The organism is Acinetobacter sp. 24-47-47 (assembly GCF_057737035.1).
Genome location: NZ_CM173216.1, coordinates 2,939,797 through 3,055,139 on the forward strand (window position 1 = coordinate 2,939,797; position 115,343 = coordinate 3,055,139).

109 protein-coding genes, 2 tRNA genes and 3 rRNA genes (1 of these 114 running past the window's edge) are annotated in these 115,343 nt (G+C 39.5%); 64 read left to right on the forward strand and 50 right to left on the reverse strand.

The annotated features are described in order from the left end of the window. From AC1M9E_RS13845 to AC1M9E_RS13855, 3 genes are all read left to right on the forward strand, one after another. Positions 1 to 1,049: the 3' portion of an AAA family ATPase gene (locus tag AC1M9E_RS13845; RefSeq protein ID WP_051586508.1), read on the forward strand. Its footprint begins 67 nt before the window's first position; only the last 1,049 of its 1,116 coding nucleotides appear in the window; its start codon lies off the left edge, out of view; the stop codon is at positions 1,047 to 1,049. Positions 1,050 to 1,088: 39 nt separating this feature from the next. Further along, positions 1,089 to 2,267 carry a formamidase gene (fmdA, locus tag AC1M9E_RS13850; protein ID WP_092766540.1) on the forward strand — a complete coding sequence of 393 codons (1,179 nt, stop codon included), beginning with the start codon at positions 1,089 to 1,091 and terminating at the stop codon, positions 2,265 to 2,267. Positions 2,268 to 2,388: 121 nt separating this feature from the next. Beyond that, complete coding sequence (locus AC1M9E_RS13855) at positions 2,389 to 2,685, forward strand: FmdB family zinc ribbon protein (protein WP_481607185.1); 297 nt, start codon at positions 2,389 to 2,391, stop codon at positions 2,683 to 2,685. 44 nt (positions 2,686 to 2,729) lie between these two features. On the opposite strand, the gene parE is transcribed toward AC1M9E_RS13855, so the two are convergent. Together parE and AC1M9E_RS13865 are read right to left on the reverse strand one after the other, a co-directional pair. Then, on the reverse strand, positions 2,730 to 4,610 hold the full coding sequence (gene parE, locus AC1M9E_RS13860; protein WP_481592802.1) for a DNA topoisomerase IV subunit B: 1,881 nt from the start codon (positions 4,608 to 4,610) through the stop codon (positions 2,730 to 2,732). Positions 4,611 to 4,624: 14 nt separating this feature from the next. After that, on the reverse strand, positions 4,625 to 5,209 hold the full coding sequence (locus tag AC1M9E_RS13865) for a YqiA/YcfP family alpha/beta fold hydrolase (protein WP_035264764.1): 585 nt from the start codon (positions 5,207 to 5,209) through the stop codon (positions 4,625 to 4,627). 248 nt (positions 5,210 to 5,457) lie between these two features. On the opposite strand from AC1M9E_RS13865, the gene AC1M9E_RS13870 reads away from it, so the two are divergent. Beyond that, the gene (locus tag AC1M9E_RS13870; protein WP_481607183.1) at positions 5,458 to 6,789 is read left to right on the forward strand and encodes a PGAP1-like alpha/beta domain-containing protein; all 1,332 of its coding nucleotides are present in this window, start codon (positions 5,458 to 5,460) and stop codon (positions 6,787 to 6,789) included. Positions 6,790 to 6,832: 43 nt separating this feature from the next. On the opposite strand, the gene AC1M9E_RS13875 is transcribed toward AC1M9E_RS13870, so the two are convergent. After that, positions 6,833 to 7,333 carry a disulfide bond formation protein B gene (locus AC1M9E_RS13875; protein WP_180028388.1) on the reverse strand — a complete coding sequence of 167 codons (501 nt, stop codon included), beginning with the start codon at positions 7,331 to 7,333 and terminating at the stop codon, positions 6,833 to 6,835. An 18-nt stretch (positions 7,334 to 7,351) separates the two neighbouring features. Continuing rightward, complete coding sequence (gshA, locus tag AC1M9E_RS13880; protein WP_481607182.1) at positions 7,352 to 8,929, reverse strand: glutamate--cysteine ligase; 1,578 nt, start codon at positions 8,927 to 8,929, stop codon at positions 7,352 to 7,354. A gap of 212 nt (positions 8,930 to 9,141) precedes the next feature. Between gshA and AC1M9E_RS13885 the strand changes: the two genes are divergently transcribed. Genes AC1M9E_RS13885 through AC1M9E_RS13895 form a run of 3 tightly spaced genes read left to right on the forward strand, consistent with a single transcriptional unit; the run spans position 9,142 to position 11,616 of the window. Then, entirely contained in the window at positions 9,142 to 9,681 is a 540-nt protein-coding gene (locus AC1M9E_RS13885) for a DUF924 family protein (protein WP_035264779.1), read from the forward strand. Positions 9,682 to 9,716: 35 nt separating this feature from the next. Further along, positions 9,717 to 10,271 carry a CC0125/CC1285 family lipoprotein gene (locus AC1M9E_RS13890; RefSeq protein ID WP_481607180.1) on the forward strand — a complete coding sequence of 185 codons (555 nt, stop codon included), beginning with the start codon at positions 9,717 to 9,719 and terminating at the stop codon, positions 10,269 to 10,271. Between the two features lie 37 nt (positions 10,272 to 10,308). Then, the gene (locus AC1M9E_RS13895; RefSeq protein WP_092766548.1) at positions 10,309 to 11,616 is read left to right on the forward strand and encodes a DUF445 domain-containing protein; all 1,308 of its coding nucleotides are present in this window, start codon (positions 10,309 to 10,311) and stop codon (positions 11,614 to 11,616) included. Positions 11,617 to 11,803: 187 nt separating this feature from the next. Here the strand turns inward: AC1M9E_RS13895 and thrH are convergent, their stop codons facing one another. Genes thrH through AC1M9E_RS13910 form a run of 3 tightly spaced genes read right to left on the reverse strand, consistent with a single transcriptional unit; the run spans position 11,804 to position 13,831 of the window. After that, positions 11,804 to 12,436: a bifunctional phosphoserine phosphatase/homoserine phosphotransferase ThrH gene (gene thrH, locus AC1M9E_RS13900; protein WP_092766549.1), complete on the reverse strand. Its 633-nt coding sequence runs from the start codon at positions 12,434 to 12,436 to the stop codon at positions 11,804 to 11,806. A gap of 12 nt (positions 12,437 to 12,448) precedes the next feature. Beyond that, positions 12,449 to 13,057 carry a LysE family translocator gene (locus AC1M9E_RS13905; protein ID WP_035264787.1) on the reverse strand — a complete coding sequence of 203 codons (609 nt, stop codon included), beginning with the start codon at positions 13,055 to 13,057 and terminating at the stop codon, positions 12,449 to 12,451. Positions 13,058 to 13,060: 3 nt separating this feature from the next. Beyond that, positions 13,061 to 13,831, reverse strand: a complete 771-nt coding sequence (locus AC1M9E_RS13910; protein WP_035264789.1) for a 2OG-Fe dioxygenase family protein — start codon at positions 13,829 to 13,831, stop codon at positions 13,061 to 13,063. 97 nt (positions 13,832 to 13,928) lie between these two features. Between AC1M9E_RS13910 and AC1M9E_RS13915 the strand changes: the two genes are divergently transcribed. From AC1M9E_RS13915 to AC1M9E_RS13925, 3 genes are all read left to right on the forward strand, one after another. Then, complete coding sequence (locus AC1M9E_RS13915; RefSeq protein WP_035264791.1) at positions 13,929 to 14,801, forward strand: LysR family transcriptional regulator; 873 nt, start codon at positions 13,929 to 13,931, stop codon at positions 14,799 to 14,801. A 155-nt stretch (positions 14,802 to 14,956) separates the two neighbouring features. Beyond that, positions 14,957 to 16,120 (forward strand): methionine aminotransferase, encoded by a 1,164-nt coding sequence (locus AC1M9E_RS13920; protein ID WP_481595706.1) that lies wholly within the window; start codon positions 14,957 to 14,959, stop codon positions 16,118 to 16,120. 104 nt (positions 16,121 to 16,224) lie between these two features. Then, entirely contained in the window at positions 16,225 to 17,592 is a 1,368-nt protein-coding gene (locus tag AC1M9E_RS13925; RefSeq protein ID WP_488224863.1) for an MATE family efflux transporter, read from the forward strand. 51 nt (positions 17,593 to 17,643) lie between these two features. Here AC1M9E_RS13925 and AC1M9E_RS13930 read toward each other — a convergent pair whose 3' ends face one another. Continuing rightward, positions 17,644 to 18,489: an SDR family NAD(P)-dependent oxidoreductase gene (locus AC1M9E_RS13930; RefSeq protein WP_035264797.1), complete on the reverse strand. Its 846-nt coding sequence runs from the start codon at positions 18,487 to 18,489 to the stop codon at positions 17,644 to 17,646. A 198-nt stretch (positions 18,490 to 18,687) separates the two neighbouring features. Between AC1M9E_RS13930 and AC1M9E_RS13935 the strand changes: the two genes are divergently transcribed. The 3 genes from AC1M9E_RS13935 (at position 18,688) to phoR (ending at position 21,685) form a co-directional block, all read left to right on the forward strand. Further along, entirely contained in the window at positions 18,688 to 19,374 is a 687-nt protein-coding gene (locus AC1M9E_RS13935; RefSeq protein WP_035264798.1) for a TetR/AcrR family transcriptional regulator, read from the forward strand. 228 nt (positions 19,375 to 19,602) lie between these two features. Then, the gene (gene phoB / locus AC1M9E_RS13940; protein WP_035264799.1) at positions 19,603 to 20,313 is read left to right on the forward strand and encodes a phosphate regulon transcriptional regulator PhoB; all 711 of its coding nucleotides are present in this window, start codon (positions 19,603 to 19,605) and stop codon (positions 20,311 to 20,313) included. Between the two features lie 10 nt (positions 20,314 to 20,323). Then, positions 20,324 to 21,685 (forward strand): phosphate regulon sensor histidine kinase PhoR, encoded by a 1,362-nt coding sequence (gene phoR / locus AC1M9E_RS13945; protein ID WP_035264800.1) that lies wholly within the window; start codon positions 20,324 to 20,326, stop codon positions 21,683 to 21,685. A gap of 40 nt (positions 21,686 to 21,725) precedes the next feature. Here phoR and asd read toward each other — a convergent pair whose 3' ends face one another. The 5 genes from asd to AC1M9E_RS13970 all read right to left on the reverse strand — a co-directional run bounded on the left by asd (position 21,726) and on the right by AC1M9E_RS13970 (position 27,004). After that, positions 21,726 to 22,574: an archaetidylserine decarboxylase gene (asd, locus tag AC1M9E_RS13950; RefSeq protein ID WP_488224864.1), complete on the reverse strand. Its 849-nt coding sequence runs from the start codon at positions 22,572 to 22,574 to the stop codon at positions 21,726 to 21,728. Continuing rightward, a complete protein-coding gene (locus AC1M9E_RS13955) occupies positions 22,571 to 23,419 on the reverse strand; it encodes a sulfurtransferase (protein WP_481590171.1) in 849 nt (282 codons plus the stop codon). Before AC1M9E_RS13955 ends, asd begins: the two co-directional genes overlap by 4 nt. Before the next feature lie 111 nt (positions 23,420 to 23,530). Next, the gene (gene pncB / locus AC1M9E_RS13960; protein ID WP_481607178.1) at positions 23,531 to 24,733 is read right to left on the reverse strand and encodes a nicotinate phosphoribosyltransferase; all 1,203 of its coding nucleotides are present in this window, start codon (positions 24,731 to 24,733) and stop codon (positions 23,531 to 23,533) included. Positions 24,734 to 24,846: 113 nt separating this feature from the next. Further along, positions 24,847 to 25,350 carry an ankyrin repeat domain-containing protein gene (locus tag AC1M9E_RS13965; protein WP_481607177.1) on the reverse strand — a complete coding sequence of 168 codons (504 nt, stop codon included), beginning with the start codon at positions 25,348 to 25,350 and terminating at the stop codon, positions 24,847 to 24,849. A 139-nt stretch (positions 25,351 to 25,489) separates the two neighbouring features. Continuing rightward, a complete protein-coding gene (locus tag AC1M9E_RS13970) occupies positions 25,490 to 27,004 on the reverse strand; it encodes a catalase (protein ID WP_481595702.1) in 1,515 nt (504 codons plus the stop codon). A gap of 233 nt (positions 27,005 to 27,237) precedes the next feature. Between AC1M9E_RS13970 and dtd the strand changes: the two genes are divergently transcribed. After that, positions 27,238 to 27,678, forward strand: coding sequence for a D-aminoacyl-tRNA deacylase (gene dtd, locus AC1M9E_RS13975; protein ID WP_481607175.1), 441 nt, complete (start codon positions 27,238 to 27,240; stop codon positions 27,676 to 27,678). A 90-nt stretch (positions 27,679 to 27,768) separates the two neighbouring features. On the opposite strand, the gene AC1M9E_RS13980 is transcribed toward dtd, so the two are convergent. From AC1M9E_RS13980 to serB, 3 genes are all read right to left on the reverse strand, one after another. After that, entirely contained in the window at positions 27,769 to 28,248 is a 480-nt protein-coding gene (locus tag AC1M9E_RS13980; RefSeq protein ID WP_035264813.1) for an SCP-2 sterol transfer family protein, read from the reverse strand. 191 nt (positions 28,249 to 28,439) lie between these two features. Then, positions 28,440 to 28,754 carry a ciprofloxacin tolerance protein AciT gene (gene aciT / locus AC1M9E_RS13985; RefSeq protein WP_035264816.1) on the reverse strand — a complete coding sequence of 105 codons (315 nt, stop codon included), beginning with the start codon at positions 28,752 to 28,754 and terminating at the stop codon, positions 28,440 to 28,442. A 415-nt stretch (positions 28,755 to 29,169) separates the two neighbouring features. Next, positions 29,170 to 30,390, reverse strand: coding sequence for a phosphoserine phosphatase SerB (serB, locus tag AC1M9E_RS13990; protein ID WP_179999629.1), 1,221 nt, complete (start codon positions 30,388 to 30,390; stop codon positions 29,170 to 29,172). A 77-nt stretch (positions 30,391 to 30,467) separates the two neighbouring features. Between serB and AC1M9E_RS13995 the strand changes: the two genes are divergently transcribed. The 9 genes from AC1M9E_RS13995 (at position 30,468) to AC1M9E_RS14035 (ending at position 39,289) form a co-directional block, all read left to right on the forward strand. Then, positions 30,468 to 31,739 (forward strand): hypothetical protein, encoded by a 1,272-nt coding sequence (locus tag AC1M9E_RS13995; protein WP_092766563.1) that lies wholly within the window; start codon positions 30,468 to 30,470, stop codon positions 31,737 to 31,739. Positions 31,740 to 32,023: 284 nt separating this feature from the next. Then, positions 32,024 to 33,145 carry a bifunctional 3,4-dihydroxy-2-butanone-4-phosphate synthase/GTP cyclohydrolase II gene (ribBA, locus tag AC1M9E_RS14000; RefSeq protein ID WP_035264829.1) on the forward strand — a complete coding sequence of 374 codons (1,122 nt, stop codon included), beginning with the start codon at positions 32,024 to 32,026 and terminating at the stop codon, positions 33,143 to 33,145. Between the two features lie 24 nt (positions 33,146 to 33,169). Beyond that, entirely contained in the window at positions 33,170 to 33,640 is a 471-nt protein-coding gene (gene ribH, locus AC1M9E_RS14005) for a 6,7-dimethyl-8-ribityllumazine synthase (protein ID WP_035264832.1), read from the forward strand. 3 nt (positions 33,641 to 33,643) lie between these two features. After that, positions 33,644 to 34,093 (forward strand): transcription antitermination factor NusB, encoded by a 450-nt coding sequence (gene nusB, locus AC1M9E_RS14010; protein WP_035264834.1) that lies wholly within the window; start codon positions 33,644 to 33,646, stop codon positions 34,091 to 34,093. Between the two features lie 12 nt (positions 34,094 to 34,105). Beyond that, on the forward strand, positions 34,106 to 35,035 hold the full coding sequence (gene thiL / locus AC1M9E_RS14015; protein WP_481607173.1) for a thiamine-phosphate kinase: 930 nt from the start codon (positions 34,106 to 34,108) through the stop codon (positions 35,033 to 35,035). Positions 35,036 to 35,045: 10 nt separating this feature from the next. After that, positions 35,046 to 35,522: a phosphatidylglycerophosphatase A family protein gene (locus AC1M9E_RS14020; RefSeq protein ID WP_081403227.1), complete on the forward strand. Its 477-nt coding sequence runs from the start codon at positions 35,046 to 35,048 to the stop codon at positions 35,520 to 35,522. A 26-nt stretch (positions 35,523 to 35,548) separates the two neighbouring features. Beyond that, complete coding sequence (glmU, locus tag AC1M9E_RS14025) at positions 35,549 to 36,913, forward strand: bifunctional UDP-N-acetylglucosamine diphosphorylase/glucosamine-1-phosphate N-acetyltransferase GlmU (RefSeq protein WP_035264841.1); 1,365 nt, start codon at positions 35,549 to 35,551, stop codon at positions 36,911 to 36,913. 12 nt (positions 36,914 to 36,925) lie between these two features. Beyond that, the gene (gene glmS / locus AC1M9E_RS14030; protein WP_481952027.1) at positions 36,926 to 38,764 is read left to right on the forward strand and encodes a glutamine--fructose-6-phosphate transaminase (isomerizing); all 1,839 of its coding nucleotides are present in this window, start codon (positions 36,926 to 36,928) and stop codon (positions 38,762 to 38,764) included. 60 nt (positions 38,765 to 38,824) lie between these two features. Beyond that, a complete protein-coding gene (locus tag AC1M9E_RS14035) occupies positions 38,825 to 39,289 on the forward strand; it encodes a 2-thiouracil desulfurase family protein (protein ID WP_481614048.1) in 465 nt (154 codons plus the stop codon). Between the two features lie 6 nt (positions 39,290 to 39,295). On the opposite strand, the gene AC1M9E_RS14040 is transcribed toward AC1M9E_RS14035, so the two are convergent. From AC1M9E_RS14040 to mhpT, 3 genes are all read right to left on the reverse strand, one after another. Continuing rightward, positions 39,296 to 40,261, reverse strand: coding sequence for a bile acid:sodium symporter family protein (locus AC1M9E_RS14040; RefSeq protein WP_481591985.1), 966 nt, complete (start codon positions 40,259 to 40,261; stop codon positions 39,296 to 39,298). 49 nt (positions 40,262 to 40,310) lie between these two features. Further along, the gene (gene pncA, locus AC1M9E_RS14045) at positions 40,311 to 40,964 is read right to left on the reverse strand and encodes a bifunctional nicotinamidase/pyrazinamidase (protein ID WP_481595696.1); all 654 of its coding nucleotides are present in this window, start codon (positions 40,962 to 40,964) and stop codon (positions 40,311 to 40,313) included. A gap of 143 nt (positions 40,965 to 41,107) precedes the next feature. Further along, entirely contained in the window at positions 41,108 to 42,316 is a 1,209-nt protein-coding gene (mhpT, locus tag AC1M9E_RS14050; RefSeq protein WP_035264856.1) for a 3-(3-hydroxy-phenyl)propionate transporter MhpT, read from the reverse strand. A 681-nt stretch (positions 42,317 to 42,997) separates the two neighbouring features. On the opposite strand from mhpT, the gene dapA reads away from it, so the two are divergent. From dapA to purC, 3 genes are read left to right on the forward strand one after another with little or no spacing between them, the layout of a single operon-like run. Next, positions 42,998 to 43,897: a 4-hydroxy-tetrahydrodipicolinate synthase gene (gene dapA / locus AC1M9E_RS14055; RefSeq protein ID WP_481592783.1), complete on the forward strand. Its 900-nt coding sequence runs from the start codon at positions 42,998 to 43,000 to the stop codon at positions 43,895 to 43,897. A 17-nt stretch (positions 43,898 to 43,914) separates the two neighbouring features. After that, complete coding sequence (locus tag AC1M9E_RS14060; RefSeq protein ID WP_481607160.1) at positions 43,915 to 44,520, forward strand: lipoprotein-34 precursor (NlpB); 606 nt, start codon at positions 43,915 to 43,917, stop codon at positions 44,518 to 44,520. 37 nt (positions 44,521 to 44,557) lie between these two features. Next, positions 44,558 to 45,277 carry a phosphoribosylaminoimidazolesuccinocarboxamide synthase gene (purC, locus tag AC1M9E_RS14065; RefSeq protein WP_092766585.1) on the forward strand — a complete coding sequence of 240 codons (720 nt, stop codon included), beginning with the start codon at positions 44,558 to 44,560 and terminating at the stop codon, positions 45,275 to 45,277. 419 nt (positions 45,278 to 45,696) lie between these two features. Here purC and AC1M9E_RS14070 read toward each other — a convergent pair whose 3' ends face one another. The 3 genes from AC1M9E_RS14070 to AC1M9E_RS14080 form a co-directional block, all read right to left on the reverse strand. Further along, positions 45,697 to 46,971 (reverse strand): replication-associated recombination protein A, encoded by a 1,275-nt coding sequence (locus AC1M9E_RS14070; RefSeq protein ID WP_092766586.1) that lies wholly within the window; start codon positions 46,969 to 46,971, stop codon positions 45,697 to 45,699. 102 nt (positions 46,972 to 47,073) lie between these two features. After that, positions 47,074 to 48,258: a PQQ-dependent sugar dehydrogenase gene (locus AC1M9E_RS14075; RefSeq protein ID WP_481607159.1), complete on the reverse strand. Its 1,185-nt coding sequence runs from the start codon at positions 48,256 to 48,258 to the stop codon at positions 47,074 to 47,076. Positions 48,259 to 48,368: 110 nt separating this feature from the next. Then, positions 48,369 to 48,821, reverse strand: coding sequence for a YcgN family cysteine cluster protein (locus AC1M9E_RS14080; RefSeq protein ID WP_481591991.1), 453 nt, complete (start codon positions 48,819 to 48,821; stop codon positions 48,369 to 48,371). 190 nt (positions 48,822 to 49,011) lie between these two features. On the opposite strand from AC1M9E_RS14080, the gene AC1M9E_RS14085 reads away from it, so the two are divergent. From AC1M9E_RS14085 to AC1M9E_RS14115, 7 genes are all read left to right on the forward strand, one after another. Further along, positions 49,012 to 49,170 carry a DUF1328 domain-containing protein gene (locus AC1M9E_RS14085; protein ID WP_035264869.1) on the forward strand — a complete coding sequence of 53 codons (159 nt, stop codon included), beginning with the start codon at positions 49,012 to 49,014 and terminating at the stop codon, positions 49,168 to 49,170. Positions 49,171 to 49,399: 229 nt separating this feature from the next. Then, entirely contained in the window at positions 49,400 to 50,137 is a 738-nt protein-coding gene (locus AC1M9E_RS14090) for a dienelactone hydrolase family protein (protein ID WP_481607158.1), read from the forward strand. A 62-nt stretch (positions 50,138 to 50,199) separates the two neighbouring features. Next, entirely contained in the window at positions 50,200 to 50,568 is a 369-nt protein-coding gene (locus AC1M9E_RS14095; RefSeq protein ID WP_265596980.1) for an HIT family protein, read from the forward strand. A 106-nt stretch (positions 50,569 to 50,674) separates the two neighbouring features. Next, positions 50,675 to 51,706 carry an A/G-specific adenine glycosylase gene (gene mutY, locus AC1M9E_RS14100; RefSeq protein ID WP_416224315.1) on the forward strand — a complete coding sequence of 344 codons (1,032 nt, stop codon included), beginning with the start codon at positions 50,675 to 50,677 and terminating at the stop codon, positions 51,704 to 51,706. A gap of 59 nt (positions 51,707 to 51,765) precedes the next feature. Beyond that, complete coding sequence (locus AC1M9E_RS14105; RefSeq protein ID WP_035264946.1) at positions 51,766 to 52,290, forward strand: M23 family metallopeptidase; 525 nt, start codon at positions 51,766 to 51,768, stop codon at positions 52,288 to 52,290. A gap of 29 nt (positions 52,291 to 52,319) precedes the next feature. Then, positions 52,320 to 52,565, forward strand: coding sequence for a hypothetical protein (locus AC1M9E_RS14110; RefSeq protein WP_035264881.1), 246 nt, complete (start codon positions 52,320 to 52,322; stop codon positions 52,563 to 52,565). Positions 52,566 to 52,583: 18 nt separating this feature from the next. After that, a complete protein-coding gene (locus tag AC1M9E_RS14115; protein WP_481586937.1) occupies positions 52,584 to 53,153 on the forward strand; it encodes a DNA-3-methyladenine glycosylase I in 570 nt (189 codons plus the stop codon). A 5-nt stretch (positions 53,154 to 53,158) separates the two neighbouring features. Here AC1M9E_RS14115 and AC1M9E_RS14120 read toward each other — a convergent pair whose 3' ends face one another. Then, on the reverse strand, positions 53,159 to 54,601 hold the full coding sequence (locus AC1M9E_RS14120; RefSeq protein WP_481953243.1) for an aminotransferase-like domain-containing protein: 1,443 nt from the start codon (positions 54,599 to 54,601) through the stop codon (positions 53,159 to 53,161). A gap of 94 nt (positions 54,602 to 54,695) precedes the next feature. On the opposite strand from AC1M9E_RS14120, the gene AC1M9E_RS14125 reads away from it, so the two are divergent. Beyond that, entirely contained in the window at positions 54,696 to 55,106 is a 411-nt protein-coding gene (locus AC1M9E_RS14125; RefSeq protein ID WP_481586939.1) for a hypothetical protein, read from the forward strand. Positions 55,107 to 55,124: 18 nt separating this feature from the next. Here AC1M9E_RS14125 and AC1M9E_RS14130 read toward each other — a convergent pair whose 3' ends face one another. Beyond that, on the reverse strand, positions 55,125 to 55,775 hold the full coding sequence (locus AC1M9E_RS14130) for an START domain-containing protein (protein ID WP_180000339.1): 651 nt from the start codon (positions 55,773 to 55,775) through the stop codon (positions 55,125 to 55,127). A gap of 55 nt (positions 55,776 to 55,830) precedes the next feature. Further along, complete coding sequence (gene dapB / locus AC1M9E_RS14135; RefSeq protein ID WP_035264896.1) at positions 55,831 to 56,652, reverse strand: 4-hydroxy-tetrahydrodipicolinate reductase; 822 nt, start codon at positions 56,650 to 56,652, stop codon at positions 55,831 to 55,833. A 220-nt stretch (positions 56,653 to 56,872) separates the two neighbouring features. Here dapB and AC1M9E_RS14140 point away from each other — a divergent pair, with 220 nt between their 5' ends. The 10 genes from AC1M9E_RS14140 (at position 56,873) to AC1M9E_RS14185 (ending at position 65,899) form a co-directional block, all read left to right on the forward strand. Further along, positions 56,873 to 57,028 (forward strand): hypothetical protein, encoded by a 156-nt coding sequence (locus tag AC1M9E_RS14140; RefSeq protein ID WP_171076739.1) that lies wholly within the window; start codon positions 56,873 to 56,875, stop codon positions 57,026 to 57,028. 280 nt (positions 57,029 to 57,308) lie between these two features. Continuing rightward, complete coding sequence (locus tag AC1M9E_RS14145) at positions 57,309 to 57,707, forward strand: RcnB family protein (RefSeq protein ID WP_180000337.1); 399 nt, start codon at positions 57,309 to 57,311, stop codon at positions 57,705 to 57,707. A gap of 179 nt (positions 57,708 to 57,886) precedes the next feature. Beyond that, the gene (locus tag AC1M9E_RS14150; RefSeq protein ID WP_180000335.1) at positions 57,887 to 58,264 is read left to right on the forward strand and encodes an RcnB family protein; all 378 of its coding nucleotides are present in this window, start codon (positions 57,887 to 57,889) and stop codon (positions 58,262 to 58,264) included. A gap of 150 nt (positions 58,265 to 58,414) precedes the next feature. Next, positions 58,415 to 59,767, forward strand: a complete 1,353-nt coding sequence (gene argA, locus AC1M9E_RS14155; RefSeq protein ID WP_481953244.1) for an amino-acid N-acetyltransferase — start codon at positions 58,415 to 58,417, stop codon at positions 59,765 to 59,767. Between the two features lie 362 nt (positions 59,768 to 60,129). Next, complete coding sequence (locus tag AC1M9E_RS14160) at positions 60,130 to 61,104, forward strand: sulfonate ABC transporter substrate-binding protein (protein WP_481591997.1); 975 nt, start codon at positions 60,130 to 60,132, stop codon at positions 61,102 to 61,104. Between the two features lie 81 nt (positions 61,105 to 61,185). Then, the gene (locus AC1M9E_RS14165; protein WP_488225217.1) at positions 61,186 to 62,118 is read left to right on the forward strand and encodes a sulfonate ABC transporter substrate-binding protein; all 933 of its coding nucleotides are present in this window, start codon (positions 61,186 to 61,188) and stop codon (positions 62,116 to 62,118) included. A 21-nt stretch (positions 62,119 to 62,139) separates the two neighbouring features. Continuing rightward, a complete protein-coding gene (gene ssuD, locus AC1M9E_RS14170) occupies positions 62,140 to 63,315 on the forward strand; it encodes an FMNH2-dependent alkanesulfonate monooxygenase (protein ID WP_488224865.1) in 1,176 nt (391 codons plus the stop codon). A 53-nt stretch (positions 63,316 to 63,368) separates the two neighbouring features. Next, positions 63,369 to 64,166, forward strand: coding sequence for an aliphatic sulfonate ABC transporter permease SsuC (gene ssuC / locus AC1M9E_RS14175; protein ID WP_481611850.1), 798 nt, complete (start codon positions 63,369 to 63,371; stop codon positions 64,164 to 64,166). A gap of 8 nt (positions 64,167 to 64,174) precedes the next feature. After that, entirely contained in the window at positions 64,175 to 64,969 is a 795-nt protein-coding gene (locus tag AC1M9E_RS14180) for an ABC transporter ATP-binding protein (protein WP_481592770.1), read from the forward strand. Positions 64,970 to 65,284: 315 nt separating this feature from the next. Continuing rightward, complete coding sequence (locus AC1M9E_RS14185) at positions 65,285 to 65,899, forward strand: TetR/AcrR family transcriptional regulator (RefSeq protein WP_035264923.1); 615 nt, start codon at positions 65,285 to 65,287, stop codon at positions 65,897 to 65,899. 77 nt (positions 65,900 to 65,976) lie between these two features. Here AC1M9E_RS14185 and AC1M9E_RS14190 read toward each other — a convergent pair whose 3' ends face one another. Continuing rightward, the gene (locus AC1M9E_RS14190; RefSeq protein WP_035270546.1) at positions 65,977 to 66,543 is read right to left on the reverse strand and encodes a 5'-methylthioadenosine/S-adenosylhomocysteine nucleosidase family protein; all 567 of its coding nucleotides are present in this window, start codon (positions 66,541 to 66,543) and stop codon (positions 65,977 to 65,979) included. A 192-nt stretch (positions 66,544 to 66,735) separates the two neighbouring features. Here AC1M9E_RS14190 and ribF point away from each other — a divergent pair, with 192 nt between their 5' ends. The 5 genes from ribF to AC1M9E_RS14215 all read left to right on the forward strand — a co-directional run bounded on the left by ribF (position 66,736) and on the right by AC1M9E_RS14215 (position 72,318). Beyond that, on the forward strand, positions 66,736 to 67,737 hold the full coding sequence (gene ribF / locus AC1M9E_RS14195) for a riboflavin biosynthesis protein RibF (protein ID WP_481586944.1): 1,002 nt from the start codon (positions 66,736 to 66,738) through the stop codon (positions 67,735 to 67,737). A 61-nt stretch (positions 67,738 to 67,798) separates the two neighbouring features. Continuing rightward, positions 67,799 to 70,645, forward strand: coding sequence for an isoleucine--tRNA ligase (gene ileS / locus AC1M9E_RS14200; protein WP_481586945.1), 2,847 nt, complete (start codon positions 67,799 to 67,801; stop codon positions 70,643 to 70,645). After that, positions 70,638 to 71,180, forward strand: a complete 543-nt coding sequence (gene lspA, locus AC1M9E_RS14205) for a signal peptidase II (RefSeq protein ID WP_035270556.1) — start codon at positions 70,638 to 70,640, stop codon at positions 71,178 to 71,180. Before ileS ends, lspA begins: the two co-directional genes overlap by 8 nt. Beyond that, on the forward strand, positions 71,173 to 71,655 hold the full coding sequence (locus AC1M9E_RS14210) for an FKBP-type peptidyl-prolyl cis-trans isomerase (protein WP_481586946.1): 483 nt from the start codon (positions 71,173 to 71,175) through the stop codon (positions 71,653 to 71,655). The genes lspA and AC1M9E_RS14210 overlap by 8 nt, the downstream gene beginning before the upstream one ends. A gap of 120 nt (positions 71,656 to 71,775) precedes the next feature. After that, positions 71,776 to 72,318, forward strand: a complete 543-nt coding sequence (locus AC1M9E_RS14215) for an NADPH-dependent FMN reductase (RefSeq protein ID WP_180029095.1) — start codon at positions 71,776 to 71,778, stop codon at positions 72,316 to 72,318. A 135-nt stretch (positions 72,319 to 72,453) separates the two neighbouring features. Here AC1M9E_RS14215 and AC1M9E_RS14220 read toward each other — a convergent pair whose 3' ends face one another. The 12 genes from AC1M9E_RS14220 to AC1M9E_RS14275 form a co-directional block, all read right to left on the reverse strand. Next, positions 72,454 to 72,720 (reverse strand): PAAR domain-containing protein, encoded by a 267-nt coding sequence (locus tag AC1M9E_RS14220; protein ID WP_092766603.1) that lies wholly within the window; start codon positions 72,718 to 72,720, stop codon positions 72,454 to 72,456. A 23-nt stretch (positions 72,721 to 72,743) separates the two neighbouring features. Continuing rightward, positions 72,744 to 73,502, reverse strand: coding sequence for an OmpA family protein (locus AC1M9E_RS14225; RefSeq protein WP_481586948.1), 759 nt, complete (start codon positions 73,500 to 73,502; stop codon positions 72,744 to 72,746). Then, on the reverse strand, positions 73,502 to 74,461 hold the full coding sequence (gene tagF / locus AC1M9E_RS14230) for a type VI secretion system-associated protein TagF (RefSeq protein ID WP_092766605.1): 960 nt from the start codon (positions 74,459 to 74,461) through the stop codon (positions 73,502 to 73,504). Before tagF ends, AC1M9E_RS14225 begins: the two co-directional genes overlap by 1 nt. 43 nt (positions 74,462 to 74,504) lie before the next feature. Further along, positions 74,505 to 78,344: a type VI secretion system membrane subunit TssM gene (gene tssM / locus AC1M9E_RS14235; protein WP_481590192.1), complete on the reverse strand. Its 3,840-nt coding sequence runs from the start codon at positions 78,342 to 78,344 to the stop codon at positions 74,505 to 74,507. Positions 78,345 to 78,370: 26 nt separating this feature from the next. Then, entirely contained in the window at positions 78,371 to 79,777 is a 1,407-nt protein-coding gene (locus tag AC1M9E_RS14240) for a hypothetical protein (RefSeq protein ID WP_481607149.1), read from the reverse strand. Continuing rightward, positions 79,774 to 80,769, reverse strand: coding sequence for a type VI secretion system baseplate subunit TssG (gene tssG / locus AC1M9E_RS14245; protein ID WP_481607148.1), 996 nt, complete (start codon positions 80,767 to 80,769; stop codon positions 79,774 to 79,776). Before tssG ends, AC1M9E_RS14240 begins: the two co-directional genes overlap by 4 nt. Beyond that, positions 80,733 to 82,541 (reverse strand): type VI secretion system baseplate subunit TssF, encoded by a 1,809-nt coding sequence (tssF, locus tag AC1M9E_RS14250; protein ID WP_481607147.1) that lies wholly within the window; start codon positions 82,539 to 82,541, stop codon positions 80,733 to 80,735. The genes tssG and tssF overlap by 37 nt, the downstream gene beginning before the upstream one ends. A 13-nt stretch (positions 82,542 to 82,554) precedes the next feature. After that, positions 82,555 to 83,034: a type VI secretion system baseplate subunit TssE gene (gene tssE, locus AC1M9E_RS14255; RefSeq protein WP_481607146.1), complete on the reverse strand. Its 480-nt coding sequence runs from the start codon at positions 83,032 to 83,034 to the stop codon at positions 82,555 to 82,557. A gap of 68 nt (positions 83,035 to 83,102) precedes the next feature. Then, on the reverse strand, positions 83,103 to 83,606 hold the full coding sequence (locus tag AC1M9E_RS14260; protein ID WP_092766611.1) for an Hcp family type VI secretion system effector: 504 nt from the start codon (positions 83,604 to 83,606) through the stop codon (positions 83,103 to 83,105). Positions 83,607 to 83,650: 44 nt separating this feature from the next. Then, positions 83,651 to 85,132, reverse strand: coding sequence for a type VI secretion system contractile sheath large subunit (tssC, locus tag AC1M9E_RS14265; protein ID WP_092766612.1), 1,482 nt, complete (start codon positions 85,130 to 85,132; stop codon positions 83,651 to 83,653). Beyond that, positions 85,125 to 85,637, reverse strand: a complete 513-nt coding sequence (tssB, locus tag AC1M9E_RS14270; RefSeq protein ID WP_092766613.1) for a type VI secretion system contractile sheath small subunit — start codon at positions 85,635 to 85,637, stop codon at positions 85,125 to 85,127. The genes tssC and tssB overlap by 8 nt, the downstream gene beginning before the upstream one ends. A 28-nt stretch (positions 85,638 to 85,665) precedes the next feature. Next, positions 85,666 to 86,253, reverse strand: a complete 588-nt coding sequence (locus AC1M9E_RS14275) for a hypothetical protein (RefSeq protein WP_481607144.1) — start codon at positions 86,251 to 86,253, stop codon at positions 85,666 to 85,668. A gap of 434 nt (positions 86,254 to 86,687) precedes the next feature. Here AC1M9E_RS14275 and tssH point away from each other — a divergent pair, with 434 nt between their 5' ends. The 6 genes from tssH to AC1M9E_RS14305 are packed head-to-tail and all read left to right on the forward strand — an operon-like array spanning position 86,688 to position 94,322. Further along, positions 86,688 to 89,384 (forward strand): type VI secretion system ATPase TssH, encoded by a 2,697-nt coding sequence (gene tssH / locus AC1M9E_RS14280; RefSeq protein ID WP_488225218.1) that lies wholly within the window; start codon positions 86,688 to 86,690, stop codon positions 89,382 to 89,384. Positions 89,385 to 89,406: 22 nt separating this feature from the next. Next, a complete protein-coding gene (tssA, locus tag AC1M9E_RS14285; RefSeq protein ID WP_488224866.1) occupies positions 89,407 to 90,525 on the forward strand; it encodes a type VI secretion system protein TssA in 1,119 nt (372 codons plus the stop codon). A gap of 5 nt (positions 90,526 to 90,530) precedes the next feature. Further along, entirely contained in the window at positions 90,531 to 91,895 is a 1,365-nt protein-coding gene (tssK, locus tag AC1M9E_RS14290; RefSeq protein WP_481594548.1) for a type VI secretion system baseplate subunit TssK, read from the forward strand. Positions 91,896 to 91,914: 19 nt separating this feature from the next. Next, complete coding sequence (icmH, locus tag AC1M9E_RS14295; RefSeq protein ID WP_488224867.1) at positions 91,915 to 92,718, forward strand: type IVB secretion system protein IcmH/DotU; 804 nt, start codon at positions 91,915 to 91,917, stop codon at positions 92,716 to 92,718. Between the two features lie 12 nt (positions 92,719 to 92,730). After that, the gene (locus tag AC1M9E_RS14300; protein WP_488224868.1) at positions 92,731 to 93,348 is read left to right on the forward strand and encodes a hypothetical protein; all 618 of its coding nucleotides are present in this window, start codon (positions 92,731 to 92,733) and stop codon (positions 93,346 to 93,348) included. Then, positions 93,345 to 94,322, forward strand: a complete 978-nt coding sequence (locus AC1M9E_RS14305) for a M15 family metallopeptidase (protein WP_180029098.1) — start codon at positions 93,345 to 93,347, stop codon at positions 94,320 to 94,322. The genes AC1M9E_RS14300 and AC1M9E_RS14305 overlap by 4 nt, the downstream gene beginning before the upstream one ends. 214 nt (positions 94,323 to 94,536) lie before the next feature. Here AC1M9E_RS14305 and rrf read toward each other — a convergent pair. The 5 genes from rrf to AC1M9E_RS14330 all read right to left on the reverse strand — a co-directional run bounded on the left by rrf (position 94,537) and on the right by AC1M9E_RS14330 (position 99,909). Further along, positions 94,537 to 94,651, reverse strand: a 5S ribosomal RNA gene (gene rrf, locus AC1M9E_RS14310). 180 nt (positions 94,652 to 94,831) lie between these two features. Further along, a 23S ribosomal RNA gene (locus tag AC1M9E_RS14315) occupies positions 94,832 to 97,723 on the reverse strand. 379 nt (positions 97,724 to 98,102) lie between these two features. Further along, positions 98,103 to 98,178, reverse strand: a tRNA-Ala gene (locus tag AC1M9E_RS14320). 55 nt (positions 98,179 to 98,233) lie between these two features. Next, positions 98,234 to 98,310: transfer RNA gene (locus AC1M9E_RS14325), tRNA-Ile, on the reverse strand. 61 nt (positions 98,311 to 98,371) lie between these two features. Beyond that, positions 98,372 to 99,909 (reverse strand): 16S ribosomal RNA (locus tag AC1M9E_RS14330). The 16S, 23S and 5S rRNA genes sit together here with 2 tRNA genes alongside, the layout of an rRNA operon. Before the next feature lie 524 nt (positions 99,910 to 100,433). On the opposite strand from AC1M9E_RS14330, the gene AC1M9E_RS14335 reads away from it, so the two are divergent. Both AC1M9E_RS14335 and AC1M9E_RS14340 read left to right on the forward strand, forming a co-directional pair. Next, complete coding sequence (locus tag AC1M9E_RS14335; RefSeq protein WP_488224869.1) at positions 100,434 to 101,351, forward strand: matrixin family metalloprotease; 918 nt, start codon at positions 100,434 to 100,436, stop codon at positions 101,349 to 101,351. A 100-nt stretch (positions 101,352 to 101,451) separates the two neighbouring features. After that, positions 101,452 to 101,826 carry a hypothetical protein gene (locus AC1M9E_RS14340; RefSeq protein ID WP_035270344.1) on the forward strand — a complete coding sequence of 125 codons (375 nt, stop codon included), beginning with the start codon at positions 101,452 to 101,454 and terminating at the stop codon, positions 101,824 to 101,826. A gap of 58 nt (positions 101,827 to 101,884) precedes the next feature. Here AC1M9E_RS14340 and AC1M9E_RS14345 read toward each other — a convergent pair whose 3' ends face one another. The 3 genes from AC1M9E_RS14345 to purE all read right to left on the reverse strand — a co-directional run bounded on the left by AC1M9E_RS14345 (position 101,885) and on the right by purE (position 105,445). Continuing rightward, positions 101,885 to 103,165 carry a lytic murein transglycosylase gene (locus AC1M9E_RS14345; RefSeq protein ID WP_481608228.1) on the reverse strand — a complete coding sequence of 427 codons (1,281 nt, stop codon included), beginning with the start codon at positions 103,163 to 103,165 and terminating at the stop codon, positions 101,885 to 101,887. 630 nt (positions 103,166 to 103,795) lie between these two features. Continuing rightward, positions 103,796 to 104,917 (reverse strand): 5-(carboxyamino)imidazole ribonucleotide synthase, encoded by a 1,122-nt coding sequence (locus AC1M9E_RS14350; protein WP_481588067.1) that lies wholly within the window; start codon positions 104,915 to 104,917, stop codon positions 103,796 to 103,798. Between the two features lie 15 nt (positions 104,918 to 104,932). Beyond that, positions 104,933 to 105,445 (reverse strand): 5-(carboxyamino)imidazole ribonucleotide mutase, encoded by a 513-nt coding sequence (purE, locus tag AC1M9E_RS14355; RefSeq protein WP_035270333.1) that lies wholly within the window; start codon positions 105,443 to 105,445, stop codon positions 104,933 to 104,935. A gap of 286 nt (positions 105,446 to 105,731) precedes the next feature. Between purE and AC1M9E_RS14360 the strand changes: the two genes are divergently transcribed. After that, positions 105,732 to 106,994 carry a DUF2254 domain-containing protein gene (locus AC1M9E_RS14360; protein ID WP_488224870.1) on the forward strand — a complete coding sequence of 421 codons (1,263 nt, stop codon included), beginning with the start codon at positions 105,732 to 105,734 and terminating at the stop codon, positions 106,992 to 106,994. 16 nt (positions 106,995 to 107,010) lie between these two features. Here the strand turns inward: AC1M9E_RS14360 and AC1M9E_RS14365 are convergent, their stop codons facing one another. Next, entirely contained in the window at positions 107,011 to 107,355 is a 345-nt protein-coding gene (locus AC1M9E_RS14365; RefSeq protein WP_035270328.1) for a DMT family protein, read from the reverse strand. A gap of 252 nt (positions 107,356 to 107,607) precedes the next feature. Between AC1M9E_RS14365 and mpl the strand changes: the two genes are divergently transcribed. Beyond that, positions 107,608 to 108,978, forward strand: a complete 1,371-nt coding sequence (gene mpl, locus AC1M9E_RS14370) for a UDP-N-acetylmuramate:L-alanyl-gamma-D-glutamyl-meso-diaminopimelate ligase (protein WP_481608230.1) — start codon at positions 107,608 to 107,610, stop codon at positions 108,976 to 108,978. A 33-nt stretch (positions 108,979 to 109,011) separates the two neighbouring features. Here mpl and AC1M9E_RS14375 read toward each other — a convergent pair whose 3' ends face one another. Further along, positions 109,012 to 109,299, reverse strand: coding sequence for a GNAT family N-acetyltransferase (locus AC1M9E_RS14375; RefSeq protein WP_035268576.1), 288 nt, complete (start codon positions 109,297 to 109,299; stop codon positions 109,012 to 109,014). Positions 109,300 to 109,320: 21 nt separating this feature from the next. Further along, positions 109,321 to 109,608, reverse strand: coding sequence for a GNAT family N-acetyltransferase (locus AC1M9E_RS14380; RefSeq protein WP_035268578.1), 288 nt, complete (start codon positions 109,606 to 109,608; stop codon positions 109,321 to 109,323). 636 nt (positions 109,609 to 110,244) lie between these two features. Between AC1M9E_RS14380 and AC1M9E_RS14385 the strand changes: the two genes are divergently transcribed. Then, positions 110,245 to 111,207 carry a TerC family protein gene (locus AC1M9E_RS14385; RefSeq protein WP_481588063.1) on the forward strand — a complete coding sequence of 321 codons (963 nt, stop codon included), beginning with the start codon at positions 110,245 to 110,247 and terminating at the stop codon, positions 111,205 to 111,207. A 68-nt stretch (positions 111,208 to 111,275) separates the two neighbouring features. On the opposite strand, the gene AC1M9E_RS14390 is transcribed toward AC1M9E_RS14385, so the two are convergent. Further along, positions 111,276 to 111,839, reverse strand: a complete 564-nt coding sequence (locus tag AC1M9E_RS14390; RefSeq protein WP_481613621.1) for a nucleotidyltransferase family protein — start codon at positions 111,837 to 111,839, stop codon at positions 111,276 to 111,278. 164 nt (positions 111,840 to 112,003) lie between these two features. Between AC1M9E_RS14390 and AC1M9E_RS14395 the strand changes: the two genes are divergently transcribed. The 4 genes from AC1M9E_RS14395 to hpt all read left to right on the forward strand — a co-directional run bounded on the left by AC1M9E_RS14395 (position 112,004) and on the right by hpt (position 115,204). Further along, the gene (locus AC1M9E_RS14395) at positions 112,004 to 113,059 is read left to right on the forward strand and encodes a Rieske 2Fe-2S domain-containing protein (protein WP_488224871.1); all 1,056 of its coding nucleotides are present in this window, start codon (positions 112,004 to 112,006) and stop codon (positions 113,057 to 113,059) included. Positions 113,060 to 113,111: 52 nt separating this feature from the next. Further along, positions 113,112 to 114,443, forward strand: coding sequence for a guanine deaminase (gene guaD, locus AC1M9E_RS14400; protein ID WP_481593978.1), 1,332 nt, complete (start codon positions 113,112 to 113,114; stop codon positions 114,441 to 114,443). Further along, the gene (locus AC1M9E_RS14405) at positions 114,409 to 114,540 is read left to right on the forward strand and encodes a hypothetical protein (RefSeq protein WP_257219949.1); all 132 of its coding nucleotides are present in this window, start codon (positions 114,409 to 114,411) and stop codon (positions 114,538 to 114,540) included. Before guaD ends, AC1M9E_RS14405 begins: the two co-directional genes overlap by 35 nt. Before the next feature lie 136 nt (positions 114,541 to 114,676). Next, the gene (hpt, locus tag AC1M9E_RS14410) at positions 114,677 to 115,204 is read left to right on the forward strand and encodes a hypoxanthine phosphoribosyltransferase (protein WP_035268589.1); all 528 of its coding nucleotides are present in this window, start codon (positions 114,677 to 114,679) and stop codon (positions 115,202 to 115,204) included. The last annotated feature ends 139 nt before the right edge of the window (positions 115,205 to 115,343 follow it).

Below are 115,343 nucleotides of genomic sequence, written 5' to 3' on the forward strand. Positions count from 1 at the left end.
AAAGCAAGGAATGTATTGCACGTACTTCCCGATTCAGTTTTGAACCAGATGCCGTGATGACCCATCTACGTGAACATATTATTGGACAAGAAGCCGCACTTGATGAAATTGAAAATATGCTCACCACAGTGAAAGCAGATTTTAACGCAGCTCATCGTCCTTTAAGTGTCACACTGATGTTAGGTCCTACCGGTGTAGGAAAAACTGAAACAGTCCGCCTCATTGCTGAAGCGATACACGGTAAAGCTGATGCATTCTGTCGAATTGATATGAATACATTGGCACAAGAGCATTATGCAGCCGCCCTGACAGGTGCCCCACCAGGCTATGTCGGCTCTAAAGAAGGAAATACTTTATTCGATGAAGCCCTGATTCAAGGGAGTTTCTCCAAACCTGGCATTGTTCTCTTTGATGAAATTGAAAAAGCCAGTACTGAAGTCATTCGAGGGCTACTCAATGTGCTTGAAACAGGAACTTTAAAATTAACTGCGGGTACAAAGGTTTTAGACTTTAAAAACTGCATGATTTTTATGACGAGTAATGTGGGTGCCAAAGATGCTCAAAAGCGTCTGAAACAACTCAGTCAATTACCAAAACCACTCCAGAATTTAGCCAAGCATTTGAAATTAGATGACAGTGAAATCACGACAAAAGCACTCGATAAAAAGTTTGATCCTGAGTTTCTAAATCGAATTGAGCGAATCTTACATTATCAGCCAGTTGAATCTGATTTTGCTGCAACCTTAGTCCAACTCGAAATTGACAAAATGAACCAACGTCTAAAAAAGCAAAGTCGAACCATTGCTTTGACCGATGCTGCCATTCGATTCCTGAGTTCAGGACATGATGTTCGATTTGGTGCTCGGGGTTTAAGCCGTCGTTTTAAAGTGTTAGTTGAACCTGCACTCGCGAAAGCTTTTCTAAACAACAAGCACATTAGTGAATTCATCATCGATTACGACAATACGAAGCTTCAAATTCAGATGATTGAGCCTGCAGTGAAACAACTTGATCCGTTACTGATACACGAAGCATCACAACAACACTGAGACCTAAACTTTATTTGACCTCAATACAGGGGATACATTATGCAACATATTAAAATCAAACCAGGAGTTCCACTTGCGGAGCAAGCCGAAATTGGTCACAACCGTTGGCACCCAGACTTACCTTTTCTGACATCAGTAAAACCTGGTGAAGAAATTCTGATTGAAAGTTTGGATTTCCTTGACGCACAAATTAAAGATACTGACGATATTTCTGATGTTAAAAATGTGGATTTAACACGTGCTCATCCTTTAACAGGTCCATTCTATGTTGAAGGTGCAGAACCAGGTGATTTGTTGGTCATTGATCTACTAGACATTCAACCGATTTCTGATGTGGGTTTTTCGGGTGTTTTTGCCAAGGAAAATGGTGGTGGCTTCTTGGCGGACTATTTCCCAGAGGCAGATAAAGCCATTTGGGATTTGAAAGGTTTATTTGCAACTTCACGTCATATCCCTGGTGTACGTATTGCAGGATTAAAACATCCTGGCTTGATGGGAACTCTACCATCACATGATTTACTGAAAGAATGGAATCGCCGTGAAGCATTGCTCGTTCCTAAAGGTCAGGCAAACCCTCCTGATCCACGTACAGCCGTTCTGCGTGGTGTGAAAGGTCCAGAATTTGATCGTATGGCGGCTGAAGCTGCACGCACAGTTCCTCCACGTGAACATGGGGGTAACACAGACATTAAAGACCTTGCTGCAGGAAGCCGTATTTACTTCCCTGTTTATCAAAAAGGTGCTGGCTTCTCAATGGGCGACCTCCACTTCTCACAAGGTGACGGTGAAATTGGTTTCTGTGGTGCGATTGAAATGGATGGCGTTACACGTGTCGGTTTCGATTTAATCAAAGGTGGAATGGAAAAATACAATATTGATTCACCTATCTTTGTTCCAAGCAATGTACGTCCAAATTATGATCAATGGCTGACTTTCGAAGGGATCAGTGTTGAAGATGGTGTAAATCACTATCTCGATGCGACAGTGGCTTACCGCCAAGCATGTTTAAAAGCCATTAAGTATCTTGAAAACTTTGGCTTTACTGGGTCACAAGCCTACATGTTACTTACCGCTGCACCGGTTGAAGGTCGTATCGGAGGTATTGTAGATATTCCAAACTGTGCATGTACCGTCTCACTCCCAACCTCTATTTTTGAACAAAATATCTTGCCGCAAGGTGCTTTAAATGACGATAAATTTTGGGGGCATAAACGCTAATTAGCGCATTATTGTTGTTACAGGTTTCACCATTTTACGGGGTAGCTTGAGTAAGCATGCGAGCTACCTCCTTTTTAACTTTTAAACATGCGCATGCTTAAAAATAAGTAGGAGCACGACCATGCCATTATACGATTTCCGCTGTGATCACTGCGAAGGAATTTTTGAACAACGTGTGCCTATTTCTAGGATTGCAACTGACACCATCGAATGTAAATACTGCCAACAACAAACCTTAGCAAAACCGATGATAACTGGCAGACAACAAATCAACATGAAGACCAAATGGCGCCCAGGGTCAGGCGCAGAACAACTTGCAGGACCTTTAGTCGGCGGTCCAGGTACCAATAAAAATAGTTCACGCAGTTCAGTGCTACACAATTGTCGTGGTGTGAATTGTTCACTCTGTGAAGTATAAAAAAGCCCGCAGATGCGGGCTTTAATGCTCGTGTCTACGGACAATTAAACGACTAATTCAGCTAAGTTGCCTTTTTGTTCCAACCATTCTTTACGATCACTTGCGCGTTTCTTGGCTAATAATTTATCTAATAAACCTGAAGTAAAATGCACATCATCCAAATCTAGTTGCACCAAACGACGAGTATTGGGATCCAATGTTGTTTCACGGAGCTGACTTGCATTCATCTCACCCAAACCTTTAAATCGTGTGATTTGTGGGGATTTAGTTTTGGCTTTTTTCAATATGCCTTCTAATTCTGCTTCATCAAGCGCGTAATGCACATCTTTACCGTCATCAATACGGAATAAAGGTGGCATCGCAACAAATAAGTGCCCTGCTTCAACTAGACTTGGGAAGTGCTTCACAAATAATGCACATAGTAAAGTCGCAATATGTAATCCATCTGAGTCTGCATCGGCAAGAATACAGATCTTGCCATAGCGAAGTTCAGACAAATCATCAGAACCCGGATCGACTCCTATTGCGATTGCAATATTATGAACCTCTTGAGAAGCAAGTACTTCATCTGAAGAGACTTCCCAAGTGTTTAAAATTTTTCCGCGGATCGGCATAATCGCTTGGAAATTCTTATCACGCGCCTGTTTGGCAGATCCTCCAGCAGAATCACCTTCCACAATAAATAGTTCTGACTCTTCCAAACTATGTCCCACACAATCAGATAATTTGCCTGGTAAAGTGGGACCTGAAACGATTTTTTTGCGCTCAACTTTCTTCGCTGCTTTTAAACGACGTCCCGCTTTTGAAATCGCCATTTCAGCCAATTGCATTGCAATTTCAGAGTTTTGATTCAACCATAAGGCAAAAGCATCTTTTGCGATGTTCTGCACAATCGCAGAGGCTTCACGACTTGAAAGACGCTCTTTGGTTTGACCTGAAAATTGTGGCTCTTGAAATTTCAAAGACAGAATATAGTTCACGCCATCCCATACATCTTCCGCTGAAAGCTTCATATTACGTGGTAAGAGATTACGTAACTCACAGAACTCACGGATCGCATCCGTCACACCTGAACGAAGACCATTCACATGTGTGCCACCTTGCGCCGTTGGAATCAAGTTCACATAAGATTCTTGAATGCTCTCTCCGCCTTCAACATTCCAACAAATCGCAAACTCCGCACTGGCACGTTCCGCGTCACCTGTAGCGACAAATGCAGGCATAGGGATGATTTCACGATCTTCCAACTCATCCATCAAATAATCGACGAGACCATTTTCAAACTGCCAAGTGATCTTTTCGTCGTTAATTTCATCAACATAATTGATTTGTAAGCCAGCAGCTAATACCGCCTTCGCTTTTAAATTGTGTTTAAGTGCCTTTAATGCAAATTTAGGTGAATCAAAATATTTCGCTTCAGGCCAAAAGTGAACTGAGGTACCCGATGCACGTTTAGGTGCTTTACCTTCCAGAACTTCAAGTGGTGCCGTTGCTTCACCTTGCTCAAAGGCCATTTTGTACAAATTACCTTGGCGCTGAACTTGGACTTCCACACGTGTGGAAAGCGCATTTACAACAGAAATACCAACCCCGTGCAAACCACCAGAGAATTGATAATTATCTGTGCTGAATTTCCCGCCTGCATGCAGTTTAGTCAGAATGATTTCAATGCCGCTTTGACCATATTCAGGATGAATATCAACTGGCATACCACGCCCGTTATCTTCTACTGACAATGAACCATCTTTATACACAGTCACTGTAATTTTATTCGCGTGTCCTGCCAATGCTTCATCGACCGCATTATCAATGACCTCTTGCGCCAAATGGTTTGGACGTGTGGTATCGGTATACATGCCTGGACGACGGCGTACAGGATCTAAACCAGATAAGACTTCAAGGGATTGGGCCGTATATTGAGACACGTTGAATTGTTTCCTTATTTTAAGCTGTCAGCTAAAAACTGATATACCAAGGGTATTTTATCCGCGAAATCATCCATCGCGTGATTGCCATATGTTTCTGTAATGAGGAACGCTTGATGACCATCGCAATTATAATAACGTTCCGCTTCACGATAATCCAAAACTTCATCACCTTGTTGTAACAAGACCAAGATTTTGTCTGCATCTTGCACAAACGGAACTGCCATATGCTCCAATTGATCAAGCTGAGCTTCATCTAACGACCAATTCGCAGTGACTGGATAAGGAAACTGCGCCGTTGAAAACAAGTTTCTAAATAATTTCCATGGTTGCATAGCGGGATTAATCAGTACAGCTGCGACTCCATGTTTCGCGGCAAGCTGCGTCGCATAAAATCCACCTAAACTGCTCCCAATCAAAACGACATTTGACATAGACTCGATGAGTGTCGAAATCGAAGTAATGACCTGATCAGGCGGCATATTTAAATCGGGCAAATGCACTTGTACATGTTCATGTCTTTCAAAATACTGACGAATCAGTTGCCCTTTAATCGAAAAAGGACTACTTTGAAATCCATGTAGATAGATAATATTCATGAACTGATTAATTGCATTTTCCTCAAAATTGTTCTAATTTTTATTGTGAATCATATCACATATTTGTTTCTCTTTTGTACGATAACAAATATTGTCAGACAAAAAAATTAGAGCCGATCTGAAATCAAAGTTATCTTAAAAATTGTTCGGGATGAACAACATAAGATAAATACAAGGAATTTTATACAGTGATCATTGCTAAAAATAAAGTGTCTTTAGATGATCATGCACTATCAGGATAAGACTAGATGCCGAGTTTAACGCCACTACATGAAACCTATTGTAAATGGGATCGATCTCCTCCGAGTCAGGCCGATGTGCTTGAAGGTTTGGCACAACTGGTCAGCACTCCAATTAACCTTGCTGTTCAAAATCTCATTCAATCACTTCAACGTGAAGTGCTCTTAACCGTATTTGGTTTAAGTAAAAAAACATCAAAAGAATTTCAAAAGAAAACCTACGTTCGAAAGTTATATAAATTTTCATATGACACGCTTCTAAATTACGGAAATTATTTGGTCGCACCAGCCCTGCGCAAAATCATTGATCAATTTCCGAAACTCCATGATAAACCCCTCACGCCAAAAATGATTTTTTTGGTCAGTGCTCTTAATGGCGTGATTGGCGACTATTTACTCAAAAATCAAAATCCGTTGGCGATTACCAGTAATCTGTATGATCACTATGGAGAGTTACAACAGGGTGACCTGTCAGGTCGTGTCGTGATCTTTTGCCATGGTCTGTGCATGAATCATCTTGATTGGACCAATCGCAACTATGGCGGTATTGGTGAAAAACTGCTTGCACAACGCGACAACAACACCATGCTTTATTTGCATTACAACACTGGTCGCAGAATTTCAGCGAATGGTCGTTCGTTGGCCAATATGCTTGAAGACTTGGTAAAGCGCAATCCACGTATCACCAGCCTTGATTTAATCGGTCACAGTATGGGTGGTTTGGTTTCTCGAAGTGCTTTGTTTTATGGTAAACAAAATCTCCATCAATGGTTTCACATGGCAGAGAATTTGGTCTGCTTAGGTTCTCCACATCATGGTGCAGTTCTAGAACGTATTGGCTTTGCCGTTCAAGAAAAAATTGGACACTTTCCCGTCATCAAGTTAGCCAGCCACATTGTGAATATTCGCAGTGATGGTATTTTGGATTTACGCCATGGTAGTGTCCGTGATGATGACTGGGAACACAATCACGCTCGTATTGGCATGATGGATGATAATCGTAAACCTGCACCGCTGCCTTCACATATCAATACATTCCTAGTAGCTGGAACAATTGAGTTTGAAAATCGTAAAAATCGTACACTCAAAGTCATTGGCGATTACTTAGTGAGTGTGCAAAGTGCTTTGGGTGAGCATCCAAATCCGCGATTCCAACTGAAATTGCCAGAATCACATAAAGCGGTGTTCTACGGGCTCAATCATATGGAAATTCAATACCATTCCAGTGTTGCTGAGCAAATCGTTAAATGGTTCTATCCACATCACGATGAATTAGCTGAAGAGCAAATCCGTAAATATTTAATCAAATTAGAAAGCATGGAAGGAATCGTAGAAACCTGACCATCTTCAATAAAAAAGCCAACTATTAGTTGGCTTTTTTATTTTAAGCAGGATACTTTCTGAATAACTGCCAAATCGAGATGATCAGCAAAATACTAAAAAATACCAAAGACCACACAGGTAAAGACTGACCTAGGAAAGTCCAGTCTACTACCGCACATTCGCCTGATCCTGACAGCACTTGTTGAAGCACTGTTTTAAGCGGCAAAGCATCTACCAAATAATCTAAACCAGGCCCACAACTTGGCACTTTATCTGGAGGTAAACTCTGCAGCCAGACATGACGTGCAGCAACACCCGCTGACCATAAAATCGATAATGTCCCTAGGAAAGCATATGCTCGTTTTAAACCATTACGGACGGGATTGTGTAGAACCGCAATAAAAGAAATCAGTCCCAGTCCGATCAGACCTAACCGTTGAAATACACACAATGGACAAGGCTCAAGTCCTTGGACATGTTCGAGATACAACGCGAAGGCCATTCCAATCACACTGGCTACAAACAACAGACCACTCACCATGCGATAATTTTGCCACTGCATATACTTTCCTCAATATTTTTATCGATATGCTTTTAGATATTCTTTAAAGCTTAAACTAGACTCTGCTTCCAACTGTTGTTGCTGCTCAAGTGATTGCACTGTAAGTTGTTCAAAATAGGTGACTTTATCCTGAGATAACACATAATTTTGATAATGATCAGCATGTTGATGCGCGAGCACACTACCTAAGCTCCAAGTACCACTATGTTTTAGTGTATCTTCTACTATTTTCGCAGAGAAGGTTTCATCCACTTCATCTACTCGTGATTGCATAATTTGCATTGCATCAGAATACAACGAGGTCGAGTGAGCTTTATCTAACGTTTCTGCTAAAGGCTGCATCTGTTTGAGATATTGATTTGCCCATGTCTCAATTTCAATTGATTGACCATTTTCAACAATGGCAGCATTTGGGGCACGCCCACGATTCACAACTTCTTGCTGGTTTTGTTCAATCACTTCAAGTTCATCATCTAGCAGCTCAGGACTGTCTTTTAATAAACAATAAAGCGCTAATACCTCTAGGAAGCCTGCAGTATCTTCATTGATACCAATTGGGCTGTATGGATTCACATCTACTGCGCGTAATTCAACATACCCTACCCCACGGTTTGCTAATGCATCAGATGGTGTTTCACCAGACTGTGGTACTTGTTTAGGACGTACAAGACTATAGTACTCGTTTTCAATTTGCAGTACGTGATCATTAATTTGGATCGGCTCACCCGCTTCGTCATCTAATCCCAAACGACTGAAAGCAGCATAAGATGTTTTCACCGCCTTTTGTAAACCTGCTAAATATCCTTTCAAATCATTGTAATGAATACCTAACTCTTTCTGCGCCGAGTTTTGATATCCAAAGCGCCCCATACGCAATGCAGTGGCATATGGCAAATACAATGTTCCCTTAATTAAAGGCAATAAATGATGTTCACGACCCGTCATAAAACAACGACAGACTGATGGGCTTGCACCTATCAGGAACATAACCAATGGGGTTAAACGAATGAAATTTCGAATTAAAGCGAAATATCGATGGCTGCGATAATCCTGCAAACTGAGCTGTTTTAAAGCTTCATCTTGCTCGTTTGCTTGCAACTGCTCAAACAACGCATCAGGGAATGAAACATTGTAATGTACACCTGAAATCGTCTGCATACGACGACCATAACGTACACCTAAACCACGGCGGTATAAAGTTTTGAATTTACCGATATTGGATGAGCCATATTGCGCAAGACGAATGCTTTCTTCTTCATCATCCAACATACATGGCATCGACATTGGCCATAGCTTTTCACCATCTTCTAGGTGTCGATGGGTGAAAGCATGAATATCTTCTAAGTAGCTTAATGCTTCAGAAATTGAAGATTGAGGAGGCGTAATAAACTCAAGTAAGGCTTCAGAATAATCTGTCGTAATATGAGGATGAGTTAACGCAGAGCCTAAACCCTTAGGATGATCTTTCTTGGAGATAAAGCCATCACTTTGCATCCTTAGGCTTTCGCGCTCAATGCCTCGTAACATACCTTTAAACACCGTCGAATCCACCCAATTTGGTAAAATTGTTTCAGAGAGCGCTTCGGGTTGACTCATTACTTACTCGCTTATCTAGAAGAACGACTGAGATAAAAAATTATTGATTTATATCAAGTATACCGTGATTTATATTCCCAAATGCAGTTTGCATATACATTTCAGTTGGATAAACCTTTTATTTTGGCAAATTTTTAACACAATCTTAGTCTTTAAGACATCTGAAATTTGTGATTTTATTGCAGAATAAATGCTAACAAACTGTAAAGAATATGAATTATCACAACGTTATAGATTTTTGGTTCAGTGCTGAAACTCAACCGCATTGGTTTGCGAAAAGCGATGCTTTCGATCAACTTATTCAAGCGCAATTTGGTCACACCATCCAACAAGCTGCCGCAGGCGAACTATGGACATGGCGGGAAACTGCTTTAGGACGCTTAGCAGAAATCATTGTCTTGGATCAATTTTCTCGTAATGTTTATCGTGGCAAAGCTGAATCTTTTGCCCAAGATCCATTAGCACTTGGGCTAGCTCAAGAAGCGGTTCGTCTTGGTTTAGATCTCGAACTGGAACCTGAACAACGTAGCTTTTTATATATGCCTTTCATGCATAGCGAATCAAAAATCATTCACACTCAAGCGCTTCGTTTGTTTGAGGCATTAGGCAACCCTGTAAATTTAGACTTTGAGAAAAAGCATCAAGTCATCATTGAACGTTTCGGCCGCTATCCTCATCGTAATGAAATTTTAAATCGTCTCTCTACGCCTGAGGAAATAGAATTCTTAAAACAGCCAAACAGTAGCTTCTAAATTGATATTGACACAACAGACTTCAGGAGAGCGAAATGAAAAACTTATGCATGATTTTGGGATTATCTGGCATGCTCTTGCTGTCTGGTTGTGTCACGACGCCAAGTAAACCGCGTACATTTGATCAGCTTGGGCAATTCGCAACTATTCCCTTGAACCAATCAACGTATCGTATTAGTTTTCAAGGCTCATCTAACATGAGCTATGGTACAGCTGAAGAAATAACCTTACTTAAAGCTGCACAAACAACGGTCAAACAGGGCTTTCATTTTTTTAAAGTCCAAGATGATCCAAGCAATCGCACACAACAACCACCTCGTCAAGCTGTGGTTTATTCCAATCCTTACCCGTATGGTTATGGATATCGTAGACATCCTATGTTCTTTGATCCTTTTTATGATGTGCCACAGGTGGTCAGTTTAGAACCAGTTCAAGTAGCCTATACCATCACCTGTTTTAAAGATCAAAAAACAGCACCTCAAGATGCTTTTGATGCACGTTTAATTTTACAGGCCTTAGGGTCTAAATATGGTTTAAGTGCTACAGGCGACGTACTGCCTGTACAAACACAGCCTTCTCAATCACAATAAAATAATATTAATACAACAGCTTACATAGGAATTATGCATGAGTGCATCACCAACAATGACTACCCCTAGTCTGGATCGAAGCAAACGGTTTGCCATGATCGCACTGGTTGTCGCTGTATTGGCTTGGATATCGCTCATGGTGGCTGCCAAAATTTTTCCAGAATATGTTTGGCTTATTCATATTTTAATGTTGTCTGCTGAAGCAGGTGTGGTTGGTGGTTTAGCAGATTGGTATGCCATTACGGTTTTGTTTCGGAACCCATTCGGCCGTATCCCTATTCCTAAGTTTTTAAAAGATCACACCGAAATTATTCCACGTAACAAAGCGCGTATTGCAGAATCCATGGGACGTTTTGTTCAAGAAAACTTCCTATCGCCACAGATTGTGGCAAAAAGCTTGAGTCAAACAGATGTGAGTTTGGCAGTAGGACAATGGCTAGCCAATCCAGATAACAATCGTCAAGTGACTCAAGTGATTCAACAGACAGTGCCTAAAGTTTTTGAGTTTGTTGGACAAGAACAAGTCGGTAGGTTTATTCAAACTAACAGTGTGCAATGGGTAAAGAACACTCAAATCAATACCCTGGCCAGTGAAATGATTCGTGCCGTATTAGAAAATGACTTCCACCAAGATGTTTTACAACGTGGTCTCGATGTTGCGCACGGTTGGGTGACTTCACATCCTGAACAAACTCGGGAGCTAACCCGCACCCTATTTAAAGAACTCGGAGTGTGGCGTTTAGCCAAAGGCGCAAGTTGGATCGGTATCGATGTTCAACAAAGAACGATTGACTCTTTAATAGAGCGTGTCGAGTCAATGTTGGCAGATCCAGAGCATCCATGGCGTCAAAAAATTGAGAGTATTGCACAGCATTTAATGACTGAACTGGCAAATCCTGAAAGTCAGGCGAGTCTTAAATTAAATGAAACTAAAAATGCATTGTTAGATAGTCCTCAAGTTTTAAATTTTATTACTGGTGCCGTCGTCATTCTGTGCAATGCCATTCGTGAAGATTTGGAGAAAGCAGATTCAGGTATAGCTGAAAATTTACGTGTTGCGATTCAACAAGTCGGTCAAAACATCATTTCCAATCCTGCATTACGCCAATTATTAAATGAAAAAATGAGTTCAATGGCAGTCAATCTCAGTGATCAATACAGCGAAAAAGTCATTTTATTTATCAGTGAACGCATTCACGAATGGGACTCACGAGAAATGATTGATAAAATTGAAAATGAAGTCGGTGGTGACTTACATATGATTCGCGTCAACGGTGTTGTCGTTGGTGCATTTATCGGTTTAGTGTTAGGGATCATCCGAGCAGCAGTTGAATTTTTGATTTAACTTAGAAATGAAATTTAAATTTGGTCGCTGACTAAAATTGAATTCATTGTGAATTGACGTCATCAAAAAGCCCATTTGTGCATGAATGGGCTGTATTTATTATTCTTAATCCATTTAAAGAACTAAGCTATCACTAGAGTCATTCCTATCTGCTTCATCTTATATAAACCATAATAATATTATAAGGTTACATAATTTTTTTACGATTTAAATGTGAAATAATATCTTGATAAGAGTCTACTTTACAAAAATAAGCTGGGGAGTTCTTTCTCACGTCTTCTGAGGGTTGAAATAAAAAACCATAATCAACTAAATGCAACATCGAAAAATCATTGAATGCATCACCGATCGCAATACTATTGGTCATTGAAACGTTTTCTTTTTGGAACTTTACAATAATTTCATGTTTCCCTTTATCTCGTGTATACAGAACATTTTCTATAAATCCATCTGGTCCAATTTCTAAGTGATGACAATATGTATTTTTAACAGGAAGATTTAATTTTTCAAAAAAGGGAAATAAAAACTCATAAAAGCAATCTGAAATAATGTTAACTTCAAAATTTTCAGCCTTTTGCAAATATTCTAAAAACTCCTTAGCATCTGGAATGACATCCAGTTCTTTAATGTCATCGATTAATTGTTTTAAAGGAATTTTATTTTCTTTCAGTAAATTAATTCTGAATTCCATCAGAGACTTATAGTCTGCAACTTCTCGAGTTGTAATCGCCAACTCTGGGATATTGTATACATTTGAAAAGTGTTTCCATATTTCAGGGACAAGAACACCTTCCATATCGATAAAAGCCATCTTTTTCATATTGCTACCCTATTATTGAAATTTAGCAAACAGAAGTGCTATCCCTAGCAGACATAATACAGTTCCAATCACTCTGTTAATCTGTACTTGCTTAGCTAACATTTTCTGTCTTAAAACAATCGATGAAAAAAGCAAAGCCACCAATCCAAACCATAAAAAATGAGCAAAAGACATAAATAGCCCATAACCGACCAGAATCGCTTTCGGCGTACTCACACTGATGATCTGAGTGTATGTACTAATCACAAATAAAGTCGTTTTAGGATTAAGTGCATTGGTGAAAAAGCCATATTTCACTGCTTGAAAAGGATTAATTGCAGCAGTTGATGACGTCTCGACAACCGGACTTTGTACAAAAGTTTTATAACCGATATAGATGAGATAGATGGCTCCAATATACTTCACAATATTTAGAATTTGAGGTGTATACGCCATGACAAATGCGACAGCAATAAGCGTATAAGTCACATGAATCAAAACACCTAAAGAAATTCCCAGTGAAGTGAGAACACCTATCCTTCTACCATATAAGTAACTGTTTTTTGTCACGATAGCAAAATCAGCACCAGGACTCACAACAGCGAGTATGGTGATGAGAATAACTGCTATAAACTCACCCATTCATTATGCCTTTTTAAACGTGATCACTAATACATCTCTTAATCCAGTATCACCCAACGTAAAATCATTGACTTTGATTTCCGTTACGCTGTGATAGACCTGATGATCATCCACAAGTGCGATATCTAAAAAATTTTCAAGCATAAATTCTGCTTTCAAATTCTTATTTAAGTCATAAATTCGGGTCATTCCACCCTGAACATTTTGACGGTTGATCATGGCCATTAAAACGAAATCCACCCCATCTCGATGTATCCCCTCAGGGGTTGGCTTACCACTATCGTTAAATTTTGCTTCAATGCGAAATTGATGCGCTTCGATAAACCAATTTTCAGTTTCAATTTCTGAAAAGGTGAGATATGCGAATTGTAGTAAATTTCTAAAAATTGGATTTTCAATTGTATTTTTATCAATCTCTGAAAAATATCTCGCAATTCCACCATTCAAAGTGTTGTATTCAATCGTCTGAAAATGAGGAATATAAGAATTTTTCAGTAAAATTTTATGCTTATCATTAATAGTAAAAGTTGCATGTTTTCTTGTTCGATATTTACCTTTATCCGACATAAATTGATCTAAATCTAGAGCGTTCCAACTGTCTATAAAATCACTGACATCTTGCTCATTAACATCGTGAAAATTATTATTTTTCTGTATTTCTTGGAATGTATTTAAATCAATAAACGCATAACCCTTTTTGATTATCTCTTTTGAATATGTGTATTCATGGAGATGCTGCTTGTTAAATGGACTGAATTTTAATATATTTTCCATTGTATTAGCTTTATTTTGCTTTTGGTAATCTTCATTTTGAACAAAAGTTAAAAAAATAAAATCAATAAAATCGACTAAAAATATATGAGTTTTTGGAATGATAGAAAAAATATCTTTGAATTCACTGAAGTTTTTTTATTTTGTCGCTAAATACAGCAGTGTCACGATTGCAGCAAAGAAATTATTTGTTACGCAAAGTGCCGTCAGTAAGCAAATTTACAATCTCGAAGAAATATTAAATATCACATTATTTGAACGACGAAATAAAACCTTGATACTCACCAAAGAAGGAGAAACTCTTTTTCATTGCGCTCAGAATATTTTCAATCAATTGGATGATTGTTTAATTGGACTAACTCAAAATAAAACTGAAAACAAACAATTGGTACTGTCCTGTGAACCAACCATTTCGATGAAGTGGTTAATTCCACGACTTGTTGAATTTAAAAAACTTGGACATGATTTTGAAGTGGTTTTGCTCACAGGTGGTGGTGTAGTCGACTTTGAAAAAGATAATATCGATATCGCAATACGAAGAAATGATTTTGAATGGGGATCGCATCTGTTTAGTGAGAAAATTGGCGATGAATATATTGTGGCAGTCCAAGCATCTCACCACCCTAAAACCAAAGAATTGTTAATTTCTAAATCACGCCCTTATTTTTCAAAAAAATTACACCAATTGGATGAACTCAAAGATATTCTGAAGAAACATTCCAAAATAGAATTAGAGCATTTTTACTTATGTTTAGAAGGCTGCTTGGCTGGCCTAGGAAAGACGATCATTTCTATCTACATGATTGAAAAAGAATTAGAGCTCAAGTCTGTAAAAAAAATAACACCAATTCTTCAGGATGGTTCTGCCTATTATCTACTGTCCCATACTAGATTTATTGAAGATCCTCGGAAGATTATTTTTTTAAATTGGTTAAAAAATGAAATGAAACAAAGTCAGATCAATCATTTTTAACATGAGATCACATAGATCATCTAAGGTTTTAAACTTAATTGAAGATCATTAGAATCTTATGAAAATTAAAACGAATATGTCGCAGATATTTGTATTTAGTGCAGGCATTTCAACTGCTAAACTACGAAGAAACGGGCTAAATATTACTATCCAGCATGATTAAAATTGAATCTAAATTACCAGACTTAGGTGTCACTATTTTTAGCGTGATGTCAGCACTCGCCCAAAAGTTGAACGCGTTAAATCTTTCTCAAGGTTTTCCTGATTTTCCACCTCCTCCTGAATTAATTGCAGCTTTAGCTCAAGCCACACAACAAGGCTATAACCAATATCCACCTGGTGACGGTCTGCTGAGTTTAAGACAAAAAATTGCAGCCCAATTCTGCCAACGAGACCAAGTCGATTTAGACCCGATCAGCGAAATCACCATTACACCTGGTGCAACGACTGCAATTTTGTGTGCGATTCAAGCTGTTGTAAATGCTGGAGATGAAGTAATTATTTTCGATCCTGCTTATGATAGTTATGCACCTGCAGTGAAACTCGCTGGGGCGCAAGCGATCCATATCAACTTGGTACATCCAGACTTCCATGTTGACTGGAATGTGGTGAAAGATCGAATAAATGAACGAACGCGATTAATCATTGTAAATACACCACATAATCCCTCAGGTGCAATTTGGTCCAAGCAAGATTGGCAACAACTGATCGAGTTGATTCAGGATAAAAACATTTGTGTACTATCTGACGAGGTCTATGAACATTTAGTGTTTGATGGTCAACAACATTATTCTGCGCTTAGTTTTCCTGAACTTCGAGATCGTAGTTTTGTGATTGGTTCATTCGGAAAAACGTTTCATGTTACTGGTTGGAAAACTGGATATTGCGTTGCACCTCAGGCACTGATGAAAGTATTTCGTCAAATTTATCAATTTGCCAATTTCTGTGGTGTCCATCCGATTCAAATCGCGCTTAATCAATTCATCGAACAACATCCTGAACATATTTTAGATCTCCCCAATTTTTATCAAGCTAAACGTGACTTATTCATCCATGGAATTCAACATTCAAAATTTCAATATGTGCCGTCACCAGGAACTTATTTTCAAAACTTAGATTTCAGTACACTAAGACCTGAGCTCACAGATATAGAAATGTGCCAATATCTTGCAGAACAACACAAACTGGTAGCGATTCCTATATCAGTGTTTTATCAACAGCCACCTCAAGATCTGAAGCTCATTCGGGTCTGTTTTGCAAAACGAGAGGAAACCTTGCATCTTGCAGGAGAAATTTTAACGAAGGTTCAATCACAATAACGAAAAGAGACGAGACGGATTACTTTATTACTAAAGCAATTTGAATGATAAGGTGCTAAGGTCAATCCGTTGATATAGAAAACAATAATGGATAAGACTTATATATGGCGAGAACCTTACGGCCGATTGATGAACCTGGTTTCTGGAAAGTTTTTTTAGTTTTTTTAGTTCCGCTGATTGCAACCAATATCCTGCAAAATTTATCCGGCACAATTAATACGATCTTCGTCGGGCAAATGATGGGCGTTCAAGCAATTGCTGCTGTTTCCGTCTTCTTCCCTATTTTGTTCTGTCTCTTGGCTTTTGTAATTGGGCTTTCGGCTGGCTCGACGGTATTGGTTGGTCAAGCGTGGGGAGCACAAAATTTAGAAAAAGTAAGAGCGGTTGTCGGCTCTACTATTTTTATGACATTGATCGGCGGGACGATTATTGCCATTTTAGGTGTTCTATCTGCACGCCACATTCTTGAGGCCTTGGGCACAGACCCAAGTGTCATGCATTTATCTTTGCCTTATGTTCAATGGATGTTAGCAGGTAGCCCACTCCTTTTTATTTATATTATTTATACCTCTATCTTACGTGGTGTCGGTGATAGCATTACACCTCTCATCGCTTTGGGAATGACCAGTTTAATTGGGCTCTTTATTACCCCTGTTCTCATCGCTGGATATTTTGGATTTCCTCAATTGGGTATCATTGCACCTGCCATCGCCACGATTGTGGGTTATCTGGCCGTGCTTATTTTTCTGTACGTTTATTTAAATAAAAAAAATCATCCATTACGTCCAGATTTAGCAATGTGTAAACATGTACGCCACAATCCTGAACTAAGCAAAATTATTCTCAGGCTTGGCGTTCCTACTGGCATTCAAATGGTCACGACTTCTGTGGCAGGTTTAGTCATTGTCGGCTTGGTCAATCGCTATGGTTCAGAAGCAACAGCTGCTTATGGCGCAGTCAATCAGGTTTTGAACTATATCCAATTCCCTGCTCTGTCTATCGCAATTGCCGCTTCTATTTTTGGGGCTCAAGCGATTGGTGCAGGTAAAGCGGATTCTTTATCACGTGTAACTAAAACAGCACTGGGCATGAATTTTGTCTTTACAGGCGGGCTCGTAATCTTGGCTTATTTGTTCTCAAAATATCTCATGGCATTATTTATTACAGATGATAAAGTTGTGATACTCGGGCAACAATTATTGTTTATTGTGCTGTGGTCAATTTTATTTTTTGGCGCGAGTGCTATTTTCGCCTCAATTATGCGTGCAAGTGGCACTGTCACTATGCCAATGATCATCAATATAGTGGCCATACTTTGTATAGAACTCCCAGCAGCTTATCTATTTAGCACATGGTGGGGGCTGGCGGGAATCTGGTACGCCTATGCTTTGGCTTTCGTTTGCTTATGTGTGATGCAAGGTTTGTATTATCAATTTGTTTGGAAAAAGAAAACTGTCCAAGTACTGATTTAAATTAGAAATCAGGAAAATAAAAAACCCGCATGACGCGGGTTTTTTTAACGATTATTTAGAATCGAAACGTTTACTCATTTTAGTCGCAAATGCAGTCACTTTTTGATAGCCCGTTGGCATCACACGTTGCATCAAATCAATCACTTTCGCATCGTTGCCAATCAGTAAACGACGGCGATCTTTTTGTACTGCTTCTAGAATTTGACGCGCTGCTTCTTCAGGTGGACAACGTAATAACTTATCAAATGTCTGTGCAGATTTCTGTGGATTCATGCCCAAAGATTTTAAACTGTCATTCATTTTTGCAGCTTTCGCAATATTGGTACGAATGCCACCTGGATGTACGCACAGCGCGCTCACACCCACATTTTCAATATCTAGCTCTTGACGAAGAGATTCAGTGAAACCACGTACAGCAAATTTAGTTGCATTATAAGCAGACTGAGTGGGTTGCGCAGTTAAACCGAATAAACTTGAAATGTTGATAATGTGTCCATCACCTGTTTTTTTAATATACGGTAAAAATTCTTTAGTGCCGTACACGACACCCCAAAAGTTAATATTAACAATCCATTCCAACTCTTCGTATGTTGCGCCTTCAACGGTCGAACCCAATGCCACCCCAGCATTGTTGAAAATCATGTTCACTGAACCATGATTCTGTACAGTTTCAGCCGCCCATGCTTTAACTTCGTCACGATTCGCAACATCTACTTTCTTGGTTGTGACTCGTACATTTGCATTCTTCGTCAGTTCAACTGTTTCTGCTAAGCCCTTTTCATTTACGTCACTTAAAGACAAATGACAACCTTGCTTAGCCAGTAACACTGCAAGTTGTTGACCAATACCAGAACCTGCACCTGTGATTGCAGCCACTTTGTTTTTAAAATTTTTCATTGTGAATCCTTTTTTTGATTTTTATGCACCACAGCGTTGATCTGGGTCATTCATGTTCACTATAATTTTGACAATTATTATTGTCAATGTAACTATCGACCATTTTTATTGTTACTATAGGCCAATTTAGTATCTTTAGCTGATCAGTACTCTATACTGACCGCAGCATAACACTTTTATAAAAAGACTCGAATTGCTATGAACCCAGAGAACCTCACTCCATCAGAACACGAGCAAGCGATTGAAAAGCCTCCCGCAAAAGAGCGTCAATTTAAAGGGATGTCCTTAACTGAACGCAAACAAGCACGCCGTGAGAAACTTATTGAAGCGGGTATTGAAGCATATGGAACTCATGGTTTTTTCTCAGTAACCGTTAAAGATATTTGCACACAAGCGAAATTAACTGAACGTTACTTTTATGAATCTTTTAAGAAAAGTGAAAACTTATTCCAAACGATCTTTTTAGAACTGATTGAGAAGCTTCAACAAACATTAATGCAAGCTATTATGAAAGCCTCTCCTGAGCCTCTAAACATGATTGATGCAGGTCTAAATGCGTTCTTTAGTTTTTTAGAAGATGATCCGCGTACCGCTCGGATTATTTATATTGATGCAATGCTCGTCCAAGAACTTCATAATCATGCAACCATTCAAGAAACAATGGGCCGTTTCGACCGAATGATTCATGCCTTTGTCACATTAATGATGCCACATACCCATCTCACTGAAAAAGAGATCTCCTTGATTGCAACTGGTCTAAATGGCTATGTCACTCAAGTTGCTGTTCGCTGGGTAGTAGGTGGTTTTAAACTTCCACGTGCTGAGGTCGTTCAGGCATGTAAAACCGTTTTTCTCGCCCTATTGAATGATCTAATGAAAAAGTAGCATCAAATTAAGATGAAGAAATTGTGACAAATCGTAAGTAAATTTAAGATATTGATTTAATTTTAGATTAATAAATATCAATGAGACAAAATATCAGCCTAATTGTCACAAAACATTGCTATATTTAACTTCGATTTCCATCTTGCAATGATACTGTCATAATTAATCTTTGTAATAAGCCTGTCATAAATATAAAACGGTTCACCGTTCATCATAGGATATTGCGTTGTGAAAGATGACTACATTTTAATTGTCGACGACGAGCTCCCAATTCGGGAAATGATCCATACTTCTTTAGATATGGCAGGCTTTCAATGCTTGGAAGCAGAAGATGCGAAACAAGCACATCAAATGATTGTTGATCAACGTCCAGCGCTTATCCTACTCGACTGGATGTTACCGGGTGGCGTGAGTGGCGTAGATTTGTGTCGTCGCCTTAAGCGTGATGAAACACTTTCAGAAATTCCAGTCATTATGTTGACTGCGCGTGGCGAAGAAGACCATAAAGTTCAAGGTCTTGATGCTGGAGCAGATGACTATATGACAAAACCATTTTCAACACGTGAGTTGGTATCCCGTATTAAAGCGGTGTTAAGACGTGCAAATGCGTTAAATGGCGAAAAAACCATTGATGCAAATGGCTTAATTCTTGACCCAGTAAGCCAACGTGTCAGCTATAATCAAAATATTCTTGATATGGGGCCAACAGAATATCGTCTATTGGCATTCTTTATGACTCATCCAGAACGTGCCTATACCCGTGCTCAATTACTTGATCAGGTATGGGGTGGAAATGTGTATATTGAAGACAGAACCATCGACGTCCATATCCGTCGCTTACGTAAGGTGCTCGAACCTTATGGTGCAGACCGTTATGTTCAAACTGTGCGTGGTACTGGCTATCGTTTTTCAACACGAGCTGATGTTGCTTTAGGTTAATTTAGATTTTATGTACGAACCCTACCCCGTCCCAGAATTGGCACGTGAACATCAAAAGTTTCTATATAGCAGTTTATGGACTTTTGCCAAGCAAGACTTACGTTTACTGGTATTTCTACTGATTATTGCGGGCTGTATCGGGTTAGGGATTGGCTATCTTTGGATATGCTTAGGCATTGCCTGTCTCATATTTTTTGGTATCCAATTACGCTCATTATATTTAGTCAATGATTGGATTTCGAATCGTCCTTACGATGTACCACCAAATTTAAATGGAATCTGGGGGGCATTACTGTTCAATGTATATCGGGCTCAACGCCAAGAACGTATTGTTCAGTCTGAAATGGTTGGACTGATCGATCGAACTCAATCTTCTCTCGTAGCTTTATCAGAAGCGATTATTCTTACGGATGATTCCCATCAAATCGAATGGTGGAATCCTGCTGCGGAAAAACTATTTGGGATTCAAGCTGTTGATCGTGGCCGTAACCTGCTCACGATTATTCGCCAACCTGATTTTATTGAGTATTTTCATAATACCCATCAAGCACCAGATGGTGTAAAAATTAAATTGGTGAACCATGATAATAAGTATGCGCAAATTAAACTGACTCGCTTTGGCAATGAAAGTCGCCTCTTAGTTGCGCACGACATTACCCGTATGAAAAATCTCGAGCAAATGCGTTCAGATTTTGTTGACAATATTTCACATGAATTAAGAACACCACTCACAGTGTTAAGTGGGTATATCGAAACATTCACAGATCAAGAAGATATCAATCCGCGCTGGAAACGTGCCTTTGAACAAATGCAATCGCAAACTAAACGCATGAATGCATTGGTCAATGATCTTTTGCTTTTGTCTCGTTTAGAAAATGAAAAACAAATTGCGAAAAATCAAATTATCGAAATGCCAAGTTTAATGAACCATCTGTTTGATGATGCGCAAGCTTACAATATTGATTATGGTCATACACTTAACCTTGATATAGACAGCCACTGTGACTTAATTGGTTCAGATATGGAATTGGCGAGTGCATTTAGCAACTTAATTACCAATGCCATAAAGTACACCCCGAAAGGTGGCACCATCACCATCGGCTGGCATGATGATGGAGAACGTGGCTATTTTTCTGTTCAGGATACTGGTATTGGAATTGATCCAAAACACTTACCGCGTTTAACTGAGCGTTTTTATCGTGTGGATAGTGCACGCAGTCGTCAAACAGGTGGTACTGGTTTAGGCCTTGCCATCGTTAAGCACGTACTTATGCAACATGGCGCACATATTGAAATCGAGTCGAAAGAAAACGAAGGCTCTACATTTATTGCCGTGTTTCCCAAAGAACGCTTGTATAAAATGCACGAATAAAAAAAGCGCCTTAGGCGCTTTTCTTATTCAAAAGATATACTCAAATAAGATGACCCAACGCTTCACCCATTACTACAGTTGAGTTCGCCTTAAATGCTTGGTCCCATTGCATTTTATCTTTCTCAAACAAAACTACAGCCGTTGAACCCAAATAAAAACGTCCGAGCTCATCACCTTTTTCAAGTTTCATCGCATGATGGTTCAGCTCTAAGCGACCTGTTGGTTTTACTTTACCTGTCGCAACAGTTTCAATTCCAGCAACAATCATTGCGCCAACTAAAACAACAGCCATACGACCAATATCAGTATCGAATAAACATACCATTCGTTCATTACGTGCAAACAAACCCGGAATATTTTCAGCTGTAGTTTGGTTGACTGAAAATAATTCACCTGGAATATATAAAGTTTCAGTCAATGTACCAGAATAAGGCATATGCACACGATGATAATCACGCGGTGATAAGTACACTGTTGCAAATTCACCATTTTTGAATGGTGCTGCCAATTGAGGATCACCAATTAACTTTTCAACTGAAAAGCTTTGACCTTTTGCCTGAAAAATATCGCCCTCATTGATTTTACCTAATTGTGAAATTGCACCGTCTGCAGGTGACACGACACTTTTAGGATTAGGATCAATTAAACGAACGCCTGTTTTCAAAGAGCGAGTGAAAAACTCATTAAAGGATTTAAATTTCAAGGCATTTTGTTGCTCAGCAATTGACATATCAATGCCATATTTTGCTTTAAATGCTTGAATGACAACATTCTTTAATACTGGGTTTTCACTAGCTGCGACTTTACCCACCAAACGGCTGAGTTTTTGTTGCGGGACGATTTGCTGCGCTTGAATAAATAGTTTCTTTTTTAAATTTGTCAGACTCACTCAGGTGACTCTCCAGTAATGATTGGACTGTCGAGGCGGTTGCCCCACTCGCTCCACGCACCATCATAAGCTTGGATATCCCAACCCAGTAATCGACCAATAATGTAAGCTAAACCTGAACGGTGATGAGACTGACAATATACGACGACTGGCTGATCAAATTGAAAGCCCAATTGTTCTAAACGTTGTTGCGTGCGTTCTAAGGGGTGCAATTTTAAATGATTTTGACGATTAAGTGCAGTACTCCACTCAAAATGTCTAGCCGTTGGAATATGTCCACCACGACGTGCCGCGAGACGTTGCCCGGTATACTCCTCAGCCGTTCGGCAGTCCCATACTTGGCAAGTTTTATTTTCAATTTTTTTTATTAAAGTTGAATAATCAATACGGTGTTGATCAACATTGGATGTCTTAACTTGAAAAAGACATGTGACTGGCTGAACCTCTTCAACTTCTGAAGAAGTAGGATAGTTGGCGCCTAACCATGCATGAATACCACCATTTAATAAACTGGTGTTATAAAAACCCATACAGTGTAGATTCCAGATCAGTCGACCAGCCCATGCCCCACCTTCATCATCATAGACCACGACATGATGCTCAGGTGATATGTTTAATATCTCGACTAGCTGCTGAAGCCCTTCATCATCAGGCAATAAACCCGTAGTTTGTTCCTCTTGGCGCACTAAAAATTTTGGCTTCAGATGTATAGCATGCGGAATATGTAATTGCTCATAGACCGAACTTCGGGTCAAATCAACAATACGTAACTTTTCACTTCCTAAATGAGGAACAAGTTGTTCTGCTTCAATGAGCAGACCGAAATCAAAAGCGTTAGTGGTCATATTTATTGAATAGTTCTATTGGCCTTGTTCAAATCTTAGCACAAGACTTTTTCAAAATTATTCTGATTTTTTGCATGGTATTAGCAAAAAATCAGAAAAGGGAAATTATGATTAAGGAGACTCAACATCAAATACCTGACGCAAATATGCGAGGAAGGTATCATTATCAGTCATCGTTTTTCCTGGACTATCAGAGAGTTTAGCTACCGATTGACCATTGCATTCGACTAACTTTAAAACAATATTCAAAGCAGTTTGTCCCATATCATTGGTGAGGTTAGTACCAATCCCGAAACTGACTTGGAAACGATCTTTAAAATATTGATGCAAATCCCATGCCTTCTCTAAGTTTAGACCATCACTGAAAGTGAGCATTTTAGTTTTGCTGTCAATTTTTAATTTTTTATAATGTGCGTAGGCTTTATCGCCCCACTCATATGGATCACCACTGTCATGTCGTAGACCATCAAACAATTTGGCAAAATACAAATCAAAGTCTCTTAGGAATGCATCCATACCAACAACATCTGTCAGTGCAATACCTAAATCTCCGCGATATTCCTGCACCCAAGTTTCAAGTGCAGCTTTTTGGAAATCACGTAAGCGAACATCCAGTGCTTGGAAAGCTTGTAAAAATTCATGTGCCATCGTACCAATGGGTGTAATACCCAACTGCTTTGCCAATAAAACATTACTTGTGCCACGAAAAATATGTGGTGCAGCCTTATTAAACTCTTCCACCACATGTTTCTGCCAGTCAAAACTATAGCGACGGCGTGTTCCAAAATCGGAAACAAGAAATGGTGGATCATTCGGTTGTTGACTACTTTCATAGTGTTTCAACAATTCAATTTTAGCTTTAAGACGGCGCTCTCCTTCTGCCAATACCTGCTTATCGCGAATACGACGAAAATAGAGTTCATTGACGATTGCAAGCACGAAAATTTCAAACATCATTGCTTGAACCATAGGTCCTTCGATACGAATATCTAAACGGCCTTGATCATCGATACTGGCTTTAATAAAGCGGCGCTTAAGTTGGAATAATTCTAAATAGTCTACAAAATCACTTTTAATAAAGCGTAAACTTCTTAAATATTGTAATTCATCTTCTTTAAATTTGAGCTGACACAGTAAATCTAACTGTTCGTTCAGTTCCTCTAATATATTCACGAGTGGATAGGCTGTATCTTCAAGGTTACGACAACGAAATTGATAGACACTATCCGTTTGAGGAAATTGATGTAATACCACTTGTAACATCGTGAATTTATACAAGTCAGTATCAAGTAAGGATTGAATAATGGCAGACATATTATTTTTCAGTTTTTAGCAACTTATTGCATTAAAGCACATTTTGTTGCGATTCATAGCTCGTTTTAGTAATTGTCGAAGATTATTCGACTAATTACTAAAACTTAAACTGATTATTTTTTTGTATTGTCTTGACTATATGACTCAGTCAAAGCTTTCAATGCTTTATCTTGCCCAATAACTTTTGCGAATTCTTCTGTGGTCTTGTGTCCTGTCTGTTTTGCTTGAGCATCACAATCGACCTGGCGTAATTGTTTGGCAATCGACCATTCAAGCTTAAAGATAGCACCCATCAAAGCTGTATTACCCTTATTATCACGAGCACAGCGGTCTGCGCCGTTTTCCAATAGAGTCGTTACAATATCTTGATGACCATAGTAGGTCGCCATCATTAATGGTGTAAAACCAGCATGGTTTTTAATATTGACTGGAAACCCATGTTTCAAAAATTCATGAATAACTTCTTTGTTTCCTGTTTTCGCTGCTGCAAAAAATAAGTCAATCACTTCTTTCTGATCTGATTGTTGTGAGCTACTGACAGACGTCGTTTGAGCGTGAAGCATTACTGAACTTAAACTCAGTAAAGCGATTAATAAACTATATACAATATTTTTCATTCTTCCCTCACCTGAGTTTAAATTCGATAACGAGTGCCTGTAAAACTCCCCTAGGGTTGCAGGAAAGGAATTGAGTTTTACAGGACTTTTTTGAGGTGACACCTTAGACCCTAATCACCAATTCAAGGACTAATCTTGATTAGTCTTTTAAAGCTGCCGCTTTCGCTTTAACAGTCGCTAAGTTACCGTTTACAGCTTTAGTCATACGTGTGCCGTAATCCGCATCTGCTTTATAGAAATAAGACAACATGATGTGTTTAGTTTCTGAATCTTTTACGTTACCAAGATCAGCTGCTAAGTTCATAATGAGGTCAGATTTCTCTTTAGCAGAGTATGAACGGTATAAATCACCCGCTTGCTTAAAGTTTTGCTCTTTCACACCACGTTGCTGAACTGTGCCAGAAAGTGGAGTTTCAACAGCACGTGCTTTAGGAGTCGATGGTTTTGGCTCCATACGGCTTGGTTCATAGTTCACGTTAGATGAAGTTGCACCAACATTCATATAACCATCTTGGTTATTGTTGTTCACATTTACCAATGGACGGTTTACTGGAATTTGCTGGTGATTTGCACCCAAACGGTACATTTGTGTATCAGAGTAAGAGAAGATACGACCTTGTAACAGACGGTCTTCTGATGGCTCGATACCTGGTACTAAGTTACCCGGAGCCATTGCCACTTGTTCCGTTTCTTGGAAGAAGTTTTTAGGCATACGGTTAAGCGTTAACGTACCTACTTTTGTTTCTGGTACTAAATCAGTAGGCCAGATTTTAGTTGGATCAAGTGGATCGAAATCGAAGCTATTCAAATCTTTAGGATCCAATACTTGGATATAAAGATCCCATTTCGGGAAATTGCCCGCATTGATGTTCTTATAAAGATCATTCGTTAAGTGGTTGAAGTCTTTACCTTGTAATTCAGCAGCTTCTTTAACGTTTAGACCTTTAACACCTTGCTTAGAACGGAAGTTAAATTTAACGTATTTATATTCGCCTTTGTCGTTGTACAATTTAAATGCATGTACACCGAAACCGTCTTGTTCACGGTAGCTCGTAGGAACACCTTGGTTACCATATACATAAGTCAACATATTTGTTGCCCATGGCTGGCTAGACAAGAAGTCAAATACGCGATTAGCGTCTTGAACGTTGTCAATTGGGCTTGGTTTCATTGCGTGGATGAAGTCTGGGAACTTGATCGCATCACGAATGAAGAATACAGGCGTTTGGTTACCAACTAAATCCCAGTTACCTTCTTGAGTATAAAACTTAATTGCGAAGCCATGTGGGTCACGTAAAGTTTCTGGAGAATGCTTACCATGAATTACTGTAGAGAAGCGTAAGAATACTGGAGTTTTCGTACCTGCTTTGAAAAGTGAAGCAATAGTAAGATCTGATAAATCTTTAGTTGCAACGAATTCACCATAAGCTCCCGTACCACGTGCGTGTACAACACGCTCAGGGATACGCTCACGACCGAAACGTTGAAGTTTTTGAATCAACTGTACATCTTGTAATAATACAGAACCATTTGGACCTGCAGTGATTGAATTTTGGTTATCACCCACTGGTGCGCCGTTATCTTTTGTTAATGGTGCAGCTGATGCTGCTGTCGCAGTTGCAAGCATTGCAACCAACATTGAACGCTTAAACATCGTTTTCTCTCTCAAATTTACCTTTCCTGCACGCGTAAATTACCTTCTTTAACAAAATTGGTAAAAAGGTTAATTTTTATTATTTCAATCGCTTTATTAGATCAAAAGTATATACCCCAATTAATTATTTTTTTATCAATGACTTATGAGGATAGATGACGACTTTATCCCTTTTCTTTTTTCCAATTTGATACAATTCATTTGAATTAAAAAACATCAAACTTGGTTGAATTATGCGTGCTTTACTCCAACGCGTCCTTGAAGCAAAAGTCGTTGTGGATGGTGAGATTACTGGTCAAATCGAAAAAGGGATTTTAGTTTTTATTGGTATTGGCAAAGAAGATAACTTTGAAAAAGGTAAGAAGCTCATCGATAAGATTTTAAAATACCGTTTTTTTGATGATGACCAAGGAAAAATGGGTTGGAATCTTAGCCAAGCCGGAGGCGGATTATTATTAGTCTCGCAATTTACCCTGATGGCACAAACCCAAAAAGGTTTGCGTCCTGACTTCGGCCCTGTAATGCCGCCTCTCGAAGCAAAAGAACTGTATGAACAGTTAGTTGAATATGCAAAATCTCAGTTTGAACATGTACAAACAGGAATCTTTGCAGCGGATATGAAAGTGCATCTCATCAATGATGGTCCGGTAACCTTCAATCTTGAAGTTGAATGACTAGAAAAGCCCTCTGATGAGGGCTTTTTCTCTTGCATTTAAATACTCATTTTTAGAATCAAAACGAGAAAAGTCCGTATAGGTGCTGTATTACTTACCCGTCTTTTCTTTAATAAATTGACGAGCAAATTGTATTTTTTCTTTTACAGGTTTAGGAATTTTCGGTGGAATTAATTTAGCGACTTGGTTAAACCATACCAATAAGCTGAAATCACCTTCCATTTTAATACTGCCATTTTGCATACCCGTCATGAATGCAGTTGGATCACCTTTCATCAGGGTTTTAACACCTTGCTCGCTATCAGCAAACTGAAGTACGAAATCTGCTTTCTCTGCATCACCTGAAACAGAATCAATCTGGCCATTGTTGACTAAAATCTGACGTGCAACACCTAGATCTGTACCAATTTGAATACGGAACTCACGATCATGAATTAACTCAATAAATTTTGGACTCGTACGTGACAATTGTTTCATACGCAACGCCAAACCTAACACCAAAAGGTCTAGTGGATCTGTGCTTGCATCAACGATAGGTAATTTCACAACAGGTATTGAAGATAGTTTCATGACAATCTAAGTCCGTTTTTTTAATATCAAAAAATAATTGATTCATCCTAGCATATCTTATAAGTAAGGAAATGCAGCTTTGTTTAACAAAACGTATAGGCAAAAAAAAGGTATATCATTTTGATACACCTTTAAATATAAAATTGTTACCACGCAGTTTTGGTCTACATATCATTTGTCATGAGTAGGATTTAATCGTCCTCATATACAGGAGTGTGTTCAATATAACGACGATTTTCTAAAGCCTTTTGCGCACGACTATCTTCGCGAAGTAAGAAAGCCGTTAAAGCCACCATGGCTAAGCTAATCGCTGTTAAATAACTATATGCCAAAGACATGTCAAAGACGTGTTGGACACTATAACGAATACCTTCAAGTAAACCCCAGAAGACCATACCCGCCAACATAAACCCTAGCCAATGACGATAAGGTGAAAAGAATACGGCCGCCAATGCTACAGCGATCAGAGCAAATCCGAGTATCGTTGCAAAAGTTAAAGTGACCATAAAAATCTCCGTCAAAATTTAGATGTTTCAAATACTGCCTAATGGTGTTTCACAAAAAATTAAATAACGCTTCACTTTCTTCAATGGTCTTGTTGGCGTCTATGAAAGCATTATGGTGAGTTTTTTTCAGAAAAAAAGACCTGATGCTTTTGTAAGCGACACATATTGTCGCAACATTCTTTTGTCATTACATTTTTTAAGATTAGACATTTTTCATAGAGTCAGAATCAGTCAAACTTGGCGTGTCATTACAAAAAAATACCTCGTAATTTTTTGTCAAAAACATCTTTTTTTCGATGATGACCATCTGTTTTTTCGTCTGAACTTAGCTGATTAAAATTTGTCTAAGAATGATTCACTTAGATAAAAAAAAGCGACCATTTGGTCGCCTTTTTAATAAGCTTTTTTTTTGATTTTAAGCTCGACTTAAATCTTTATCATGTACACCTAACAGGTACAGAACACCATCCAAACCAACACTTGAGATGGCTTGATTTGCATTTTGACGCACCAATGGTTTAGCACGGAATGCAACGCCCAAGCCCGCTATAGAGAGCATTGGCAAATCATTCGCACCATCACCTACTGCAATCGTTTGCTCAAGTGAAATGCCCATTTCATCCGCAATTTGGCCTAATAAAAATGCTTTACGAGCGCCATCCACAATATGCCCTTTAACTTCGCCAGTGACCTGCCCATCTTGAACATCCAAGATATTGGCATGAACTTCATCAATCCCAAGTTTTGCTTGTAAATATTCAGCGAAGTATTGGAAGCCACCAGATAAAATAGCCGTACGATAACCCAAAGATTTCAGGGTTGAAATAAGACGTTCTGCACCTTCAGTAATCGTTAAACGTTCTGCAATTTTAGGCAATACAGAAGCATCCATACCTTTCAGTAGCGCCACACGCGCACGGAAACTGCTCTGAAAGTCCAGCTCACCTTGCATAGCACGCTCAGTAATTTCTGCGACTTGTGCACCGACACCTGCTTCAATTGCAAGCTCATCAATCACTTCTTGTTCGATCAGCGTTGAATCCATATCAAAGCAAACTAAACGACGATTACGACGGTACGGCGTGTCTTCTTGTACTGCAACATCGACACTAAGGTCATTTGATAAACTTAAACATGCCGCTCGCATCGCTGCAGCATCTAACATCTGACCGCTCAAACCAAATTGCACACAAGCACGTTTTGGTTCATTTTCAAAATGATTTAACGTTGGGCGTCCAGACAAACGGGTGACTGTTTCAATATTAAAGCCTTGACTCGAAACAATATTAGTCACTGCTTGCAAATGTGCTGCAGTAAGTTCAGGTGCCAATGCTGTCACAATATATCGTGTACGCCCACCTTCTTTCACCCATTGCTCATAATCTTCTGAATCGATCGGTTTAAAGCGCACAGTAAGACCAATATCGTGTGCTAAAATCAGAATATCCTTCATGGCCAAAGCCGTTGCTGTCTGGTCTTCGGAGGCAACCACGATGCCGAGAGTCAATTGGTTATGGATAACTGCTTGTCCTACATCTAAAATTTGCAAAGAATGTACGGACAACACCTGCATCAATCGAGTAAACTGATTCGGTTGGTCAGGTCCTAAAAATGAAATAAGAATGATTTCTCGCATGAATTGACTCGGGTCTGAGCTACGAATATTGTAAGAATCATAATCGAAATTGAATTAATTTTCTTTGGAAGTTTACGTTGAATGCGCCTAGACAAGGGCTATTTGCTAGCCTGCTGATTGTAAGTTTTGCCTTGCATACCTTTTTATTGGTTATTGCAACGACACATCAATTAAATGAAAACCGTGCAAGCCAAGGTTTGCTAATGACGACTCAACTGGTCGCAGATAGCTTAACTGAACTTGAACCTGCTAATACTGTATCTCTTGCCTTATTAGCCAATCGCTATGCAACGAATCCAAGTGTTGCATATATACGTATTCTTGGCACAGGAGATCAAGTTCTCGCAACTGCAGGCTTGTCTAAGACGCGTCAGGGTGAAATCTTCGTTCGAGATGCACTACAAAATGAAAAGAAAATTGGCAGTGTGGAAATCACATTGGTTAAACCAAGTATCGGTGAAATATTAAGAACACAATGGCTGGCGATCCTCTCGTCACTCTTTATTCATGGCTTATTATGGTTGGCTTATCGTGCCATTGCTCGCCCTACGCGTAGCGAATATCTTGCGAGATTAAATAATGAGTCCCGTTTACGTCATGAGATCAAGCTGCTCACTGAAGCATTAGAACTGGAAAAGAGTCAGCCTAAACAACCTCATACGCCAGAGCAAAATAAAGAACAAGCTGCAATTACGCCAAAAGTACCGACTCTGCAGTTAGATCAGGATGCTTTATCACTGAATATCCAATTTTATGATCCGAAACAATTAATTAATACGGTCAACAAATCTGTCTCTTTACCTTATTTTAATTTATGTCAAATTTTCTTAAATAAGAGCATCGAACTGTGTACAGCGCATTATCATTTGAATGTTGATGATATCGTTGTGAATCGTAGTTTTGATCAACAAGGCGCTGTCATCAGTATTTCTTCACTCAAGAATAACTCGATTGCTTGCATCTTAATGATTGGTTCGGTGTTTCAATTATTGTCAGAAGTACTCTATAAACGTTACCGTGAAGATAAACGGTTCGTATTGCAAACACGTTGTGCTGTAACCGCACCAGTGGAGGCAATGCAACTCGATTCAGTACAAGCGGCGGAAAGACTCACACATCACCTGATTGCGAAAGAAATGGCGCTATATTTGACCCACGATCAGTTAAAGCATATTGGTGAATGCTATCAATTGGTTCCGATGCCGAATCCGACCAGTGTGTTAACTCGTCACGCTTTCATGATTAATGGTATGAACGAAGCCTGTGCCGAACTCGCACAAAATATCCGTACTGAGATTTTGAAAGGCAAAGCCCAAAGCTCCTCGACGGATCGTACAATCAGCTCTTAATTAGATTAAATTTTAATAAGTAAACCAGATTTGATGCTAAGTTAAATCTGGTTTTTCTTTTTAAAAGCTCACAGTCGTGAAAAGTTAGACTAAGCGTCTAGTTTGTATACAAAATTGCTCTCTTGGTAATTTTATCTCTCTTTTCAATGTGCTATGAAGGTGTATGTTGGACTGTGTTGAATGGTACAGTCATAAGCATAGGCAAACTGACTAAAAAAGCGTTAGACTATCGCGCAACAAATTTATTCAAATGTCAGAATGACATAACAAAAAGGTGAAGGTTGATGTCGCTCAATACTGTAGAAGAACTTGTAGCAGATATCCGTGCAGGAAAAATGGTCATCCTGATGGATGATGAAGATCGTGAAAATGAAGGCGACCTCGTTATTGCTGCAACGCACGTACGACCTGAAGACATTAATTTCATGATCACGCATGCTCGTGGCTTGGTTTGCTTAACCTTAAGTCGTGAACGCTGCAAACAATTAAATTTACCGTTAATGGTTGATGCGAATGGCGCTCAACACGGGACAAACTTCACGCTTTCTATTGAAGCTGCAAATGGCATTTCTACAGGTATTTCTCCAGCAGAACGTGCGCACACGATTCAAACAGCAGTTGCGGCACATGCAAAACCAGCAGATATCGTTCAGCCAGGCCATATTTTTCCACTCATGGCACAACCAGGTGGTGTGCTCCATCGTGCAGGTCATACCGAAGCAGGTTGTGATTTAGCTCGTCTTGCAGGTCTTGAACCAGCTTCTGTGATTTGTGAAATTATCAATGAAGACGGGACTATGGCCCGTCGTGCTGACCTTGAAATTTTTGCTGAAAAACACGGTCTAAAAATTGGTACAATTGCTGATCTTATTCACTACCGTATGACCAATGAACAAACGGTAGAGCGTTTGGATCAACAAAAACTCGATACAGAGTATGGTACTTTTGATCTTTACCGTTATCGTGAAGTCGGGAATCCTGATATTCATTTGGCATTGGTTAAAGGTCAACCTGAAGAGGGTGTGACGACTGTTCGCGTTCATGGCTTCAATCCGGCGCGAGACTTATTAAAGCTTAATAAGCAAGATGGTGAAGCAGCTTGGAATTTAGATCGTGCTTTAAAAGAAATTGCTCAAAGCGATCGTGGTGTCTTGGTATGGATTGGACAACGTCAGCCGTCTGATTTAGGTCCAGCATTAGAAGCATTAACTGCGCCAAAACCAGCCAAGTCAAATGCTGCCTTATCGCAGCAATACCAAACCATTGGTGTGGGTGCACAAATTTTACGTGATTTAGGCGTACAGAAAATGAAGCTCCTGAGCTCACCTTTACGCTTCAATGCATTGTCTGGCTTTAATTTAGAAGTGGTCGAATACATCACAGCTGATCAGAGCTCTCATTCATAACTCTTATTAAATATCGAGGTTGCTATGGCGATTCGCCGTATTGAAGGTTTATTACATCTCGCGAGCGAAGATCGTTACGCGATTCTAGTTGGTCGTTTTAACAGCTTTGTTGTTGAACATTTATTAGAAGGTGCAATTGATACATTGCATCGACATGGTGTTAAAGACGATAATATCACTGTCGTTCACGCGCCAGGCGCTTGGGAACTTCCGGTTGTGGCGAAAAAACTCGCAAATTCTGGTAAGTTTGATGCTGTAATTGCACTTGGTGCAGTTATTCGCGGTAGCACTCCTCACTTTGACTTTGTTGCTGGTGAATGTGCAAAAGGCCTTGGTGTTGTTGGTTTAGAAGCTGGTTTACCTGTAATCAATGGCGTATTGACTACAGACAGCATTGAACAAGCCATCGAGCGTTCAGGTACAAAAGCAGGTAATAAAGGTGGTGAAGCTGCCTTGACTGCAATTGAAATGGTTAACTTGCTAAAGGCGATCTAAAGCATGTCGCAGACACTCCAAGCTACTTATGCAGCTAAACGCAAAGCACGTCGTTTTGCTGTACAAGGGATTTATGAATGGCAAATGAGCCACAACCCTGTGCATGAAATTGAAGCACGTACACGTGCTGAAAATGCCATGCATAAAGTGGATCTCAGCTATTATCACGAGTTGCTCACACAAGTGATTGCAAATCATGAAGCATTGGATGCGTTATTAATTCCAGTACTAGATCGTGAGATCTCGGCACTGGACGGCGTTGAATTAGCTACTTTGCGTCTTGGCGCGTATGAATTGAAAGAGCATCTTGAAATTCCATATCGCGTCGTTCTCGATGAAGCAATTGAATTGGCTAAACACTTCGGCGGTGCAGATAGTCATAAATACATCAATGGTGTATTAGACCGTTTGGCACAAAGCCTACGTGAAGCAGAAAAGCAACAAGCAAAATAAGTTGTTGTTGAAATGGCTGAGTTTTCTATTATTGACACCTATTTCAATCGACCGAGTTATTCTTCAGTCGATCTAGGTGTCGGTGATGACTCAGCCCTGCTCACCCCGCCTCCACAGCAACAATTGGTCATTTGTGCCGATACCCTCGTTGCTGGTCGACATTTCCCCATCGATACAGATCCCCATGCGATTGGATGGAAATCTGTAGCTGTGAATCTTTCAGACATTGCAGCCATGGGTGCAAAACCTCAAAGCATTCTCTTGGCATTGAGCCTACCCCAAATTGATCATCACTGGCTAAAAGGGTTTAGTCAGGGTTTGTATGATTGTTGCGATCAATTTGGAGTAAGTTTAATTGGCGGCGACACAACGCAAAGCCCACATCTCACATTATCAGTTACTGCTCTAGGCTGGGTGGATATTGGAAAAGCCGTGCCACGTTCTGGTGCTCAAGCAGGTGATTTAATCTGTGTATCAGGCACTGTCGGTGATGCTGCATTCGGATTAAAATATCCCGATCATGCTTTAAAAAAACGTCTCGATTATCCCACTCCACGTTGTGAACTCGGTCAAGCGCTTAAAGGATTGGCGCATAGTATGATTGACGTATCCGATGGTTTAGCACAAGATCTAGGACATATTCTCAAAGCATCTCATGTTGGTGCCGACCTACACTTAGATCAACTTCCACTTAGTCCTGCCTTACAAGCATTGCCCAATCAACAAAAATGGCAATTAGCTTTAGCAGGTGGTGATGATTATGAATTGTGTTTTACCATTCCTTTACCTGCCTTGGATGAATTAAAAGCTCGACACTGCGATACACCGATCACGGTGATTGGTGTCGTAAAAGAGACACAGCAATTAGATTTTTATCATCATCAACAACCACAAGAACTAGAATTACAGGGATATCAGCATTTTGCAAAAACAACCAATTAATTTTAAAACGATGACTTGGTCTGAACGTTTCATTGTTTTTTGTGGCGTTGGATTCGGTTCTGGTTTAGCGCCAAAAGCACCTGGTACTTTTGGTTCAGCTTTTGCCTTGTTGTTTATCCCTGCTTTCATGGCAATAGGTTTTTTGTATAGCACGATTGCCATAATCGTTATGTCATTGATTGGGATATATATTTGTGGAAGAGCCGCTGATATAATGCGCGTCCATGATGACGGACGAATTGTGTGGGATGAATTTGCGGGTCAATCGATCACGTTTCTCCCTTTAATCTACCTAGGTCTGATGAATTGGGTATGGCTTTTTATTGGTTTTGCACTTTTCCGTCTCTTTGATGTTTGGAAACCTTGGCCGATTCGCGTCATTGATCGTCAAGTCGACGGTGGTTTCGGCATTATGCTTGATGACCTGATCGCAGGTTTGTGGGCAGCACTTTGTATTATAATTTATCTCTATATTGATATGGCTTAAGCCAAGCTCCAAAGAAAGGATGTTGTATGTCAACCACAGTTGTTATTCTTGCTGCAGGTAAAGGGACGCGAATGCGTTCAAAACTACCAAAAGTATTACAACCTTTAGCAGGACGTCCACTCTTAGGGCATGTCATTGAAACCGCAAAAAAAATACAAGCTGAAAATATTATTACTATTTTCGGTCACGGCGGCGCTCTAGTTAAACAAGCATTTTCGACAGAAAATATTGACTGGGTTGAACAAGCTGAACAACTTGGTACAGGTCACGCTGTTCAAATGACCTTACCTGTATTACCCAAAGATGGTATTTCTTTAATTTTATCCGGCGATGTGCCTTGTATTACAGCCGATACATTACAAAAATTACTTGAAGCAACACAATCTAAAGGTATTGGCTTAGTCACACTTACACTAGACGATGCTTCAGGTTACGGTCGTATCGTGAGAGAAAATGGTAAAATCCAAGCCATTGTTGAACATAAAGATGCTTCTGAAGCGCAACGTTTAATTCAAGAAATTAATACTGGCATTTATGCAGTAAGCAATGCCAAATTGCACGAGTGGTTGCCACGTCTGAATAATAATAATGCGCAAGGCGAATACTATTTAACAGATATCGTAGCAATGGCTATTAACGATGGACTCGAAATTGCTTCAGTTGAACCTGCTTTAGCTTTCGAAGTTGAAGGTGTAAATGATCGTGTGCAATTGGCAGCATTGGAAAGAGAATACCAAAACTACCAAGCGAAATTACTGATGCAGCAAGGTGTACATTTGATCGATCCGAGTCGTTTCGATCTCCGAGGTTCACTCAAGGTTGGTCAAGATGTGCGTATCGATATCAATGTCATTATCGAGGGCGAATGTGAACTTGGTGACAATGTCGAAATCGGTGCAGGATGTGTAATTAAAAACTCCAAAATTGCTGCAGGCACGAAAGTTCAACCGTATAGCGTATTTGATTCAGCCATTGTGGGTGAGCAGACTCAAATTGGACCATTCGCACGTTTGCGCCCTGGTGCTAAATTGGCAAATGAAGTACACATTGGCAACTTTGTTGAAGTGAAAAACACCACCATTGGTTTAGGCTCTAAAGCCAATCATTTTACGTACTTAGGTGATGCTGAAGTGGGTGAGGGTTCAAATATCGGCGCGGGTACGATCACATGTAATTATGATGGTGCCAACAAGTTTAAAACGATCATTGGTGACCAAGCCTTTATAGGTTCAAACAGCTCTTTAGTCGCGCCGGTTAAAATTGGTAATGGTGCAACAGTTGGTGCTGGATCGACGATTACTCGTGATGTGGATGATCATAGTTTAGCCGTAGAACGCTCTAAACAATTTGTGAAAGACAATTATCCACGTCCACAAAAGATTAAGAATTAAGGGGATTACAATATGTGTGGTATCGTCGGCGGTATAGCAGAACGAAGCATAACGAATATTCTAATTGAAGGCTTAAAGCGTCTTGAATACCGTGGTTATGACTCAGCGGGATTAGCTTTAATCAATGCAGGTCAAGTTTTACGTGAACGTCGTGTCGGTAAAGTTATCAACCTTGAAGAAGCGGTTTCAGAAGCAGCGATCACTGGCGCGCTTGGTATCGCACATACACGTTGGGCTACTCATGGCAAACCTACAGAAAATAATGCACATCCGCATATATCTGGTCAAGTCGCTGTGGTACATAACGGTATTATTGAAAATTACCAAGAGCTTAAAGATGATCTTGAAGCATTAGGATATGTGTTTACATCCCAAACAGATACTGAAGTTGTTGCACACTTAGTTCATGATGCACTGAAGTCTGCTCCTAACCTGCTTAAAGCCGTTGAACAAGTTGTGCCTCAACTCAAAGGTGCATTTGCACTCGGTATCGTACATACAGATTACCCAAATGAATTGATCACTGTTCGTGAAGGTTCACCGCTCGTGATCGGTGTGGGAATTGGTGAGAACTTTATCAGTTCTGATCAATTGGCCCTATTACCGATTACCAATCGTTTTATATACCTTGAAGAAGGTGATATTGCGCGTTTAACACGTGATACGATTGAAGTCTATGTACAAGGTGAGCGCGTTGAACGCCCTGTCAAAGAACTTGATGCGACAGTGAGTAATGCTTCAAAAGGTGAATATAAGCATTACATGCTGAAAGAAATTTATGAGCAACCTGAAGCGATCAAGCAAACCATCTCTCAAGCCTTAAATGCCGATCACTTACGTGATGATTTTCTTGCAAATGCTGTAGAAGATTTTTCTCAGATTCAGCAAGTTCAAATCATCGCTTGCGGTACCAGTTACCATGCAGGCATGATCGCAAAATATTGGTTTGAACAACTGATTGATGTACCTTGCCAAGTTGAAATTGCAAGTGAGTTCCGCTATCGCACTCCAGTCATCGTGAACAATACACTCTATGTGTGTATTTCTCAATCAGGTGAAACTGCCGACACATTGGCTGCTCTTCGTGATACACAAAAACGTGCCAAAGCGAAAAATATTAATATCACCACGATGACGATCTGTAACGTTGCAACATCTTCCATGGTGCGTGAAACAGATTACAGCTTATTGACATTAGCAGGTCCAGAAATTGGGGTTGCGTCGACCAAAGCATTCACCACACAACTTGCTGCCTTGATGCTTCTCGTGCTTAAGTTCGGTCAAGTTAAACAAACGATTTCTAATGAACAAGTAACAGAAATCATTACTGGATTGTGGCATACACCTAAAGTGATTCTTGACACATTACAATGTGATAAAGAAATTTTACGCCTATCTGAATTGTTTGTTGAAAAACAACATTGCCTATTTTTAGGTCGTGGAACACAGTTCCCAATCGCGCTTGAAGGAGCGCTTAAACTGAAAGAAATTTCATATATTCATGCTGAAGGTTATGCAGCTGGTGAGTTGAAACACGGCCCATTGGCCTTAGTTGATAATGATATGCCTGTTGTCATTCTTGCTCCTCAGGATGACATGCTTGATAAGCTCAAATCAAATATGGAAGAGGTTCAAGCACGTGGTGGTGAGCTGTTTGTATTTGCAGATGAAAATAGTGGCATTAAGGAAAAAGAGCGCCAACACGTTGTTCAAGTTCCGAGCGTTTCAGCACTATTATCACCAATCGTATACAGTATTCCTGTGCAGCTTTTGTCCTATCACGTCGCTGTACTACGCGGTACCGATGTAGATCAGCCGCGTAACTTAGCTAAGTCAGTTACGGTTGAATAATTCAATTTGATCTACACTTAAAAAGATCGATAATGAAAATTATCGGTCTTTTTTTATCAAATGAAATATCTTATCAGTGCATGCTTAGTCGGACATCCAGTTCGCTACAATGGTCAACATTGCCTTCAAGAAAAAATTAAAACGCTGATTGATGCCGATCAGGCCGTCGTAATCTGCCCTGAAATTTCTGGAGGACTTAGCACTCCCAGAGCCCCTGCTGAAATTCAAAAAGGAACAGGCTCCGATGTTTTGAGTGGCTATGCAAAAGTATTTGATCTCTCGGGAAAAGATGTTACCGAAGCATTTATTTTAGGTGCCAAACAGACCTTAGCTTTTGCGAAAAAACATGGGATTACTCATGCGATTTTGAAAGCTAAAAGTCCATCATGTGGTTTTGGTCAGATTTATGATGGCTCTTTTTCGGGGTCAAAAATAAATGCGGACGGTGTTACAGCAGCGCTTTTAAAGCAACATGGTATTCACATCATGACTGAAAAAGAATTTCTAGATCAGTTAATGAAATAAAATCAGCTACTTAATCACATCATCGTCATATTCATGTTTTTTAAGGTGAGCTTTGTCACGCGTCGCCCAATAACTCGCCAAGATGGGTCCCGAAATATTGTGCCATAAACTAAAAATCGCACTTGGAAGTGCTGTAATGGGTGTTGCCGCAAAATGAACCGCAGCTAAAGCAATGCCTAAGCCAGAATTTTGCATCCCTACTTCTATCGAAACTGCTTTAGCATCTGCTTGATTAAGCTGCAATAATTTTGCAGCCCAATAACCTATAAAATATCCTAATCCATTATGTAAAATTACAACAGCAAGGATCAGTAACCCTGACTGTAAAATTTGCATTTTGCTTCCAGCAATAATCGCAGCCACAATCAATACAATCGCGATGACTGAAACCATAGGCATCATTGCGATATATCGATCTATTTTTTGCTTAAATAGGCCGCTCACGATCACCCCTAAAATGATAGGGAACAAAATCACTTGCATTACCGATACAAGCATTGCTACCGCATCTATATCGATCCACTGACTCGCTAAGAGATAAAAAATCAATGGTGTCAGCAAAGGTGCTAACATCGTTGAAACTGAGGTACACGCGACGGACAAAGCCACATTTGCCTTTGCCATATAAGCAATGACGTTAGATGCTGTACCTCCGGGACAACATCCAACAAGGAGTACGCCAACGGCAATTTCAGCGGGTAATCGAAATGCTATGCACAATCCCCATGCCAATAATGGCATCACTATAAATTGAGCACTCACGCCAACGGCAACCGCCTTAGGCTGGCTGAAAACACTTTTAAAATCTTCCCACGACAGGGTCATTCCCATGCCAAACATGATAATCCCGAGCATCCAAGTGATATAAGACTTAAGCCAAATAAAAGCTTCTGGCATATACATGGCAATTCCTGCAAATAGGAGTACCCACAGCGCAAAGGTTTTCTGCACGAATTGATTGATAGCTTTCATTTAGAAGTTCACTTGTTGGATTAACGACGTATGATCTTGAGCCATGCCTTTAAATGGTCTGCGCTGAGTGTCTGAGAGTCATCAGTTCTTTGGCGTAAATTCGTTTCACACCTTGTGCAAGCATTTCTTGCCATGCATGTTGCAACGAACCATTTAAATCGATGCCTTTAGTCGCATCTGACACGACATAACTGTTAAAACCTAATTTTGCAGCATCAATTGCCGTCCAAGCCACACAAAAATCAGTGGCGATCCCGACAATGAAGATGTCACGAATTCCACGCTCACGCAGATAACCTGCTAAGCCAGTCGATGTTCGATGATCAGCTTCTAAAAAGGCAGAATAACTATCAATATGTGGATGAAAACCTTTACGAATGACCAACTGCGCTTTGGATATATTCAAGTCTGGATGAAAATCTGCATCATGTGTACCCTGCACACAATGTGAAGGCCATAACACCTGGCGGCCATAAGCTAATTCAATCGTCTCATAAGCAGACTTTCCAGGATGATTTTCAAAAAATGAAATATGGTCTTGAGGATGCCAATCTTGGGTAAGGACAACATTGTCAAAATGCCGAGCAAGTGAATTAATGGTTGGAATAATTTGATCTGAATTTGCTACCGCCAAATTTCCCCCAGGGGTAAATCCATTCTGAACATCAACAACGATAAGTGCACTTTGTTGTGGTTGGAACATCCTTTTCAGCTCCCAATATTTTTAAAATTGTTAGGGACTATTGCATAGGATCAAGAGAACTACAATTGCTTGAGTTGAAAATTTGATATCAAAATTCTATAAAAAAAGCCTGCATCAAGCAGGCTTTAATCTATGTTTTTGTCTTAATTCTGGATACGACGTACCAACATTAACATGAAGATCGCAGAAATAATAATACAAGGGATTGCTGCAGAGATTACGCCTGCTGCACCAAATCCTGCCGTTAACAATGATCCTGCAATTGCTGGCCCAAGCATAGCACCGATACGACCTACTGCCGATGCTACACCAACACCTGTACCACGTACTTCTGTTGGGTACACAATACCACCAAATGCGTAAAGCACACCTTGACAGCCAATCACGAAAGCACCAACCAATGCTGAAGCCAAATACATTTGTGTGAGTGAGCTTGCTGCATTCAACGCAAGAAGGCCAGCCAAAATACCACCGTACATTAACAAGATCACATAAGCTTTTTTCCAGCGGTCAGTTAATACACCTAAAATCACAGTACCTACAGTAGCACTTACCATGAAGTAGAATTGCGCTGTCGCACCTTCTTTTCTCGAAAAACCTAATTCTTGGAATAGAGAAGGTAACCAGCTGAGCATGATGTAAACCACCATGAGCGTGAAGAAATAGCTACACCAGATGAACATCGTACGAAGAAGATTCTGTGAATTAAACAAATCTTTAAACGAACCTTGTGGAGCTTCTGCAATTTCAGCTTCAGTTCTATTTTGCGTTTTCAAAAATTCTTTAGATTCAGGTAAGAATTTCATCATCACTGGTATAACAATTAATGGTAATAAACCACCAAGATAGAAAATATTTTTCCAATTAGCACCGAAATCTGTACTTGCAATTAAAGATAAGATCGCAGCACCGACAGGCATACCACAGTACATTAGCCCTACAGCACGACCACGATTTTGTGGGGTTACTGCTTCAGAAGCCAAAGTGATGAGAATTGGCATTGCTGCACCTAGTCCTGCACCTGCAAGGAAACGTACAGCCAATAAACTGTTAAAACTATTTACCCATACCGTACATAAAGTGAATACAGCGAAAACAGCAACAGACCAAATTAAAACTGTTTTACGACCAATACGGTCCGCAATACGCCCACCTACCAGTGCCCCAGGTAACAGACCTAAAATACCGGCACTAAAAAACACACCTAATTGTGAACTATCTAAACCAAAATGTTCACGAATACCCGCAGCTGCAATACCTGCAGCCTGAATATCTAAGCCTTCAATTACTGCAATGAGGAAGCAGATACCTACCGTCAAAATTGCATGTTTGTTACTTACTGATTCTTGCATTGAACTTCCCTCACTCATCAGCATTTGAGTCCGATGCCCGATTATCTATGTAAGTCAATGAAAGTGAGAGTTATCAAATGGTGTAATAAAATGTAATCAAAATAAGATTAAATTTCATACCTCTTGCCAACCAAAATAAATTCTAGTCTTCAAAACGATTAATTATTTTTTTTATTTAGGAAAAAACCAAGAAAAATCTATTATAAAATCTATAAGTATTAGAATAATTTAACCTTTAAGTAAAAAAAATAAGACGTTTTATAAATTATAATAATCACATAATTTAAAAATTATTAGTCTATTCACCTGTATATACATACATCTTAAATCTGATGTAAGTGATATAAGCTATTAATTCAGGGTAAATTGGTCAGATTTTAGTTCGAATTTTCATTTTTATCCGCAATACTTTCATAGACGAACATCTATCTTCACTGTAATTTAAATGCCTAACCATAAGGTCTTAAAATTGCTTTTTTTAAAAAAAGTTACTTGTTTTAACTAAACTTTTTTTTGACTGAAGTGAATTCATATTGTTCTTATTGGTAGCTTAGTTCATAATTTGCATACGCATTATCCAGTATGCAGGCATATTGGATCGTGATATAAATCAAAATACATACCCATCCAAACTTCGCTTCTCAACCTTCACTGGATGGAAAAATAGGATCGTGTTTTAAAATGACTACTCAGCAAGCTCAGGTAATTCAAGGCTCAATCGTCGCAATCGTCACTCCAATGTTTGAAGATGGAACTGTTGATTGGAAGGGTCTCGAGAAGCTTGTTGAATGGCACATTGAACAAGGTACAAACAGTATCGTTGCCGTGGGAACAACAGGTGAAGCTTCGACCTTAAGCATGGCTGAACACACTCAAGTGATCAAAGAAATCATTCGTGTAGCCAATAAACGCATTCCAATTATTGCCGGCACAGGCGCAAACTCAACGCATGAAGCGATTGAGCTTACCAAAGAAGCTAAAGAGCTTGGTGCAGATGCTGCACTTTTAGTAACGCCATATTATAACAAACCGACTCAAGAAGGCTTGTATCAGCATTACAAAGCAATTGCTGAAGCTGTTGATTTACCGCAAATTCTTTATAACGTACCTGGCCGTACTGGCGTTGATATGAGCAATGAAACTGTAGTTCGTCTTGCTGATATTCCTCAAATCGTAGGGATTAAAGATGCAACAGGTGATGTTCCTCGCGGTGCTGAGCTTTTAAAAGCACTTGAAGGCAAAGAAATGGTGGTCTATTCAGGTGATGACGCAACAGCATATCAACTGATTGAGCATGGTGCGAAAGGTAATATTTCTGTGACCGCTAACGTTGCTCCAAAGCAAATGAGCCAAGTGTGTGCCGCTGGTTTAGTGGGTGATGCAGCTCAAGCAAAAGCAATTAATGATCAAGTTGCAAATTTACACGAAATTCTATTTTGTGAATCAAACCCAATTCCTGTGAAATGGGCACTTCATGAAATGGGATTAATTGGTACAGGTATCCGTTTACCACTTACTCCATTAGCAGAACAATATCGAGCTTCACTGCGTGATGCATTAAAAGCTGCGAGCATTATTTAAAGAAGAGTTTAACAACTATGCAACTACGTTTTGGTTTATCCCTTGCCCTTTCAGCCCTCAGCATGGTCGGTTGTAGTACGATTGGTATCGATAATGGTTCACTCGATTATAAAAAATCTACTGCACAAACCCCGCTTAAATTTCCTGAAGGTTCAATGGTTAGACCAGCAACACCGCTTTATCCAGCGCCTGTTGTTGAACAGCTTGCAATAGACAATGCGCCACAAATGGTTAATAAGCGAGGTAATCGTTTCGAGCTACCTCGTCCTAATGTGGCACCAACCGTTTCTAATCCTGTTGAGAGTGAACAATCAACTGCTGTCGGTCGTCCACAACTTTTAACTGATGGAAATGGCAATCCGTTGATCAAAATTGACGGAAATTCTGCTACAATTTGGCAATACACAATCGCCACCCTCAGTAGCCTCAACTACAACTTTGTCAATCAACCTAAGAATCCCCATTCCGCGACAATTCAAGTGGATGGTGAAAGTTTAGTGCTTAAACTGACATCTGTAGGTTCGAGTCATACCTTGGCCGTGTTTACCCCAACTAACGCGTTTGCAGACAAACAAAAAGCTGCGAGCCTGTTAACCCAGATTTATCAAAACTGGCCAGCCTAGTCGTTCTAGGCATATTTTTTCTGAAAAAGGTTCCACCATGTTAAAACAAACCTTGCTCTATACTGGTAAAGCTAAATCCGTTTATGAAACCGATAGTGCAGACCACCTGATTTTAGTCTTTCGTGATGATGCCTCAGCATTTAATGGCGAAAAAATCGAACAGCTAGATCGCAAAGGTAAGGTGAACAACCGTTTTAACGCCTTTATCATGGAAAAACTTGCAGCTGCAGGTATCGAAACTCATTTCGAAAAACTTTTAACACCAAACGAAGTTTTGGTTAAAAAGTTAAACATGATTCCAGTTGAATGTGTAATCCGTAACTATGCAGCTGGTTCGCTTTGCCGTCGTTTGGGTGTTGAAGAAGGTTTAGAACTTACACCACCTACATTTGAATTATTTTTCAAAGATGACGCTTTGGGCGACCCAATGGTGAATGAATCTCAAGCCATTGCTTTAGGTTGGGCTACTGCTGAACAACTTGAGCGTATGAAAGAGTTAACTCACCAAGTAAACGTGGTGTTAAAAGATCTTTTTGCTCAAGGCAACATGCTTTTAGTTGATTTTAAACTTGAATTTGGTGTGTTCCATGATCGTATCGTTCTTGGTGATGAATTCTCTCCAGATGGTTGCCGTCTATGGGACAAAGATACCAAGAAAAAATTAGATAAAGACCGTTTCCGCCAAGGTTTAGGTGGTGTGGTTGAAGCATATGAAGAAGTTGCGACACGTATCGGTGTTGACCTTTCTGATATCTAAATCAAAATTTAGATAAAATGAAGCCGAGTCATATGACTCGGCTTTTTTGTATCTGTTGATATTATTTTTATATTTTCAAATTGTTGTTATACATTCATTATTTTTGTTAAGTCGCATTACCAATGCTCTCTCCTCATTGGTAATGCTATTAATTTATCGAATCGATATTTAAATAAGATGACAAATCTGGGGTCTTGATCATTAAAAAACTCAATTGTTGTTTTTGTTTTTAAATTTACACCCATTAATCGAATAAATTAATGCTATTTATTAAAATGATCGTTTTTACAATATTACTAAGTTCAACTAATATATTTTTATACCAGGCAACTACAGGAGTTGGTGGCTCAAGAGAGAGACTGTAGTTGCCGACCAGATGAATCGCTTTTCGCCCAGCTTCCCATAGAACTGGGCTTTTTTTATTGTTGTTGCTGCTCTTGCTGCCAACGTCGCTGCTGTAAACGCTCTGCTTCAACTTCACGCTTATTACGAGCTGATTCGTACAATTTGGTGCCTTTCAGCTCTGGAGGCATATAATCCTGCAACACGAAATGTTCTGGATAGTGATGTGGATATAAGTAATCTACACCATATCCCTGCTCTTTCATTAACTTGGTTGGAGCATTTCTTAAATGCAATGGAACTGGAAGATTTGACGTACGTTCAGCCAACTCTAATGCTTTATTGATTGCTAAGTAAGTGCTGTTACTTTTCGCGCTTGTGGCCAAATACACTGCACATTGTCCTAAAATAATACGGCATTCTGGCATCCCAACCGCTTGAACGGACCTAAAACACTCCCCAGCCAATAACAACGCATTAGGATTAGAATTTCCAATATCTTCCGAAGCGGCTATCAACATCCGACGCGCAATAAAGACTGGATCTTCCCCCCCCTTTAACATTCTCGCCATCCAATATAGTGCAGCGTCAGGATCACTTCCACGAATTGATTTAATGAAAGCTGAGACTAAATCATAGTGCTGCTCACCAGATTTGTCATATCGCGCAATATTTTGTTGAGCTACTTTTACCACGATGGCATTGGTGACAATATTTTCAACATCTGCTTCAAATGTGCTCGCAATGAGATCCAATAAATTGAGTGCTTTACGAGCATCGCCTGCGGCAAATTGAATTAATGCATCATATTCTTCGATGTGAATATGACGGTCTTTCAAAAATTGGTCTTGCTTGAGTGCACGTTCAATTAAATGTTGAATATCATGCTCAGATAATGCATTCAGCGTATACACCTGACAGCGCGACAACAAAGCATTATTGACTTCAAAAGAAGGATTTTCTGTGGTTGCACCAACCAGAGTAATCTTGCCTTTTTCTACTGCGCTCAGTAAGGCATCTTGTTGAGATTTATTAAAGCGATGAATTTCATCAATAAAAACCACTGGCACAATGAGATCGCCACTTTCCCCAATAATTTCTCGAAGCTCTTTAACACCAGTGTTGAGTGCAGACAAGCTAATAAAAGTACGATCTACAGCTTGAGCTAACAATAGCGCAATGGTGGTCTTGCCGACCCCTGGAGGCCCCCAAAAAATAATCGAAGGTAAATGTCCTTGGTCAATCATTTGACGTAAAGGTGCGTCTTCACCAAGTAAATGATCTTGTCCGATAATCTCAGACAAATCACGTGGACGTAAGCGTTCAGGTAGCGGAATTTGTGTATCGGACATATTTTTTATAGATCTCAAAGTGCTGTTGACTAGTCTACTATGTAATAGTCAAATTCCAATATTAATAGTCAAAACAACCATCACTATTCAACATTTTTCATTTTACTCAGATTCGAGTTTTGGTTTTAATTTGAATAAATAAGCTTGCGGTCCATCTTCTATTCCCCAAATTGTGCCATCCTTTGCTTCATGCAAGTCTCGTACTCGAACCCCCATATCCAAGCGCTGAATTTCTCGTACAGGTTCAGATTGTGGATCTACCACAATAATGGCTTTCGATGATAATCCACCGATTAAGGCTTTGTTCTTCCATTGTGGAAAATAGTTAGATTTATAAAAAATCAGACTCGAGGGTGAAATCACTGGAGACCAATCAAGTTTAGGGGCTATAAATTCAGGTCGCGTTTCATGATTCGGAATCTTTTTACCATCATAGTGATCACCATTAGATACAATTGGATAGCCATAATTCTTACCTTTTTCAATAAGATTGAACTCATCACCACCTTTAGGGCCCATTTCTGCCACCCACAAACGATTTTGATGATCGAATGCCATACCTAAAGGATTACGATGACCTAAACTCCAAATCTGCGCTGAGACACCACCTTGTTTGGCAAATGGATTAGATTCTTGAGCACGACCATCATCATACAAATATACAATTTTACCTAGATTAGACTGCATATCTTGTGCAGGCTGAAACTTCTGCCGTTCCCCTGAACTAATCCATAAATTCGCTTGCTGGTCAAACACTATACGATGTGCATAATGCCCCTGACCCGACACTTTAGGGACTTGCTCCCATATGCGTTCGATATCCGTCAGTTTCGGTGCTTCGATATTCGATAAATCCAATTTCGCTCGGATTACCACTGCACCAAATAATCCATTTTTTTCTTCGGCATAACTGAGATATAACCAAGCGTTATTATTGAAATTAGGATGAATCGAAACATCACCTAACCCACCTTGTCCGCCATAAGCAACTTGAGGCACACCAGCCACGTTAAAACTACGTTTTGATTGTGGGTCAAACAACTTAAGTATGCCTGACTTTTCTGTAATTAACAGTTGACCATTTGGTAAAGTTGCAATCGCCCATGGTTCATTAAATAGAGCAATTTTTTCAACTTGATAACGTTGTTCTTGAGCTTTTGAATTCTCGTTTTTGACTGTTGATTCCTGCGGATTCTGTGCTTCACTGGCTTTATTTTGATTGGCATGACACGCCATTATGATTCCGCTCAAACCAACAATCCAAATCAGTTTTGCAGCTTTTAACATGCCTTTCCCTTTTTAAATCCTTGAATATCAGTCTCAAGGATTAAACGGCAATGATCATTTTAAAAGTGTTTTTATATTACAAAATATGTGTAGTCTAGCAATTGAATGTACTAGCGTACCCACCGCACGATGTATTCATCTATTTCATTTTCATTAACAAGCTGTTCAGATATACAACGACCTGCTACAGATTTTCGAGCACTAATCACACTTTGTTTATTGCCTGTCACCAAGTGATGCCAATTCGGTAGCTTTTTACCTTCATTAATACGTCGATATGCACAACTCGAAGGTAGCCATCGTATTTGTTGTAATTTTTCAGGCGTTAACTGAATACAGTCAGGTACATGCACCTGACGATTTTCATAATCTGAACAATGCCCCGTCTGACAATCTAGAAGTTTGCACGCAACTTTGGTATATGCGATTTCTTCGGTTTCATCATCTTCTAATTTAACCAAACAACACATACCACAACCATCACACAGTGCCTCCCATTCTGCTTGGTTCATTTCAAACAGTGAATAATGTTTCCAAAATTCAGGGCGTAAAGATGTGCTCATGATTCAGCTAAATATCAAAAATTTGAGTCAGTATATCACTAATAATTCTCATAAAATTTCATCAATCTCAGTTACAGTTGATTAACTAAAGAATATCAATACTCTACGTTAAAATACCCTTTGTATACATTTTGCTCAGTTTATTTTCTTATACTGAATGAACATTAATAAAAATTTATGGAGAATCAAAATGTTCCGTTGGGCGATTATTTTTGCAGTGATTGCATTGATAGCAAGTTTGCTAGGGTTTGGTGGTGTAGCAGGCTTATCTAAAGATTTCGCAATTATCTTACTTGTGATTGCAGTGATTCTCGCAATTGTAGGCTTTATCTCAAGAGGCAAAGTCTAGTGTTCTAAATCACTAGATTAAATTGAAAACACAAGATTGATGAAAAGAAGAAGGTACTCCTTCTTCTTTTTTTATTTCTTTTTATCTGTTCATTGATACGCGTTTTATACATTCCAATCTTTCATAAATTCTCACATTTGATTTTACTTTCTTATTGCAAATTCATCACTTCGGAAAACATTTATGCTTTAATCTTTGCTGATTTTCATAAACGAAAGGACTTTCAATAATGACTTCAGCAATTCAAACAAGAGAAATTCAGTATAAAGCGGCAGATGGTACTCAATTGATTGGTTATTTTGCCGCACCTGAAAACTCTTCAGGAGCTGCAGGTATTATTGTAGCCCCAGAGTGGTGGGGTCGTAATGAATATACAGAACAACGTGCTCGAGAACTTGCAGAACAAGGATATGCTGCTTTTGCCATTGATATGTACGGCGACAAAAAGGTAACCACTGAAGCTTCTCAAGCAAATGAGTGGATGATGCAAACTTTCGCACAGCCTGAAACAATTGTACAACGCGCTACAGCTGCGTTAGACACTTTATCTGCACAGCTTGAAGTTGACGCAACTCGATTAGCTGCGATTGGTTTTTGTTACGGCGGAAAAGTTGTTTTAGATCTTGCTCGATCTGGGGCGAATTTAAAAGCAGTTGCTACCTTCCATGCTAATTTATCTGCGCAAACACCTGCTCAACAAGGTCAAGTAAAAGCTGAAATTCTGGTTTTGCATGGTGAGCTAGATAGCATGGTCACGCTAGATGATGTGGCACAATTTAAAGAAGAAATGTTTGCAGCTCAGGTGCCACATGAGGTCATTATCTTTGAGGATGCAAAACATGGTTTTAGCAATCCACAAGCTGATGAACGGGCAAAAGCCAATGGTGTAGATCTCGGTTATAACGCTGAAGCTGAGGAAAAAAGCTTAGCTGCGATGTATGAGTTACTGTCGCGTCACTTAGATTAATTACTTTCAAAGTTTATTAGCGCTAAGATTATTGAAGAAAGAAGATAAAATATAAGAGGAATATAAGGATGAGTGAACAATGTACTTATTGCAATCACGATGAATATGATGTGATTGATAAAAATGAATTCGGTGTGATTTTGCCAGAACAGCAACCGTTGACTAAAGGACATTCCGTTATTATTCCTTTACGTCATGTGAGTTCTTTTTTTGAAATTACCGATAAAGAGCGTAAAAGTTTACAGTCGTTGTTAGAACTGGCACGTAACGAGTTAAAAATCCGTCATCATCCGGAAGGCTTTCATATCGCTTTTAATGATGGCAAAGTTTTTGGCGATGAAGAGTCGGAACATTTACACATCCATATTATTCCTCGTTACAAAAACCAACCGCTTAAATTAGATAGTCGTTGGGGCATTATTCAAGAGTAATGTTGATTTTACAAAAAGGCGCAATATGCGCCTTTTTTCATGCTTTTTTAAAAGGTCTTTGCCTAGATTGGTTATAATGAGCACAGATTGTATTAATGGTATTTTCATGTTTTCTTTTTCAACTGCGTTACTGGATTGGTTTGATGTACATGGTCGACATGACCTGCCATGGCAAGTCGCAGATGATCCTTACAAAGTTTGGGTCTCTGAAATTATGTTGCAGCAAACCCAAGTGAAAACTGTTCTGAAATACTATGATCGTTTTATTGAGCGCTTTCCGACGGTCACCGATTTAGGTCGTGCTACTTGGGATGAAGTTGCTCCTTACTGGGCAGGTCTAGGCTATTATGCGCGTGCTCGCAACCTGCATAAAGCAGCCACAATCGTAAGTCAAAATGGACATTTTCCAGAGACTTTAGAAGCTTGGATGGCCCTGCCAGGAATAGGTAGATCAACTGCTGGTGCATTGATGTCACTTGGATTACGCAAATACGGCGTGATAATGGATGGAAATGTTAAGCGTGTTTTAGCACGTTTCTTTGCCATTGAAGATGATTTATCAAAGCCTGTCCATGAACGTGCAATGTGGGAATTAGCTGAGCAACTCTGTCCTGAACAACGCAACCATGATTACACGCAAGCCATTATGGATTTGGGTGCAACAATTTGTACTCCTAAAAAACCACTTTGCCTGTACTGTCCAATGCAGTCAGAATGCCAAGCTTTAAAGCAGGGTCTGACACAAGAGTTACCATTTAAAAAGCCAAAAAAAGCAGTGCCTATAAAGACTGCGGATGTTTTATTACTGCGAAGTACTGAAAATACATGGTTATGGCAACAACGTCCGCATTCAGGCTTATGGGGTGGTTTATGGACCTTACCCATCATTGATGAAACTTCAGAATTTAGTCAATTGACTCAGCAATATGGTTTGGTGAGTAATCAATTACCGACTCAAATTTCACACAGTTTCACCCACTTTACCTGGTTACTGAATGCACATATTTTCCATGTTGATCTCGACCAGATGGAATACCTCCAAACAGAATTAGGAGGTGAATGGCTCGCTCCACAAGTTGTAACAGAAATGGGTATTCCAACTGCGATGAAAAAATTGATCTCAGCCGTGAATTTGTGACATAGTCGATTCAAATAAGTGTGGCTGTATCATATCAAGGAGTTCGAGTGACTAAGTATTTGCGACATTACATCATCCTAAGTGTAGCTATTTTACTTGTCGCCTGCAGTAGCCAACCTCCAAAACAAACGCCGCTTGATCCAACCCTCGTTGCTCGCTTACATATGCTTCCTTTGGATCGAAAATTACCTATCCCAGTACAAGGTGTAAAAGCGCGACAACTGACAGACACTTGGGGTGCATCACGAAGTCACGGTCGAACACATGAAGGCATTGATATCTTGGCGGCTCGTGGTACAAAAGTTTATAGTGCAACTGATGGAATTGTTCGCAGTATGCGCGATAATAAGCTGGGTGGGAAAGTCATTTGGATTTTAGGACCCGCTGGTTCTTGGCATTATTATGCGCATTTAGATCAGCATAAAAAAGGTCTCAATGAGGGTGACTTCGTGCGACGAGGTGACCATATTGGTTATGTCGGCAATACGGGTAATGCTCGACATACTGCCCCTCATTTACATTATGGAATTTACTTAGATGGTCGCGGTCGAGGCCCTGTCAATCCATACCCTTATTTACGTTAAATTAAAGTTTTTATTTTTAGGAAGTTTTCATGTCAGAAGCCTTGATTAATCGTCTAGTTGAATTTGCAGAATCTGGCAATCAACAACGTATTGTCTTAAATGGACAAAGCCATCAGGGCTGGATTATGGAAATTACCGAAGAAGCTCTGTTGATTAGCACTGGTTTTGCAGATAAAGCAGGTAAAGATTTCTGGATTAATTTTTCGGATTTAGAACAAGCAGAGTTGTTCTTTTGGGACAATCAAAACGATCAGTGGGTTGCTTTTACCATTTGATCACTTCGGAGCATTCGCATGACGATTCAACGCTGTAGCTGGTGCTCCGATGAGCAGATTTATATTGATTATCACGATCAAGAATGGGGTGTTCCTGTATATGATGAACACACCTTATTTGAAATGCTCTGTTTAGAAGGTCAGCAAGCAGGACTCGCTTGGATTATTGTTTTAAAAAAACGCGAGCGATATCGACATCATTTCTTTCAATACACCATTGAAGAAATTGCGACTTTTACAGATGAACATTTAATCGAAATAACACAAGATCCGGGCATAATTCGTCATTTAGGTAAACTAAAGGCGATTCGAGATAATGCTCGAGCATGGTTGAATATGCGCCAAATCATGCCTGATATGGTCAAATGGTTATGGAGTTTTGTAGGGCATCAACCCAAAGTTCATTCTGTGCCAGACTATCGCTTAGCACCAACACAAAGCGAATTAAGCCTGCAACTGTCTAAAACTCTAAAAAAGAATGGTTTTAAATTCGTGGGTCCAACCATTATCTATTCTTATCTGCAAGCGGTAGGAATGATTGATGATCATGAAAATCACTGCTTTAAAAAGCTTAGTTTAGCGCCATAATCCTTTTAAGAAGGTGCTTGGGATGATGACCTCATTTTTTGTTTCACCCAATCCGCTAAAAACACGATGGAGTCATGAATTTCATGAGTCAGTTCATGCCCTGCATTTAAGCGAATATAATTTTTATAACGGCGCTCTTCTCCAAAAACATCTCCGGGAACAATGTTAATACCATGTTGACGTGCGGCATAATAGAGTTCTAAACCATCAATATGTGTCGGCAATTGCAGCCATAAAACATAGCCACCATCTGGCTGACTTAACCCAATGTCGATCCCGTGAAAAGCGCTTAATATCGTTTGTCGATATTCATCAACTTGATGATTTAATTTTGGTTTTAATCGGAGTAGATGCTCACGATAGGCTCTACTATACATCAGGTCAGCCAAAGCCAATTGCAAAGGTGTATTCACACTGACATTTTGAATGACAATTTGACGATGTAAATGTTTAAGCCTTGGCGGTAAACAAAACCAACCTACTCGATATGCGCTGGACAATGATTTTGATATTGAACTGCATAAAATGACATAGCCTGCTTCATCCCAATGTTTGATCGGTAAAGGTCGTTGTAAATTAAAACTACATTCAGCATAAATATCATCTTCAATCACATAGCATTGATACTGTTCAGCCAATTGCACAATCTTCTGCTTATCATGATTTGAAAGCTCAAATCCTAGTGGATTTTGATAATTCACAGTCAATAGACAGGCTTTGGTATCGGGGTGCTGCATAGCTCTTTCTAGACGTTCTAAATCAAAACCATCCACATTTGCAGGTATCTCAATCAACTTGCGTTTCAGTGTCCCTAACAACTGTAATTGACCATTAAAATTTGGGGTTGGAATCACAATGCCATCCCCTTCCTTGGTCAAGAGCTGAACCACGAGTGATAACGCAGCCATACAGCCATTGGTGATATAAATCTCGTCTGGATTGATATAAAACCCATCTTCAGCCCAATGGTCTGATAAAGCTTGTCTCAATCTCAAATGCCCTTGTCGATTACTATAAAGGAAATCTTCTGGTTGACTGTGTTTTAAAGCACGTTGAATTGACTTTCGGATTGCATCTACAGGCACGTGATTTGGAGAGATTTGTACTGCACCTAAATGAATTGATCGATTATTGGTTGAAGACTCCTGTATTTCAATTTGCAAATCTAAGTTAGTGATATCCTTTGCTTCAGCATCAAATTCACGATGATAAGGCAACACTGGCGGATCGTTTCTGGATTTCAAATGTTGAACAAAATAACCCGATTTATTTTTAACAGTAATGAGCCCTTCCGATTCCAATAATGTATAACAATTTTTTGCTGTATTTAAACTGACGGCATGTAATGCTGAAAATTGTCGAAGGGAAATGAGCTTCTGTCCTGAACAAAGTTCTCCACTCAAAATTTTCTGTTTGATATGTTTGGCTAAGATTTGATACTGAAACATGAACTGTGCTCATTTTTATAAAATTTGTGTATCTGTATCTATAAACCTAGCAAATTTATGATGGTCTTACAGTTAAAAAGACACAGGAGGCCACATGAACAACGATAAATTATATTTGATATTACCCTTGGTAACACTTTTGACAGCTTGCCAACCAGAGCATGCGATCGATCAAGCTGCACTTGAGCAAAAATTTATTTGTACATCCTTAATTGATGGATTCTTAAAAGTGACGCACAACAGTCATTATCGTTTTACAAAAAGTATTGAATCTCCAGATCAGCAGAAAATTTACCTTTACACCGTGTCTTCTGATCATGCAGTCAAGCTCAATAGTCCCACACAAAAAAATTTAAATTTTCAATGTGATGATTCCAAAAAACAGACCTACCAAGTTTTTCTATTGGATCAGGCATCTAAGACAAAGCAACCAATTTTGAGTTTTCATTTGCCTCAAGCAGCAGAGTTAAAGCAATTTACAGCTTACACTTTGAAAAATGATTAAATGCCTAATTTAAACTCATTATTTCAAAATATCTGGTAACGGTATCTGCGCAGATTGAGATTTTGCTAATTCAGTTTTCATTTTTTGCAACATTTGATAAGGCTGCTGTTGTACAAACATATTGGTCACACTTTGTGGAATTGCACCTTCTGGATCCGCATATCCTGAAGTACTGACCTTCACCTTATTCGGTCCAATCTGTTCAAAGCTCCAGTCTCCAACATAGTGTTGCAGCCGAATATACTGAGGATTCTTCGATTTTCCCGTTTGCGAAGCTTTATTCTTAATATGAATAATACCTTTTGAGTCCTTATACATTTTCCCTTGCACAATCAGGTCTCGATCTTTCAAAGGAAATGGAAAATCTAACACCATGTAGAGTTTAAATTCACCTTGCTTCAAATCTTGAGAAATCACCTGTGCTGAACCGACATTGGGTACCCATGATTTTGCATTTTCTACATCTAAAACAATTGCAACTGCTCTTTCGAGTGAAGCATCCACTACTGTTTCAGCACGATAGGACAACACAGGATGATCAGGATTTTGTATCGTCCACACCTTAATATTGTTTTTGTTAATGGTGAGTCGTGAGGCTTCATTGGCTTGAACTTGGCTTGTCAGGCCAATGGCACTGACAAGCAAGCAGATCATAGAAATTTTCTTCATTTTTATTCTTCATATTTAACATTATTATTTAGATGATCACGCAGTTTTTTTAAACTTAAACTTTGATATCGTTGAAGCCTAAAACGTCTTTCATGTCATATTTTTTCGGTGCTTTACCTACAACCCAAGCAGCTGCACGTACTGCACCTGCAGCAAAATTCATGCGATTCGTGGCTTTATGTGTGATTTCTACACGTTCACCTTCACCAATAAACATTACCGTATGTTCACCCACAATATCGCCACCACGAATGGTTTGGAAACCAATGCTTTGACGTTCACGAGGACCAGTATGTCCTTCACGGTGATACACAGCATCTTGCTTCAAATCACGACCTAATGCATCAGCAATCGCCTCACCCATCATTAAAGCAGTACCTGATGGCGCATCAACTTTATGACGATGATGTGCTTCGATCACTTCAATATCGACACTGTCACCAAAGACTTTAGATGCTAATTCTAAAAGTTTAATGGATACGTTCACGCCTACGGAGTAGTTTGCTGCGTACACTACAGGAGCAATCGTTGCACTTTCATCTAAAAATGCTTTTTGCTCATCGTTCATTCCCGTCGTACCGATCACTAATGCAACACCAGCCTCACGGCACAGTTTCAAATGCTGTTCAGTTGCAACTGGTGCAGTAAAATCAATAAATACATCGCAATCATTTAAAACATCTTGGATATCACCCACGACTTTCACACCAAGTGTACCAATACCCGCTAATTCGCCTGCATCAGCGCCAATAAGGCTACTGCCTGGACGCTCTACCGCTGCTGCTAATTGATAACCGGCATCTTGAACTGCTTGAATCAATGTACGACCCATACGGCCACCAGCACCTAAAATCCCAATACGCGGAGCGACAGACATAACCTATTCCTAGTGTTGCTTTAAAATTGTTCTTACTATAACAAAAGTCTATACATACGCTAAGTTTATCGATATAAAAAATTATGCTGTCTTCTAAGCATTTGATTTGAACTTTAATCGAATAATCAGATTAAATTGAGAAAAATATTCGGTTTTTTATATTTATAAATTTTAACTATGATCAATGCCATGAAATTCAACACTTTTATAAGGAAATAATATGGCAGACCAAGCTCGAAAATTATCAACGATCCAAACGATCGAACAGTTACAGTTGGATGCTTCATTAGTTCAAGGTTTAGATCATGCCGAAACTGCGTGGATCATTATCGAAGCCATTCAACAATTGCAGGAATATCATAATCAGTGGCACTGAGATGAAACGGATCAGATGATTTTTCACATTTAAAGGAAGATCATCTTCTGTGTTATTAAAATATTTACAATTTAAAAATCATATTAGGATTCAAAATTTAAAATTGCTCAAAGCAACGATTACTCAGCTAAAGCATCGGTTTCTATTTTCATTCCTATTAAAATATGTTCTTATTATCTCGTTATTTTTAATCTAAATTACATTCTATCTTCACAGTTTCTCTGCATTTTTTCAGTACATTAGTGTGAACCCCAATTTATAAGGTCAACGAGGGCGGAATATGAAAAAGATTATGACAGTTTTGACATTATCTTTAAGTGCAATATTTACAGCAAATATTGCCAATGCTGCTCCTTACTCTGATGACTACCAAGATAAAGGTTCACGTGAACGCGGTAAAGGATTTGAGCAACGTACTCAATATGATGCTTCATCAGATCAAGAGTTCCAAGATCGTCGTAAAAACAGAGAAGAGCGTGGCGTAAAACGTTTACGTCAACATAAATGGCAAACTGGCTACGTCATGCCTCAACACTATCGTGGCAATAGTTATAAAACCGAATATAAAGATCATAACCTACCAAAACCTGGTAAAAACCAACAATGGTACAAAGTGAATAATGACTTTATTCTGGTGGATTCAAACAGCAATAGTATTTTGAAAATCCAGCAAGATTAATTTTGACGTGTAAATCGACCCGACTTTATGTCGGGTTTTTTGTTGAGTGCAATCCTAATCATTCATCTTCATCACTTCTTCATACATTTCACAAATTGACTATATCTCTCCACGGTTTATCTCAAATCATTTTGTACTTTAGCGATATCGGATAAATAACAAAGTTAGAGGTATCCCACATGAAAAAGTTAGTATCAGTACTTACATTAGCAATGAGTGGTTTATTGGCAACATCTGCGATGGCTGGTCCACATGACGATGGCCGTCACTATTCAAAACCAACTCCACCACCAGCGCATTGGAATAAAGGTCAGCCTGCGAAATATCAACATGACCGCTATGAACAAAATCGTGGCTTCCAAAATGTAAATCCAAGCCGTCAATGGCGAGTAGGTCAACAGTTACCACGTCAATTCAACTCTTCAAAATTTGAGTTAAGTGATCGTCAAGCGAAGAATCTACCTAAAGCGGCGCGTAACCAGCAGTGGTACAAAATTAATGGTGACTATGTCTTAGTGAATGAGCGTACAGATCGCATCGTGCGTATTATCGGATAAGCTTATTCCTAGATCTTCTCAAATTGATCTTCCCTGCACTCAGCCCAAACTCAGTTTGGGCTTTTTTATGTCTTTATTTTAATGCAGGTGTGGAAAATCATTTTTTTGTTTAGAATCTGATGACCACTTCCCGCTTCTATCGGTACATGCATGCAATCGGACTCAATAGATACAACTCAAAATATGACACAGCAATATGTGCATTGGTTCCGAAACTCAGCGCCGTATATCAACGCCCATCGTAATAAAACCTTTGTTTTAATGTTTGGTGGCGAAGCAGTTCAATCACCAAATTTTCAACATATTATTCATGATATTGCGCTTTTACATTCTCTCGGCATTCGACTTATTCTGGTTCATGGAGCAAGACCACAAATCAGTGCAAATCTTGCTGAGAAGAATTTAGATAGCCCTTTTCATAATCATCGTAGAGTAACAACACGTGATTCATTAGGTGCGGTCATGTCTGCCGTAGGCTCAATCCGTTTACAAATCGAAGCCTTATTGTCTATGGGACTTGCAAACTCACCCATGTATGGTGCTCGCATTGATGTGGTATCTGGTAATTTTATAACAGCTAAACCTTATGGCATTCGTAACGGCATCGATTATCAACTTACCGGTGAAGTGCGTTCAGTCGATGCAGATGCGATTCAAAAGCATTTGGACAATCACAATATTGTATTGCTTGGCCCCTCAGGTTATTCAACCACTGGTGAAGTCTATAACCTGCTTGCTGAAGAAGTGGCGACCAAAACAGCTATCCAACTCGGTGCCGATAAACTCATTTTTCTCGGTTCCGAACAAGGTTTAATGCAAAACCCACAGCAGTTGTTGCGCGAAGTGACCCCGCATCAGCTTGATCAACATATTGACGTTGCTTTAGAGCAAAATTATGAATTGGCATTGCATTTACAAAATGCCAAGGAAGCCTCTTTAAATGGCGTTAACCGCGTTCATTTATTGTCATATGAACATGATGGTGCATTAATCGAAGAATTATTTACTCGTGATGGGCATGGCACGATGATCACCGATGCACATTATGAAGAAGTCCGCACGGCAACGATTCAAGATGTCGGTGGATTAATCAGTTTATTACGCCCATTAGAACAAGAAGGCATTTTGGTATACCGCTCGAGAGAACGCTTGGAAAATGAAATTGATCATTTCGCTGTGATTGAACGTGACGGTATGGTTCTGGCTTGTGCAGCATTATATCCAATACCAACTGAGTCAAATGAAATTCGTTCTGCAGAAATAGCCTGTGTGGCGGTACATCCAAGTTACCGAAAATCAAACCGTGGTAGCCAAATCTTGCACTATTTAGAAGAGAAAGCAAAAAAGTCTAATATCCAACAGTTATTTATTCTTACGACACGAACCGCACATTGGTTTTTGGAACAAGGGTTTGTCAAAGCATCGGTGGATGACTTACCACAAGCGCGTCAGGCACTTTATAATTTCCAAAGAAACTCAATTGTTTGTAAAAAGCCACTCTAAAGTGGCTTTTTTATTGCACCCTTATGAACTGCTTTATCTTTCTTTTATATATCGATATTCCTAGGTGAACTATCTTCACAATCATTCGATATATTCATACAAATCATATCCTTATCACAATTTAATATTTTAATATATATTTATATATTTCATAAACTTAGAAACAAAATATCGTTATTCTTAGATTGAGCCTTTTGCATTTTTTTAGATATTTTTTTCTCTTTTAATTTTATCTTTTTTATTCATTAGGAATTCCTGAATTCTTATTTTTTACGAAATAGAAAATTCATTAACTTAGGCGCGTTACATGACGCATTTATTTTTTTTGATTTTTTTATTTTTAAGTTTTCAGGATTTTCAATATGAGCAGCTTTAACGCTAATCTTTGGAAAAAAACACTCATTTTGTCTTCTGCGTTAACAGGTGCTTTGCTACTCACTGGTTGCGACTCAAAAAAAGAAGATAAAACCCAAGTGTTAAATATCGGTTATCAAAAGTATGGCTTACTGCCCGTGATTAAAGAACGTGGTGAATTAGAAGCCGCTTTGAAGGATCAAAACATTCAAGTGAAATGGGTAGAGTTCCCAGGTGGACCACAACTGTTAGAAGGTTTGAATGTCGGCAGTGTTTCATTTGGTGAAGTCGGTGAAGCACCCCCTATTTTTGCCCAAGCAGCGAATTCAAATTTGGTTTATGTCGCAAATCAACCTGCGACTCCACGCGCTGAAGCGTTGATTGTTCAAAAAAATTCGAACATCAAAGATATTCAACAACTTAAAGGTAAGCGTGTAGCGTTAAACAAAGGTTCCAACGTTCATTATCTTCTCTTGAAGATCTTAGAAAAGAATCATTTGACGCTTGATGATATTGAAGTGGTTTACCTACCACCATCGGATGCTCGCGCAGCATTTGAGCGCGGTGCAGTCGATGCATGGGTAATCTGGGATCCGTTCTTTGCAGCAGCAGAGCATCAAATCGGCGCACGTGTTCTCGCTTCTGGCGAAGGGAATGCCAATAACTACCAGTTCTATATGGCTGATCGTAAGTTCGTTGAACAGAATCCTGAAATTATACAAACCGTTGTTCAAGAACTTAATGAAGCATCAGATTGGATTGCTTCCAATAAAGACGAAGCAGCTCAACTGCTCGTGAAGCCTACAGGTCTAGATTTCAAAATTCTTCAAACCTCAATTGGACGTATGAGCTTCGGCGTTTACCCAATTAGTACTGAAGTTGCTCAACATCAGCAAAAAGTTGCGGATGTATTCCATCAACAGAAATTGATTCCAAACAAAATCAATATTCAGGCCGCAATTATTGCGCCTACACCCAAATAACAACATGAAAAGGTGATGAACATGACTCAATATCAATCAGCAAATACAGCACACACTTGGTTTAAAACCTCGAGTCATTCAATGACAACGATGCTATTTGCCTGTGCGATGTTGGGTTGCTCAGCTGCATGGGCTGTTGATCCCTCAGTGAAAGAATTACGCATTGGCTTCCAAAAATCTTCCGTGAATTTGGTGATTGCTCAACAGCAAAAACTGTTTGAGCAAGAATTTCCCAATGCCAAAATTACATGGAATGAGTTCCCTGGTGGTCCTCAAATTTTAGAAGCACTTGCAGTGGGTTCAGTGGATATTGGTGCAACAGGTGATACCCCCCCTGTTTATGCTCAAGCAGGAAACAAACCTTTGCATTACATTGCTTATGAGGCGGCGAAGCCACTTTCTTCAGCAATCTTAGTACCGCAAAAATCCAACATTACTCAGCTTAAACAACTCAAAGGCAAGCGTGTCGCAGTACATCGTGGCTCTAGTTCACATTATCTATTGGTCCAAGCCGTCCGAAAAGCAGGTTTGCAATGGAGCGATGTAAAACCAATTTGGTTAAGTCCTGCTGATGCACGCGCAGCATTCCAAAAAGGTGCTGTTGATGCATGGGCCATTTGGGACCCGTATTACGCTGCTGCTGAACTTGAAGATAAAGCAAAAGTTTTGACCACTGGACAAGGGCTGAGCCCGAATTACACGTTCTATCTCGCTTCAGGCAAGTTTATCGACAAACATCCTCAAGCGATTTCAGGTGTCATTGAACAGATTAATCTTGCTGATCAATGGGTTCAAAAGAACTTAAAAACTACAGCAAGGATTTTTGCCAAAACAACAGGTTTAAAGCCGAATGTGAGCCAAACCTTTGTTCAGCGCCGACCTCGTCCATCTTATGCAGCACCTTTAACCGCGAAAGTCATTGCAGATCAGCAACAACTGGCTGATCGCTTTGCTGAGCTCAAAATCATTCCTAAACCGATACAAATTAACCAAGTCGTATGGACTGGTCAGTAACTCATATTAAGGACTTAAGTAATGAAAATTTTCTGGTTTATTCCTACTCATGGTGATAGTCGCTACCTAGGTACAAGCAAAGGCGGACGTGTTGTCGACCATGCCTACATGAAACAAATCGCTGTGGCGGTGGATAATCTAGGTTATGAAGGTGTGCTTATCCCAACCGGCCGTTCTTGTGAAGATCCATGGTTAACTGCTGCAAGTTTAATTGATGCCACCAAAAATCTTAAATTTCTCGTTGCTTTGCGTCCAGGGGTAACCACTCCTGCACTGGCTGCACGTATGGCAGCAACCTTTGACCGTCTTTCAAATGGCCGTGTTCTATTGAACTTGGTCACTGGTGGTGATGAGCAAGAGTTAAAAGGTGACGGCGTCTATGAAGATCATAAAACGCGTTATAAAACTGCGACTGAATATACTACGATTTGGCGCGAAATTTTAAAACGCTCACATACGGGTGAAAGCTTCACTTTCCATGGTGAACGTCTAAGCGTGGACGATGCAAAATTATTATATCCACCCGTCCAAAAACCTTATCCACCATTGTGGTTTGGTGGTTCTTCTGATGATGCTGTTGAACTGGCAACCGATCAAGTGGATACCTATTTAACTTGGGGAGAGCCTCCAGCAGCGGTTAAAGAAAAAATTGAAAATGTCCGCGCTAAGGCGGCAGCTAAAGGTCGCACCCTAGATTACGGTATTCGTTTACATGTCATCGTACGCGAAACCAACGAGGAAGCATGGAGAGCTGCTGAAGAATTAATTCAGTATGTTGATGATGAAACCATCGCTGCGGCACAGAAAAAATTTAAACAAATGGACTCTGTTGGTCAACGTCGTATGGCTGAACTTCATAATGGAGATCGCTCGAAACTTGAAGTGTCACCAAACTTATGGGCTGGCGTAGGTCTCGTCCGTGGGGGTGCAGGCACGGCATTAGTAGGTGCCCCTGAAACTGTGGCGGCACGTATCCAAGAATATGCAGATTTAGGCATTAATACCTTTATTTTCTCTGGTTATCCGCACCTTGAAGAATCAATTCGTTTTGCTGAATTGGTATTCCCTCTTCTACCATTAGAAACACGCCAAAAACTGACTCAACCGAATCTGACTGGACCTTTTGGTGAGATTGTCGCGAATAACTACACTCCTGAAGAAAATAAAAAAGGAGATCAGGTTCAGGAGCCGGCATGACAACAGCGGTAAATAAAACTCAAAAGCATTCTATCGTGTTGAGTAAAACCAAGGTGGTTAAAGCTGAAGGTTTTCTCTCTCGAGGAACCAAACAACTGGGGCAACGTTTGATGCCTTGGTTAGTACCCATTTTCCTTATTGTGATTTGGCAACTGGCATCAGTCACTGGCATTTTAGAAAGCCGCGTCTTGCCTGCTCCAACCGCAGTGGTTTTGGCTTTTTGGCATCTATTGCTTAGTGGTGAACTGTGGACACATGTCCAAGTCAGTGCGGGACGTGCACTGATTGGCTTGCTGATTGGTGGGGGCTTAGGATTATTTTTAGGATTGTTAAATGGCTCATCTAAAGTAGCCTCTACGTTACTCGACACGACCCTACAAATGATCCGTAATATTCCAGCTTTAGCTTTAATTCCATTGGTGATTCTATGGTTTGGAATTGACGAATCTGCCAAATTATTTTTGGTCGCGATTGGCGTGTTTTTCCCAATTTATATCAATACGTATCACGGTATCCGATCTGTAGATCCTCAGCTGATCGAGATGGGCAAGAGTTATGGTTTAACACGCTGGCAGTTATACAAAGAAATTATTTTACCAGGTGCTCTTCCTTCCATTTTAGTTGGTTTGCGCTTCGCACTAGGTTTAGTTTGGGTTCTTTTAATTGTGGCTGAAACCATCTCGGCACAAGCTGGAATTGGTTACATGACCATGAATGCGCGTGAATTTTTACAAACAGATGTCGTTTTAGTTGGGATTCTACTGTATGCCCTACTTGGTAAATTAGCGGATGTACTGGCGGTTGCCTTAGAAAAATATTTATTACGCTGGCATCCAGGCTATCAAAAATAGGAATGCGTATGACTGATTTAAGTATTTCAAATCTCGCTGATGAACATGTCATTCCAGATCATGCCAGATCAGCTCCACAAAAGATCGGTGCAGAAATCAATATTGAACAACTGCACAAGTTCTATGGCAAAGTTAAAGTATTAGAGGATTTAGACCTACATATAGAACCTGGTGAATTTGTTGCCATTGTGGGTCGAAGTGGCTGTGGTAAGAGTACGTTGTTACGGTTAATCGCGGATTTAGAACAACCGAGTTATGGTGAGATTAAATTTAAATCTGCACTGAACTTTCGTGAAGGTATTACCGCAGATGACATCCGCGTCATGTTCCAAGATCCTCGCCTATTACCATGGAAAAGCATTTTAAAAAATGTGCAATTGGGCTTAGATAAATCCCAGCATGATAAGGCTGAAGCATTATTGGAAAAAGTTGGCTTAAATGAAAAAGCTGAACTTTGGCCTGCACAACTTTCAGGTGGACAACGTCAACGAGCAGCGCTAGCACGTGCCTTGTCTCATACACCTCGAATACTATTACTTGATGAACCTTTGGGGGCTTTAGATGCGCTTACGCGTTTAGACATGCAAAATCTGATTGAGAAACTATGGTTAGAACAAGGCTTCACCACCATCTTAGTGACACATGATGTCAGTGAAGCAGTTCAGTTAGCAGATCGTATTATTTTGCTCGATAAAGGTCATATCGCACATCAGTTCAAAGTAGATTTACCACGACCGCGACAAAAAAATGTCAAATTTGCAGAGCTTGAACAACAAGTTTTGGAAGCCGTACTTTCAACCTAATCGATGCAAAATATGACATTCTGAATTGTTGAATAAGGTAAATGGAAGTGTCTAATTTTCGTCGGAAAATTAGACACTTTTCGTACTGGTAAATGGCTTTTTTTAATTAAATTAAAAGATATTCTCGATCAGCATTTCCCACCTGAGTAATATGTATTTGTTTATCAAATAGATTGTACATGTGTCTTATTATTAGTTTTATCACTTAACTACACAATTATTCTTCATATTCTTTTGCAAATGCCCTAATCCTTGTGCACAAATCGCACATTTTGCCGTACAATTTGAGGTTCCTTTTTATAATTTACTGACGAGATGGAACAAAAGAAGAGTACGCAAAAACGTCAACAGCTTTTAGCTGCTGCATTAGATGTGTTTTCTGTGTATGGTTTTAGTGGTGCAAGCTTAGATGAAATTGCACAACTCGCGGAAATGCACAAATCGAATATTTTCTATTACTATGAAAATAAAGAAGCGCTCTATGTCGAAGTGCTGACTACTGTCATGCAAAAATGGTTAGCTCCACTGCAAATGTTGGAAGCTGATTTAGAGCCTGCTGAAGCGATCACGCAATATCTCATGCAAAAGATCGAGGTTTCTCGTACTCAACATAAAGCATCAAAATTATTTGCTTTAGAAATTATCCAAGGCGCACCACATATCCTGCCAATTTTGAAAGGCCCATTAAAAAAACTCTTCAAACGCAAATCTAAAGTCATTTCCACGTGGCAAGAGCAAGGCAAAATATCAGACAAGATCGATGCTGAGGTTTTAATTATTAACCTTTGGGGTATCACACAAAACTATGCTGATTTTAGCACCCAAACTGAAATGGTAACGGGAAAAACCTTGCGCAATCGCACCATGTATCAACGTACCATCGAGCATACAGTCCATATGATGCTATACGGTATTTTACCTCGACCATAATTGGTTTATCTAAATCTCTTCGAGATTGATCTCTGGCATACGACCATAGTTTCTATGGTCGCCAAAATCTTCAAAATCTAGTGTTCCATACTCTGATATAAAGCCAATAATTTTTGAGCGCCCAACAACAAGTTCTCCTCCCAATCTAAATGTGCGGTGTCGTTTGCCCCATCTGTAATGTATTTCACGGAAATCAAACGAACGCCAAGTTTCTTACATACTTTGGCGAGCGCATATCCTTCCATATCAACCAACTGACATGGCACCTTAGGTTCACCAGTTTCAAAGCTATCGCCAGTCCCACAAATGCCCTTGGGAAGATGTTGAAAATACGGCTCTAGGTTAATCGCTGCGGGAAATTCCTGATCCATCGGTGTAACACCAACTTCAAAGCCAAGCGGTGAAACATCCATATCTCGCTGTACAAATGTTGTTACTTCAACCAAGGAATGTGCATCAAAATGCGAACTTCCTGCTGTTCCTAAATTCAGCAAAGTTGTGCATCCTGTCTTTTGAATCACTTCAAAAGCTTTAAATGCTGCATTGACCTTACCAATCCCACTGTAATGCACTGCAATATTTTCAGCTTCGAATAATCCTTTAGATTCGCTTGCTAAGGCCATAATTAGGGCTAGATCAGACATTACTTACTCATTAAATATTGAATGGAACACATTAGACAAAAATATATCCGGAAATAAAAGTTTCTTTGATCTAATGACTCAAGCATCTTGATCTAGAATAAGAAAAGTATTGAATAAAAACACAACAACAAGACGAAACTGTGAGAATATGGCAATATATAGCCCAAATTAATTTTAGTCACCATTTCGCCCATGAAGCTACTCCGTCTGAATGCTTTAGCGCCCAACTTTCAATTGCCCAAAACTGCCGTCACCATTGGCAATTTTGATGGTGTTCATTTGGGTCATCAGGCGATGGTTCAGCAATTAAAAGACATAGCACAACAACAAGATTTAAAAACTGTGGTGATGATTTTTGAGCCACAGCCTTTAGAATATTTTAAAAGTTACGATGCACCACCACGAATTAGTTCATTACGTGAAAAAGTGGAACATTTGGCTGCACTTGGTATCGACTATATTGTTGTTGCTAAATTTGATGACACATTTCGTAATTTAAGTGCGGAAGAGTTTGCTGATATTCTAAAATACAAACTGAATACCCAAAGCCTAGTACTCGGTGAAGATCATCATTTTGGTAAAAACCGACAAGGTAATAGCCAATTCTTGCGCGATTATGGTTTTCAAGTCACCGATTTAAATAACGTTGAACTGAATGGCGAGCGTATTAGCTCTACCTTAATACGCCAAACTTTGGCTACAGGGGACCTTAAAAAAGCTGCGGAGCTACTTGGTCGCCCGTATAGCATTACGGGTCGTGTTCAATATGGTGATCAAATCGGTCGCACCATTAACTTTCCAACTATCAATGTTCGTCTAAACCGCCATAAGCCCTGTTTGCATGGCATCTATGGTGTTGAAGTGATTTGTGAAACAGAATCGTTAAAAGACAAAGTTCGCAATGAAAATGCCGAATATCAAGGTATCGCTGGTTATGAGGCTACAGCCCTTTTCGGTGCAGGACATGTCGGCACCCGACCAGCCATCGAACAGGAACATCCAGAGTGGCGATTAGAAGTACATTTCCCTGATGTTTCTGCTAATCTGTATGGTCTGTTAATGCGGGTAACCTTTTTGAACTTTGTTCATGGCGAAAAGAATTATCCTTCGCTAGAAGCACTCAAAGCTGGGATCGATGATGATGTTGAGCAACTGCTTGAGTTTCGCCGAAACAACCCCAACTTTCCTTATTAATACTCCTTAATTTTTGTAAAACGCGTCAGCTTTAGACTGATTAAATTGGAAGACAACTTGCATGAGCGATAAGCAAACTCCTGAAAATGCAGTGGACTATAAAGCCACGCTAAACCTCCCAGGTACTGACTTTGCGATGAAAGCAAATCTCGCAGTACGTGAAGCGAAATGGTTAGAAGAGTGGTATGCCGACAACATTTATCAGCAGATTCGTGCGTCGCGTATTGGCAAGAAAAAATATGTGCTCCATGACGGCCCTCCATATGCGAATGGTCAAATTCACTTAGGTCATGCGGTTAACAAAGTCCTGAAAGACATCATCATTAAAAGCCGAGTGATGGATGGTTTTGATGCACCATACGTACCGGGTTGGGACTGTCACGGTCTTCCAATTGAACTTAAAGTTGAAGAAAAAGTCGGTAAAGTCGGCGTAAAAGTGGATGCTTCTACATTCCGTAAAGCCTGCCGTGAATATGCTTACACACAAGTTGAACTGCAAAAGAAAGACTTCGTGCGTATGGGCGTGTTTGGTGATTGGGACAATCCGTACTTAACGATGAACTTCAAACAAGAAGCCGACATCGTACGTTCATTGGGTGCTATTGCCAAAGCAGGTCATATCGAACCAGGTCTTAAACCCGTCAACTGGTGTTTAGACTGTGGTTCATCATTGGCTGAAGCTGAAGTTGAATACGAAGATAAAAAATCAGACGCAATTGATGTGGGTTTCAGCGTTGTTGATTTAGCTGACCTTTCTGCACGTTTGGGTGTAGACATTGCTGATCGTACCGACATCGTGATCTGGACCACAACGCCTTGGACCATGCCTGCTAACCAAGCAGTCGCTTTACATGCTGAGCTTGAGTATCAACTTGTTAAAGCAACAGGTGAAGACAAAGTACCTCAAAACTTCATTCTTGCGAAATCATTGGTTGAATCAGCTACTCAGCGTTATGGTTTTACTGCATTTGAAGTCATTGCTGAATTCACAGGTTCTAAACTTGAGAACCTTGTGCTGCAACACCCATTGATCGCTGAACGCCAAGTTCCTGTGATTCTAGGCGAACACGTGACTGACGGTAGCGGTACAGGTGCTGTACATACTGCACCGGGTCATGGTGTGGACGACTATAAAGTTGGCTTACAGTACAACTTGAAAGTTGAAAACCCTGTTGGCGGTAATGGTGTGTATCTTCCAACATCGCCACTGTTTGCAGGCGAGCACATCTACAAAGCCAATCCAAAAATTATTGCAGCATTGACTGAAGCAGGCAAACTTTGGGCACATGTTGTGATTAAACATAGCTACCCACATTGTTGGCGCCATAAAACACCGATTATCTTCCGTGCAACACCACAATGGTTCATCAGCATGGATGCCAAAGGTCTACGCCAAGGTGCATTGAACGCGATTGAAAATGATATTGAGTTCGTACCAGATTGGGGTAAAAACCGTATTCAAGCGATGATCGAAGGTCGCCCAGATTGGTGTATCTCTCGCCAACGTACTTGGGGTGTGCCAATTCCATTCTTCGTTCATAAAGATACTAACGAGTTACACCCTCGTACACCTGAATTGATTGAAGAAGTTGCGAAGTTAATCGAGCAAGAAGGTATTGATGGTTGGTATAACCGTGATGCACGCGAATTCATCGGTGATGATGCAGATTGCTATAACGCTGTTCGAGATACTTTAGACGTATGGTTCGATTCAGGTACAACACACTTTGCAGTTCTTCGTGAACGTGAAGAGCTACAAGACCCTGCTGATTTGTACCTTGAAGGTTCAGACCAACACCGTGGTTGGTTCCAATCTTCATTGTTGACTTCAATGGCAATCAACGAACGCGCACCGTATAAAGGCTTGTTGACACACGGCTTCGTGGTCGATGAGAAAGGCCGTAAGATGTCGAAATCGATCGGTAACGTCATCACACCGCAAGACATCATTAAAGATATGGGTGCTGATGGCCTTCGTTTCTGGATTGCATCTGCAGATTACCGTTATGAAATGACCGCAGGTAAAGAAATCTTTAACCGTGCCTCAGACGGTTACCGTCGTATTCGTAACACATTGCGTTTCTTGCTAGCAAACTTAAATGGTTTCCAACCTGCGACTGATTGCTTAGCGATTGATGATTTGATTGCACTTGATCAATACATCTTGCAACGTGCTTCAGAAGTTCAAGAAATCATTAAGAAAGCGTACGAAGATATGAACTTCCATATCGTGACAAGTGCGCTAACGAATTTCTGTATCAACGATTTAGGTGGTTTCTACCTAGACATTATCAAAGACCGTCAGTACACCACCAAAGCAGATTCTCAAGCACGTCGTTCTGCACAAACTGCGTTGTACCATTTGGTTCAAGCATTTGTACGTTGGATGGCACCTATTTTAACGTTCACCGCACAAGAAGCTTGGCCATTGATTCCCGGTCAAACTGAGAAATATGTCTTCACTGCTGAATGGTATGATATTCCGACTGCATCAAGTGCCAATGTCGTATCAGAAACTGAATGGCAAACATTGATCAATGTGAAATCAGCAGTGAATAAGTTTATCGAAGCAGCACGTGGTGCGAAAACTGTAGGTTCAAACTTGTCTGCGAAGGTTGAGCTTTGGGCAAATGATGAGCTTAAATCTGTGCTCGACAAATTAGGTGACGAACTTCGTTTCGTACTGATTACGTCTCAAGTGATTGTGAATACCTTTGATACAGCACAAGGTGAAGCATCTGATCTTGAAGGCTTGAACGTGAAAGTTTCAGCGGCTGACGGCGAAAAATGCGTTCGTTGCTGGCATGTTCTGCCTGATGTGAATACACATCCATCACATCCAGGACTATGTGGTCGTTGTATTATTAACCTCCCTACAGGTCAAGGCGAAGAGAGAAAATATGCCTAATCCACAAAATAATAAAAAAGGTTTATTCCAATTCTATCCTCACAATTTGTGGTGGATAGGATTGTCTATTGTTGCCATTATTTTGGATCAATGGACGAAATGGATAGCAAGTACACATCTGACTTATGCAGACCCTGTACCTGTTTTACCTTTTTTAAATTGGACATTACTACATAACTACGGCGCTGCCTTTAGTTTCTTGTCCGATGCCGGTGGATGGCAACGTTATTTCTTTACATCGCTTGCAGGAATTGTCTCGGTTATTTTTGTGTTTTGGATTATGCGTATGCCAAAAAACATGAAAGTATTGCCTTTAGCAATCGCACTCATCTTAGGTGGGGCGATTGGTAATCTTATTGATCGAGTAAGTTTAGGCTATGTTGTTGATTTTATTCATGTCTACTACAACAATAGTCACTTCCCTGCTTTTAACCTTGCAGATAGTGCCATTACTTTAGGTACCATCTTAATGCTTATCGATACTTTTTTCTTAGAGAAACATCGTATTCAACGTGCGGAAGCGCAAAATGACTGATTTTATTAATCCAAATGAAGATACTCGCATTGAAGCGGGTTCAAAAGTACATTTACACTTTTCAGTAGCCATTGAAAATGGTGTTGAAATTGATAATACACGTAGTCGCGAAGAACCTGTAAGCCTTGTGATAGGTGATGGCAGCTTATTGCCTGGTTTTGAAAAAGCTTTATTTGGCTTACGTGCGGGGGACCGTCGTACAGTAAGTTTACCTGCTGAAGATGCTTTTGGCCCTTGGAACCAAGAGAACGTGCAAAAATTTGATACTATTAAATTTGAGCAACGTCCTGCTGAAGGTCAAATGATTGAGTTTGAAGATAAAGCAAAGCAGTCATTATATGGTGTGGTTAAATCGGTTGGTGATGATATCACTGAGGTCGACTTTAACCATCCGCTTGCTGGTAAAGATATTACTTTTGAAGTTGAAATTTTCAAAGTAACACCAGCAGGTCAGCAAGGCATCAAAATTATGTAATGCCTGATTCGTACATAAAAAAGCGCCTTATGGCGCTTTTTTTTAGATACATTTTCGATCTACCTTTTTTAAAAAAAACATTTTAAAGTCAGTGTGATAACAGTTAGAAGGATTAATTTGGTGAATATTCAAATTATTGTGGGAAGCGTTCGAGAAGGCCGCACAGCCATTAAAGTTGCAAATTGGGTTCAAAACACGATTTCATCATATAACTACAGCACGATTCAGACAGAAATTGTGGACTTAAAAGAATGGGATTTACCGTTTTTCGCTGGAGCAAATCCACCACTAACGGGTATATATGATCAACCTAAGCAACAAGAATGGGCTGCTCAAATCGCGAAAGGTGATGCATTTATATTTATTAGTCCTGAGTATAATCATGGTTACAGCCCTGCACTTAAAAATGCACTTGACTATTTAGGTAAAGAGTGGAATGGAAAACCTGCTGCTTATGTCAGTTATGGCGGTAGTAATGGCTCTCGCTCTATCGATCAAATCCGTCAAGTTGCTACGCAATTAGGTTTAGTCGACTCAAATGCCGTGGTTGAGATTCGCGATATTTTTGCACGCAATCGCAATGAAACATTCGAAGGCAATGAATTCGATGACAAAGCGCTTAAATCTGCGTTTGATAAAATTGTGCAATATGTAAGTGCGTAAAAATCATCTTCTGATCATCAATAGGTGCGCGATTATAAATACCGAAGACAATTTGATCGAGATAAAATTATAGTTGAAAAAGTGAACCCTCTAAAATTAGAGGGTTCTTTTTAGATACAGATCGCAATGAATTAACTAATTTTGTCCAACCGTTAAACTTTGATTCCCTATACATTTGCATCCACATGCTAAAGGTGAATTATGCTGTGCGGCGGGTTTTCCCATAATAACCATTTTGCTGTCACCCGCAACAATTGTCGTCACCGTTTTATGTTTAGGACAGGTGGCCTTATCCCCTACACAAGCAACTGGCTTACCTTCGATTAAGAAAGAACTATTTGCTGAAATAACCTGCCCACCACCTGTGGTTGGAGAGCCAATCGTAATATAAGGGAAAGCCATACACTTATTCCTTTTATAATATTTTATTGAACTTCAAACTCGATTCGTCGATTTTTCTTACGACCCTCTTCCGTTGCATTGTCTGCAACAGGTTCATCAGCACCCATACCCGCTGTACTTAATCGTGAAGGTGAAATATTCTTCGCAATCAAATATTGTTTTACTGCATCCGCACGTTGCAAGCTCAATTCTTTGTTTTTCTGTGGATTACCTTGACTGTCAGTATGTCCGATAATTTTGACATTTTTGCCTTGAACTTTGTTTAGCGCAACCACCATTTCGTCTAAAATTTGTGTGCCTGCTGGTAAAAGTGTGGCACTTCCAGAAGCAAATTCAATAATTCGATTTTTTAAAGCATTATCAATGATAGCTTGTTCTGCATGATTCACAGATAACTGTGCATTAAAGCGATAAGGTGCCACAACTAAATTTTGAAATGTATTTTGAGTCGGTACGATATCATTTTGATTGAGGACTTTACCTGTGAGCTCAACTTGTGTTCCTCTTACACTCAATTTTCCTTGAGAAACTTTTTTAAGATCAGGTGTGATGACTTGGGTTACAGAATCACTCCATCCATTGGGTGCAGTGACAGGACGAACCTGAATTTTATCGATAATTTGGTCTTGGCTATAGACCACTTTCATTTTACTCAATATGGCCTGTTTGCTCATCTCGTTAGGAACAACTCCCTCAACGATAATTTCTTTCGCAAACGATATAACACTTAAACTCAATATCGAACTAAGCAGTGAAATCTTTAATAAGGTTTTCTTCATCATTATTCTTCTATAAAAGTCTGTCGGAATAATTTCATTCCTTGATTTAAACTTAACTGTCGTTCGCACAAAGATTGCTCGAGTGCAGCAAGACCTGCATTTTGCTCCAAATAGCGATCAATCCACTGTGCTTGTACCAATGAAACCCAATGTTCAGAGCTTAAGTTTTGATTGAAAATATCACTTAATGCTTCAATATCTGCGCCCTGAAAGCCAAATAATAAAACTGGACGTTCTGAATGAAGAATACCAATTAACACTTCGGTATTATGTTTTGGCAAAAATCTTGCGATTAAACTAACCCAGAATGCTGCGATTTCATAACAAAAACTAGGGTTGTGAATCGGTAAAATTAACACCTTATTCAGTTTACTCGTTCCATTTTTTAATACAGGTTGGAGTAAAAGACCTAGTCCAATCATGCTTTGTGCAAGCTCATAGACCGATATTTTCATCATTTGTGCAAACGAATGCATGGTGTGATTTTCAAAAAAAGCGGTTGATTCAGTTACATCAAGAACTTGAATTTCTTTTTTGAGCTGAGCCAGTTTTTCGATTAAATCATCAGCATCTCGAATTTGACGAATCACTCGGTTTCTTTGAAATAAGTCAATCAAAACTGGCTTATAGCTATAAGGTGCATAGAGCAAATTTTGGTAGGGTGCATCCACTTCCAATAAGTGACTCAACACCATAGGAAACTGACGACCTGAGCTGTCTTGGCTGGTCACTAAGTTTGCAACCAAGAACATATTTTCACGCGGATTGGCAATAAAGAAATCTAATGATGCCAAACTTTGATAATTTTGATCGAAGTTTGGATTTCTCATTGCCATTTCAAGCGCTTCAGTAATCCACTGATCAATCACTTGAATCAGAGAATACTGTCCTTTGGTTTTCAGAAAATCGCCACGAGCAGGACTCTTACCATAGTACAAAGGCGTTGTTTTCACACTGTACATATCGCCTCCTACTGATGATCCATCTTAAGTTGTACTCCATACATCATGGCTGTGCTCCTTGTGTTGCATTTTGCAATGCCGTATTCGTTGAATTCTCAGCTTGAGGTGCTGGTGTTGGTGCCTTTTGAGCAGATACCACACGTGCTGTCGCCTTGTTGGTCGTCACCTTATCAACCAATTGCAAACCGTTTAAATCACGATTAGAACCAACGCCTGTTCCACCTTGACCTGAATTCCCACTGATCAAACGAAAGTTTACTTTTACCGCTAATGATGGTTGTTGAGCACTTGCCCAAGTCATTTCGATGACACCATTTTGATCACGACGTTGCGAAGAGTCGATCAAACGATTGATCCCGTATTCACCTGGTGCATCAAAAATCGTATGCGTTTTCCCTTCGAGATCGACTGCAGTAATACGTGCTCCAGGAATAGCACCAGTATTCGGCCAAACAAAGTTCACCCACTGTTGGATACCATTTTCAAAGACCATACGTTGACCATCAATATCAATCGTATAAGACAGCAACTGTGGATTAGACAATGGATAGAATTGGAAGTTGGACTGATTGGTCGCAGCAGGCGCAGAACCTTGTGACAAAGTACCTGTAGCTACACCGTTAAGTGGTGAAACATAGCGTTGGAAACTCATCACAAATTGTGGATTCAAGATAATGCCTTGGTCTTTCCACGTTTTAGAAGTCAGTGTGTAGCCACGACGAATCACAAATGGATCGAGCGTTTCTTTAACAAAATTGGCAATACTACCGCCCTCACCGAAGATTTGACCGATTTCACTACTCGTCGCTTGGATTGAAGCCGAGGTATTGAATGGAACCTTTTGGCTCAGAGTCTGATTAAACGGTTGATAAGCTTGCATCACCCATAATTTATTAATCTCATCTTGTGCTGGCGTGATTAAGCTTGCAAAGGATTGTGTCAGTGGACTCACCAAAAGCTTTTGAATGAGCTTATTGTCAATATCATTCAGACCGACCGTCAGTTTTTCATCGACAAGTTTTTGCGTAGTATTAAATACTGAGGTTTGTTCATTGATGGTTTGTTTTACCAAAGCCATCGCATTTGGGCCAATATCCCCTGCATTTCGGAGATCATTAAACTTACTGCGTACCTGTGCGAGATTTTCTAAATACTCATCAAGTAATGATTTATTTTGCTGATCATCACGTTTACGAACCAACTGATAAAAAACGTTAAATTCTTTTGAGATAGCACCTTGGGCGCGCTCAGCTGCACGTTGAATTTCATTGGTATTATCTTGACGAAGAACCTTACGTTTAAACCAAGCGATAAATCCTGTTTGTGGAGCAGCCAATTCCGCTTGAACCACAGGGTTATCCCAATTGGTTTCTTTCGCTGTATGCTCAATGAGCAAACGTATCGGGGAGTTTTGAGGCTCACCCAATAAATCTATTGTTTTATGTTGCTGGGCAAAATCAGGTTGTTTTGCATAATAAATTCCATTCAAGAATTTACGCCACTCTGCGATATATTCTTTCTTATAGAGTTCAGTCAGCTGCTTACGAATTTGATCTGGACTACCACTAAAGGTGAGGTCATCTGATTGATTGCTGTTCAACACCCAGTCACGACTGTCTGTCGGACTATTCGCAGCTTCATCAATGGCTTGATCGATATATTCGTTCCATGCCTTATATGTAAATACCCCAGGAAGAGCATAAGAACCTAATACGGCACTACGATTGTTCTCACCTACAATTTGAGCTGCTGTCACTGCTGGATATCGTACAGCAGCACGCATTTTGATCTCATTATAAACTCGATCACGTGCTGGCATCCCCTTCATCACCGCCAACAATACTTGTCGGCTTTGATCAACCAATTGCGCATCCGCTGACAACTGTGGGAATTTTGGATCATTCGCCAATGTCATGGTATAGGTCAGCACCTGCTCCGCTTTTTGGATCATTTCACCACGTGGCATTTGTCCACGATTGGCATCTAACCATGAACGCCAAAAGCGCGTAACCTGATCACTCAGATGACTTGCTTCCATATATTTTGAATTGCTCATCATCAAATAAGCTTTCAATGCGTTGTAAGCATCTTGGGGATTCGAATCAGAAGGTTCCAAAGCATTTTGTGCAGGTTTAGCCGATACTTGCTGAATTTCAACATTAACGTGATTTTCTTTTAGTGTCGCTTCATTATTTTTTACACGTTGCAAGAACTGACCAATATTTTGTTGAGATGGTTCTAAAACAATTTGTCGCACACCATTTAAATATTCGGTTTTAAGTTTTTCCCGCAGATCATTGCCTTGATACAAACCAAAGCCAAACTTTAATGGACGATCTTCTTCAAATTGATCTAACTGTTCTAAACGCTGTTGTAAAATTAGTAACGAGTCGAGCTGTGTCGCCAAATGCTGACCTGATGCCTGCTCCATTTGCATCACTTTATTCAGATCAGCTTGAACATCTGCGATCAACTGTTGATTGTTACGGTAAGACCACACCCACAGGCCTAAAATTACAGATACCCCAAGTAAAGCTGCAATAAAACTCAAATAACGTTGGCGCTTTTTCGCCGGGTTAATATGTTGCTTCACCAAGTTTTTATCTTTCAGAATGACATCTGAAAATAATCCCTTTAAGAAATACCCATGATTCTGTGATACAGAATTTTGTGGAATACCATGTTCGCTGTTCGGAATTTTCTGAAGTCTAAATTCTTGAGCAATTTGCTCCGTCATTGGACTCTCGATCGTTCCTTCTTGTAAGGCACTGGTGAAGTAAAAACCACGGAATACAGGTTTGAACTGATACGGATTTTCCTCAAATAGTGTTCCTATAAAAGTTTTGAGTGCTGGTTTTAAAGTCTTAAACTCAAGCGGAAAAGTCATCACACTTGGTGAGATATTCTGTGCATGACGGCGACTTAAATGAGTCGTACTTACGCTTTTCAATCCATCATACAAAATATTGTAATGATGCTCGAATAGATCAACAGCATTTTCAGATGAATCTGGATTATAAGGCAGCGTTGCTCCCCAAACTTGGTCAAATTCATCCTGATCATAACAATCAAAAAACTCAGTGAATCCTGCGATCAAATCCATTTTAGAAAACACCAAATACACAGGTGCAAAGATTTCTAAACGTTCCGTCAAATCTTGTATACGTGCTCTCAAGTTTTTAGCGAGTTTCAAAGATTTTTCAGGACTTTGGCTAACTAACTCGGCAATACTGACGGTGACAATCAGTCCATTAATCGGCGCTTTAGATCTATTTTTTTTGAGCAAGTTCAAAAAACCAATCCACTCAGAGTGATCTTCTGCATAGACTGAGTAACGACCAGCAGTATCCAACAACACCCCTTCTGTTGAGAAAAACCAGTCGCAATTACGTGTTCCACTCAAACCTGAAGACACTGCATTTTTATGCGTTTCTTCGAATGGGAACTTTAAGCCCGAGTTATAAATGGCAGAACTCTTACCGGCAGCAGGGTTACCAATGACCATATACCAAGGCAACTCATATAGCGCTGCATTCCCTTTTTTATCACCCAGCTTTGACTTACGAATGAGCTGAATTGAATCCTTCATCTGTTGATGAACCAATTGTAGTTCATCTTTATCCTTCTGCTTACCATACTCAGCTTGGGTATCTTTTTCGATTGCTTCCGCCAATTCTTCCCCTTGCTTCTCATGGCGTTTGCGTTGAATGAACCAATAGATTCCATAACCGATTAGACCCAGTACATAAGCCACCGCAAGCGGCCAGAAATACTGTCTAGGTATCGTGTGATAGGCAGACACTAAGGCAACAAACAATGACAATGCAATGATTGCCTTTGGGTTTGAAACGTACTGCCATACATAGCCTAATATCGTGTGCATTGTATTCTCATTTTTTTCGTAAATTTTTAAACGTTTTGCTGCTCAGGATTTATGTCTGATTCTGATTGATAAGTTTGAATAAATGTCTGAACATCTGGGTTTTGAGTTGTATACACCATTGTCATCAAGGCATCATCAAACTGAAAAGCGAGAGTAAAGCCAAAAATTTTAGCTAAGCTTTGTGTATTCCCAAGTGTTGGAAAAAGCATTAAATAGTGATGTTGCTCAATATTCGTATTGGCAAAATTTTGCTCAATTTTCTTAAGTGTTTTGAGTTGAGTAATGTCATCCAACAGAACTGTAAAGGGCTGCTCATTTTCCACTTTGAACTGATGATCAATGTTATAGCGATCTAAACTCTGTTTCAGTTGTTTTTCATTTATCGCAATATCTAATGTTTTCGTAGGTAAAACATTTTCAATTTGAATTTTAGGTGAAGCTAAACAACAGCTCGAAATATATTCTGCAGGAATATACTGCTCTGAAATCCAAATCTTTTCATCTAATGTATCTTGGTCAATTTCGGAATCAACGATAAACACAAGACTTATAGACGACTCATCTTTTTCAATACTTTGTAAAAGATGAATCCATTCACTATAGCTTGTTTCAGCACCCCAATAGTGGTGTTCCACGTGAAACACTTCAGGAATATAATTGAGCTGACTCAGGTAGTCTGAAATGAGTTGCTCAGAATCTTGTTCATCCCAAACATGCAGTAATTCTTCAGCGAGAATCAGGTGGATTTTAAGCTTATTCAGTCGATAAACTTGCTGCACAGAAGGAGTATCTTCTTCCCCATCATGATACTCAGCCTGAGGATCAATCCATGCTGGATGCATACGATAAGATTGGCTAATTTGAGTATCGTAGAAAAGTGCAGATTTTTTTAAATGCTCACTAATTTCCCAGAGTATTTCTGTTTGTTGTTCGAGTTGAGTCAGAATCAATTGGTGAATGCGGTATTGCCGTTTGAAGCTATATTCATCCTCTTCATCTTGTTCGACGTCTAAATCAGAAATTCGATAACTCAGAATAGGCAAGCCATACCCATTCAATAATTTGTCATCAAGTTCAGGACTCTTGAATTCCCGAATCGCATCAATAATCAGATGATTTTCACCCAAAGCATTGAGTGCATAAGCGCGATAGACATTTAAATTGATCCACTCCACAGGCTCAGGCTGTAGCTCCTCAATTGCGACCTCATCGCTAAGTTGAGGATCATTCTGTTTATTTTTTTGCTCTTTTATCCAATGATAAATCATATATGGCATCACCAAAAAAGCAGTGATTGCAACAGGTAACAATCCAAAAAAGATAAGTAGATCACTGCCAGAAGGATCAAAATTGATGTCACGCCAATACAGCACCACAATCGCAGAAATCACCAGATAAACAGTAAGGAACACTCCAACAATGATTTTGATCATGACGCTACTCCAAGCAATGGGTAGCAAGTTTCATCATTGTCTAGCGGTTGATTATGAGCTAAAAAGGCACCCTGACTAAGCCCCATAGAATGCTCCGAATTTAAAGTAATAGGCTGTATTTCTTGTTTTGATAAAATTAAACGAACATCAACCAATAAGGTTGGGCTACACCAGCTTTGTAGTAGTTTTTTTAATTTTAAACTTAGTTTTTGTTGTGGTAGAAAATCTAGGTAAGTTTTACGATCCAACGGTCCAATTTGAATTTCAATTTTGCCATCAATTTGGGTAATAGTCTCTCCACAAAATGTATTCAATCCTAACAAGCTTGGCGTCGCCCCTCCTAAGGATGTTCTCTGCTGAAGCTCTAATTTAAATTTTTCAGGGATAAACTCTTGTATTGCCACATGCTGATTAAATACCTGTGCAATCATGGTTTTTAAAGCATGTGCTGTATTATTTTGCCCCTGCATTAATCCTGCAAATTCAGCAAAATAATCATCAAGTTCTTGTTGTTGATGTTGCTGACTAATATAACCATTTAAAGCATGGATAATATTCAGATAATGATTTTCAGACTCGACCTCATACCGTACTGGTAAATTGTACTTGACCGTCGCATCAACGAATTGTGAAGTGAGCTTATGATTAAATAAACTCAAGAATTGCGTTGTTTCAACTCGAAATTTGCGTGATGCTGATTTAACTTTATTGGTATAGCTATAGGGTAATGCCCCCTGCATGCCAGTCAAACCCACCATTAAATTTGTAAGCTGAACTTTTTCATCTTCTAAAGCTAGCGATTCAATTTCTTTTTTAGGGAAGTTAAGCTCTAAGGAAGGATGAAATTTAAAATCACGATCCCATGGTGTATGTGGCCGAGCAAAGGGCACATGTCTTAACAATCGAATCGACTGAATAAACTCATAAGCAGTCGGCTGTTGAAATAAATGGTCTATTACAGAAGCTTCTTGCCACCAACGTTCTGCACGCATTGGTATAACTCCTGTTGTGATTGAGCATCTTCGATTATGACATCGACAAAACTGTTTAACTGCACTTTTAAGTTAAACACATGACTCAGCAATTGACTGAAAATATAAAGACTATGACCTCTGAATATTTGTTCATCGATTCGGATAACAACTTTGAGTCCTCGTACGAAAAGCGGGAAAGGTTTTGCTTCAACCAACTTATGCGTCAGGCTAAATTCAATTTGTTTAATCGAATTAATTAACAGATGATTTTCTTTATTCGCCGGTAAGTTATATAACTCTAATAATTCTTTTAAATGTGCTACCGCATCCCCTTTCATCAGTGCTAACGTATTTAATGAAAGATGAGAAATAATGCGCCATTGCTCTTTCTGATTTTGCTCAAATTGATAGGGTAAACTCGGACGCTTCAATACCAACGCTCGACGTGCCAAACTACTATCATTCAGATTTAAAATATTATTTGACTGGCTTAATGCTTCATGCGGTAAATTCCGATTCGAACATAGCAATACGGTGCTAATAAAATCAGACTTTGTATCATACGGCTGTAAATGCTTAGAAATAATGGAATAACCCGTTTCAACAAACTTATTGTTGAGCTGTGATGAGTTCAATGCATAGAAAAATTGGACATTTTCATCATGGTAATGACTCATTCCAAAGAACGGCAACACTGGATGATAAACCTGTTCCTGATTAATCTTTTCACGAACCATGTGCATTTTCTGAATCGAATAGACCTGATAAAACTCAGGATGATGCGCATCCGTGATCAATGGATATTCAAGTTGTCGATGATGTATTTTTTGTGGTTCAGCATTTTTTTCAAAAAGATTAACAGCCGGCGTGCTAAATAATTTGAAATTTGCAACATTCAGCTCTGAATAATTACGAATAATCGCCTGATCGTTTAGGTTTAACTTAAAATGAATTTGGAGATCAAAACTCGTTTGCTGATCTAATAAATTTCTTAAAAAAGACAAATCAAGATTAAGAAAGCTGAATTTATCTGCAAAACAAAAATATTCCATCAACAAGCGATAGGCATGATGTGTATGTTGATCAATAGGCAATAAACTCTCATCTTCCTCAAAGCCCATTAAGGAAAATGGATTAGAAATTTGATAAAGCTGTGTTCCAATGCGTACCGTAAAAGTCGTATCTTTTTTGAAAATACTATCCAAAACTTGCAGCGGAAAATTTGAAATAGCATCTAAATAAATAGGGAGTTTTTCTTGATGAATCCACAAGCCTGCTTCATTGAAAGTTTCAAAACTTAATTGCAAAGTGGCATTTTGATTGAGATGAATTTGAGCACTTGGGTTCGTTTTAAATTGAACTTGATTCAGTTGAATGGGAAGTAATCGTACAGCTTGAGAGGTATTAAATTCACATTGTACCCCCTTAAAGCTTCGTGATTTTAGCGTTGTTGCCTGCGGAATGACGTGAGCTTCAGTTAATTGTTTTATTTTATTTTGATCCTCGAAACTGACGACAGTACAACTTGGAAAATGTCTTAGATATTGAGGGAACATCACCTCAAATAAAGCACGTGTAAAAATGTCATAACTGTCTGCTAATTTTTTATCAATTCGAGCAGCAATCAACGAAAACGCCTGAATTAAGCGCTCAATGTGTGGATCATCAATCTGTTCTTGGTTGAGCGAGAGCCGTTGGGCAATTTTAGGATACTTCTGAGCAAACTCGCGAGATTGTTGACCAAATTCTTGTAATTGTTTTTCGTAGTACGGTAAAAGTTCTTCTATCACAAAAGCCCCAATCTTAAGATCTAGCCGAAATTACATATTGTTGTGTCGTTGGTTTCAATAAAGCATCAAAAACTACAGGCTCATACAATGGATGGATATTTAAATATGCTTGAATACTGAGGCAAAGTGCGCCCATATTGTCGCTGTCTAACAACATTTCAACTTGAATTTGTCGTAGGCGAGGTTCATGTGCCGCAATGGACTGCTGAATAGATTGGCAAATTTTGTCTCGATCCATTGGATTGGCTGTTGATAATCCAACAAAATCAATAATGCCAAACTGTGCAATCGAGCCTTTAACCGTAGGGAAGTCATCAATTTGATCAAACTTGGCTACTCGACTATTGAGTAGATCTTCCAAGTCATGTGCAACAGATTCACGTAGCTCTTGCATAGATAAGCCTCTGATCTGATCCTCATATTCTGGAATCAAGCGGTCAAATAAAGTTGCACGGAAGCCAAATGGATAAAGATGATCTAAATTTGTTTTCATCTTGCCTACTCTAAAAGATGAATAAAGGCCAACTTAAGTCAGCCCCTACTCCTCTCACTTTCAAGACTTTAAGCTTTGTAGCTTGCAGTGTTGTTAGAAAGTGACCATTGCTTCGTGATCGCACCTTTTTGAGTACCATCGATATCTTGTTGGTTGTATGTCCATTCAACAGCAGCATATTTCAAACCAAATGCTTCAGTCGGAACACCTTCAGCATTTACAGATGGTGTTACGCTTGAAACTAGAACATGTTTCAATTTGATTTGAAGGTACTTGATACGCTTATCACCATTCGCACGGTAGTAATCGATTTGTACTTCATCAAAAGTGTAACCAGCAGAACATGCTTCCCAAAGTTTCGGGCTAGTCGCATCTAAATCTTTAACGAATAACATGTCTGAATGTTCAACACGCTCTGAAGTATGACCACCAACACTTGAAGATGTCGCAGATTTAGGCTGACGGATGTTATGAGACCAAGAATTAACTTCCAACCAATCTTTGTGCTCAGTGTCACGAGATTCGCCGTCTACTTTGTATTTTCCTCGAAATTGAACATATATATCTTTCATGAAGATTTCCTGTTTTATTTAACGTTATTATAAAGTTGCTCTATTTAATTAGAGGACTGAGGTAACTCAGTGACAAGTCTCAAAGATACCGACAACTCGTCCAACTGGAAGTGCGGTCTTAAAAACACGACCGATTTGTAGTGACCAGGGTTCGCCGGGTCTTCCACAACTTTTACAGATGCTTCACGAAGCGGGCGCTTAGCTTTGGCCTCTTGTGATGCACCATCATCTAGTAATACATATTGAGATAACCAATCATTCAAAAAGCTTTCTACATTTCCAGCTGAAGCAAAACTTCCGACTTTATCTCGCATCATTGCTTTCAAATAATGCGCAATACGCGACACAGCCATGATGTATTGAATCTGGCTTGAGAGTGCTGAATTTGCATTCGCTGTATCGCTATCATATTTCTTAGGCTTTTGGGTCGATTGAGCCCCAAAGAACGCTGCGTAGTCTGTGTTTTTGCAGTGTACTAATGGAATAAAACCGAGATCGCTCAACTCTTTCTCACGGCGGTCCGTAATCGCAACTTCTGTCGGACACTTAAATACGACTTCACCATCATTGGTTTTGAAGGTATGTACTGGCAAGCCTTCTACTAAACCACCACCTTCAACCCCACGAATTGCTGCACACCAACCATGCATATCAAATGCATTCGTTAAACGTGTACCGAAACCGTATGCTGCATTCATCCAGAGATATTGATCGTGATCTTCACCTGAGACTTCTTCAACGAAGTTAAAGCCTTCTGTTGCCCAACCCTCTTTAGGGTCATAAGGCAGGCGACCCAGAACGCGTGGCATAGTTAAAGCCACATAGCGAGAATCATCACTTTCACGGAATGAGCGCCACTGTACATATTCTGCAGTTTCAAAAATTTTAGATACATCACGAGGACGATCAATTTCAGTGAAAGATTCAAGACCTAGAATTGAAGGGCTTGCTGCTGAAATAAAGGGTGCATGAGAGGCAGCGGCAACATGAGAGATTTGTTCTAAAAGATACATATCTGACGGTGTGCGATCGAATTCAAAATCACCAATCAAAGTTGCGTAAGGTGCACCACCAAAAGAACCATATTCTTCTTCATACACTTTTTTGAACAATGTGCTTTGATCAAAGTCAGTTGCGCCTTGGAAGTCCTTAATCAATTCTTTTTTAGTGGTATTTAAAATGCGGATTTTAATTAAAGGATTTGAAGGTGTTTCTTGACAGAAATAGTAAAGTCCACGCCAAGTCGACTCAATCTTTTGAAACTGTTCATGATGCATAATTTTGCTTAATTGAGCAGAAATTAAAGCATCAATTTCAGCAATACGCTTATCTATTGAGACCGTCATGTTTTCTGAAACAGTAATTGTTCCAGCCATAACTTCTTTGGCTAATTCCCCAATTAAATTTTTCGCACGAACATGTTCATCATCGTTACGCGCAATTCGACTTTGTTCAACAATCGAATCTAGAAGACTCGTTTCTTCAACAGCATTGCTTGTCGCAGGTGCGGTTTGTAAATTACTCACGGTCGTCGCCTCCTGCTTCAGCACTTAATTTGCGTACTTGATCTGTATTTTGAAGAATTTCATCAAGCAGATCTTCTAGACGTTCACTATTTGAAATTTTATTACGCAAATCTGAAAGGCGTTCACGCGCTTCAACCAATTTGCGTAAAGGGTCAACTTGTTGAACAACATTTTCAGGTCGGAAATCTTCCATTGAGTTAAAAGTAAGATCTACCGACATATTTCCACCCTCTTCCGAAATTGTGTTTTCAACTTGAAAGGCTGCTCTTGGTGCTAGCGAACTCATTACTTCATCAATGTTATCCAAATCCACATTAATAAATTTCTTATCTTTCAGTTTGGTTCTTTCAAGTTCAGATGCTGCTGAGAAGTCCCCTAATACACCAACAACAAAAGGAAGTTCTTTTATTTCTTTACCATCACCTACTTCTACGTCATACGTCAGTTGTACTCGAGGTGGTCGAATGCGTTGTAATTTTTTTTGAACACTTTCACGCTTAGCCATATTATTTTTTCCTAAATTTGTAATTTGATCAGTTCAACGAGCCAAATGGATTCTCACGTTTTGGTGCTGCTGGTTTTTCAACTTTCGCAGGTGTCGTTGTTTTAGCGGGTGTTGTTTTTGCTGGAGTCGATGCACGGCGCGTCGTACGTGCAGGCTGTCGAGTAGTTCGAGTCTCTTGAACACGCTTAGGTGCTTCTTCAACTTTGGTTTCGATTACAGTCAAAGGTTTAGCTTTTTTAACTGCTTCAGAAAGTGCCAACGCAGGTTCGTAAGTCTCTTCAGTCAAATAACGCACTTCTGGTCCACGCATTTGCTCTAATGCCTCATTCGCGATTCCGATTCCAGCTAAAAACTTAGTATCTGTTAACGATGAGTGCTGAACATTTTGTGCATTAAGAATGTTCACCAATTGAAGTGCTTTCTGATTTTGTCCGATTTGTTGAAAACGCTGAGCTGCTTGTGCTAGAAAACCATTTTTGTTGTCTTTATTTTTTTTATCACATGCTTGAGCATAAATTTGTAGCAATGTCTGGTCTGTTTCACCCGCTACTAATGGATGATCTTTAACACAACCTCTTTTGAGTTTTACTTCATCTGCGTAAGTTGTAGACGCCATCCCCAACCCAATTAGCAGAGTTGTAAGCAGAATTTTAGTATTCAAAATACACCCTCATTTATTATAAAATTTACATTAACTATATGATTCATTAAATCATTTTTTAACACACTCAATGTTTAGAGCAATGTCTTCTATATATATTAGATTTAATTAAAATTTAAACTTATAAATGCAAACTTAGTCAACATTATGACCATTATAATAAAGAAACAATTAAGTTTTTTAAGTTACAAAATTATATAGTTCTGTAAACGATTCACACTATAGGATAGTTTTTTTATCACCTTTATTTAGGTAGAATAAAAAATATGGGTGAATTTTTTCATACTAAAAATTATTGTTTATTAAATATTTAGTCGTTAAAAATCTTAAAAATAGACGTTATGTAGGTTTATTTTAAGTAACTATAAATAATTTGAACACAGAGAATTCTGATGAATAACTTGAAAATTTTGATTACAAAACTATCTCCTACGACAAGAACAGCACTAGAAAAGTCTGCAAATTATTGTATTAATCAACAAAATTACGAAATCGAAATTGAACATCTACTCTTCGAATTATTAAATCAAAACGTAAAAAATGATCTCTCTATTTTGCTCGATCACTATAAAATTTCTAAAAATGCACTGATCGATGATTTACAAGAAACGATTTCGCACTTGCCCAAAGGCAATACGCGTACACCTATTTTTGCTCAATCGATTGTACGTCTGCTAGAACAAGCTTGGCTTATTGCTTCCGCAGATCAAACCCCAGTCATCCGTAGCGGGCACTTATTAGTTGCGTTATTGACTGCAGGAGATTTATATCAAATCGCGCTTCGTGCATCGAGTTTATTCGATCTGTTCCCGATTGATACGATGAAACACAAATTTATAGAAATTTGTAAAGTTAGCATTGAAGAGCATCTCCCTCAAGCTGATCATCAAAATGATGTTCAGGGTCAGGATACGATTCAAAGTTCAGAATCTCATGCAAAAACACCTGCACTAGATCAATACACCATTAACTTGACTCAAAAAGCGCTTAACGGTGGGATTGATCCTGTCATTGGACGTGAGTTTGAAATTCGCCTTATGTTGGATATTCTGATGCGTCGTCGTCAAAATAATCCTATTTTAACAGGTGAGCCAGGCGTAGGTAAAACTGCTGTCGTTGAAGGTTTAGCGCTGAAGATTGCCAACAACCAAGTGCCTGATGCATTAAAAAATGTACATATCCATGTTCTTGATATGGGTCTATTACAAGCAGGTGCAAGTGTAAAAGGTGAGTTTGAAAATCGCTTAAAACAAGTCATCCAAGAGGTTCAAAGTTCCGCTCATCCTATCATCATCTTCATTGATGAAGCACACACACTGATTGGTGCAGGCGGTCAAGCTGGTCAAAATGATGCGGCGAATCTCCTTAAACCAGCCTTAGCACGTGGCGAGTTAAGAACAATTGCTGCAACTACATGGGCTGAATATAAGCAATATTTTGAAAAAGATGCGGCGCTCAGTCGTCGTTTCCAAGTCGTCAAAGTTGAAGAACCGACTGAAGAAGTTGCGATTGATATGCTTCGCGCCATGATTCCTGTCATGGCTAAACACTTTAATCTTCAAATCGATGACGAAGCCATTGTGACTGCTGTTCATTCTTCACATCGATATATTGCTGGTCGACAACTCCCAGATAAAGCAGTGAGTGTTTTAGATACTGCTGCCGCTCGTGTGGCATTAACTCAGAATGCTCAGCCGGTAAAGTTAGATCAGCTACATGCTCAACATCATAATTTATTGCTTGAATTAGATATTTTGGAACAAGAGAATAATCAGTTCCCACAGCATGACGAACGCCTCTCCAATCTTAAAAATACGATCACTGAAATAGAAAATGAGTTAAATGCCACAACTGAAAAGTGGAAACAAGAACTAGAAATTGTTCAAAAAATCAAAACACTTGAGCAAAAAAATTCTGAATTAAAACATGAAGAACACATTAATGATTTTAAAAATCAGATTCAGCAACTTAGATCCGATTTAAAAATATTACAAGGTGAACAACCTCTGGTATTTGAACGTGTTAATGCTCAAATCATTAATGAGATTATTTCAGACTGGACTGGTATTCCTGTAGGAAAAATGGTCAATGACGAAATTAAGCAAATTCTAAGTTTAGAAGAAAAACTGGAACAACGCGTCATGGGTCAAGACTATGCCCTGCATCAACTTGTTCAAGGAATCAAAACCTCTAAAGCAAAACTTGAAGATCCAAACAAGCCTCAAGGGGTATTTATGTTGGTTGGACCAAGTGGTGTGGGGAAAACAGAAACGGCTTTAGCTTTAGCCAATGAGCTGTATGGTGGGGAATCTCATCTCATCACGATTAACATGTCTGAGTATCAAGAGGCTCATACTGTTTCCTCATTGAAAGGTGCGCCTCCAGGCTATGTAGGATATGGTCAAGGTGGTGTCCTCACTGAAGCTGTTAGACGCAATCCGTATAGCGTTGTTTTGTTAGATGAAATTGAAAAAGCACATTCAGATGTTCAAGAGTTATTTTACCAAGTCTTTGACAAAGGCACACTTGAAGATGGTGAAGGACGTGTTATCGATTTTAAAAATACCACAATTTTATTGACCTCTAACACTGGCTCAAGCGCAATTATGCAGGCCTGTTTGACTAAACCTGTAGAAGAATGGCCTACGGCAGAAGACTTAATTGAACATTTAAAACCAAGTTTATATAAACAGTTTAAACCTGCCTTCTTGGGACGTATGCGTATCGTGCCTTACTTCCCACTCCATGATGATCTACTTGTGCGTATTATTCATCATAAGTTAGGCAAAATTACTGATCGTATTTTCAAACAATATCAAACACGTGTTGAATACACCGATGATTTGGTGGAACTCCTCTTAAGTCGCTGTACAGAAGTCGATAGTGGCGCACGTAATGTAGACAATATTCTAAACTCTTCAGTTTTACCTGAACTAGCAACACAAATATTGATCGCCTTGGCGGATAACAAAGTCCCTAAGTTAATTCAAATTGATAGCAAAGATGACCTGATTGAGTATCGATTAGATCCAACAACAGCACCGAAAAAGCGTAAAGCCACCAAAAAGAAAATTGTTGAAGCATAAGTATTTGAGTATATAAATTAATATGAACATTGATATAGAACAGCTACTTCAACCAATCTCAGATCAAGTAATCTGTGGCGAAGATCTATCTTTTTCGAATGAATTTCATGAGATCAAGAAAGCGAAAACCCAAGATGATCCGCTCTTAGATATGGGGGATTGGGTAGCTGAACCTAAACAAGCAGATTGGTCATTTGTTTCGGCAAAATGTATCGATGTTCTGACTCAAAAAAGTAAAGATATTCGTTTATTGACTTGGTTAAGCGAGGCTTGGAGTCAACTCTACGGTTATGAAGGAGTCGCTCGTAGCCTTGAGCTTTCGCATCGTATGTTATCCAATTATTGGAAAGATATACATCCTGAAATTGAAGATGATGATTTAGATCAACGTCTAGGTTTATTGCAAGGTTTGACTTCTCAGTTACCTGCTTTGATTAAACGTGTTCCACTCATCAATTCAGCTCCTTTCTATTCAATCTATGATTATGAAAAATTACTGCATCAACAAAATGTAAGATTAAAAAATGCTGATGATTATGGATCTTCTCAGAATCATCCAGAACTCGAGCAATTCGAACAAAGCTTATTTAATACCTCAAAAAGTTTCCAATACAACAATTATCAGTTCTTTTTAGAAATTTTGACGCACTGGGATACCCTCAAGCAAGTACTTGATCAACTGATGCAATTAGATGCTCCAAGTTTCGCAAATACTGATTCTCAGTTGGAAGACATACATAAAACACTGAAAAAAATTTATAAAGCAGATGCATTTTTAATGTCTGAGGATACTCCTGACATGAATCAAGGCCTACAATTCCAAGAAAACAATTCAAATATAAATTCTGCTCCAACAGCAAATATACAAGCATCAGTAACTCAGCAGTCATTTCAACCTCAACCACAAAGTCATCTACAAAATCGTGAACAAGCAATGCGGGTGCTTAAAGATATTGCGGATTATTTTCAAGCAAATGAACCACATAGTCCTGTGAGTTATATGCTTCAAAAAACCATTAAATGGAGCCAAATGCCGCTTCATGAATGGCTCGCACAAGTCATTAAAAACGATAACAACCCATTGGAATCAGTCCATGAACTCTTGGGTGTAAAAAATAGCAATGAATCTAATGAATGGTAATCTCAATGTTTAAAGCAGAAAAAGTACTGTGGGGTGAAGGTCTATTTTTAAGACCGCAGCACTTTCAAATTCAAGACAGTTATCATGAACAGCGTTTAAATCAAACTATTCGCGCCACCATTCCATTCGCATATGGGGTACAACAGCTCAAATTTGATGAATCTCAATTAACGACCCATGTGCTAGCAATTGAGCACATTGAAATGATTTGGCAAGATGGTGAAATTTACGCTGCTCCTTCGCGAGATCTTTTACCTCAGCCCGTACTGCTCGATGAGCTCAATTTCCGTGGTGAAATGACCATTTTTCTTGCGCTTCCTATCGTTCAACCAAACAAGCGTAATATCGCCCATGAGGCTTCGACACAACCAAGTCGATATCATTCGTATCTGAATGAAACTCATGATTTGTTCACAGATGCCACACCTGCTGAAATTACTTACATTCGTCGTCGTGCTGAGCTGAAATTACTGGAATCTCAGAATGATACTCCTCATGAACTGGATGGTTTTTTATATTTGCCGATAGGAAAAATTAAGCGTCATAGTTCAGGAAGCTTTGAACTTGATACAAAATTTATTCCACCAATTTTGCATATTGCTTCATGTGAGTCATTGGTTGCTAATTTAAAACGTACCTTGAATGTCATTAAAGCAAAAATCAAAACTATTCAAACCAACAATCGCGAAAACGAACAAAAATTAATTGAATTTAGATCAGGTGACATTGTTTCATTTTGGCTAGTGAATGCATTGAATACTGCTCATGCAACTCTCAGCCATTTATTGACTCATCCCCAAATTCACCCTGAACGCTTATTTTTTGAATTACTCAGATTGACTGGCTCATTACTGACATTCTCAACAGCCTATGAAGTTGAACATTTACCTCAATATCAACATCATAATTTACAAGATAGCTTTGCGCAGTTAGATGTCATTTTAAGAGAGTTACTCGACACAATCATTTCAAGTCGATACTTCAATATCAGTCTTAAAGAAATACGTCCTTCGTATTGGGTTGGTAGCTTAGAGTCAGATAAGATCACTCGCGAATCTCGTCTGTATATTGCTGTGTCTAGTTCAATGATGCAGACACACGAACTTGTACAAATTGTCCCACTACGTTTTAAAGTGGGCACAACAGTCGATGTTGAGCAACGTGTCGTCTCTGCATTGCCTGCTATTCCGATTCACCATTTGATGCAAGTACCTACTGCGATTCCAGTCCGCTCTGGTGTGAGTTATTTTGAAATTGAACCTCATCATGAACTCTATCAACGCATGTTGGAGTCTGAAACCATCTGTATTTATGTACCTGCTGGATTCCAAGATATCAGTATTGAACTCATCGCAGTGATGAATGGCTAGAGATTGAGAAGAGAAAAATATGAATATGCCTAATGGAGCACCTTCACTGTTCGATGACGGTCAGATTGGAGCAGGCTCTACACCACAGCAACAGAATAAATTGACGCCGTCTTCTAATTTGGTTGATTTAATGCATGACGGTTTCTACATCGTTTTTTTAATTCGTAACCAATACGTTCCTGACAATGTCGATGAATTTCGCCAAAAAATCATGGATCAACTACAACGTTTCGAATTACAAGCGAAGAAGTTGCAGTTTTCAGCCGAGGATATCCATGATGCCAAATATGCATTTTGTGCATTACTTGATGAAACGATTGTCACACAACAGAACCCTAGTTATTTCCATTTACAAAATTCGTGGTTGATTAGTCCTCTTCAGTTAACTTTATTTGGATCTCAACTTGCAGGTTATCAATTTTTTGACTTATTAGAAAAAATTAGAACTCGTGGAAAAGATCGCTTAGCAGCTTTAGAAGTTTTTCACTACTGTTTACTGTTAGGTTTTCAAGGTAAATACCGTATTGAATCAATTGAAAGCTTAAATCATTTGGTTGCACGCGTAGGCGATGAAATAGATTATTTAAAAGGTAAAAAAGCCCTCTTTTCACCTTTCGCTGCATTGCCTGATCAAATTAAAAACATTATTCATAAAGAACTTCCATTCGCTTGGATTCTATTATTTTTACTCCTCTTTGCATTATTGGCATTTTCTGGACTTCGCTATATGCTCAGTCAACAAGAGACCAAAGCCATGACTCAATATAATAATGTCATTAGTGCACCTGCTGAACAGGCCCACATAACGATTCATTTACCATAAAAGATATTCAATATGAGCCAAGAAAAGAAAAATATTAGAGTCCTTACACCTACTAAAAAAAATAAAAAAATTTCGCCTCTAGTAAGCGGGATCATTGGTGTAGCAATTGGTATCTCTGCCACATCTTTAGCTTTTTATACCTATTTAAATCAACCAAGCTTCCAACCAATTAACGCAGCAGATACAGATTCAACACACTCAAATGATAAATGGTCCAATATTGATTCGGGAATCACCCAAGCTGATCAAAACGAGCAATCTGAACCTGATGAATATCACCAAGCTCAACCCAAGCTAAATGAGCTTAATAATATTTTCAAACATCAGCAAACAAACTCTGCTCAAGCAACTCAACCAGTGACTTCAAGTAAAAATCCCTTCGAATCAACTTTTAATCAAGCACAACCTTTAAGTAACAAAACTTCCCAAGTTCCACCTAAAGCAGAACCATTAAAAAAGACCACAACTGAAGCATTACCGAAAACCATAAAAAAGCCTGAGTCTAAGCCTACGACAGCCAATGCAAATAAAGTTGCTGAAAGTAAAGCTGACACTGATGAAAATATTGATATTCCTGTAGCAAGTGTAGAAATTTCAGTCACACGAACTGCTAAAGAACCTGCACCGTGATTTTTTTTATCATTGTCAGTTTTGTGATATTAATCATCGCGCTGACTTTACTGATGTCTTATGAGATAAGACAAAAAGTAATAGATTTTGCACAAAGCTTATTACCACAAGGTAAAAAAAAGCTTTTAAACGCACGTAAATTTGCACATGAAATGAATCATGCTGCTTCAGCAGACCAAATTCAAACGCATTGGCACTTACAGCAATGGTGGATACTCATTGCTGGTTTTTTCTTACTTAGCAGTATTATGCTTTTTGCTTTTACAAAACCCGTTGATCCTACAAAAATAGAAGCGAACTATTTAAAGAAAGCTGATCCTCAAATTTATAACTTATTAAATGGGGAAATTCTTTCCCCTCCACCAGAGGTTGAAGAAAGTCTCGTCGATGCAGCAATCGTTGAAGCTGTACGTCTTGAGCAACAATATCAAGCTCAAACTGGCGGTTCTGTTTCATCTACAACTATTCCTAATGTAGAAAATTCAGAGTTTTCTCATGGTCATCTCGATACTTCAATGGTAAATCGTAAGTGGGACAAGATGCATCCACGCTATAAACAACGATTACTTATGGTCTTCAAAATTATGAAGGAACAACATGGCTATGAATTAGTATTACTAGAGGGTTATCGTAGTCCTGCACGACAAAATAGCCTATCTCGGAATAAAGCAACCACTTTAGCGACTGCATACCGTAGCTATCACCAATTTGGTTTGGCAGCTGATGTCGCATTCAAGCGAGATGGTAAAGTCGTTATTTCTGAACGTGATCCTTGGGCTATGCGTGGCTATCAGTTATATGGTCAAGTTGCTGAGTCTGTCGGTTTAGTTTGGGGAGGACGTTGGACAAAAATTCATGACTACGGTCATACAGAATATCGAATGCCTGGCTTGGTTCGTAGCAAGGAAACTCATGATCGTTTCATGCGAGAAGCTGAACAAGGTAATTTAATGGCAAGCAATATAGAACAGTAATAATCCGTTGATTCTCTTTTCAAAATGCCTGTTAACGATACAGGCATTTTTGTATTTATTGATATATTTTGCGCTTGTAATTAACTATGTGAAGACATCGATTTAGAAGTTAATTTTCCCGTACCCATGCATTTCCCTTAATTTTATTTGTTTATTTTTTTCTTTTCACATAAAAAAACACCCCCTTGTATTGAAGGGGGTGTTTAGAATAATGAGCTGGCGATGACTTACTCTCACATGGGTAACCCCACACTACCATCAGCGCTAAGAGGTTTCACTTCTGAGTTCGGGAAGGGATCAGGTGGTTCACTCTTGCTATTGTCGCCAGCACAACTGTTGTGACTTTGCTTGGGTCTTATTCGCATATATTGTTTGCGTGCCTTTGCTTGGTCAAAGAAGTTATTAACAGCTATTTGAGTTGCTTTAGTTTGTGCAGTTTAGCGTTTTATCTAACTAAATCAAGTTATTTGTCATGATTTGAACCACAACACCAACTGTTTGGGTGTTGTATAGTCAAGCCTCACGAGTAATTAGTATTGGTCAGCTTCATACGTCACCGTACTTCCACATCCAACCTATCAACGTTGTAGTCTTCAACGGCTCTTTAGAGGACATAAAGTCCTTGGGAAATCTAATCTTGAGGTAGGCTTCCCGCTTAGATGCTTTCAGCGGTTATCCCTTCCGAACATAGCTACCCGGCGATGCGACTGGCGTCACAACCGGTACACCAGAGGTTCGTCCACTCTGGTCCTCTCGTACTAGGAGCAGATCCTCTCAAATTTCCAACGCCCACGGTAGATAGGGACCGAACTGTCTCACGACGTTCTAAACCCAGCTCGCGTACCTCTTTAAATGGCGAACAGCCATACCCTTGGGACCTGCTTCAGCCCCAGGATGAGATGAGCCGACATCGAGGTGCCAAACACCGCCGTCGATATGAACTCTTGGGCGGTATCAGCCTGTTATCCCCAGAGTACCTTTTATCCGTTGAGCGATGGCCCTTCCATACAGAACCACCGGATCACTAAGACCTACTTTCGTACCTGCTCGACTTGTGGGTCTCGCAGTTAAGCGCGCTTTTGCCTTTATACTCTACGCGTGATTTCCGACCACGCTGAGCGCACCTTCGTACTCCTCCGTTACTCTTTAGGAGGAGACCGCCCCAGTCAAACTACCCACCAGACATGGTCCTCGCTCCAGATAATGGAGCAGAGTTAGAACCTCAATATTACCAGGGTGGTATTTCAAGGACGGCTCCATAGAAACTGGCGTTTCTACTTCAAAGCCTCCCACCTATCCTACACAAGTAAGATCAAAGTTCAATGTCAAGCTGCAGTAAAGGTTCACGGGGTCTTTCCGTCTAGCCGCGGGTACACCGCATCTTCACGGCGAATTCGATTTCACTGAGCCTCTGCTGGAGACAGCGCCGCCATCATTATGCCATTCGTGCAGGTCGGAACTTACCCGACAAGGAATTTCGCTACCTTAGGACCGTTATAGTTACGGCCGCCGTTTACTGGGGCTTCGATCAAGAGCTTCGCTTACGCTAACCCCATCAATTAACCTTCCAGCACCGGGCAGGCATCACACCCTATACGTCCACTTTCGTGTTTGCAGAGTGCTATGTTTTTAATAAACAGTTGCAGCGGCCTGGTTTCTGAGGCTGCCAGTAGCTCAAGGAGCAAGTCCTATCACCGCCGGCAGCGTACCTTCTCCCGAAGTTACGGTACCATTTTGCCTAGTTCCTTCAGCAGAGTTCTCTCAAGCGCTTTGGTCTACTCGACCTGACCACCTGTGTCGGTTTCGGGTACGATTCCTGTGTAACTGAAGCTTAGAGACTTTTCCTGGAAGTATGGTATCAGCCACTTCGCTAGTAAACTAGCTTGCTATCGATTCTCAGCATAGAGTACCCCGGATTTGCCTAAGATACATGCCTACAATCTTCCACCTGGACAACCAACGCCAGGCTGACTTAACCTTCTCCGTCCTCTCATCGCATTACACAGAAGTATTGGAATATTAACCAATTTCCCATCGACTACGCCTCTCGGCCTCGCCTTAGGGGTCGACTCACCCAGCCCCGATTAACGTTGGACTGGAACCCTTGGTCTTTCAGCGAACGGGTTTTTCACCCGTTTTATCGTTACTCACGTCAGCATTCGCACTTCTGATACCTCCAGCAGACTTCTCAATCCACCTTCATCGGCTTACAGAACGCTCCCCTACCACTTGCAATAAATTGCAAATCCGCAGCTTCGGTACATAGTTTTAGCCCCGTTACATCTTCCGCGCAGGCCGACTCGACTAGTGAGCTATTACGCTTTCTTTAAAGGGTGGCTGCTTCTAAGCCAACCTCCTAGCTGTCTATGCCTTCCCACATCGTTTCCCACTTAACTATGATTTAGGGACCTTAGCTGGCGGTCTGGATTGTTTTCCTCTTGACTACGGACGTTAGCACCCGCAGTCTGTCTCCCGGATAGTACTCATTGGTATTCGGAGTTTGCATCGGTTTGGTAAGTCGGGATGACCCCCTAGCCGAAACAGTGCTCTACCCCCAATGGTATTCGTCCGAGGCGCTACCTAAATAGCTTTCGGGGAGAACCAGCTATCACCAGGCTTGATTAGCCTTTCACCCCTATCCACAAGTCATCCCCTGGCTTTTCAACGACAGTGGGTTCGGTCCTCCAGTAAGTGTTACCTCACCTTCAACCTGCTCATGGATAGATCGCCTGGTTTCGGGTCTACACCCAGCAACTAAACGCCCTATTAAGACTCGATTTCTCTACGGCTCCCCTATTCGGTTAACCTTGCTACTGAATGTAAGTCGCTGACCCATTATACAAAAGGTACGCAGTCACATCACGAAGATGCTCCCACTGCTTGTATGCATGCGGTTTCAGGATCTATTTCACTCCCCTCACAGGGGTTCTTTTCGCCTTTCCCTCACGGTACTGGTTCACTATCGGTCAGTCAGGAGTATTTAGCCTTGGAGGATGGTCCCCCCATATTCAGACAAGGTTTCACGTGCCCCGCCCTACTCGACATCATCATGTAAGCCCTTTCGTGTACAGGACTATCACCTACTATGGTTGCACTTCCCAGAGCATTCCACTAAAGCTTACATAACTTAATGGGCTTTTCCCCTTTCGCTCGCCGCTACTGAGGGAATCTCAATTGATTTCTTTTCCTACGGGTACTGAGATGTTTCACTTCCCCGCGTTTGCCTTGCAACACTATGTATTCATGTTGCAATACCTATCTTATGATAGGTGGGTTCCCCCATTCAGATATCTCCGGATCACAGGATATTTGCCGCCTCCCCGGAGCTTTTCGCAGGCTATCACGTCTTTCATCGCCTCTGACTGCCAAGGCATCCACCACATGCACTTAATTACTTGACTATACAACCCCAAACAGTCGTTCGATCCTACAAGTAGATCGTTCAACATTACAGTTTGAAGTACTGTGTATCTAAACACTGTACAGCTTCAATTCAAATTCATATACCAAAACGCTTGATTCAGTTAATTTCGCTAGTTCTCATTTCAATCACTTCAACTCAATAACTTACGTTATCTCGTTTCCGCTCTTTCTATGAGTATGAACAAATTATTTCAACTCAAATATATGCTGTTAATGATTCACTACGTCTTCGTCAGATCGCAGTCAACTGTGATAAATCACAGAGCTTAATAATCAAGGCGTGCAGTATACACAGCTTTATTACTAAGCTCTATAAGCTATCAACTCGTTTGCTTACTACGTATTCGAATGAATACGTGGTGGAGACTAGGAGAGTCGAACTCCTGACCTCCTGCGTGCAAAGCAGGCGCTCTACCAACTAAGCTAAGTCCCCAGCTTATCATTTAGATCAATGTATCTTTCTTCTGTATGAATTGCTTCGTCAGTAGTGGTGGGTCTGACAAGACTTGAACTTGTGACCCCACGCTTATCAAGCGTGTGCTCTAACCAACTGAGCTACAGACCCTCAGATACATCGTCATGAAGAACAACTTGTTGTGGATTCTTACCAATCGTCAATCTTTCGTTAAGGAGGTGATCCAGCCGCAGGTTCCCCTACGGCTACCTTGTTACGACTTCACCCCAGTCATCGGCCACACCGTGGTAAGCGTCCTCCTTACGGTTAGACTACCTACTTCTGGTGCAACAAACTCCCATGGTGTGACGGGCGGTGTGTACAAGGCCCGGGAACGTATTCACCGCGGCATTCTGATCCGCGATTACTAGCGATTCCGACTTCATGGAGTCGAGTTGCAGACTCCAATCCGGACTACGATCGGCTTTTTGAGATTAGCATCCTATCGCTAGGTAGCAACCCTTTGTACCGACCATTGTAGCACGTGTGTAGCCCTGGTCGTAAGGGCCATGATGACTTGACGTCGTCCCCGCCTTCCTCCAGTTTGTCACTGGCAGTATCCTTAAAGTTCCCGGCTTAACCCGCTGGCAAATAAGGAAAAGGGTTGCGCTCGTTGCGGGACTTAACCCAACATCTCACGACACGAGCTGACGACAGCCATGCAGCACCTGTATGTAAGTTCCCGAAGGCACCAATCCATCTCTGGAAAGTTCTTACTATGTCAAGACCAGGTAAGGTTCTTCGCGTTGCATCGAATTAAACCACATGCTCCACCGCTTGTGCGGGCCCCCGTCAATTCATTTGAGTTTTAGTCTTGCGACCGTACTCCCCAGGCGGTCTACTTATCGCGTTAGCTGCGCCACTAAAGCCTCAAAGGCCCCAACGGCTAGTAGACATCGTTTACGGCATGGACTACCAGGGTATCTAATCCTGTTTGCTCCCCATGCTTTCGTACCTCAGCGTCAGTATTAGGCCAGATGGCTGCCTTCGCCATCGGTATTCCTCCAGATCTCTACGCATTTCACCGCTACACCTGGAATTCTACCATCCTCTCCCATACTCTAGCTTCCCAGTATCGAATGCAATTCCCAAGTTAAGCTCGGGGATTTCACATCCGACTTAAAAAGCCGCCTACGCACGCTTTACGCCCAGTAAATCCGATTAACGCTCGCACCCTCTGTATTACCGCGGCTGCTGGCACAGAGTTAGCCGGTGCTTATTCTGCGAGTAACGTCCACTATCCAAGAGTATTAATCTTAGTAGCCTCCTCCTCGCTTAAAGTGCTTTACAACCAAAAGGCCTTCTTCACACACGCGGCATGGCTGGATCAGGCTTCCGCCCATTGTCCAATATTCCCCACTGCTGCCTCCCGTAGGAGTCTGGGCCGTGTCTCAGTCCCAGTGTGGCGGATCATCCTCTCAGACCCGCTACAGATCGTCGCCTTGGTAGGCCTTTACCCCACCAACTAGCTAATCCGACTTAGGCTCATCTATTAGCGCAAGGCCCGAAGGTCCCCTGCTTTCTCCCGTAGGACGTATGCGGTATTAGCATCCCTTTCGAGATGTTGTCCCCCACTAATAGGCAGATTCCTAAGCATTACTCACCCGTCCGCCGCTAGGTCCAGTAGCAAGCTACCTTCCCCCGCTCGACTTGCATGTGTTAAGCCTGCCGCCAGCGTTCAATCTGAGCCATGATCAAACTCTTCAGTTTAAAATCAATAGTACCTAAAGGGTACCAATCTTGGCTCATCAATTACTGACAAAAAATTTGCTCAAATAAACTTCGAGAAATTTCTACCAATTATTAATGATAATATATATCGATCAATCAACCAGTAAAAATCCACACAAGTTGTTCTTCATAATCTCTTAATGATCTTTCTAACATCTCGTCAATGCTAGAAGCTGGACTCGAAACACTTAACAACTCAGCAACCTGCTTCGCTCGTTTCCGTGTATCTCGTCGGTATGGGGTGCATTCTATAGATTTTTTCTTCCCTTGCAACCCCTTATTTCACTTATTTTCAACGGGTGTTGCTTTTTTCGACTAAAAAGATGAAAAACATGAATTTTCACTCGTTTTTTAATCATTATTCATATTTATTTTCATCATTCATTTAAATTTTACGAATAATTTTCATTTTTATACACACTGGAGCTCATATATTTTGATGTTTTATTTTCCAAAATGTTTTTTTAGGCTACATTGAATAAAAATTAAGTTGAATTGCTCGCATGATGCGCTCCATTATTCTGATCTTTTCCTTTTTATGCGTTGCATATTTTGCTGTACAACGTTTTATTCATCCTCAATTAAATCACAATTCAACTTTAGATCGGCTTCAACACCCCATTGATCAACGCCTAAGATATCGTATTGGGTTTATTGACCCAAGATTTCAACTTGATACAGAGGCATTACGCCAAATAACTCAAGAGGCAGCGAATATCTGGGAAAATCAAACTCAACAAAAGTATTTCGTTTACGACCCCAATGCTCGTCTTACAATTAATCTCATTTTTGATGAACGTCAAAATGAATCCGATTATAGAAAGCATACGCTAAAGCAATTTGAAAATAGCAAATCATTAGCCGACCAAATGAGATTACAGCTAGAGCAAGAATCACAACAACTTGAATTTTTAAAACAGCAAATTGAACAGCAGCAACATAACTATAGTAGTGATCTAGATCAACATAATAATTTTGTCCACCATATTAATGGCTTAAACACATCTATTACAGATTCACAATTTCAGCAGATCAATACCTCTAAGACACGACTCACACAACAAAAGCTTGAGATTGAAAGCAATATTGAACGATTTAACATCTTACGAACAGAACTCAACGATAAAGTTGAAAAATTCAATCAATCCCAACACCAACAACGTAAAGCCATTGATGAATTTAACCAAGTTTTTCAAGCCAAAATGTTCCATAAAGGCGAGTTTAATGGTCGTGAAATCAATATTTATGAATTTCAATCTATAGATGAACTTCGAATCACATTAGCTCACGAATTAGGTCATGCATTAGGTCTCCAGCATACTAACGACCCTAATGCCTTAATGTATCCAATTCTAGAAAAGCAGAATTTCTCCAATTTTAAATTGACTGCTGCCGACCTCGAACTGCTAAAAAGTCGATAAAATCAGCACCACAGCTCAATCCCATAATTAAATTACGGATTTAATTGAATAGTTTTGAATTCGTGTTAAGGTATTTTAAAATTAATCAGAGGAGAGAGACGTGAGTTATTATCATATTATTCTTGAGGTAAATGATCATATCAGCACGATCGAGGAAACTCGTGATATTGAAATATTTGATATTGTCGAGCTTCAACCTTATCTCTACTCAATTTTACTGCCATATTTCAATAAACAACTCATCGAACTGGATGATGAGAACATTAAATTCGAAGACGTCTTACATATTCAAATTAAGCAAACATTATTACCTATTCAAGATTTAATTGAAGAAGAACAACGCCAACTTCCAAGCGATACAGATGTCACCATTACAGCTTATGAAATTTTTAATGATCGAGAATTAAGTCAAGATGTAACCTTAGTCATTTTTGACTTACTCGATGCTGTTAAAATCGATCGCTCTATTATTTAGAAACATCATCACAAAAAAAGGTCAACCTATGTTGACCTTTTTTAATCCGAGAACCTATTTATTGCATCATCAGCTGAGCCTGCTCATTTCTAAATGCACTCAATATCTGCTGTCCCGCTCGACCTGTAGGATTTAAGCCCAATCGGGTTTGCTCTTGACGAATTGCCTGTCGAGTTTTATCCCCAATTAAACCATCAATCGCACCAATATCGTAACCGCGCCGGATTAAATAGCGTTGAATTTCTCGGCGTTCTGCTCTTGATGTACCAGGATCATCAGTCGGCCAAGCTTTTGCAATTTTAGCTTTTCCTTGCAATCGATCTGATAAATGTGCGATTGCCAACGCATAACTTTCTGCTGCGTTATAACTATATATAGCATCAAAATTTTTAAATACTAGAAAGACCGGCCCAGCACTGCCAGCAGGCGCAAGCAACCCAGCTTGAGAAGATGCAGAAAGATTACCCTGAATTAAAGGGGAGCCATCCACTCTATTCAATCCTTGATTGACCCAATAAGACAATGCTTTCTTATTACGTCGCCCCTCACCTACAACTGACATTCCTGCAGGAATCTGCACTTCAAATCCCCAAGGTTGACCAGTTTGCCATCCTCTTTTCTTCAAAAAATTTGCTGTTGAAGCCAAAGCATCTGGAATACTCGAGACTAGATCACGTCGCCCATCACCATCAAAATCTACAGCAAGCTCATCATAGGTTGAAGGCATAAACTGAGTATGACCAAAAGCCCCTGCCCACGATCCTCTCAATTGTTCTTCCCAAACATCACCACGCTGTAAAAGTTTCATGGTGGTAAAAAATTCACCTCTAAAATACGATTGACGGCGCCCCTCACAGCTTAAAGTTCCCAAAGCTTGAAGTAATGGATAGCGTCCAGAAATATCACCATAGTTACTCTCAACTCCCCAAACTGCAACCACCATTTCAGCTGGAATGCCATAAGCCACACTTACACGGTCAAGTGTTTCTCGATGCTGTCGAAGTTTCTGTTGCCCCAATTGAACACGTTCATCATCAACTAAACCTGACAAATAATCCCAAATTGGCGTCGAAAATTCAGGCTGATAATTTAAACGTTCAATCACAGAATAGTCAGGAGTTAAATTCTGCGTGTAACGATCATACGTCGCCGAACTAACCCCTCTAGTGATCGCTTGTGATTTTAAATTCGAGATGCATTGCTGAAAATTAGGAGCGGATGACACAGTTGGCGTCATGGATGGCGAGGCTGTCACAGACTGACCATTAATAATCAACTCAGCATGAGTTTGAGATATCGCTAAAAAAAATGAACCTATCGTGAGTGCAAGCCGTTGCATAAGACCCTGTAATTCTAAAATGTTGGAATTATGTCTTTACCTTAACAGCTCACTCTAAAAATTAAAGCATCGAATCGTAAATTTAAATTCATACTTTCTACTTTTTTAAATTTATTTTGAAAATTTAAATTTAAAAACTTATCCACAACCTAGTTTCAAATTTATTTGTTATTGAATTTAAATTTAAACCGCCACACAACATTTAAATTCAAAAAACTTATCCACAGTCATCCAATACTACAAATCAACCTAAATCATTGAAAATTATAAATATTAAAATAATTTAATTTACTCAATAGATAAGAATTTAGATATAAATCTTTAAATACATTTTTGAATTCAAACCTCAATAGTAACTTTGAATTCAAAATATCCTGCAAGCCTATTATTTTGAATTTAAACCCACTTTGAATTCAAAGTTAAGATGGCTCACATAGCCATAATCAAACTTATACACAGTTCAAAATATGTATTCTAATCAGAACTAATAGTATAATTATTATGCAATTTTTTTAAAATTTCATCCGACCAATGGCAAGTGATTTTTAAAGAGGCGCAATCATGCCTTAAACAAGATAAATAAAAAAGCGACCACTCGTGTGATCGCTTTTTTTATCAGCAACTTAAAGTCTAGATGGTCATATCTTCACTTAATGCTAATGGGTTTGGTAAAATTTTCGACAATTGGCGACAGAGTGTAGTCAATTCTGAGCTATCGATTGGCATTAAGGTAATATGACCAATTTTTCGACCTTCACGTTCTGACTTGTTATAAAGGTGCAAATGTGCACCCTCTAAAGCCAACACATCTTCAGTCTTTGGATGCTGACCAATAATGTTCACCAATACCGTTGGACGAATCATCTCAGTTGAACCCAAAGGTAAGCCTGCAACAGCACGGATATGGTTTTCAAACTGAGAGCACACAGCACCTTCAATCGACCAATGACCTGAGTTATGTACACGTGGCGCCATCTCATTGGCATATAAGCCTTTGTCCGTCACAAATAGCTCAAGCGTCAGCACACCGACATAGTTCAAATGGTTAAGCAAGCGAGTGATGTAATCTTGTGCTACAGGTTGTAGATCTACACTGTTCGGTGCAGGGACAATCGAGTGCGATAAGATACCATTGTGATGGTGGTTCTCAGCCAATGGCCATGTTTTCACATCACCATTCTGACCACGTACTGCAATGATTGACACTTCACGCGAGAAAGTCACAAAACTTTCAGCAATCAATTCACCCGCAGGACCAAGTTCCGCCCATGCTTGATCAATTTGATCCGCAGTGCGTAAGACAAACTGACCTTTACCATCATAACCACCACGTGAAGTTTTTAGTACGATTGGAAGACCAAGTTCAGCGACCGCGTTTTGTAAACTTTCTAGTGATGTCACCGCTTTGTAAGGTGCTACTGGAATATCTAACTCATCAAATAACGCTTTTTCAGACAAGCGATGCTGAGCAATCGCTAAAGCCTGACGCGGGGGATGCAGTTGCTTGGTTTCAGTTAATACATCTACATCTGACAATGGCGTATTTTCAAATTCTAAAGAAAAGACTTCTGCACTATTAATGAAATCCTGTAAGCCATTTTTAGCTTGAGTTGAGATCACTGGACCCAAAGCAGCAGAAGGGCAGTCTGTACTTGCTTCAAAAAAAGTACATTGAATATTTAATGGAAGTGCCGCCTGCGCCATCATTCGACCCAATTGACCGCCACCAAAAATACCGATGGTTTTATCCATAAGATTTCTCTCGAATTAAGCTTGACCAGGAATATTTTTACTCGCAACTTTCTCAGTTTGCGCTAAGCGAAAATCGGCTACATTCTTTGCAATATCTGGGCGAGTTAAACCTAAAATTTGTGCCGCCATAATCGCAGCATTGGTCGCACCTGCAGGACCAATTGCCAATGTACCGACAGCAATACCTGCTGGCATTTGTACAATGGAAAGCAATGAATCAACACCATTCAAGATCGAAGATTTAACCGGCACACCTAGAACAGGAAGATCAGTCTTCGCTGCGCACATACCCGGTAAATGCGCTGCACCACCAGCACCCGCAATAATCACTTGGATACCACGATCACGAGCTTGCTCAGCATATTCAAACAAACGATCTGGCGTACGGTGTGCTGAAACAACTTCCGCTTCAAAGGGTACACCAAGCTGATTCAACATATTGGCAGTGTGTTCGAGTGTCGCCCAGTCTGACTGAGAGCCCATGATAATTCCAACGAGAGGAGTGTCTTGTGAAGCGGCCGCATTCATTGCAATGTTTCCAGAGATTAAAGTAAGAGAGATAAATCTCGACGAGAGCCAAGCTTTAATAAGAACTCACTATTATAGACTGAAAATGAATAGGTCTAAAGTTAAGCTGATAAAATAAGGATTAAAAATATATACTTGTTAATAGACATAAAAATGAATTTTATGATTGGTCATTGTTCTGCCTCATCCACCTTAAACATCTGGCTCATTCAAGATAAATTGAAATTGAATTTGGATTAAACTGAACTAAGCCATTCAAATTAAAAAATAAAAAGGAGAATATAGAATGTGGTTTAAACTGAAATTATGGTGGAATAACCCTGCAGAAAATTTATGGTTTACACCAGCACTTGGAGCTTTATTAGCGATTTTTTTCTCTTTATTTGCAACTGCAAGTCGTTATTTTATTCCATCACACGCGGTTCCAAATATCAGTATTGAAACACTAAGTAGCCTACTGGATATCATTGCTTCGAGTATGCTGGCGGTCACTACATTTTCACTTTCGATTATGGTCGCCGCATTTGCTTCAGCTTCATCGAGTGGTACGCCACGTGCTTATAAGCTGATGATGAATGATGATAATACTCGTCTCGCAATTACCAGTTTTATTTCCGCATTTATCTATGCCGTCATCGCAAAAATCGCTTTAGGTTTACAATATTATGGAGTTTCGGGTCGATTTGTCTTATTCGTAAGTACCATTTTGGTTCTTATTTATTTGATTGTGACATTAATTCGCTGGGTACAAACATTGTCTCAGCTTGGCACACTAACCAATGCTATTTCTAAAATTGAAACAGCAGCATCTCAAGCTTTAAGTACATTTCGTACACATCCCAACTTTGGCGCTTCTGGACAAAAACCATTGAGCGAAAGCCAACTCAAAATACACCCAAAACAGACAGGTTATTTTACTCATTTTGATATTGAGTCCTTAAATCTTCTTGCTCAAACTCACAATGCACATATTCATCTTGCTTTTCTTCCTGGGAAATTTGTAGACCCATCACTGGTTCTGATTGAAGTCTTTGCAGAAAATCTAATAGATGATGAAGAATTAAAAAATTTAGAACAACAAATTCATGAATACGTAATGATCGAAACGAACCGTAGCTTTTTACAAGACCCAAGATTTGGTTTATTGGTCATGAGCGAGGTTGGACAAAAAGCGATGTCAGCTGCAATTAATGATGTGGGTTCAGCAATTAGTGCGATCAATGCCTTAACGCGGATTATTATTGATAGTCAGCCAGATCCAGAACAGAAAACTTTTAATTTCTCGAATATCAGTGTCGATATGTTTGATATTCGTGAGTTTATTAGCAGTAGCTTTGCACCGATGGCACGGGACTGTATAAGTAATATCGAATTAAATCAAAGAATAATTAAATGCTTATCCATGATTGAAAAAAATGTATCTGAACCGGAACTACGGGAAGCTGCTCATGAAATGGCACATGAAATCTTGGCACGCTGCTTAAAACATTTTGATTTTGAACCTGATCGTCAAAGATTAGTTCGGGAATATGAAAATAACTTTAGTTAATCTTCATCCTTTTGAATCATGGTGTTCTAAATACAAAATAGACACAACCACATAAGCAAAGTGCAGCCCATACATAATCTAATTTGAAAGGCTGTTTAAACATGAAAATCATGAAAGGAACAAATACCAATAGCGTAACGACTTCCTGAGTGATTTTCATTTGTCCCACAGCCCAGCCATTTTGAGCCAGCATCTTGGTTGCAGGAATCATTAAGCTGTATTCGAATAATGCAATGATCCAACTAAATAGAATGGCTTGCCATAAAGGGGCATCATGCGGCAAAAATTTTAAATGACCATACCACGCCAAAGTCATAAAGCAATTTGCTAAAATCAGAAGCAATAAAGGTAAATAAATCATTTAAATCTCAAGTTAAATCGTCCGCGTTATTCTACGATTAAATCATTTCGTTTCATCATACTAGATTAAAAATATTCATATATTTTAGCTCATAAGTTTAAAAATTTATTTCTGCAAAATTTTACGGAATGGCTTCTAATAATCACTATCTTTTCACCAAGACCCTTGTTATCGTTGACATCAAATCAAATAACACATGACAACAGCACCAAAAAGATGTTTGTGTCGAAAAGAGTAGTGGAGTAAATCATCATGCATCTGCATATTTTGGGAATCTGTGGCACCTTTATGGGATCGTTAGCACTGTTAGCTCGAGACCTAGGGCACACAGTGACAGGCTCGGACCAAAATGTGTATCCACCTATGTCGACACAACTTGAAAATGCGGGTATTACCTTAATGCAAGGTTATGACCGTAGTCATTTTCAACCACACCCAGATTTAGTGATCGTTGGTAATGCCATGAAACGTGGAATTGACGCCGTTGAATACATGCTAAATCAGGGTTTACCCTATATCTCTGGACCACAGTTCCTTGCCGACCATGTGCTACAAGGTAAACATGTATTAGGGGTTGCTGGTACACACGGAAAAACAACCACTACCACGATGTTAGCTTGGGTATTAGATCAAGCGGGCTTGGAACCGGGCTTTTTAATTGGTGGTGTACCACTTGGATTTAAAGAAAGTGCTCGTCTAGGCGGAGGTCAATATTTCTGTGTAGAAGCAGATGAATACGACTCTGCCTTCTTTGATAAACGATCTAAATTTGTTCATTACCATCCAAAGACAGCTATTCTGAATAATCTTGAATTTGATCATGCAGATATCTTTGATGATCTCGCTGCCATTCAAAAACAATTTCATCATTTGGTTCGTACTATTCCAAGTGAAGGCCGTATCATCGCACCAATCACTGAATCAAATATTGATGAAGTTTTGGCACAAGGCTGTTGGACACCGATCGTCCGTACATCGCTTGAATCTCATGATCAAGCAACTATCTCTGCAAACCAACTTTCTGCAGATGGTACTCATTTCCAAGTCTTAAAAGACGGCGAAGTAAAAGGTACAGTCCAATGGTCGATGACAGGTCAACACTCCGTTGCAAATGCTTTAGCAACCATTGCAGCTGCAGAGCATGTAGGTGTTTCCATTGAAACTGCATGCGAAGCATTATCGAATTTTGGTGGTGTAAAACGCCGTATGGAGCTCCTCGATACCATTCGAGGTATTGAAGTTTTCGATGATTTTGCTCATCACCCAACAGCAATTGACACAACACTGGATGGTGCTCGTAAACGACTAGGCGAACGTAAACTATGGGCTATTATTGAGCCGCGCTCAAATACGATGCGAATGGGAAGCCACAAAGATGGTTTAGCATATTCTGCTCGATTGGCAGATGAAGTGATTTGGTATCAACCTGAGGGTTTAGATTGGGATCTACAACCTGTTGTTGAAGCTGCTCCGAATAAAGCTGTGGTAGCGCGTACTTTAGAAGAGATCATCCGAAATGTCGTGAATGAAGCAGGCGAGGGGGATGCCGTTGTGATCATGTCAAACGGTGGATTTGGTGGTTTGCATCAAAAACTCATTCAAGCACTCAAAGCAAAAGAATAAATAAAAAAGCCCGCTCTGCGGGCTTTTTTATATTTAAGCGATAACGTCATGATATTCATTATGAAAACGCTTAAACATGACAACCACATAAGAGCAAGTTGGAACAATTTTTAATTTTTCTGTACGAGCAAATTCTACAAGTCGATCTAACAATAACTTTGCAGTTCCTTGTCCACGTAAACGATCATCGACCCAAGTATGATCAGCTATAATGATCTGTGGAGTTTGGTAACGATAGCTGATTTCTGCAATTCTTGATTGATCTGCGTCCGTGAGATAAAACTCACCGCCTTTCACACTATCGATATGTTCAAACTGCATATGACCGCTCACTGTATGATTTTATTTAAACAGAACATCATGGATTGCTTCATCTTTGTTGAAAACAGATTTAGCAAATGGACAAAGCGGTAGGATTTTAACATTCTTTTGACGAGCTAATTCCACCGCACGGTCAACAAGTTGACGTCCCACGTTTTGCCCTCTTAATGAATCATCAACCCAAGTATGATCAATAATAAATTTATCTTCACCTGCCCATGAATAAGTCATTTCAGCTAAATGATGGCCATCTTCACCAATAAAAAACTCACCTTTTGATCCATTTTCTTGATGTTTAATTTCTAACATTATCATTATCCTATCATTCGTTATTAAATATAGATTAGAACGACATATTTACATAACACTATGAAAAAATGGGACAAACTTGTCTATCAATTACAAATTCAAAACTTTAATTTATTTTAAAAAAAGAAATATTATAAAAAACAAAAATATATATTGTCAGTCATAATCATTAAATGTTATTTTTTTAATATATAAATGTATTATTATTGTTAAAACATTAATGAGTAAATGAAATGGATATCTATTTAATATCAATTGTAGTATTGATCATCATTGCAATAATCTTATTAATTTCAATTTTTAAAAACAAATTTAATAACCCATTTAAATAATTTGCACACAACTTATAAGTGTGTCATCCTTTGTGCACTCGAAATCAAATGAAACGATTTCAACGTAATTTATTATCAAATTTGAACAAGGGGAGTAGCCTCCTCCAACAGTACTTAAATACTGTGTCAGAATATCGTCATTACACTTTGAAAGAAGTCGGTATCTGAGCATCATTTCGATTATCTAAAATGCATAATCAAAATGGTGTAGGCAAGACCTTGATCATGTTGTTTCAGAATTATTATCTGGCAACTGGTCGAGGTTTTTTTATGCCAAAATCAATTGCCAGTATTGGAGATCACTATGGAAACCATAGGCAATATTTGGCTTTATGTCATTTTTTTTGGCATCGTCACGATTATGCTCTTAATTGACTTTCTAGGTTTTAAACAAAAAGAAGGTCAAGAAGTTAAAGTTAAAACTGCTGCTTATTGGAGTATTGCATGGGTCACTGTCGCAACACTTTTTGGTGGTGGACTATGGCTATATCTAGAAAATACCGCTGGTATAAACGTAGCCAATACGAAAGTTATGGAATATTTTGCCGGCTATTTACTGGAAAAGTCACTCGCAATTGATAACGTCTTTGTGTGGCTAATGATTTTTGCTGCATTCGCTATACCTCCTGCACTTCAACGTCAATTACTCCTTTATGGTGTATTGGGCGCTATTATTCTCAGAACAATTTTTATTTTTATCGGTGCGTGGTTCGTTCAGGAATTTTCGTGGATCCTCTATATCTTCGGTGCTTTCCTTGTATACACTGGATTTAAATTCCTTAAAGGACAAGAGGATGATCCAAATATTGAAGATATGGCCATTCTGAAATGGCTACGTAAACACATGCGAATTACTCCACAGTTGGAAGGAAATAAGTTTTTCGTAAGGCAAAATGGCGTTCTATGGGCAACCCCATTATTTTTAGTGCTAATTTTAGTCGAGGCATCTGATGTTATTTTTGCAGTCGATTCTATTCCAGCGATTTTTGCGGTCACCACTGATCCTTTTATCGTCCTTACAGCTAACTTGATGGCTATCCTCGGTCTACGGGCTATGTTTTTCTTACTGTCTGGAGCCGCTTCAAAAATGCATTATTTGCCTTATGGACTTGGGGCTATTTTAATTTTTATCGGTTTCAAAATGCTTATGCTTGACGTATTCCATATGCCAATTTGGATCTCATTAAGTTTTATCGTGATTGCCCTTTCAATTACAGCATGGCTTTCAATTCGTTATAGTAAAAAACATCATCAAACGACCTTATAAGGTCAAACTTTGTTGGATTCAATAAAGCCTTCATCTGAAGGCTTTATTTATATCATTAGATGAGCCATCTAATTCACAATGCTTAACTTAGGCCATTGTTCCAAAAAACACTTTGACTTAACCCTATGTTCAAAGACTCCACGTGAAACCAAACGATTATTCCACCTTAATTTTAAAGTAAATAAATCTTCAAGCCCCAAAGGTGCGAGGATTTCAATATGATTATTCTCCATTAATTTGATAGCGATTGCGGTTGCCGTTTCTGGCCAAAAACTCATAGCATGATGTACTGAAGTATATGGATCAATTTGAGCACCTTCATCAGTTCTGTACCAATGATGTACCAGAGCTTGATTTGTAATGTCCCAATGAATATTAGGATATCTATGTTGAAGTGCACCCTTTAAATAATTTCGTCTCTCATCCATTTTTTCTGAAGGATCAAAATAAATGACATCAATTTCAGTTTCAAAAATGGAATAATTTTGATTATGTAAATAAGACCAGATCCAATTTCGAATCAAGCCCGCACTAAAATAGGCCGCACTATCAATCTGCCGTAAACACTGTAAAAGTTCATAGATATCTGCATTAGATCGTATTAAATGGCTTAACTTCTCATATAAGTCCATGGGTGAATTCACTTTATATATTTTGATTAGAATTTAATATTTCCACTCAGCTCTCCAATTTTAAATGTTAAGAGACGGTTGGCAAAGATCTTGCATCATCTCCAAAGAAAAAAGCTCAGTAAATTTAGCGCAGCTCTTCGGAGCTCTTTTTTTAGGAAATGACGATGAATATGATTCCCGCATTAAATCCACTCAGTGCACCTTGCCAATGTAGTTTCGACTTACAAGATTGGGAAATTCTCGCGCAATATTGGTATCCAGTGGCTCGTATTCAAGATGTTTCAACCACACCACATCAGGTCATTTTACTTGATGTAAAAATGGCGATTTACCAAACTGACAATGGGGAAATTCGATTAGTGCGTGATATCTGCCCTCATCGTGGTGTACCTCTAAGTAAAGGATGGGTAGAGGGTGAAGAAATTATTTGCCGATATCACGGTCTAAGATTCGACCTTGCAGGGAAGTGTACAAAAATTCCTGCTCAACCTGATTTAACTAAGATATCTGACCGTTTTAGTTTAACCCAATTTCCAGTAATTTTGAGATATGGACTGGTCTGGACTAGCTTGCATGGACGTGATTTTCAACACAATAATATTCCCCAACTTGACACTTGGAATCATCCTGATCATCAGTCTATTTTACCTCCATATGTTGATATTGCAGGCTCAGCAGGTCGTCAACTCGAAGGATTCATTGATGTAGCTCACTTTGCATGGGTGCATCACGAAGCTTTTGCAGATCGAAACAACCCAGTTGTACCGAAATACCATACTGAGAGAACAGACTATGGTTTAAAAACAATTTATATTAGTGGTGTCAGTAATTACCCGCATGCTTTGAAACACCTAGAGCCAGAAGGTTTTGAGTGGAAAAGAACTTTTGATATTTACCCACCATTTTCAGCGATATTAACTGTAGATTTTCCAGACAATGGGATTTTAAAAATCTTGAATGCGTGTTGTCCTGTATCGGTCAATCAAACCAGATTATTTGTTCCTTTGACGCGTAATTTTGATCAGACTGGAGATTTACAAGCAGTCTATGATTTTAATGCCCAAATTTTTGCCGAAGACCAAGATATCGTAGAATCGCAAAAACCTGAAGAATTACCACTTGATTTAATGATGGAAGCGCATTTTGAGGCTGATCGATCTTCGACTACTTATCGTCGTATTCTCGCAGAGTGGGGGCTCAGCAAACGATATACAGTTTAATTAAGATAGATCAGTTACAATCAATCGAAAAAATTAAAAGTGTAGGTTTTAAATGTCTTCTGTAGTTGCATCGACGGCGATTCGCGGTCGCTTCCTAGATATTCAGAATACGGTTGCCCAAGCGCGTGAAATTCACGACCAAGTGCGTTACGTAGAAGATGGTTTATTGATTACTCAAGCGGGTAAAATTCAATGGTTTGGTCGTTGGGAAGATGGGCAACAACAGCTCCGTCAGCTTGAATCCTCTATCCAAGTTGAGCATTACCCAGATCAACTGATTGTTCCTGGTTTTATCGATACGCATATTCACTTTCCTCAAACTGAAATGGTAGGTGCGTATGGTGAACAATTACTCGAATGGCTGAACACTTATACCTTTCCTACAGAAATCCAATTTCAAGACAAAGCTTATGCAGACCAAATTGCACACTTTTTTGTCAATGAGCTGCTGAAAAATGGCACAACGACTGCATTGGTTTTTTGTACAGTTCATAAAGAATCTGTTGATGCACTATTTGAAGCGGCAGAACAATACCAGATGCGTTTGATTGCAGGCAAAGTATTGATGGATCGTCATGCACCTGAAACACTGATAGACACCGCTGAAAATGCTTATACAGATAGCAAAGAATTGATTGAGAAATGGCATGGTAAAGGTCGAAACCTTTATGCTATTACGCCTCGCTTTGCGCCTACCTCTACACCAGAACAATTAAAAAGAGCAGGGCAGTTAAAAACTGAATATCCTGATGTATATATTCATACTCATTTGAGTGAAAACACCAATGAAATCGCTTGGGTGAAAGAGCTTTTTCCTGAGCAAAATGGCTATTTAGATGTGTATCACCACTATGGATTAACAGGCAATAAATCTGTTTTCGCTCACTGCGTTCATTTAGAAGAGCATGAATGGGATTGTATGCATCAAACAAACTCTGCAATCGCCTTCTGCCCGACTTCAAACCTCTTTCTAGGAAGTGGATTGTTTCCATTGAAAAAAACCTGGGATAAACAAGTCAAAGTCGGTCTTGGCACAGACATCGGTGCGGGGACTTCATTTAATCAGCTTCAAACGCTGAATGAAGCCTATAAAGTTCAACAACTCCAAGGCGACAAATTATCTGCATTTGAATCGCTTTATCATGCGACCCTAGGTGGAGCAAAAGCATTAGCGCTCGAGGATAAACTTGGTAACTTTAATATTGGAAAAGAAGCGGATTTTGTTGTATTAAATTTGAATGCCACTGCATTACAAACATTAAGACAACAACGCGCTAAAAATATTGAAGATGCACTTTTCGCATTGTTTACCATGGGTGATGATCGAAATATTGAGGCGACTTATATTTATGGACAAAAAGCATATCAACAATCAGCATCCTAATGCTCAGACTCAACCACAACACCCAATTAAAAAATATGTGTTGATTGGTGCTGTATTCTTAGTTTGTGCTGTCGTACTAAAACGCGATGCGCATTAATAAACCATTAGTTTACATTTCGTTTTTTTAAAAAGGGTGCAACATTCTGGGATATGTTTTAAAATCGAAGCATATTTCAGGTGTTGCAGGTCAACACCTTTTTTAATTTTAGAATTGTTGTTTTAGGTATCTACCCATGACCATTGACATGAAAGTGTTGATTTCCGCTGAAGAAATTCAAGCGAAAGTTAATGAACTTGGTAATCAAATTAATGCTCACTATGCAAATAGTGATCGAGAATTGGTTCTTGTAGGCTTACTTCGCGGTTCAGTGATTTTCATGGCAGACCTATGCCGCACAATTGAAAAACCACACGAACTCGACTTTATGACAGTTTCAAGTTACGGCAGTGGAACGACTTCTAGTCGTGATGTTAAAATTCTAAAAGACCTTGATGGTGAAATTCGTGGTAAAGATGTTCTTGTCGTAGAGGACATCATCGATTCAGGCAATACGCTGAGTAAAGTGGTAGAAATCCTTGAAACTCGTGAGCCAAACTCTATCAAACTTTGCACGCTGATCAGTAAGCCTTCTCGAAGAGAAATCGACTTGGAAGTAGAGTTTCTAGGATTTGAAGTTGAAGATAAATTTATCGTAGGTTATGGACTAGATTACGATCAAAAATACCGTCACATTCCATTCATTGGTGAAATCGGTCTGTAATTTTTTTAAGAAAGTGGCATATGCCACTTTTTTTATAAACAACAAAATAACAACAACATGTAGCGTGATTCTTCTTTTCAAACATCGATACATAATCAACTATATTTGAGCGACACAATAAAAATTCATGATAAAAAGG

Bases quoted from the DNA above. Each gene is read 5' to 3' on its own strand.
- fmdA (WP_092766540.1), top strand. From the start codon at position 1,089: ATGCAACATATTAAAATCAAACCAGGAGTTCCACTTGCGGAGCAAGCC.
- AC1M9E_RS13855 (WP_481607185.1), top strand. From the start codon at position 2,389: ATGCCATTATACGATTTCCGCTGTGATCACTGCGAAGGAATTTTTGAA.
- AC1M9E_RS13865 (WP_035264764.1), bottom strand. From the start codon at position 5,209: ATGAATATTATCTATCTACATGGATTTCAAAGTAGTCCTTTTTCGATT.
- AC1M9E_RS13870 (WP_481607183.1), top strand. From the start codon at position 5,458: ATGCCGAGTTTAACGCCACTACATGAAACCTATTGTAAATGGGATCGA.
- AC1M9E_RS13875 (WP_180028388.1), bottom strand. From the start codon at position 7,333: ATGCAGTGGCAAAATTATCGCATGGTGAGTGGTCTGTTGTTTGTAGCC.
- gshA (WP_481607182.1), bottom strand. From the start codon at position 8,929: ATGAGTCAACCCGAAGCGCTCTCTGAAACAATTTTACCAAATTGGGTG.
- AC1M9E_RS13885 (WP_035264779.1), top strand. From the start codon at position 9,142: ATGAATTATCACAACGTTATAGATTTTTGGTTCAGTGCTGAAACTCAA.
- AC1M9E_RS13890 (WP_481607180.1), top strand. From the start codon at position 9,717: ATGAAAAACTTATGCATGATTTTGGGATTATCTGGCATGCTCTTGCTG.
- AC1M9E_RS13895 (WP_092766548.1), top strand. From the start codon at position 10,309: ATGAGTGCATCACCAACAATGACTACCCCTAGTCTGGATCGAAGCAAA.
- thrH (WP_092766549.1), bottom strand. From the start codon at position 12,436: ATGAAAAAGATGGCTTTTATCGATATGGAAGGTGTTCTTGTCCCTGAA.
- AC1M9E_RS13905 (WP_035264787.1), bottom strand. From the start codon at position 13,057: ATGGGTGAGTTTATAGCAGTTATTCTCATCACCATACTCGCTGTTGTG.
- AC1M9E_RS13910 (WP_035264789.1), bottom strand. From the start codon at position 13,831: ATGGAAAATATATTAAAATTCAGTCCATTTAACAAGCAGCATCTCCAT.
- AC1M9E_RS13915 (WP_035264791.1), top strand. From the start codon at position 13,929: ATGATAGAAAAAATATCTTTGAATTCACTGAAGTTTTTTTATTTTGTC.
- AC1M9E_RS13920 (WP_481595706.1), top strand. From the start codon at position 14,957: ATGATTAAAATTGAATCTAAATTACCAGACTTAGGTGTCACTATTTTT.
- AC1M9E_RS13925 (WP_488224863.1), top strand. From the start codon at position 16,225: ATGGCGAGAACCTTACGGCCGATTGATGAACCTGGTTTCTGGAAAGTT.
- AC1M9E_RS13930 (WP_035264797.1), bottom strand. From the start codon at position 18,489: ATGAAAAATTTTAAAAACAAAGTGGCTGCAATCACAGGTGCAGGTTCT.
- AC1M9E_RS13935 (WP_035264798.1), top strand. From the start codon at position 18,688: ATGAACCCAGAGAACCTCACTCCATCAGAACACGAGCAAGCGATTGAA.
- phoR (WP_035264800.1), top strand. From the start codon at position 20,324: ATGTACGAACCCTACCCCGTCCCAGAATTGGCACGTGAACATCAAAAG.
- AC1M9E_RS13955 (WP_481590171.1), bottom strand. From the start codon at position 23,419: ATGACCACTAACGCTTTTGATTTCGGTCTGCTCATTGAAGCAGAACAA.
- pncB (WP_481607178.1), bottom strand. From the start codon at position 24,733: ATGTCTGCCATTATTCAATCCTTACTTGATACTGACTTGTATAAATTC.
- AC1M9E_RS13965 (WP_481607177.1), bottom strand. From the start codon at position 25,350: ATGAAAAATATTGTATATAGTTTATTAATCGCTTTACTGAGTTTAAGT.
- AC1M9E_RS13970 (WP_481595702.1), bottom strand. From the start codon at position 27,004: ATGTTTAAGCGTTCAATGTTGGTTGCAATGCTTGCAACTGCGACAGCA.
- dtd (WP_481607175.1), top strand. From the start codon at position 27,238: ATGCGTGCTTTACTCCAACGCGTCCTTGAAGCAAAAGTCGTTGTGGAT.
- AC1M9E_RS13980 (WP_035264813.1), bottom strand. From the start codon at position 28,248: ATGAAACTATCTTCAATACCTGTTGTGAAATTACCTATCGTTGATGCA.
- aciT (WP_035264816.1), bottom strand. From the start codon at position 28,754: ATGGTCACTTTAACTTTTGCAACGATACTCGGATTTGCTCTGATCGCT.
- serB (WP_179999629.1), bottom strand. From the start codon at position 30,390: ATGCGAGAAATCATTCTTATTTCATTTTTAGGACCTGACCAACCGAAT.
- ribBA (WP_035264829.1), top strand. From the start codon at position 32,024: ATGTCGCTCAATACTGTAGAAGAACTTGTAGCAGATATCCGTGCAGGA.
- ribH (WP_035264832.1), top strand. From the start codon at position 33,170: ATGGCGATTCGCCGTATTGAAGGTTTATTACATCTCGCGAGCGAAGAT.
- nusB (WP_035264834.1), top strand. From the start codon at position 33,644: ATGTCGCAGACACTCCAAGCTACTTATGCAGCTAAACGCAAAGCACGT.
- thiL (WP_481607173.1), top strand. From the start codon at position 34,106: ATGGCTGAGTTTTCTATTATTGACACCTATTTCAATCGACCGAGTTAT.
- AC1M9E_RS14020 (WP_081403227.1), top strand. From the start codon at position 35,046: ATGACTTGGTCTGAACGTTTCATTGTTTTTTGTGGCGTTGGATTCGGT.
- glmU (WP_035264841.1), top strand. From the start codon at position 35,549: ATGTCAACCACAGTTGTTATTCTTGCTGCAGGTAAAGGGACGCGAATG.
- glmS (WP_481952027.1), top strand. From the start codon at position 36,926: ATGTGTGGTATCGTCGGCGGTATAGCAGAACGAAGCATAACGAATATT.
- AC1M9E_RS14035 (WP_481614048.1), top strand. From the start codon at position 38,825: ATGAAATATCTTATCAGTGCATGCTTAGTCGGACATCCAGTTCGCTAC.
- AC1M9E_RS14040 (WP_481591985.1), bottom strand. From the start codon at position 40,261: ATGAAAGCTATCAATCAATTCGTGCAGAAAACCTTTGCGCTGTGGGTA.
- pncA (WP_481595696.1), bottom strand. From the start codon at position 40,964: ATGTTCCAACCACAACAAAGTGCACTTATCGTTGTTGATGTTCAGAAT.
- mhpT (WP_035264856.1), bottom strand. From the start codon at position 42,316: ATGCAAGAATCAGTAAGTAACAAACATGCAATTTTGACGGTAGGTATC.
- dapA (WP_481592783.1), top strand. From the start codon at position 42,998: ATGACTACTCAGCAAGCTCAGGTAATTCAAGGCTCAATCGTCGCAATC.
- AC1M9E_RS14060 (WP_481607160.1), top strand. From the start codon at position 43,915: ATGCAACTACGTTTTGGTTTATCCCTTGCCCTTTCAGCCCTCAGCATG.
- purC (WP_092766585.1), top strand. From the start codon at position 44,558: ATGTTAAAACAAACCTTGCTCTATACTGGTAAAGCTAAATCCGTTTAT.
- AC1M9E_RS14070 (WP_092766586.1), bottom strand. From the start codon at position 46,971: ATGTCCGATACACAAATTCCGCTACCTGAACGCTTACGTCCACGTGAT.
- AC1M9E_RS14075 (WP_481607159.1), bottom strand. From the start codon at position 48,258: ATGTTAAAAGCTGCAAAACTGATTTGGATTGTTGGTTTGAGCGGAATC.
- AC1M9E_RS14080 (WP_481591991.1), bottom strand. From the start codon at position 48,821: ATGAGCACATCTTTACGCCCTGAATTTTGGAAACATTATTCACTGTTT.
- AC1M9E_RS14085 (WP_035264869.1), top strand. From the start codon at position 49,012: ATGTTCCGTTGGGCGATTATTTTTGCAGTGATTGCATTGATAGCAAGT.
- AC1M9E_RS14090 (WP_481607158.1), top strand. From the start codon at position 49,400: ATGACTTCAGCAATTCAAACAAGAGAAATTCAGTATAAAGCGGCAGAT.
- mutY (WP_416224315.1), top strand. From the start codon at position 50,675: ATGTTTTCTTTTTCAACTGCGTTACTGGATTGGTTTGATGTACATGGT.
- AC1M9E_RS14110 (WP_035264881.1), top strand. From the start codon at position 52,320: ATGTCAGAAGCCTTGATTAATCGTCTAGTTGAATTTGCAGAATCTGGC.
- AC1M9E_RS14115 (WP_481586937.1), top strand. From the start codon at position 52,584: ATGACGATTCAACGCTGTAGCTGGTGCTCCGATGAGCAGATTTATATT.
- AC1M9E_RS14120 (WP_481953243.1), bottom strand. From the start codon at position 54,601: ATGTTTCAGTATCAAATCTTAGCCAAACATATCAAACAGAAAATTTTG.
- AC1M9E_RS14125 (WP_481586939.1), top strand. From the start codon at position 54,696: ATGAACAACGATAAATTATATTTGATATTACCCTTGGTAACACTTTTG.
- AC1M9E_RS14130 (WP_180000339.1), bottom strand. From the start codon at position 55,775: ATGAAGAAAATTTCTATGATCTGCTTGCTTGTCAGTGCCATTGGCCTG.
- dapB (WP_035264896.1), bottom strand. From the start codon at position 56,652: ATGTCTGTCGCTCCGCGTATTGGGATTTTAGGTGCTGGTGGCCGTATG.
- AC1M9E_RS14140 (WP_171076739.1), top strand. From the start codon at position 56,873: ATGGCAGACCAAGCTCGAAAATTATCAACGATCCAAACGATCGAACAG.
- AC1M9E_RS14145 (WP_180000337.1), top strand. From the start codon at position 57,309: ATGAAAAAGATTATGACAGTTTTGACATTATCTTTAAGTGCAATATTT.
- AC1M9E_RS14150 (WP_180000335.1), top strand. From the start codon at position 57,887: ATGAAAAAGTTAGTATCAGTACTTACATTAGCAATGAGTGGTTTATTG.
- argA (WP_481953244.1), top strand. From the start codon at position 58,415: ATGCAATCGGACTCAATAGATACAACTCAAAATATGACACAGCAATAT.
- AC1M9E_RS14160 (WP_481591997.1), top strand. From the start codon at position 60,130: ATGAGCAGCTTTAACGCTAATCTTTGGAAAAAAACACTCATTTTGTCT.
- AC1M9E_RS14165 (WP_488225217.1), top strand. From the start codon at position 61,186: ATGACAACGATGCTATTTGCCTGTGCGATGTTGGGTTGCTCAGCTGCA.
- ssuD (WP_488224865.1), top strand. From the start codon at position 62,140: ATGAAAATTTTCTGGTTTATTCCTACTCATGGTGATAGTCGCTACCTA.
- AC1M9E_RS14180 (WP_481592770.1), top strand. From the start codon at position 64,175: ATGACTGATTTAAGTATTTCAAATCTCGCTGATGAACATGTCATTCCA.
- AC1M9E_RS14185 (WP_035264923.1), top strand. From the start codon at position 65,285: ATGGAACAAAAGAAGAGTACGCAAAAACGTCAACAGCTTTTAGCTGCT.
- AC1M9E_RS14190 (WP_035270546.1), bottom strand. From the start codon at position 66,543: ATGTCTGATCTAGCCCTAATTATGGCCTTAGCAAGCGAATCTAAAGGA.
- ribF (WP_481586944.1), top strand. From the start codon at position 66,736: ATGAAGCTACTCCGTCTGAATGCTTTAGCGCCCAACTTTCAATTGCCC.
- ileS (WP_481586945.1), top strand. From the start codon at position 67,799: ATGAGCGATAAGCAAACTCCTGAAAATGCAGTGGACTATAAAGCCACG.
- lspA (WP_035270556.1), top strand. From the start codon at position 70,638: ATGCCTAATCCACAAAATAATAAAAAAGGTTTATTCCAATTCTATCCT.
- AC1M9E_RS14210 (WP_481586946.1), top strand. From the start codon at position 71,173: ATGACTGATTTTATTAATCCAAATGAAGATACTCGCATTGAAGCGGGT.
- AC1M9E_RS14220 (WP_092766603.1), bottom strand. From the start codon at position 72,720: ATGGCTTTCCCTTATATTACGATTGGCTCTCCAACCACAGGTGGTGGG.
- AC1M9E_RS14225 (WP_481586948.1), bottom strand. From the start codon at position 73,502: ATGATGAAGAAAACCTTATTAAAGATTTCACTGCTTAGTTCGATATTG.
- tagF (WP_092766605.1), bottom strand. From the start codon at position 74,461: ATGTACAGTGTGAAAACAACGCCTTTGTACTATGGTAAGAGTCCTGCT.
- tssM (WP_481590192.1), bottom strand. From the start codon at position 78,344: ATGCACACGATATTAGGCTATGTATGGCAGTACGTTTCAAACCCAAAG.
- AC1M9E_RS14240 (WP_481607149.1), bottom strand. From the start codon at position 79,777: ATGATCAAAATCATTGTTGGAGTGTTCCTTACTGTTTATCTGGTGATT.
- tssG (WP_481607148.1), bottom strand. From the start codon at position 80,769: ATGCGTGCAGAACGTTGGTGGCAAGAAGCTTCTGTAATAGACCATTTA.
- tssE (WP_481607146.1), bottom strand. From the start codon at position 83,034: ATGAAAACAAATTTAGATCATCTTTATCCATTTGGCTTCCGTGCAACT.
- AC1M9E_RS14260 (WP_092766611.1), bottom strand. From the start codon at position 83,606: ATGAAAGATATATATGTTCAATTTCGAGGAAAATACAAAGTAGACGGC.
- tssB (WP_092766613.1), bottom strand. From the start codon at position 85,637: ATGGCTAAGCGTGAAAGTGTTCAAAAAAAATTACAACGCATTCGACCA.
- AC1M9E_RS14275 (WP_481607144.1), bottom strand. From the start codon at position 86,253: ATGGCGTCTACAACTTACGCAGATGAAGTAAAACTCAAAAGAGGTTGT.
- tssA (WP_488224866.1), top strand. From the start codon at position 89,407: ATGAACATTGATATAGAACAGCTACTTCAACCAATCTCAGATCAAGTA.
- tssK (WP_481594548.1), top strand. From the start codon at position 90,531: ATGTTTAAAGCAGAAAAAGTACTGTGGGGTGAAGGTCTATTTTTAAGA.
- icmH (WP_488224867.1), top strand. From the start codon at position 91,915: ATGAATATGCCTAATGGAGCACCTTCACTGTTCGATGACGGTCAGATT.
- AC1M9E_RS14300 (WP_488224868.1), top strand. From the start codon at position 92,731: ATGAGCCAAGAAAAGAAAAATATTAGAGTCCTTACACCTACTAAAAAA.
- AC1M9E_RS14335 (WP_488224869.1), top strand. From the start codon at position 100,434: ATGATGCGCTCCATTATTCTGATCTTTTCCTTTTTATGCGTTGCATAT.
- AC1M9E_RS14345 (WP_481608228.1), bottom strand. From the start codon at position 103,165: ATGCAACGGCTTGCACTCACGATAGGTTCATTTTTTTTAGCGATATCT.
- AC1M9E_RS14350 (WP_481588067.1), bottom strand. From the start codon at position 104,917: ATGGATAAAACCATCGGTATTTTTGGTGGCGGTCAATTGGGTCGAATG.
- purE (WP_035270333.1), bottom strand. From the start codon at position 105,445: ATGAATGCGGCCGCTTCACAAGACACTCCTCTCGTTGGAATTATCATG.
- AC1M9E_RS14360 (WP_488224870.1), top strand. From the start codon at position 105,732: ATGTGGTTTAAACTGAAATTATGGTGGAATAACCCTGCAGAAAATTTA.
- AC1M9E_RS14365 (WP_035270328.1), bottom strand. From the start codon at position 107,355: ATGATTTATTTACCTTTATTGCTTCTGATTTTAGCAAATTGCTTTATG.
- mpl (WP_481608230.1), top strand. From the start codon at position 107,608: ATGCATCTGCATATTTTGGGAATCTGTGGCACCTTTATGGGATCGTTA.
- AC1M9E_RS14375 (WP_035268576.1), bottom strand. From the start codon at position 109,299: ATGCAGTTTGAACATATCGATAGTGTGAAAGGCGGTGAGTTTTATCTC.
- AC1M9E_RS14380 (WP_035268578.1), bottom strand. From the start codon at position 109,608: ATGTTAGAAATTAAACATCAAGAAAATGGATCAAAAGGTGAGTTTTTT.
- AC1M9E_RS14385 (WP_481588063.1), top strand. From the start codon at position 110,245: ATGGAAACCATAGGCAATATTTGGCTTTATGTCATTTTTTTTGGCATC.
- AC1M9E_RS14390 (WP_481613621.1), bottom strand. From the start codon at position 111,839: ATGGACTTATATGAGAAGTTAAGCCATTTAATACGATCTAATGCAGAT.
- AC1M9E_RS14395 (WP_488224871.1), top strand. From the start codon at position 112,004: ATGAATATGATTCCCGCATTAAATCCACTCAGTGCACCTTGCCAATGT.
- guaD (WP_481593978.1), top strand. From the start codon at position 113,112: ATGTCTTCTGTAGTTGCATCGACGGCGATTCGCGGTCGCTTCCTAGAT.
- AC1M9E_RS14405 (WP_257219949.1), top strand. From the start codon at position 114,409: ATGGACAAAAAGCATATCAACAATCAGCATCCTAATGCTCAGACTCAA.
- hpt (WP_035268589.1), top strand. From the start codon at position 114,677: ATGACCATTGACATGAAAGTGTTGATTTCCGCTGAAGAAATTCAAGCG.